A 111,495-nucleotide genomic window follows, 5' to 3' on the forward strand; every position below is an offset into this window, starting at 1 on the left:
TTGCAGCGACCAGTCGGCAAAGGGGCGTTCCAGCACTTCCAGGGTCGCCCCGGCGCTCACTACGCCGTCCTCCAGCACCCGGTAGTACCAGCCCGTGCGCCCGGATTCCTGCACCCGCAGGGCCATCTGCGCCACCGCGAAACGGTCGTTGAGTTTCCAGCAGGGCATGCGCCCCTGGGACACCTCCAGCAGGGCCGTGCCTGCGCGGATACGATCGCCCAGGCAGAGGTCGGCCTCGGTCCAGCCGCAGGTGCTGAAGTTCTCGCCGAAGGCGCCGGGGCGCTCCAGCAGCGGGTGCGCGCCGAGTTCGGCGGCCCATTCGGCGTAGTGCTCGCGAGGGTAGTGGTGGATGGCCTTTTCCACGCCGCCGTGGACGCGCAGGTCGCCCTGCTCGTCGCTCTCCAGGCCCAGGCGGGTGACCTTCAGTGCCGCCTGGCGCGGCTGCTTGGCGATGGCACTGAGGGAGCCGGGACGGCTGAAGGGCACGGCGCGGCCGGTAAGCAGGGAGTCGAGGCGGACGGCGGAAAGGCTCATGGCGAAGTTCTCGGATAAAACGGTGAACATGGTATCGATCAAAAACTACCTGGACAAAATCCGCCGGATCGGTAGTCTCTGTCAAGGTATCGATTCGATACTTTTACGCTTTCCTACCTGATTCCGGTGAGCTCCCCATGCAGAAATACCGTCTGACCCTCCAGCGTCACGGCCAGTTGCTCGGCCATTTCGACTCCGACCTGCCCTGGGCCCGCGACGCCATACGGGCGGTCGCCGAAGCCTTGGGCGGGCAGGGCTTCGACCTGCAGCTGCAGGTGGCCGAGGGCGAGCGACGCCTGCTGGAGAGCTCGCCGGAAGGCATCCGGATACTGGCCTGCGAGCCGTTGTATCGACCCCGCGCGCTGACCGAGCTGTAGGGCATCGTTCCTCAGGCTTGCAGAGGGCAGGACTGCTCGTTCGCAGGCTCGCTCGGAACCGCGAGGGCGAGTCCTGCCGGGGCAGCGGTTCAGGCGCGCTGGGCAGCCGGTGCGCGGACCTTGGCCAGCAGGATCAGGGCGATCCCGCCCAGTACCGCCAGGGACACCAGCGCCAGGCGCAGGCTGATCGCCTCGCCCAGCAGCGCGGCGCCGGAGAGGGCGGCGAGGATCGGCACGCTCAACTGCACCGAGGCGCCCTGGATCGCCGAAAGGCCCGGCAGCGCGCTGTACCAGATGGCGTAGCCGATGCCTGAGGCCACCGCGCCGGACAGCACGGCATAGACGATGCCCAGCGTGTCCACCCGCAGATCGGCGTGGAAGAACGCTGCCAGCAGCGCGGCGAAGGCGATGGCGCGGACGAAGTTGCCGCTGCTGATCGCCAGCGGATCGCTGCCCCGGCGGCCCAGCAGCGAGTAGAGCCCCCAGGCCACGCCCGACAGCAGCATCAGCAGCGCGCCGGCCAGCGGTGGCGCGCTGGCACCGGGCAGCAGCTGGGCGAGCAGCCCGCCCAGGGCCAGCAGCAAACCGACCAGCGCCTGTCCGTGCAGGCGTTCGCCGCGCAGCAGGCCGACCAGGATCATGGTCACCTGTACCGCGCCGAACAGCAGCAGTGCACCGGTGCCGGCGTCCAGTTGCACGTAGGCGTAGGAGAAGGCCGCGGCGTAGACGAACAGTGCCGCCGCCGCGCGCCAGTTGCCGCCTTCGCTGGCCACGCGACGGCGCAGTTTCAGCAGCAGGGCGAGCATCAGCGCGCCGGAGAGGATGCGGATGCCGGTGAAGCTCACCGCGTCGATGCTGGTGGCCTTCAGGGCCAGGCGACAGAGGATGGAGTTGCCGGCGAAGGCGACCATCGCCAGGCCGGTGAGGCTCAGGGTGCGGCTGGAAGGCATCGAGTGGTTCCCGGTAGCCGAAAAGGGTCAGCGGCGCAGGTAGGCCGCAAAGTCGATATCGCCTGCGCAGAGGATGGCCTGCACGCGGTTGTGCACCTTCAGCTTGCGCAGGATCGCCGAGACGTGGGCCTTCACCGTGGTTTCGGCGATCTCCAGGTGGTAGGCGATCTGCTTGTTGGACTCGCCCTTGGTCATCCGCTCCAGCACCAGCAACTGCTTGCGGGTCAGCGCCTGCAGCAGTTCCGGCGGGATGCTGTGGTCCTCCTGGCCGCTGCGGCGCGGCGAGGATTTCTGCGTGCGGATGATGTCCGACGGCAGGTAGACGTTGCCGTTAAGGATCTGCTCGATGGCCTCGGTCATCTGCACGCGCGGCGAGGATTTGGTGATGAAACCCACGGCACCGTAAGTGATGGCTTGCAGCACGACCTGCTTGTCCTGCTCGGCGGAGACGATCACCACCGGGATGGTCGGCGCCTCGTTGCGCAGGTTCATCAGGCCGTTGAGGCCGTGCATGCCGGGCATGTTCAGGTCGAGCAGGATGAGGTCGAGGTCGTCGTGCTCCTGGGTCAGGCCCAGGGCGCTGTCGAGGTCGGCGGTCTCCATCACTTCACTGCCGGGGAAGCCATCGGCGATGACGTTGTGGATGGCCTCGCGGAACAGCGGGTGATCGTCGGCGATCAGGATCTTGTACATGGCCTGCACCTCGTTGTTGTCGTTATGGGCGGTGATCGCAAGTTACTGCAGGGGCTGCGGCTGGGCGTCCTGCAGGGGCAGTCCGGCCTGTTCCCAGGCGTCGATACCGTCACGGTACCAGTAGAGGCTGGCGTAGCCCAGCGCGTGTGCGCGGCGGATGGCGTTCCAGCTCATCCAGCAGTCGGAGCGGCAGTAGAACACCAGCGGGCGCTTGGCATCGCCGTCGGTGAGGCGGGCCAGGTTCTGTTCGAGGTAGGCCTGCCACTGCGGCTCCAGGGTGCCGGTGCCGACGTTGGCCAGCCACAGGCTGCCGGGCAGGTTGCGGTGCTGTTCGTCCGCGACGAACCGGCCGTTGAGGAAGGTGCGGCGGTAGACGTCCACCAGCCGCGTCTGCGGTTCGCGCTGGAGCAGTTGCTGCAGCGCGGGTGTGTCGAGGGTGGTGGCGTGCTCGGCGGAAGGTGGCGTCGGGCTGCGGTACTGGGCCAGGCGGTAGCCGTCGGCGGAAAACAGCGGCGCGTCCTCGGCCTGCGCAGTCGGCAGCGCGAGGGCAAGGCTGAGCAGGCACGCGGCTAGGCAGCCGCTCACATGGCCGGGCAGGGCAGGAGCAAGGCGAGGCATGGCGGTATCTCTTTTAGTTCTTCTTGTAATGGCTATTAGAGGCCGGCTGTGCGGCTTTGGAAATTCGACGTCCGGAGGGGCGAACCGCTACCAAAGTAGTAGGTTTCAGCCCTTGCGCAGGGCGGCGTGCTGCGGGTTGAAAGTGAGCACGGCGAGACCGGCGAAGAGCAGCGTCAGCCCCAGGCAGACGCCCGTGGCGAGCAGGTTGAAGCGCTCGTACAGCGCGAAGCGCACCAGCTCCACGGCGTGGCTGAACGGGTTCAGCGCGCACAGCCAGTACAGCCACTGGCTGGCCTCGCGCATCTTCCACAGCGGGTAGAGCGCGGAGGAGAGGAAGAACAGCGGGAAGATGACGAAATTCATCACCCCGGCGAAGTTCTCCAGCTGGCGGATGCCGTTGGACAGCAGCAACCCCAGCGCGCCCAGCAGCAGGGCCGCCAGCAGCAAGGCCGGCAGCGCGGCGAGCAGCCCCAGGGGCGGCGGCTGCACGCCATACAGCCAGGCGATCAGCAGGAAGGCATAGACCTGCAGCAGCGACACCAGCGCGGTGGCCAGCAGCTTGCTGGCGAGCAGGAAGGCGCGCGGCAGCGGGCTGGTCAGCAGCACACGCATGCTGCCCATCTCGCGGTCGTAGACCATCGACAGCGAGCCCTGCATGCCGTTGAACAGCAGGATCATGCAGCACAGCCCCGGCACTATGTAGGTCTCGTAGGTGACGTAGGTGTCGTACGGCTGGATGATCGAGATGCCCAGCGCGGCGCGGAAACCGGCGGCGAACACCAGCAGCCAGAGCAGCGGCCGCACCAGCGCGCTGAGAAAGCGCGAGCGCTGCAGGACGAAGCGCAGCCACTCGCGCATGACGATGCCGCACAGGCACTGCCAGTAGGCGGCGGGGCCCAGGCGCGGGTTTCCCAGGGCGCTCATGCGCAGGCCTCCAGGCGCGTCAGGCGCTGGAAGGCGCGTTCGAGATTGCCGGCGTCAGGTGCGCAGATGTCCCGCGCCTCGCCACGGGCGACCAGGCGGCCACGGTCGAGCACCAGCAGCGCATCGTCGTCGCGTACTTCATCCAGCAGGTGAGTGGTCCAGAGCACCGCCAGGCCGTCTTCGCGGCACAGCCGGCGGACATGGTTGTTGAGCGCCTGGCGGGCTGCCGGGTCGAGGCCGACGCTGGCTTCGTCGAGCAGCAGCAGGCGCGGGCGATGCAGTAGCGCACGGGCGATCTCCACCCGCCGACGATGCCCGCCATTGAGCGCGCGGACCTTGTCGCGGCGGCGCTCCTGCAACTGCTGCCGGGCCAGTTCGGCGTCGATCCGCTCGTTCGCCACGCTGCGCGGCAGGCCGTGCAGGGCGGCGTGGTAACGCAGGTTCTGCTCCACGCTCAGGTCCAGGTCCAGGGTGCTCTGCTGGAACACCACGCCCAGTTCCCGCAGGGCCAGGCGCGGCTGGCGACGCAGGCTGCAACCGAGCACCTCGATCTCGCCCTGCTGCAGATCGTAGAGGCGGGTGAGCAGGGCGATGAGGGTGGACTTGCCGGCGCCGTTGGGGCCGAGCAGGGCGGTGAAGCGCCCGGCCGGCAGCTCGAACGCCAGGCCGTCGAGGGCGCGGCGCAGGCCATAGGAGAAACCGACGTCGCGCACCGCCAGCGCATTCAAGGGGGATGCGTTCATGGCGGAGGCGTTCATGGCAGGTGCGCTCATGGCGTCACCACCACGCCCCAGGGATAGCGGCCGACCTTGATCGATTTGGTGACCTTGCGCGAGTCGACGTCGATCACCGACACATCACCGCTGACACCGTTGGTGGCCAGCAGGGTCTTCTCGTCCGGCGTAAAGGCCAGGTGCCAGACGCGGCGGCCCACCAGCAGGTAGTCGAGCACCTCGAAGGTCTTCGCATCCACCACCGCCACGTGGTTGGCCGGGCCGAGGGCGACGAAGGCGTACTGGCCGTCGCGGGTCAGCTGCACGCCCACCGGCTGCACCTTGTCCGGGTGCACGCCCTTGATCTCGAAGCGCAGGGTCTTGAGGATCTTGCGGGTGGCGGTGTCGACCACGCTGACGGTGCCGCCGATCTCCGCCGAGACCCAGACCTGCGAGCCGTCGTGGGTGAACTCGGCATGGCGCGGGCGCTGGTCCACCAGGGTGCTGTCCACCAGCTTCTGCGTCGAGGTGTCGATCCAGTGCAACATGTTGGTGGTTTCGCTGGTGTTCACCGCCCACTTGCCGTCCGGGCTCACTGCCATGCCTTCGGGTTCGACGCCGACGTCGATCTGCCCGAGTACCTGGGCGGTCTGGGTGTCGACCACGGTGACCAGCGCATCGTCCTCGTTGGAAACGTACAGCCAGCGGTCATTGGGGTGCAGGGCGAACTGCTCGGGATCGGCGCCCGAGGGCAGCTGTCTGATGATCTTGCGCGTGGCGAGGTCGAGCACCTGCACGGTGTCCGAGTCGCTCGCGCAGATATACAGCAGCTTGTTGTCGTGGGACAGCGCCAGCCCGCGCGGGCGCTTGCCGGTGTCGATGGTGCCGGTGACGGTCATCGTGTCCAGGTCGATGACGCTGAGGTTGTTGTCCTTCTCGTTGGATACGTAGGCCGTGGCGGCGAAGGCGGGCGGCACCAGCCCGAGGGCGAGACTCAGGCAGGAGAGGGCAAGCAGGCGGGGCATGGGCAGGGTCCTCATGGGAGTTCTTCTTATGGGGTGGCTTCGGCGAGATGGCACCGGCTTTCCGGTGCGTCGAGGCCGAGGCTGTCGAGTTCGCTGGCGGGGTGCAGGAAGCCTTCCTGCGGCGAGGTGCTGACCAGCGCGCGCGGCTGCACCAGCGGGATCGGCTGGCGCAGCTGGCCGTCCCAGGGGCGGAAGCCGAGCTTGTAGCCCTTGAAGCCGTCCAGCGGCAGGTCGGGGGACAGCGACAGCTTGCGGATCGCCTGCGGGTCGGCATCACGCAGCCGCGTCACGGCGCTGGCGATGCTGCGCACGGCGATCCAGGCGGCGAAGTCACGGTCGTTCATCCAGCGCCCGGCGTGCTCCTCGAAGCGCTTCTGCAGCTGCGCGGCGCCGTAGGTTTCCACGGTCTTGTGCCAGCCCGTGGCGACCAACCCCTGGGTGCCAGCCACCGGGCGCGGCAGCCAGGTGTTGTAGGGCACGTATTCGCCGAAGTCGCCGTGCTCGTCGGCCACCAGCACAGCGTCGTAGTCCTCGCTGGACTGGGTGAACAGCGCCATGTCGGCCTGGGCGCTGCGGCGCTGGTCGTTGTCGAAGGTGAAAGGTTTCTCCTCGACGATCTTCGCCCCGAAACGCTTGGCCGAGCGGCGCAGGGCGTTGGCGTAGAGGGTGTCTTCCGGGCGCTGGCCGACGATCAGCAGCCAGCGTGTCCACTTGCGCAGCACCAGGAACTGGGTGAGCGCGTCGGTCAGCATCAGCCGGCTGGGCAGGGTGTGCAGCACGTTCACTGCGCAGTCGCTGGCGCGCAGTTCGTCATCGGCGGCGCCGGTGTTGAACAGCAGGCTGTCCGGCAGCGCAGTGGCCAGTTGGCGCAGTTGGTCCGCCGGGGCGTTGACCACGAACAGGCGCAGGCCGGCATCGTGCAGGCGTTTGGCTTCAGCCAGCAGCTTGTCTGGAGTGTCGGAGCTGGCGGCCTCCAGGCTGTAGCGCTGCTTGAGGAAGCGCCCGGTGCTGTTGCTGTCGGTGATCGCCAGCTCCGCGCCGCGCAGCCCGGCGTCGGTGGGTTCGGGGATGACGTTGGACAGCAGTGGGCCGGGGTCGGGCGTGTAGCCCAGGTAGCCGATGCGGATGTCCAGGGCGGCGGCATCCTCCGCACGGGCGTCGAGGCTGAAGGCGGCGGCGCAGGCAACCGCCAGCAGATAGACCACGCCGTGCAGGACGAACTGGCGCATGGGGCGATTCCTTTTCTGGTTCTTGTGCGGCCAGCATAGGAAGCGCCAGGGGTGCGGCAAATATGCAGAAAGTAGCGGTTGGGGCAGTACCAAGGTAGTAGGTCGCGCACCGCGCCCGCGGCCTAGGATGGCGCTACAAGAACCAGAAGAGGAGCGTCGCCATGCGTATCGCCGTCACCCTCGTCCTGCCGATCCTGCTGATGCTCAGCCTGTTCGGCTTCGACTTCCTCTACACCCGCAACGGCTACCTGCCGGCAGCCGAATTGCGCGCGCCCGTGGCGCCGGTCGGCTGCCTCACGACCTGCCGCAGCGTCCCCTAGATGTCCGCGCTGTGGCGGATCAACCTGCTGGTCGCGCTGTTCTTCGGCCTGCTCGCCGCGGTGTGCCTGGCGGTGCTGCTGCACCAGGGCAACGATGATGTACGCCGCGAGATGGAGGCCGCCCGTGGCGTGCTCGACTACCTGCGCGAAGCGGCGCAGCGCGACCCCGCCAGCCTCGACCCCGACCTCACCGCCGGCCTGCGCCATGTGCGCGTACGCTGGCTGGACGCCACTGCGCCGGTGGCGCCTTCCGGGCTGGACGACTGGCTGGCTGCGCGCCTGTATCCCGACCTGCCGGCGCCGACCCTGCTGACCCTCGCCGACGGCCGCCGCGTGCAGCTGAGCCTCGATCCGCGCGACGAGATCGACGAGGTACGCGATTCGCTGGTGCAGTTGCTGGTGCTGTTCGGCGTTTCCCTGCTGGCCAGCCTCTTGGCGATCCGCTGGGCGGTGCGCGGCGGTTTGCGCGTGCTGCAGCAGTTGCAGGATGCGCTGGGCGATGTTTCCCGTGGCGAGTTCCAGGTGCGCCTGGCGGATCACTCGCTGCCCGAGGCGCAGCGCCTGGCCAGTGGTTTCAACGGCATGGCGGCGACGCTGGAGAGGGCCTGCGTGGAAAACGCCGAGCTGACCCGCGCGCTGCTGGCCGTGCAGGAGCGCGAACGCCAGCAACTGGCCCAGGCGCTGCACGACGACATCGGCCAGTACCTGGCCGGTATCCGCGCCCAGGTGTTCCTGCTGCGCAGCCTGGAGAGCCAGGATGGCCTCGCCTTCGCGACCCTCGACCGCCTGGAGCAGCACTGCCAGGGGCTCAATGAAAGCTTCCGCGCGCTGGTGCGTGATCTCTATCCGGTGGTGCTGGAACGGGTCAGCCTGGAGGAGGCGCTGCGCCTGCATGTCGAGCAGTGGCAAGCCAGCCAGGGGGTGGCCTGCCGCTTGCGCCTGGACCGGCTGCCGGCGCTGCCGTCGATCGCCAAGGCGCATCTGTATCGCCTGTTGCAGGAGGCGCTGACCAACGTCGCCCGGCATGCCGGTGCCCACCAGGTGCGCGTGGTGTTGCGTCGGCGCGGTGGCCGTCTTTACCTGTGGGTGCGTGACGATGGCCGTGGCTGCAACGGGCTGCCTCGTGTGGGCATCGGCATGCGCTCCATGCGCGAGCGCGCACGCTGCCTGGGTGGCGAGCTGCACCTGCGTCGCCGCCCCGGTGGCGGCTTGGCGCTGCGCCTGTGGATGCCGCTGGCGGAAGCAACGCTGGAAGGCATCTCGAATGGAGAGCGGGCATGAAGATATTGCTGGTGGATGATCATTTCGTGGTGCGCGACGGCATCGCCTCGCTGCTGCGCGGGTTGATCCCGGAAGTGGAAGTGAGCGAGGCCGCCGATGGCGAAGCCGCGCTGGAGGCGGTGCAGCGCAGCGTGCCCAGCCTGGTCATCCTCGACATCGGCCTGCCGGGCATCAGCGGCCTGGAGGTCACCCGCCGGCTGCGCCAGCGCCTGCCGCAACTGCGCGTGCTGTTCTTCAGCATGCACGATGAACTGCCGCTGGTCCGCCAGGCGCTGGATGCCGGCGCGGCGGGCTATATCACCAAGGGCGCGTCACCGGCGGTGCTGGTGGAGGCGGTGCGGCGCATTCTCGCCGGCCACGCCTACATCGAGCAGCCCCTGGCCACCGAGCTGGCGCGCCAGCCCCAGGGCGCCGACGGCCAGGACCCGCGCCTGCAGGGCATGACCCAGCGCGAGTTCGAAATATTCGTGATGCTCGCCCGCGGCCTGCCGGTACGGCAGGTGGCCGAGCACCTGTGCATCAGCGCGAAGACGGTGTCGAACCACGTCACCCTGCTCAAGCAGAAGCTGCAGGTGGTGTCCCACGCCGAGCTGGTGCACCTGGCGATCGATACCGGCGTGCTGCGGGTTGGCGGCGAGGCGCTGGTGGGCTGACTGTCCCGGCCGAACAGGCCTTGGCTCACTTCAGACTTACCGGTGAGCACCCGGTAGGATGGCGTGGAGCGCAGCGATACCCATCGATACGTGCGCCGACAGCATGGGTATCGCTGCGCTCCACCCATCCTACGCAGAGCTCCGTGTCGCTCTGCAATCGGGGCTCTTGCAGCTGCGGAGGCGCCCCGGAGCCAGCCTACGACTCAGTCCCAGCCACCCGGGCAGCCCTTGCAGCCTTCCATGTTGCTGCCCTGGAAGTTGCCGAAGCGCTGGCGGCTGCCGCGCAGGTCGGCGTCTTCCAGGTTGGCTTCGGCGAGCTTCACTTCCTGCAGGTTGGCGTCGCGCAGGTCGGCGCCCTTGAGGTCGGCGCGGGACAGCCAGGTCATCTCCAGGTCGGCCGCACGCAGGTTGGCCTGGTGCAGCTTGCCGCCGCTCAGGCGGGCGAACTCCAGGTAGGCGGCGGTGAGGTCGGCGCCTTGCCATTGCGCGCCCTGGGCGAACAGGCCCCAGGCCTGGATGGCGACCAGCTTCGCGCCGCTCAGGTCGGCACCGCGCAGGTCGGCCTGCTGCAGGCTGGCACGGGTCAGATCGGCGCCGTTGAGCTGGGCCTTCTGCAGGTTGGCCAGGTCCAGCCTGGCGTGGCGCAGGTCGGCCCCGGCGAGGTTGGCGCCGGCCAGGTTCATGCGCATCAGGTCCTGGTTGCGCAGGTCGGCGCCACGCAGGTCGGCGTTGGGGCATTGGCTGTCCGGGGCGATCCGGCAGCCGGCGATGACGGTGGCCTCGTCATCATCAGGCGCTTCGGCCGGCTGGCTGGTAGCGAAGGCAAGGGTGGAAAGGGGGAACAACAGGCAGGCGAGCAGGCGCATGGCGATCTCCTGGCGAAATGAGAAAGGCCCGCGCCGGGTCCGGCGCGGGCCAGGGCATCAGCGGCTGGCGGTCTTGTTGTCCCAGCTGGGCAGCTTGAACACCCAGAAGGACCCGCCCTGGGCCACCGGCTTGGTCAGCTCGGCCATGTCGCCGCCCCACAGCGGTACCGCGCCGCCGTAGCCGACGGTCACGCCGATGTACTGCTCGCCGTCCTGCTCCCAGGTGATGGGCGGGGAGACGATGCCGCTGCCGGTCTGGAACTGCCACAGCTCCTTGCCGGTCCTGGCGTCGAAGGCCTTGAAGAAGCCCTCGCCGGTGCCGGTGAACACCAGGTTGCCGGCGGTGGCCAGCACGCCGGCCCACAGCGGCAGGTGATCCTTGTATTCCCACTCGACCTTGCCGGTGGTGGGGTTCATGGCGCGCAGGGTGCCGACGTGGTCGTCATACATGCGCTTGATGCGGAAGCCCATGCCCAGGTAGGCGCTGCCCTTGGCGTAGTTCACTTCCTCGGTCCAGTAGTCCTCCTTCCAGTGGTTGGCGGGGACGTAGAACAGCCCGGTGTCCTGGCTGTAGGCCATGGGGTTCCAGTTCTTGCCGCCGAGGAACGGCGGCGAGACTTCCACCGCCTTGCCGTGCTTCTGGCCCGGCTCGGGCAGCGGCGGGCGCTGGCCTTCGTTTTCCACCGGGCGGCCGGTCTTCAGGTCGATGTGGCTGGCCCAGGTGATGTTGTCGACGAAGGGGAAGGCGTTCTGCAGTTTTCCGTTGGTGCGGTCCACCACGTAGAAGAAGCCATTGCGGTCGGCGTGGGCGGTGGCCTTGACGATCTTGCCGTCCTTGGCCTTGTAGTCGAACAGCACCAGTTCGTTGTTGCCGGAGAAGTCCCAGGCGTCGTTGGGGGTGTGCTGGTAGAACCATTTCACTTCGCCGGTGCTCGGGTCGACGCCGACCTGGCCGGAGGTGTAGAGGCTGTCGTAGTCGTGCGGGTTGCCGCCCTTGGCGGTGCGCGCCCAGGTGTTCCACGGGCCGGGGTTGCCGGCGCCGACGATGATGGTGTTGGTCTCGGCATCGAAGCTCGCGCTCTGCCACGGGGCGCCGCCGCCGTGGCTCCAGGCCTCGACCTTGCCGGTGGGGGAGTTCTTGTCTTCCGGCCAGGACGGCGCCTTCACGTCGCCGGTGACGGTGCTGTCCTTGCCGTTGAGGCGGCCCATGTGGCCCTCGACGAAGGGCCGCATCCAGATTTCCTCGCCGGTGTCCGGGTCGCGGGCGAACAGGCGGCCGACCACGCCGAACTCGTCGCCGGAACTGCCGTGGATCATCAGTACCTTGCCGGTCTTGCCGTCCTTCACGAAGGTCGGCGCGCCGGTCATGGTGTAGCCGGCGCCGTGGTCGCCGAATTTCTTCTTCCACACCACCTTGCCGGTGTTCTTGTTCAGCGCTACGACCGAGGCGTCGAGGGTGCCGAAGTAGATCTTGTCGCCGTAGATGGCGGCGCCACGGTTGACCACGTCGCAGCACGGGCGGATGTCGTCGGGCAGGCGGTGGTTGTAGGTCCACAGGCGCTTGCCGGTCTTCGCATCCAGGGCGAACAGCCGCGAGTAGGAGGCGGTGACGTAGACCACGCCGTCGCTGACGATGGCCTGGGATTCCTGGCCGCGCTGCTTCTCGTCGCCGAAGGAGTAGGACCAGGCCGGGGTCAGCTTGAACACGTTGTCGGCATTGACCTGCTTGAGCGGACTCCAGCGCTGTGCATTGGTGCCCATACCGTACTGCAGCACGTCGCCGGTGGTCTTGTGGTCGTTGGCGATGTCGTCCCAGGTCACGTCCTTGGCCAGGGCGGAGCCGGCGGCGGTGAGGGCGATGGCGCAGGCGAGGCCGCTGAAGAGGAGTGGTAGGGGGGCGAGGCGCAGGGGAGCTGTTGTTGTTCTCATGGTGGTTTCCCGTGATGGATGGCGGCAGGCCGCTGCACGTGCCGCGGCGAATCCATGGTGGGAGGAGGGCGCACTGGCGGGGAACGGAAAAGCTCCCGGCGATGCCGGGACTATTTCCCGGTGCGGGCATGACTTGGACTTGCTGCGAAAGGTCGGGCGCTGGCCGACCGCCGTCCTAGTACCAAGGGAGTAGACGGCAGCATCCAAAGCAGGATTCGGCCGCCGGCGGCGCGTTCTTACCATCGTCATCACTGGCGTCGTTCCGGGCGCCGTGCCTTGCCAAGCATCTCGATGAGAGGATGAAGTGATGAACAACAAGAACGTGCTGTGTGGCCTGCTGTTGCTGGCCGGCCTGGGTGTTTCCGGTCTGGCCCTGTCCCACGGCAATGTGACGCCCCAGGCAGTGGATACCACGGGGCTGGAACCGCTGGGCAAGGAATGGCGCGAGACCAACCCCTACCGCGAACCCTACGCCAACCACGCCAAGGCGGTGGAAATCGGCGCCTCGGCCTACAACCAGAACTGCGCGCGCTGCCATGGCCTGGAGGCCAAGTCCGGCGGCATCGCACCCGATCTGCGCATGCTCGACGTGGGCGCCGAGGGGGACGAGTGGTTCAAGGAGCGGGTGATCAACGGCGCGGTGCGCGACGGTGCGGTGTACATGCCGAAGATGGCCGACTTCATCAGCCAGGAAGGCCTCTGGGCGATCCGCACCTACCTGGACAGCGTGCACGTGGACGAGTGATCGCCATGCGCCTGCCCAGCCTGCTCTGCGCAGTCTTTCTGAGCCTCGCCCTGTGCCTGCTGCACGGGCAGGCGCAGGCCAAGGTGCGCCCCTACGAGGACATGGTCGCCAGCGGCGTGTTGCGGGTGGCCGTGTACGAGAACTTCCCGCCCTACAGCTACAGGCAGGACGGGCAGGCGCACGGTATCGACATCGACCTGGCCACGCGCCTGGCCAGCGGCCTGGGCCTGCGCCCGGAGTTCCTCTGGGTCGTTCCTGGCGAAAGCCTGGACGATGACCTGCGCAACTTCATCTGGAAGGGCCACTACCTGCGCCCCGGCGTGGTCGCTGACGTGATGCTGCGCGTGCCTTACGACCGCCAGTACGCCAACCGGCGCAATGACGTCGGTGAGCTGGCCAACGAGCAGGTGGTGATGTTCGGTCCCTATCAACGCGAGCGCTGGCAGGTGGTCAGCGACGACCGTCGGTTGCCCGCGGTGGACACCATCGCCGCGTTCCGCGAACACCCCATCGGCGTCGAGCTGGACAGCGTGCCGTCGTTCTACCTGACCTCGGTGCTGGGCGGCCAGCTCAGCCGCATGACCATCCACTTCCCCAGTACCCAGGCAGCCTTCGACGGCATGCGCGCGGGCAAGGTGGATGCAGTCATGGCCCTGCGCGGCGAGCTGGACTGGATGCGCACGCAGGCCGCCGACCAGCACCTGAGGAACGCCGAAAACACCTACCCGAACCTCGGCCAGCCCGAGTGGGACATCGGCATGGCGGTGCACGAGAGCAATCGCCAGCTATCCAACGCCCTGGACGGCGAGCTGGAGGAGCTGGTGCGCAGCGGCGAGCTGGCAAAGCTCTACGCGGCCTACGGCGTGCGCTACGAACTGCCGGGGCTCTATCAGGACGTGCAGTGAGGGAAAGAGGATGCACAGGCGCGAACTGCTGCTGGGGATCTGCGCGCTGCCACTGCTGGCAGCGGCGGTGGAGGGCGACCCGATGCCCTCGGTGATGTGGGACTACCACCACAAGCGCCTGCTCAATGGCGAACCCTACGTGTTCGACGAGCGCGTCAAGCTGGGCGTGCCGCCGTTTGCCGAGGATTCCCGCCAGGTGCCGGTGGAGGTGGACGCCCGCGCCTTGCCGGGGCGCTTCGACCGCCTGCTGCTGTGGGCCGAGCTGAACCCGATTCCCCATGTGCTGACGCTCTATCCGGGCGAACACCTGGAGCCGCTGCTGGCGGTACGCATCCGCATCGAACAGGCCACGCCGATCCGCGCGGCGTTGCGCGATGAGAAGGGCGTCTGGCACGTCGGCTCGGCCTGGATCGACGCGGCCGGTGGCGGCTGCACCGCACCCAGCGTGGTACGTGCACAACCGGGCTGGGAGGACCGTCTCGGCCAGGTGCACGGCGAGTCCTACGCCAAGGGCGAATACAGCCGGGTGCGCCTGTCGGTGTCACACCCGATGGACAACGGCCTGGTCGGCGGCATTCCCGAGTTCTACCTGGATCACGCCGAACTGCGCGGCCCGGACGGCGAAGTCTTCGCCCGCCTGGACCTGTTCCCGGCGGTGAGCGAGAACCCGACCTTCACCTTCGAGGTGCGCGACCATCCGCACACCCAACTCTGGCTGCACGACAACAACGGCAACGAATTCCAGGCCGCTCTGCGCTGACAGCGCAGCGAGCTGGCGCCGCCCTGTGCTGACGAGGTACCCATGCGTTTCCTCCTGATCGCCCTGGCCTTCCTGTGCCTGCCGGCACTGGCCGACCTGCAGTACCACCTCCAACCCCGGCAGATCGCCGAGGGCACCTGGCTGGTGGAAGGCAGTACCGACAACTTCGGCAAGGACAACGGTGGCGCCATCGTCAACGTCGCTTTCATCGACACCGGCGACGGCGTGCTGGTGATCGACACCGGACCGTCGAAGCGCTACGGCGAAACCCTGCGCGCGCTGATCCAGCAGACCACCGGCAAGCCGGTGAAGCGCGTGCTGCTGACCCATCACCACCCCGACCATGTGCTGGGCAACCAGGCCTTCACCGGCGTGCCCATCGGCGCGCTGGCCGGCACCGGCAAGCTGCTGAAGGAGCAGGGCAACGCCATGGCGGAGAACATGTACCGCCTGGTCGGCGACTGGATGCGCGGCACGGAAGTCGTGCTACCCAGCGAGACGGTGACGCCGGGCGAGCTGCAGATGGGCAGCCACCGCTTCCGTCTGCTCGGCCTGCGCGGCCATACCGGCGCCGACCTGGCGATCCTCGACGAGACTACCGGCGTGCTGTTCGCCGGGGACATCCTGTTCTACCAGCGCGCGCTGACCACACCGAACAGCCCGGGGCTGGACGTCTGGCTGGGCGATCTCGACACCCTGCAGCAACTGCCGTGGAAGCTCATCGTTCCCGGCCACGGCCCCATCGCCAGCGATGCCGCGCCTTTCGCGCAGATGCGCGATTACCTCGGCTGGCTCGACAGCGTGATGCGCGACGGCATCGCCCAGGGCGCCGACATGAACGACCTGCTGCGCACGCCCATCCCCGAGCGTTTTGCCGGCGTCAGCCTGACGCGCTACGAGCTGATCCGCAGCGTCAGCCACCTCTATCCGCGCTACGAGCAGAAGGCGCTGCCGCGCGTTGACGAACAGTGATCGCGCGTTCGTAGGATGGCGTGGAGCGAAGCGATACCCATCATTTCCATACGCCATCCGCATGGGTATCGCTGCGCTCCACCCATCCTACCCGTGCCCACTCTGACGGCTCGCTGCGAGGCTGACCGTAGGAGCGGACCTTGTCCGCGAAATCCTCTGCGGAGGGCGCATTACTTCTACCCGACCTCCGAGCTGCAGCGCCCACGCGCAATCCAGGAGCGTAGGGCGGATAACCTGGAGCAGGTTATCCGCCGGATTCGACGCGACGGATAACGCTGGCGCGTTATGCGCCCTACGCAAGCCTTGAGTTTCGTGGCGCTGCGGCAGGGTATTGCTACCAAGGAACTAGGCAATTCGGCACTGCGTTCAATTGTTGGCCCGGCCCGGCAAACCAAGAATTCGGGCAGACCGGGAAATTTTCCCGGGTACAACAACAATCGCAGAGGCGCATCGCCATGAGACAGCTTCAACCTTTCGCCCGCACCGTGCTGTTCACCGCCATCGGCCTGGCCAGCCTGGGCGCCCACGCCGGGGTGACCGATCAGGACATCAGTGATTCCGCCAATCGCACCGACCAGATCGTGGTCAACGGGATCAACCAGCAGGGTCAGCGCTTCAGCCCGCTGAAGACGCTCAACAGCGACAACGTGAAGGAGCTGCGGCCGGTCTGGGCGCTGTCCTTCGGCGGCGAGAAGCAGCGCGGCCAGCAGGCGCAACCGCTGATCAAGGACGGCGTGATGTACGTCACCGCCTCCTACTCGCGGGTGTTCGCCGCCGATGCGCGCACCGGGCGCAAGCTCTGGCAGTACGACGCGCGCCTGCCTGACGGCATCATGCCCTGCTGCGACGTGATCAACCGTGGCGTCGCCCTCTACGGCGACCTGGTGATCTTCGGCACCCTGGACGCCAAGCTGGTGGCGCTGAACAAGGACACCGGCAAGGTGGTGTGGAAGAAGACCGTGGCCGACTACAAGGCCGGTTACTCCATTTCCGCCGCGCCGCTGATCGCCAAGGGCAAGCTGATCACCGGCGTGGCCGGCGGCGAGTTCGGCGTGGTCGGCAAGATCGAAGCCTACAACCCCAGCAACGGCGAGCTGCTGTGGAGCCGCCCGACCGTGGAGGGCCACATGGGCTACGTCTACAAGGACGGCAAGGCGGTGGAGAACGGCATCTCCGGCGGCGAGGCGGGCAAGACCTGGCCGGGCGATCTGTGGAAGACCGGTGGCGCCGCACCCTGGCTGGGCGGCTACTACGACCCGAGCACCGACTCGCTGTTCATCGGCACCGGCAACCCGTCGCCGTGGAACTCGCACCTGCGCCCCGGCGACAACCTGTTCTCCTCTTCGCGCCTGGCGCTGAACCCGGAAGACGGCTCGATCAAGTGGCACTTCCAGACCACCCCGCACGACGGCTGGGACTTCGACGGCGTCAACGAGCTGGTCTCCTTCGACTACAAGGACGGCGGCAAGACCGTGAAGGCTGCTGCCACCGCCGACCGCAACGGCTTCTTCTACGTGCTCGACCGCACCAACGGCAAGTTCATCCGCGGCTTCCCCTTCGTCGACAAGGTGACCTGGGCCAAGGGCCTGGACGAGAACGGCCGGCCGATCTACGACGACGCCCACCGTCCCGGCGCGCCGGGCGAAGGCGGCGAGAAGGGCACCTCGGTGTTCGTCGCGCCGTCCTTCCTCGGCGGCAAGAACTGGATGCCCATGGCCTACAGCCAGGACACCGGGCTGTTCTACGTGCCCTCCAACGAGTGGGGCATGGACATGTGGAACGAGAACATCGCCTACAAGAAGGGCGCGGCGTACCTGGGCGCGGGCTTCACCATCAAGCCGCTGAACGAGAAGTACATCGGCGTGCTGCGCGCCATCGACCCGAAGACCGGCAAGCAGGTCTGGCGCTACGAGAACTACGCGCCGCTGTGGGGTGGCGTGCTGGCGACCCACGGCAACCTGGTGTTCACCGGCAACCCGGAGGGCTACCTGATGGCCTTCGATGCCAAGACCGGCAAGAAGCTCTACCAGTTCAACACCGGCTCGGGCGTGATCGCCTCGCCGATCACCTGGGAAATGGACGGCGAGCAGTACGTCACCGTGTTGTCCGGCTGGGGCGGCGCGGTGCCGCTGTGGGGCGGCGAGGTGGCCAAGCGCATCAAGGACCTGGACCAGGGCGGAATGATCTGGACCTTCAAGCTGCCCAAGGAGCTGGTGGCGAAGAAGTGATGGTTCTGTGAGGGGAGCAGGGGCCGGCTGTTGAGCCGGCCCTTTGCTTTGGCGCGCTGTTCGCGCTGCTCGTGCGATTGGCCTTTGGGGATTTCTGCGTCGCAATTGGGTGCGCGGATGCATTGGGTTTTGCCCTTCGGGCGACCTCCTTTGGAAATCGATGGATGGCCGCCTCACCCAAAGCCGTAGGGCGCATAACGCGCCAGCGTTATCCGCCGTCGTGGTATCGGCGGATAACCCGTTCCGGGTTATGCGCCCTACGTACTATCAAGCAGCGTAGGAGCGGACTTTGTCCGCGATGTGTCTGCCTCGCTCCGGGTTTCCCGCGTCGCTTCGGCGTACGCGCGGATTTCGTGTTTCGCCCCCTCGGGCGAGTCCCTTTTGGCAAACGTCGGATAGCCGCCCTCCCAAAAGGAACCAAAAGGTCTTGCCCCGGACATCCGGTTTTTCGCTTAGGCGAAAAATTCCCTCGTTGAATTGAAGTTTCAGGGGCACGCGCTGACGGGCCATCCCTGGCCCGACAGCGCTCTCGCGACATCCATGTCGCTCAACCCCTGAAACTTCAATTCAACGAGGCCTCCTGAACGGGGCATTCGGCGTGTGCGGACGTTTCTCTGGAAGCCTTCAAAAGCTGACAGCCAAAGATGAAACAGAGCACAGACACCGCCTTCTCAGGAGGGAGCGGTCTTGGTCCCGTAAATTCGCAGCGGCTGACTTGTAGTGACAGTCAGGCACATGAGTTTGCTGCCCACCTGTAGGAGCGAGCTTGCTCGCGAATAGGCTCAGCTGTGATGTCCTGTTTTTGATCAAGAGCCAGGCGCCCCCGGCTACTACGAATAGCCAACCGCCACCCTCTACTACCAAATAAGTAACCCACCACTCCCATGGGTGCATTCCGGGTCGGGAACGGCGCTGCCTAAGATCGCCCCATCACCTGGCCGATGGAGGCCGGGACCCGACAGGAGAGCACCCCATGATCTACGCCCCACCCGGAACCCCAGGCGCCGTGGTCACCCTCAAGCCACGCTACGGCAACTACATCGGCGGCGAGTTCGTCGCGCCGGTGCTGGGCCAGTACTTCAGCAACACCTCGCCGGTGAACGGCGAGGTCATCGCCGAGTTCCCGCGCTCCACTGCCGAGGACATCGAGCTCGCCCTGGATGCTGCTCACGCCGCCGCCAATGCCTGGGGGCGCACTTCAGTGCAGGACCGCGCGCTGATCCTGCTGAAGATCGCCGACCGCATCGAACTGAACCTGGAACAACTGGCCGTCGCCGAAACCTGGGACAACGGCAAGGCCGTGCGCGAAACCCTCAACGCCGACGTGCCGTTGGCCGCCGACCACTTCCGCTACTACGCCGGCTGCATCCGCGCCCAGGAAGGCGGCGCCGCCGAGATCAACGAGAACACCGTCGCCTACCACATCCACGAACCGCTGGGCGTGGTCGGGCAGATCATCCCGTGGAACTTCCCGCTGCTGATGGCCGCGTGGAAACTCGCCCCGGCCCTGGCCGCCGGCAACTGCGTGGTGCTCAAGCCTGCCGAGCAGACGCCGCTGTCGATCATGCTGCTGGCGGAGATCATCGGTGACCTGCTGCCGCCGGGCGTGTTGAACATCGTCCAGGGCTTCGGCAAGGAAGCCGGCCAGGCGCTGGCCACCAGCAAGCGCATCGCCAAGATCGCCTTCACCGGCTCCACCCCGGTGGGCTCGCACATCCTCCACTGCGCGGCGGAGAACATCATTCCGTCCACCGTGGAGCTGGGCGGCAAGAGTCCCAACATCTTCTTCGAGGACATCATGCAGGCCGAGCCGGCCTTCATCGAGAAGGCCGCCGAGGGTCTGGTGCTGGCCTTCTTCAACCAGGGCGAAGTCTGCACCTGCCCGTCGCGGGCGCTGGTGCAGGAGTCGATCTTCGAGCCGTTCATGGTCGAGGTGCTGAAGAAGATCAAGGCGATCAAGCGCGGCAACCCGCTGGACACCGAGACCATGGTCGGCGCCCAGGCTTCGCAGCAGCAGTACGAGAAGATCCTGTCCTACCTCGACATCGCCCAGGGCGAAGGCGCCGAGCTGCTCACCGGCGGCTCCAGCGAGCGCCTGGAAGGCGACCTGGCCAGCGGTTACTACATCCAGCCGACCCTGCTCAAGGGACACAACGGCATGCGCGTATTCCAGGAGGAAATCTTCGGCCCGGTGGTGGGTGTGACCACCTTCAAGGACGAAGCCGAAGCCCTGGCGATCGCCAACGACACCGAGTTCGGCCTCGGCGCCGGCGTGTGGACCCGCGACATCAACCGCGCCTGGCGCATGGGCCGGGGCATCCAGTCCGGCCGTGTGTGGACCAACTGCTACCACCTGTACCCGGCCCACGCCGCGTTCGGTGGCTACAAGAAGTCCGGCGTCGGCCGCGAGACCCACAAGATGATGCTCGACCACTACCAGCAGACCAAGAACCTGCTGGTGAGCTACGACATCAACCCGCTGGGCTTCTTCTGACTGTCAGCAGTAAACCGGCGAGCCTTCCCCCATCAGGTTCGCCGGCCCCTTTTCCGCTGTACCCCGCCTGGCACTCCACCGGGCATCCCTTGTGTCGACGCGCCCGTTCGGGTGGCCGTCCGCTTCCGTACCCATTCCACGGGTGACGGCCTTCGTCGAACGCGGCTCCTGCCGCGTTTTCTTTTTCCCCGGCTGGCCCCACGGTTCGTTCCTGCGTAGGAGCGGACTCCGTCCGCGATCGGCCTCGCTTCGCGCCGGACACCATCGCGGATGAATCCGCTCCTACGAAAGCAGCCCCTTGCCTGACTGCCGCATCTACCCGCGCCAAGCTCACCGGCCAACTCTGCGTAGGATGGCGTGGAGCGCAGCGATACCCATCATCTTCCCCGCGCCTGCAGCATGGGTATCGCTGCGCTCCACCCATCCTACAAGAGCGTGCGCAGCGTCCCGCTCGCGCAACACCTGCCGCCGTCCCGCGCGACACCTGTAGCGACCGCAACACCGCCCGCGCATCCCGTCGGGAACCCCAGATGCCAGGAATGGCGGGCCCTGCAGCCAATTCCGCCAACCCTGGCACAGCGGTTGCTCTCTCGCTTGCAAGCCGTGGCGAACGATCCGCGGCACCAACAAGAATCGGAGAAACTCCATGAGATCGATTGGCCTGCACGTGCCTTCCGTTCGCCTGCAACCCGCCCTGCGTCATTCCCTGCTGACCGCCTCGCTGCTGATGGCCGGTCTGTCTCCCAACCTCCATGCCGCCGAAAGTCCTGCCAACGTCGACGGCCAGCGCATCGCCGCCGCCGACAAGGAACCGGGCAACTGGATGACCACCGGCCGCACCTACGACGAACAGCGCTACAGCCCGCTCAAGCAGATCGACCAGAGCAACGTCGGCGGCCTGGGCCTGGCCTGGAGCCACAAGCTGGACATCGACCGTGGCGTGGAAGCCACGCCCATCGTGGTCGATGGCGTGATGTACACCACCGGGCCGTTTTCCATCGTCTACGCGCTGGACGCCCGCAGCGGCGAGTTGCTGTGGAAGTACGACCCGCAGTCCGACCGCAGCCGCGCCGGCGAAGCCTGCTGCGACGCGGTCAACCGTGGCGTGGCGGTGTGGAAGGGCAAGGTCTACGTCGGCGTGCTCGATGGCCGCCTGGAGGCCATCGACGCCAAGACCGGCAAGCGCGTGTGGAGCGTCGATACCCGCACCGATCCCTCGCGCAGCATCACCATCACCGGCGCGCCGCGCATCGTGAAGGGCAAGGTGATCATCGGCAACGGCGGCGCCGAGTTCGGCGTGCGCGGCTACATCACCGCCTACGACGCCGAGACCGGCAAGCAGGACTGGCGCTTCTTCACCGTGCCCGGCGACCCCAAGGAAATGCCCAAGGGCAAGGGCATGGAGATCGCCGCCAAGACCTGGTTCGGCGACAACTACCACAAGCAGGGCGGTGGCGGCACCGTGTGGGACTCGATGTCCTACGACCCGGAGCTGAACCTGCTGTACATCGGCGTCGGCAACGGCTCCTCGTGGAACCCGCGCATCCGCAGCGAAGGCAAGGGCGACAACCTGTTCCTCTCGTCCATCGTCGCCATCAACCCGGACAACGGCGAATACGTCTGGCACTACCAGACCACGCCGGGCGACGCCTGGGACTACACCGCCACCCAGCACATCATGCTGGTGGACCTGAAGATCGACGGCAAGCAGCGCAAGGTGCTGATGCAGGCGCCGAAGAACGGCTTCTTCTACGTCATCGACCGCGCCACCGGCGAGCTGCTCTCGGCGAAGAACTTCATCCCGATCAACTGGGCCACCGGCATCGACATGAAGACCGGCCGGCCGATCCGCAACGAGAAGGTCGCCGAATACTGGAAGGACCCGCAGAAGAAGGCGCGCCTGATCCAGCCGGCCTTCTGGGGCGCCCACGACTGGCAGCCCATGTCCTACAACCCCAACACGGGCCTGGTGTACATCCCGGCGCACATCATGTCGGCGATGTACCAGGACGTCGACGGCGCGCCGCCGCGCTCGAAGTTCAAGAGCATCTACCAGCTCGACGTCAACACCGGGATGATGCCCGAGGACCCGGAAGGCCTGCGCAAGATCGCCGATACCTGGACCGGCAAGCTGATCGCCTGGGACCCGGTGAAGCAGGAAAAACGCTGGGAAGTGCCCTACAGCACCATCTTCAACGGCGGCACCCTGAGCACCGCCGGCAACCTGGTGTTCGAAGGCACTGCCGACGGCCGCGTGGTGGCCTACGCCGCCGAGACCGGCAAGAAGCTCTGGGAGTCCCCGGCCAACACCGGCGTGATGGCCGCGCCGATCACCTATGAGGTGGACGGCGAGCAGTACGTGACCTTCATGGCCGGTTGGGGCGGCGCCTTCTCCACTTTCGCCGGCGCCCTGTCGCTGCGCGCCGGGGTCAAGCCCAACGCCCAGGTGCTGACCTACAAGCTGGGCGGCACCGCCAAGCTGCCGGACATCAACTACAAGTGGGCCGACCGCAAGCCCGAGCCGCCAGCGCTGACCGGCACCATCGCGCAGATCGATCAGGGCCGCGAGCTGTTCAACTCCAGCTGCTCGCAGTGCCACGGCATCAACGCCATCAGCGGCGGCGTGGTGCCCGACCTGCGCACCCTCAGCGCGGAAAACCACCAGCGCTTCCTCGGCATCGTCTACGGCGGCCGCATCCCCGACGGCATGCCGTCGTTCCAGGGCCACCTCGACCTGCAGCAGGCCGAGGCCGTGCACCAGTACCTGATCAAGCGCGCCTACGACCTCAAGGAACAACTGGCCGGCGCGCAGAAGACCGCCGCCAAGTGACCGTCAAACCGGAGAGCAACCCATGACTGACGTGACAACCTACCAGCACTACATCGACAACCGCTTCGTCGCCGGCGAGCCGCTGATCGAGGTGCACAACCCGGCCAACGGTGAGCTGCTGGCGCGCATCCCCGAGGCCAGCGCGGCCCAGGTGGACAGCGCCATCGGCGCCGCCCGTGCGGCGCAGAAGGCCTGGGCGGCCAAGCCGGCCATCGAGCGCGCCGGCTACCTGCGCAGGATCGCCGAGAAGGTGCGCGCCAATGCACCGCGCCTGGCGAAGATCATCACTGCCGAGCAGGGCAAGGTGCCGGCGCTGGCGGAAGTGGAAGTGAACTTCACCGCCGACTACCTCGACTACATGGCCGAGTGGGCGCGCCGCCTGGAAGGCGAAGTGCTGACCAGCGACCGCGCTGGCGAACACATCTTCCTGCTGCGCAAGCCGCTGGGCGTGGTGGCCGGCATCCTGCCGTGGAACTTCCCGTTCTTCCTGATCGCGCGGAAGATGGCGCCGGCGCTGCTGACCGGCAACACCATCGTCATCAAGCCCAGTGAAGAAACCCCGATCAACTGCTTCGAATTCGCCCGTCTCGTAGCCGAGACCGACCTGCCCACCGGCGTGTTCAACGTCGTCGGCGGCACCGGGGCCAGCGCTGGCAGTGCGCTGACCAGCCACGCCGGCGTCGACCTGATCAGCTTCACCGGCAGCGTCGCCACCGGCTCGCGGATCATGGCCGCCGCGGCGCCGAACATCACCAAGCTGAACCTGGAACTGGGCGGCAAGGCGCCGGCCATCGTCCTCGCCGACGCCAACCTGGAACTGGCGGTGAACGCCATCAAGGCCTCGCGGGTGATCAACAGCGGGCAGGTGTGCAACTGCGCCGAGCGCGTCTACGTGCAGCGCCAGGTGGCCGACCAGTTCATCGAGAAGATCGCCGCCGCCATGGCCGCCACCCGCTTCGGCGACCCGAACGTGCAGGCCGACCTGGACATGGGCCCGCTGGTCAACCGCATCGGCCTGGACAAGGTCGCACAGATGGTCCGCACGGCGACCGGGCAGGGCGCCCAGATCATTACCGGCGGCGCCGTCGCCGACCTCGGCAAGGGCTTCCACTACCAGCCCACCGTGCTCGCCGGCTGCACGGGCGACATGGAGATCATGCGCAAGGAAATCTTCGGCCCGGTGCTGCCGATCCAGGTGGTCGATGACCTCGACGAAGCCATTGCCCTGGCCAATGACAGCGACTACGGCCTGACCTCGTCGATCTACACCCGCGACCTCAGTGCTGCGCTCAAGGCCAGCCGCGAGCTGGACTTCGGCGAGACCTACATCAACCGCGAGAACTTCGAGGCGATGCAGGGCTTCCACGCCGGCACCCGCAAGTCGGGGATCGGCGGCGCGGATGGCAAGCACGGGTTGTATGAGTACACCCATACGCATGTGGTTTATGCGCAGGAGTGACGTTACGGAGCTTCTTGCAGGCTGATGTGCCTGCCTGCAAGAGCCCCTCACCCTAACCCTCTCCCAGAGGGAGAGGGGACTGGTCTGGTGCAGATTGAAATTGCTGCGTCAGCCGGCACGGACGGCTCCCTCTCCCTCTGGGAGAGGGCTAGGGTGAGGGGAAAGGCCTGGCACGGACTGTCCTGCGAAGGCGGATCACTGTGCCTGGATATGCATCACCGTTTTGACTGGGCGGGCCGTCCTTGCCAGGTGCGGCTCGCTCCTTTTTCCCTGCGCCTGGAGGTGGGCTGTTTTCGTAGGAGCGGACTCCGTCCGCGATAGCTCCGCACCACGCCGGCGGCCATCGCGGACGGAGTCCGCTCTTACGACAAGGGGCAGCGCTCCACCGGCTCAGCGGACGCAGAGAAAAGGGATCGAATCAATACAACGCATTGGGCTGCACGATGCCGTGCTTCTTCATCTTCCGATACAGGGTCGACCGGGCAATGCCGAACTGCTGCGCCACCGCACTGATGTTCCACTGCTGCTCGCGCAGCGCCGCCAGCAGGTGGCGCGCCTCGTCGTCGTCCAGGCGGGTGGCGAGGGCGGTCGCTGCGCGTGGGGTTTCCAAAGTGATGGCGGGAGCAGTCTGATGCAGCTCCATCGGCAGGCAGTCCACATCGATGCGCCCGTCCTCGGCGAGGGCGGCGGCGTAGCGCAGGCAGTTCAGCAGCTGGCGGATGTTGCCCGGCCACGGATGGCCGCGCAGCCGCTCGCGCACGGCGGCATCAAGGTGCAGCTTGCCGCCCAGGCCGGCCAGCAGGCTGTCGATCAACGCTTCGCGGTCGCTGCGTTCGCGCAGCGCCGGCAGTTGCAGGGTCATGCCGGCGAGGCGGTAGAACAGGTCCTCGCGAAAGCCCTTGGCGCGGATCATCTCGGCGAGGTTCTGGTGGGTTGCGGAGACCACCTGCACGTCCAGCGCCACCGGCGCTTCGGCGCCCAGCGGGAGGATTTCGCGCTCGGCCAGCACGCGCAGCAGGCGCGTCTGCAGGTGCGCGGGCATGTCACCGATTTCGTCGAGGAACAGCGTGCCGCCGTTGGCCAGCTCCAGCTTGCCCTTCATGCCTTTCTTGCTGGCGCCGGTGAAGCTGCCGCCGCGGTAGCCGAACAGCTCGCTCTCGATCAGGCTCTCCGGGATCGCCGCGCAGTTCAGCGCGACGAAGGGCCCGGCGTGGCGCGCGCTGGCCTGGTGGATGGCGCGGGCGAAGGCTTCCTTGCCGGTACCGGTCTCGCCGGTGACCAGGATCGAGATGCCCTTGTCGAGCACCTTGCGCAGCTTGCGCACACCGTCCTGCAGGCGCGGGTCGGCGCCGGCGAGGCGGTCGAGGTCGGGATGTTCCGGGCTTCTCGTCGCAGCCGTGGCTGGCGCGCTGCGGCGCGGCGGGCTGGCCGGGGTACGCAGGCCTACGTCCACCAACGCATGGTCGGCCAGGGTGCGCAGGCGGATGCCGCGCGCGCCGCCCTTGCTCAAATCGAGCAGCTGCTCGACATCGGCTTCCAGCAACTGCTCGATGCGGCTGCCCAGCAGCTCGCCGCGGCAGGCGGTGAAGGCGGCGTGGTTGCCGCCGATCACCCGGCCCTGTTCGTCGAGGGCGATCAGCTGTTCGTTGGCCAGGTCCGACACCTCGTCGCGGGCCTTCACCGACAGGGTCAGGCGGTCACGGTAACGCTGGCGGAAGCTGGCGTTCTCGATCAGCCGGGCATACAGGATGACCAGCTGCAGGGTCAGGTACTGCGCGTCCTTGGGCCCGTCGTTGTACAGGCAGGTGGCGTTCAGGCAGCCACGCAGGCGGTGCTGGGCATCGAAGATCGGCGCCACCGAGCAGCTCAGGCGGAAGTTGCTGACCAGGAAGTGTTCCTGGCGGTGGATGGTCAGCGCTTCGCCGGCGGCCAGCGCAGTGCCGATGCCGTTGGTGCCGGCGATGGATTCGTCCCAGCGCGCGCCGACGATCAGCCCGGCCTGGGTGTAGCGGTCGCGCTCGCTGGGCAGGCGCGCATCGAGGGTGATGCCGCGCTCGTCGCTGAGCAGCACCGCGAAGCCCGCCGGCAGCACGCGCCGGGCGAGGCCGGTGACGCCCTGGCTGGCGATGGCCAGGTAGTCCTGGTGCAGGCTCTGGTGCTCGCGGATTTCGCCGGCGGTGAGGATGTGCTTTTCCGCCCGCGCACGCGGGTCGAGATGGTGCTCCACCACGCTGCGGTACCAGGAGCGCGCGATGGCGCCCTCGGGCTGGATGTCACGTTCGCCGAAGTGGTCGGCGATGAAGGCGGCAAGGTCGTTCGGGCAGTTGTCCAGGGATTGCGGGTGCATGGTCACTCCCGGCGGCCGTCAGCGGGACTGCGGCGCATTGTTTTTGTGTGGGATCGGCATCGTCTCGGACCGATCCCGGGACGGACCAGTCTAGACCGGCCGGTCACGGGCGGCGAGAGCCTGAGCAAGGCCTGTGCCGAATCACTTCGCGCGGGGCGCCCAGCCCCGCGCCAGACGGCCCGGCGCGCGAGGCGTCGGGCGCAACCGGGCAACGGCTGTCGCAGCGATGGGACAGTTGTAGCGGCGGGGCGCGACAGCTGTCGCGGGCCCGCTACCAAATCAGGGGGGAATCTCCTTCGAAAGTATCATTCGGAGTGCCTGACCCTGGTGTTTAACTCGACTTGCCGGTTCACCCGGCGCCTTCCAACAAGAAAGAGGACAGACCCATGTGGACCAAGCCTAGCTTCACCGACCTGCGCCTTGGCTTCGAAGTGACCCTGTACTTCGCCAACCGCTGATCCACTGCGCCCCGGTCCGCCGGGGCCCCTGCCCACGGGGCACTGTCATGCACATCCGAATTCTCGGGTCGGCCGCCGGTGGCGGCTTTCCCCAGTGGAACTGCAATTGCCGCAACTGCCGTGGCGTGCGCGACGGCAGCGTGATCGCGCAGCCACGCACGCAATCCTCCATCGCGCTGTCCGACGACGGCGTGAACTGGATTCTCTGCAACGCTTCCCCCGACATCCGCGTCCAGCTGGCGTCCTTTCCCGCGCTGCAGCCGGCGCGACGCCTGCGCGATTCGGCGATCGCCGCCATCGTCCTGCTGGATAGCCAGATCGACCACACCACCGGCCTGCTCAGCCTGCGCGAAGGCTGCCCGCACGAAGTCTGGTGCACGGAGATGGTCCACCAGGACCTGTCCACCGGCTTTCCGCTGTTTCCCATGCTGTCGCACTGGAACGGTGGGCTGCGGCACAACCTCATCGCGCTGGATGCCGAACCCTTCGTCATCCCGGCCTGTCCGGGCCTGCGCCTCACCGCCATTGCCCTGCGCAGCAGCGCGCCGCCGTATTCGCCGCACCGCGGCAACCCGCATCCGGGCGACAACATCGGCCTGTTCGTCGAGGACCTGACCACGGGCGGCAAGCTGTTCTACGCGCCGGGCCTGGGCCAGGTAGACGACGGCTTGCTGGCGTGGATGCGCCGCGCCGACTGCCTGCTGGTGGACGGCACGCTGTGGCGCGACGACGAGATGCGCGTCTGCGAAGTGGGCGACAAGCTCGGCAGCGAGATGGGCCACCTGGCCCAGAGCGGCCCTGGCGGGATGATCGAGGTGCTCGACGGCATCGACGGGCCGCGCAAGGTGCTCATCCACATCAACAACACCAATCCCATCCTCGATATCACTTCGCCCGAACGCGCCGAACTGGACGCCCGCGGTATCGAGGTGGCCTTCGACGGCATGGGCATACAGCTATAAGACGCTGAAAGGAAAGCGCGATGACCCGTGAAGCCATGAGCCCTGCCGAGTTCGAGCAGGCGCTGCGCGCCAAGGGCGCCTGCTACCACATCTTCCACCCTTACCACGTGGCCATGTACGAGGGCCGCGCCAGCCGCGAGCAGATCCAGGGTTGGGTGGCCAACCGTTTCTACTACCAGCTGAACATCCCGCTGAAGGACGCGGCGATCCTCGCCAACTGCCCGGACCGCGAAGTGCGTCGTGAATGGCTGCAGCGCATCCTCGATCACGATGGCGCACCCGGCGAGGAGGGCGGCATCGAGGCCTGGTTGCGCCTGGCCGAAGCCGTCGGGCTGCAGCGCGAGCAGGTGCTGTCGGAGGAGCTGGTGTTGCCCGGCGTGCGCTTCGCGGTGGACGCCTACGTCAACTTCGCCCGCCGCGCCAGCTGGCAGGAGGCGGCCAGCAGTTCGCTGACCGAGCTGTTCGCCCCGCAGATCCACCAGTCGCGCCTGGACAGCTGGCCGCAGCACTACCCGTGGATCGACGCCAGCGGCTACGACTACTTCCGCCAGCGACTGTCCCAGGCGCGCCGCGATGTCGAACACGGCCTGCGTATCACCCTGGAGCACTACCGCACCCGCGCGGCCCAGGAGCGCATGCTGGAAATCCTGCAATTCAAGCTCGACGTGCTCTGGAGCATGCTCGACGCGATGAGCATGGCCTATGAACTGGAGCGCCCGCCGTACCACACGGTGACGAGCGAGCGCGTGTGGCACAGGGGTGTACTGTGATGAGTCTGCCTTCGCTGGACAGCATCCCGGCGCTGCGCCGGGGTTTCCGCCTGCAGTTCGAGCCGGCCCAGGGCTGCCACGTGCTGCTCTATCCTGAAGGGATGGTGAAGCTCAACGACAGCGCCGGGGCGATCCTCGACCGCGTCGATGGCCAGCGCGACGTCGCCGGCATCATCGACGGCCTGCGTGCCGATTTCCCCGGCGTGCCGGGCATCGACGAAGACATCCTGGCATTCCTCGAGGTGGCCCATGCGCAATTCTGGATCGAGCTGCGCTGAGGCGCCGGTGGGTCCGCCGCTCTGGCTGCTGGCCGAGCTGACCTACCGTTGTCCGCTGCAGTGCCCGTACTGCTCCAACCCGCTGGACTTCGCCCGCGGCGGCGAGGAGCTGAGCACCGCGCAGTGGATCGAGGTATTCCGCCAGGCCCGCGAGATGGGCGCCGCGCAACTGGGCTTCTCCGGAGGCGAGCCGCTGGTGCGCCAGGACCTCGCCGAGTTGATCGCCGCCGCGCGTGGGCTGGGCTTCTACACCAACCTGATCACCTCCGGCATCGGCCTCAACGAGAAGCGCCTGAAGGAGTTCGCCGACGCCGGCCTCGACCATATCCAGATCAGCTTCCAGGCCGCCGACGAGGAGGTGAACAACCTGCTGGCCGGCTCGCGCAAGGCCTTTGCCCAGAAGCTCGCCATGGCCCGCGCGGTGAAGGCCCACGGCTACCCGATGGTGCTGAACTTCGTCACCCACCGGCACAACATCGACAGCATCGAGCGCATCATCGAGCTGTGCATCGAGCTGGAGGCCGACTTCGTCGAACTCGCCACCTGCCAGTTCTATGGCTGGGCAGAGCTGAACCGCGCCGGCCTGCTGCCGACCCGCGAACAGTTGCAGCGTGCCGAACGCATCACTGCCGAGTATCGCGAGCGCCTGGCTGCCGAGGGCAACCCGTGCAAGCTGATCTTCGTGGTGCCCGATTACTACGAGGAACGTCCCAAGGCCTGCATGGGCGGCTGGGGCAGCGTGTTCCTCGACGTCACCCCGGATGGCACCGCGCTGCCGTGCCACAGCGCACGACAGCTGCCGGTGAAGTTCCCCAACGTGCGCGAGCACAGCCTGCAGCACATCTGGTACGAGTCCTTCGGTTTCAACCGCTTCCGTGGTGACGCGTGGATGCCCGAGCCGTGCCGTTCCTGCGACGAGAAAGAGCGCGATTTCGGCGGCTGCCGCTGCCAGGCGTTCATGCTCACCGGCGATGCCGAGGCCACCGATCCGGTGTGCGCCAAGTCGGCCCACCACGGCATCATCCTCGATGCCCGTCGCGAGGCGGAAACCGCCGCCGCGCCGCTCAGCGCGCTGACCCTGCGCAACGAGCGCGCCTCGCAACTGATCTGCAAGGCCTGAGCATGCCGCGCGAGGACTGGAGTGCCGAGCGAGCGGTCGCTGCCGCTGGGGACTTTGCCGAGCTGCACGTGGCCCACGGCGGACTGCTGTGGGCCGCCTTCGATCCCACCAGCGCGCGCTGCCGGCTGTTCCTGCGCCGTGAAGGGCAGAGCGTCGAGCTGACGCCGCCCGGCGCCTCGGTGCGCAGCCGCGTCTATGAATACGGTGGCGGCTCCTGCTGTGCCACCGCCGATGGCGTGGCCTGGGTGGAAGAGGGCGATCAGCAGGTGTACTGGCTGCGCCTGGGCGGCGCGCCGCGGCCGATCACCCACCGCGACGACTGCCGCTACGGCGACCTGCACTACGTCACGGCGTGGAACGCGCTGCTGGCGGTGGAGGAGGAGAACGGCAGTGGCGGGGTGAATCACCGCATCGTCCGTCTCGACGCCGATGGCCGACGCCGGGTTGTGGCTGCCGGCGCGGATTTCTATGCCTCGCCGGTGGCCGACGCCAGCGCCGAGCGCATCGCCTGGGTGGAGTGGGACCGCCCGCACCAGCCCTGGACGCGCACCCGTCTGTGCGAGTCTTTCGCCGGGGAAGAACGCTGCCTGGCGGGGCATGCCCGCCACGAATCCATTCAGCAGCCACGCTTCGCCGAAGACGGCCGCCTGCATTGGCTGAGCGACCGCGACGGCTATTGGCAGCCCTGCCACGAAGGCCACGGCGCCATTCCCAGCGCTGCCGCTGACCACGCCAGCGCACCCTGGCAGCTGGGTGGCTGCACCTTCCTGCCGTTGCCGCACGGCCAACTGCTGGCGACCCGTTACGAAGCAGGGTGCGGCGTGCTGGTGCTGTATGACGGGCGCGGCGGCGAACGTCGGTTGGCGCCGGAGTACAGCCGCTTTCGTGCTCTGGCGGCGGATGAGCGGCAGTTCTACTGCATCGCCGCCGCGCCGGATCGCCTGCCGACGTTGCTGGCGATCCGCCGGGTGGACGGCTCCACCCAGGTGCTGGCCGGCGGCGAGCGACCGTTGCCGGAGGCCGAGCTGTCCCGCGGCGAGGCCTTCCATTACCCGGTGGGCGAGGACGAGTGCGGCCATGGTTTCTTCTACCCACCCCATGGGGCTGGAGAAAAGCCGCCGCTGCTGGTGTTCCTGCATGGCGGGCCGACCTCCGCCTGCTACCCGGTGTTCGACGGACGTATCCAGTTCTGGACCCGCCGCGGCTTCGCCGTGGCCGACCTCAACTACCGCGGCAGCAGTGGCTACGGCCGCGCCTACCGCGAGCGCCTGCACCTGGGCTGGGGCCAGGTGGAAGTGGAGGACATCGGCGCGGCGCTGGATTATCTCGCCGGGGAAGGCCTTGGCAGGGCCGGGCGCATCGACCGCCAGCGGGTGTTCGTGCGCGGCGCCAGTGCCGGCGGCTACAGCGCGCTGATGGCCCTGGCAAGGCTGCCGGGCCTGCGCGGCGGGGCCAGCCTCTATGGCGTCAGCGACCCGCAGGCCCTGGCGCGGGTGACCCACAAGTTCGAGGCGGATTACCTCGACTGGCTGATCGGCGACCCGCAGGAGGATGCCGAACGCTACCGCGAGCGCACGCCGGTGTTGCTGGCCGATCGCATCCAGGCGCCGGTGATCTTCTTCCAGGGCGAGCTGGATGCGGTGGTGGTGCCGGCGCAGACCGACGCCATGGTCGACAGCCTGCGCCGACGGGGCGTGCGGGTGGAGGAACATCGCTACGCCGGCGAGCGCCACGGCTTCCGCCAGGCCGCCCACCTGGCCCATGCGCTGGAGGCGGAATGGCGCTTCTACCAGGCGCTGCTGGCCAACTGATTTCCGGCGGGGTGGGCTGCCTGAACCGTCTGCCAAGGTCGCATTGCAATACCTGACGGATACAGTAGGCTGCCGGAAATATCCCATAACAATAACGACAGAGCCCACGATGCCTCACGAGCTCAGCCAACTGCGCAAGTTCGTCTCGCCAGAGATCATTTTCGGTGCCGGATGCCGGCACAATGTCGCCAATTACGTGAAAACCTTCGGCGCCCGCAAGGTCCTGGTGGTGTCGGACCCCGGTGTAGTCACCGCCGGCTGGGTCGCCGATATCGAAGCCAGCCTGGCTGCCCAGGACATTGCCTTCTGCCGCTATACCGATGTGTCGCCCAATCCGCGCGTGGAAGAGGTCATGCGCGGCGCCGACGTCTACCGCAGCGAGGGCTGCAACGTGATAGTCGCGGTCGGCGGCGGCAGCCCGATGGACTGCGCCAAGGGCATCGGCATCGTCGCCGCCCACGGTCGCAACATCCTCGAATTCGAGGGCGTGGACACCCTGCGCGTACCCAGCCCGCCGCTGATCCTGATTCCCACCACCGCCGGCACCTCGGCGGACGTCTCGCAGTTCGTGATCATCTCCAACCAGGACGAGCGGATGAAGTTCTCCATCGTCAGCAAGGCGGTGGTGCCCGACGTGTCGCTGATCGACCCGGAAACCACCCTGACCATGGACCCGTTCCTCTCCGCCTGCACCGGCATCGACGCGCTGGTGCATGCCATCGAGGCCTTCGTCTCCACCGGCAACGGCCCGCTCACCGACCCCCACGCGCTGGAAGCCATGCGCCTGATCAACGGCAACCTGGTGCAGATGATCGCCAACCCGGCGGACATCGCCCTGCGCGAGAAGATCATGCTGGGCAGCATGCAGGCGGGGCTGGCTTTCTCCAACGCGATCCTCGGTGCGGTACACGCCATGTCCCACAGCCTGGGCGGCTACCTCGACCTGCCGCACGGGCTGTGCAACGCCGTGCTGGTTGAACACGTGGTGGCGTTCAACTACAGCGCCGCGCCCGAGCGCTTCAAGGTGATCGCCGAAACCTTCGGCATCGACTGCCGTGGCATGACCCACGCGCAGATCCGCCAGCGCCTGGTGGAGCACCTGATCGCCCTGAAGAATGCTGTCGGCTTCCACGAGAGCCTCGGCCTGCATGGCGTCGGCAGCTCGGATATCCCGTTCCTCTCGCGCCACGCCATGCAGGACCCGTGCATCCTCACCAACCCTCGCGAATCCAGTCTGCGCGATGTCGAGGTGGTGTATGGCGAGGCCCTCTGACGAGCAGCAGCAACAGGCCCTGGCCGGGCTGCTGGGCCTCGGCAGCCATTCTGCGCGCAAGAGCCATTACCCCGAGCTGGTGGCGCGGCTGGACGAACTGGAGGCCGAGCGCAACCGCTACAAATGGCTGTTCGAGCATGCCGTTCACGGCATCTTCCAGGCCAGCCTGAGCCAGGGCCTGCGCGCCGCCAACCCGGCGCTGGCGCGCATGCTCGGTTACGACGACCCGCAGCAGGTGCTGTTCAACCTGCAGGACATGGCCAGCCAGCTGTTCGTCGGCGGCGAGGCGGAGATGCTGCGCATCCGTGCGCTGCTGCGCGAGCGCGACGGCCTGTTCGGCTACGAGACGCGCCTGCGCCGCCGCGACGGCAGCCATGTCATCGTGCTGATGAACCTGTTGATCAAGCCCGACGAAGAGGGGCTGGTGGAAGGCTTCGTTGCCGACATCACCGAGCGCGTGCAGGCCCAGCAGCGCCTGCAGAGCCTCAATGAACAACTGGAGCAGCGCGTCGCCGAGCGCACCCGCGAGCTGGAGGGCTTGAACCAGCAGCTGCGCGAGGCCCGCGACGCCGCCGAGGCGGCCAATAACAGCAAGGACAAGTACCTCGCCGCCGCCAGCCATGACCTGCTGCAGCCGCTGAACGCCGCGCGGTTGCTGGTTTCCACCCTGCGCGAGCGCCAGCTGCCGAATGCCGAGCAGGTGCTGGTGGAGCGCACGCACCAGGCCCTGGAAGGCGCCGAAGACCTGCTCACCGACCTGCTGGAAATCGCCCGCCTGGACCAGAGTGCGATCCGCCCGGACCTCGACCTGTATCCGCTGGATGAGCTGCTCGGCCCGCTGGTCTCGGAGTTCGATGAAGTGGCCCGTGCCGCCGGGTTGCGTCTGCGCTCGCGGATTCCGCCGCTGGCGGTGCGTACCGATCACCGCCTGCTGTCACGCATCCTGCGCAACTTCCTCAGCAATGCCTGCCGCTACACCGAGCGCGGCAGCGTGATGCTCGCCGCGCGCCGGCGTGGCGATCAGGTGCGCCTGGAAGTCTGGGACAGCGGTCGCGGCATTCCGGCCGACCAGCTACAGGCGATCTTCCTCGAATTCAACCAGCTGGAAGCCGGCCGTGCGGCGGATCGCCGGGGCGTCGGCCTGGGCCTGGCGATCGTCGACCGTATCGCCGGCATTCTCGGTTGCCGGGTGCAGGTGCGCTCGGTGCCGGGGCGCGGTTCGGTGTTCGCCATCGAGGTGCCGCTGGTGCGCGAGCTGCCGTCGCCCGCCGCGCTCGACAGCACGCCGCGCCCGGTCACCGGCGACCCGCTGCCGGGCCGACGCCTGCTGGTGATCGACAACGAGGAGGCGATCCTCGTCAGCATGGCTGCGCTGCTCGGCCAGTGGGGCTGCGAGGTGCGGGTTGCGACGGGGTTGGAGGAGGCGCTGCAGGTGCTCGATGGCAAGGCGCCGGAGGTGATCCTGGCCGACTACCACCTCGACCATGGGCGCACCGGCTGCGAGGCGGTGCGCGGACTGCGCGAGCATTTCCAGCGGCAGCTGCCGGCGGTGATGATCACCGCCGACCGCAGCGACGAGTGCCGCCGCGCGCTGCAGCGGCTGGGGATGCCGCTGCTGAACAAGCCAGTGAAACCGGGCAAGCTGCGCGCGGCGCTGAGCCTGCTGCTGAGCCAGTGAGGCGCGGAATCAGCCGTCCTTGCGGCCGAGCATGCCGTTGACCTTGTCGCGCAGCGCGTCGATGGAGAACGGCTTGGCGATCATCGACATGCGCGTGGCTAGTTCGCTGCCGTCGATGTGGACGATCTCGGCGAAACCGGTAGCGAACAGGATCGGCAGCTCCGGCCGGGCTTCGCGTGCGGCCACCGCCAGTTCCTCGCCGTTCATGCCCGGCAGGCCGACATCGGTGAGCAGCAGGTCGATGGCGGTTTCGCCCTGCAGGATCGGCAGCGCCTCCTCGGCGTCTTCCGCCTGCAGCACCTGGTAGCCGATCTCCTCCAGCACTTCCACGGTAAGCATGCGGACCAGGTCGTTGTCCTCGACGACGAGGACGCACAGTTGCTGGCTGGCGGGTTCGCTGGGAGTCGCAGGGGTGTCGGGGATGCTGACCACGGAGGTGCCTCTCGGAAAGTGTAGGGTGACGCAGGTGCCCTGGCCGGGCTCGCTGCGCAGGCGGATATGGCCGCCCGATTGCTTGATGAAGCCGTAGACCATCGACAGGCCCAGGCCGCTGTTGGGGCCGATGCCCTTGGTGGTGAAGAACGGGTCGAAGACATGCGAGAGGGTCGACTCGCTCATGCCCAGGCCATCGTCCCGCAGGACCAGGGCCAGGTAGTCGCCGGCCGGTACGTCGCTGTCGCCGGCCAGTACCTCCTGGCGGCGCAGGCTGATTTCCAGGTTGCCGCCTCCGGGCATGGCATCGCGGGCGTTGTCCACCAGGTGCTGCATGACCTTGTGCAACTGGTCGCGGTCACTCAGCACGCTGTCGCTGGCTTCCACTGCCAGGCTCAGCTGGATGCCGGGGCCGGCCCGTTCGGCGAGTTCCGCCTGCCAGCCGCGCAGCAACTGGCCGAGCTCCACCGGGTGCATGGCCAGCGCCTGGCGCCGGGCGAAGGCGAGCAGGTTATGGGTCAGTTCGGCGGCGCGCTCGGTGGCCTGGGTGGCGGCGTGCAGGATGTGGTTGAGCTCGGGCTGGGCGCTGGCCGGCGCGCGCCGGGTGATCAGGTCGAGGCTGAAACGGATGCTTGCCAGCAGGTTGTTGAAGTCATGGGCGATGCCGCCGGTAAGCTGGCCGACCGCCTCCATGCGCTGGGCGTTGGCCAGGGCCGCCTGGGCCTGCTCCAGCAGTTCGCCGGAGCGCCGCTGCTCGCTGATGTCGCGACCGCAGCCGTAGATCGCCCCGTTGTCCTCGCTGGCATGCCAGGAAATCCAGCGGTAGCTGCCGTCGGCGTGGCGCATGCGGTTCTCGAAATGCTGCAGGCGTTCGCCACGGGCCAGGCTGTTGCGCGTCTCGACACTGGGGGCGAGGTCGTCCGGGTGCACCAGGCTCTCGCTGTTGAGCCCGGCCAGCTCGGCTTCGCTCCAGCCCAGCAGGCTGGTCCATGCCGGGTTGACGCTGCGCAGCATGCCATCGTGGTCGAGCACGCAGAGCAGGTCCTGGCTCATGGCCCAGACCCGGTCGCGCTCCAGGGTGCGCTGGCGCATCTGCTCCTGCACCGCCTCGCGGGCCTTGCGCTCCTCGGCGCGCAGGGCGGCGCCGGCGAGGGCGTGGCCGAGCAGGGCGGCCAGTTCGTTGAAGAAGGCGGCGTAGCTCTCGTCCAGGCGCCGGCGCGGGCTGATGCCGAACACCGCGAGGCTGTCGGCATGGCCTTCCAGCGGGGTGGCGTAGGTGCTGTCCAGCGGCTCCGGCCAGGGCGCGAAGGCGCGGACGTGCTGGCGGCCCAGGGGTGACTGATGGGCCTGCTCCAGGCCGTTGAACAGGTGCAGCGGGTCATCCTCGGCGCGCAGCTGCGCCGGGGCGAAGCGGTCGCCGACGGCGGTGCCGCAGGCGCCGAGCAGGGCGCCGGCGTGATAGAGCAGGCAGAAAGGCACGTCGTGGCTGGCTTCGGCGAGCAGGGCGAAGGCCAGGCTGCAGATCTGCGCGCTGTCCTCGGCCTGGCCCAGGCGTTCGGCCAGGCGGGTGAGCAGGCGCTGGCGGCGCTGGCCGATGACATTGACGGTGGTTTCCACGGCGGTGTTGAACAGGCCGACCGGCTTGCTGTCCTGGCCGAAGATCGGGCTGACGTTGTAGGTGAAGTAGGCTTCCTCGACGTAGCCGAAGCGCACCATGGGCAGCAGGCGGTCTTCCTCGTGGGCGGCGACGCCGGTCTGCAGGATGCCGTTGTACATCGGGTCGATGATCGACCAGATGTCCGACCAGGCGATGCGCGCCGGCTGGCCCAGGCAGGCGGGATGCTTGTCGCCGGGGATGACGCTCCAGGCGTCGTTGTACAGCAGGATGAATTCCGGTCCCCAGTAGATGCACACCGGCAGCTTGGAATTGAGGCCGACCTCAAGGATGCCCTTGAGGGTGGCGGGCCACAGCTCCATGGGGCCGAGCGGGGTTGCCGCCCAGTCATGCTGGCGGATCAGCGGCGCCATGGCGCTGCTGCTGTTGAGGAATTCGCCGGCGCGCGGCGCGGGGGAGCTTGGCGTCTCCCCGGAAGAGCTTGGCATCGAGCGGGCCCTGCGTCTGATCCTTCGTACAGTGTCGTGTATTACTTCCTTATCAGTCGTTGGAAGCGCCCGACGGAAGATAATTCCACTTTTCTCTGCCATTTCCCGCGAAAAGATCGAACGGCCCGCAAGAGCACGTGTCAATTCGCCAGCTGATGTGTAGCCTACAATGCTTCGCGCTATTATTTCCGCAGTTTTAAGAACGTTCTTACAATAACTTCAAACACTTACCTGACATTCGCCGCTGTTTCACTCAGCGATCGTTTTGCCCAGGAAGCCCCAGCCTGCAGGGAACATCGATGAAAGAGAGAGCCGCCGCCGACGAAAGCGCGTTTCGCAAGATTCTCGCGCGCAACATGGCGCTGCCGCTGGGGATCTGCCTGCTGGGGGCGGTGCTGTTCGTCGGGCTGATTCTCTACATGCTCGATGTGCTGGGCTGGGTGGAGCACACCGACCGGGTGATCTCCAGCGCCAACGAGATGCAGCGCCTGAGCGTGGACCAGGAAAGCGGCCTGCGCGGCTTCCTGATCACCGGCGATCCGCGCTTCCTCGAACCGCTGGAGCAGGCGCGGCCGCGGATCAACTCCGGCCTAGAAGAGCCTCGCCGAGCTGGTCGCCGACAATCCGCCGCAGGTCGAGCGGGTGCAGCGCCTGGGCGCCATGCAGGACGAATGGATGACCTTCGCCCAGGAGATGATCCAGCAGCGCCGCGACGGCCAGGACGTCAGCGACGCGGTCAAGGCCGGGCGCGGCAAGAGCATGATGGACGCGATCCGCGCCCAGTACTCCTCGATGATCAACACCGAGCAGCAGCTGCGCCACGACCGCAACCAGTTCGCTTCCAGCCTGTCCACCGGGGTGGTCATCCTCTACCTGGTGTTCAGCGTGGTGGTCGGCACGTTGCTGGCCTATTTCGGCCGGCGCCAGTTGGTCGGGCTGTCCGATTCCTATGGCGAGGCGCTGCGCAAGCAGGTGCTGCACAACGAGGCCCTGCAGCGTCAGGCCTGGCTGCGTGACGGCTAGACGCGCCTGGGCGAGCAGCTGATCGGCCAGCAGTCGTTGCCAGCTCTGGGGCGCAACCTGATGGATTTCCTCGGCGAATTCGTCGCCTCGCCGGTGGGCGCCCTCTACGTGCGTGACGACCGTGGCGGCCTGCGCCTGTCCGGCACCTTCGGTTTCGCCGCCGATGCCCTGGGCGAGGACTATTTCGCCCCGGACGAGAGCCTCATCGCCCAGGCCGCGCGCCAGCGCAAGCTGCGGGTGGTGGAGGGGCTGCCGGCGGACTACCTGAAGGTCAACTCGGCGCTGGGCAATGGCCAGCCGGTGAGCGTGGCCCTGCTGCCGCTGCTCAACGACGGCGGGGTGATCGGTGTGCTCGAACTGGGCTTCCTGCGCCAGCTGGAGGAGCGCGACCAGGCGTTCCTGCAGAACGTCGCCGAGAACCTCGGCAGCGCCATCGCTTCGGCCCTGCATCGCCAGCGCCTGCAGGACCTGCTGGCGGAAACCCAGCAGCTCAACGAAGAGCTGCAGGTGCAGCAGGAAGAACTGAAGACCGCCAACGAGGAGCTGGAGGAACAGTCCCGCGTCCTCAAGGAGTCCCAGGCGCACCTGGAGGCCCAGCAGGCGGAGCTGGAACAGACCAACGAGCGCCTGGCCGAGCAGACCCAGGAGCTGGCCGCCCAGCGCGACGATCTCGACGGCAAGAACACCGAGCTGAACCAGGCGCGGGTGGACCTGCAGGGCCGCGCCGACGAGCTGCAGCGCGCCAGCCGCTACAAGTCCGAATTCCTCGCCAACATGTCCCACGAGCTGCGCACGCCGCTCAACAGCTCGCTGATCCTGGCGCGCCTGCTGGCGGACAACGAGCAGGGCAACCTCGACGATGAGCAGGTGAAGTTCGCCGAGTCGATCTATTCCGCCGGCAACGACCTGCTCAACCTGATCAACGACATCCTCGACATCTCCAAGGTGGAAGCCGGCAAGCTCGAAGTGCGCCCGGAGAACGCCAGCGTGCGGCGCCTGGTCGAGGCCGTGGAAGGGCTGTTCCGCCCGCAGGCCGACGACAAGGGCCTGCGCTTCGTCGTCGAAGTGGCGGACGACGCGCCGGTCACCCTGTTCAGCGATCGCCAGCGGGTGGAGCAGATCCTCAAGAACCTGCTGTCCAACGCCTTCAAGTTCACCGATGTCGGCGAAGTCGCGCTGCGCGTCAGTGCCGCTCCTGAGGGCCTGCGCTTCGACGTGCGCGACAGCGGCATCGGCATCGCCGAAGACCAGCTGGCGCGCATCTTCGAGGCCTTCCAGCAGGCCGACGGCGCAACCAATCGGCGCTACGGCGGCACCGGCCTGGGCCTGTCGATTTCCCGCGATCTCGCCCACCTGCTGGGCGGCAGCATCATCGTCAGCAGCCAGCCGGGCCAGGGCAGCGTGTTCAGCCTGCTGCTGCCGCTGAACTACCAGGCGCCCGCGGCGCCGGTATCCGGCCCCGCGCAAGTGGCCAGCGCGCCGCTGCCGGTGGCCGCGCTCGCGCCGTTGCCGGCATTGCCGCCCGTGCTGCGTGCGCCGGCCGCCGCGGCCTTCGCCGACGACCGCGAGCAGCTCAATGCCGGCCAGCGTTGTGTGCTGGTGGTGGAGGATGAACCCAAGTTCGCCCGCATCCTCTATGACCTGGCCCGCGAGCTGGGCTACCGCTGCCTGGTGGCGATGGGCGCCGAGGAAGGCCTGCGCCTGGCCGACGAGCACGGCCCCGACGCGATCCTGCTGGACATGCACCTGCCCGACGAATCCGGCCTCGCCGTGCTGCAGCGCCTGAAGGCCAATCCGCGTACCCGTCACGTACCGGTGCATGTGGTATCGGTGGAGGATCGCAGCGAAGCGGCCTTGCACCTGGGCGCCATCGGCTATGCGCTCAAACCCACCAGCCGCGAGCAGCTGCGCGAGGTGTTCGGCAAGCTGGAGGCCAAGCTGACCCAGGAGGTCAAGCGCATCCTGCTGGTGGAGGACGACCCGCTGCAGCGCGACAGCGTCGCGCGCCTGATTGGCGACGACGACATCGAGATCACCGCGGTAGAGCAGGGCGAACAGGCCCTGGACCTGCTGCGCAAGAACATCTACGACTGCATGATCATCGACCTCAAGCTGCCGGACATGCAGGGCAACGAGCTGCTGCGGCGCATGGGCGAGGAAGACATCTGCTCGTTCCCGCCGGTGATCGTCTACACCGGGCGCAACCTGACCCGCGACGAGGAAGCCGAGCTGCTCAAGTACTCGCGCTCGATCATCATCAAGGGTGCGCGCTCGCCGGAGCGCCTGCTGGACGAGGTGACGCTGTTCCTGCACAAGGTCGAGTCGCAGCTCTCCAGCGAACGCCAGCGCATGCTGCGCACCTCGCGCAACCGCGACCGGGCCTTCGAGGAACGGCGCATCCTGCTGGTGGACGACGACGTGCGCAACATCTTCGCCCTCACCAGCGCCCTGGAGCACAAGGGCGCCAGGGTGGAAGTGGCACGCAACGGCCGCGAGGCCATCGAGAAGCTCGGCGCGGTGGGCGACATCGACCTGGTGCTGATGGACGTGATGATGCCGGAGATGGATGGCTACGAGGCGACCCGGCTGATCCGCCAGGACGCGCGCTGGAAGAAGCTGCCGATCCTCGCGGTGACCGCCAAGGCGATGAAGGACGACCACGAACTGTGCCTGCGCGCCGGCGCCAACGACTACCTGGCCAAGCCCATCGACCTGGACCGCCTGTTCTCCCTGATCCGTGTATGGCTACCCAAGCTGGAGCGCATCTGACATGCCCGAACGCAGCCAGGACATCGAGCTGCGCCTCCTCATCGAGGCGATCTACCTGAAGTACAGCTACGACTTCCGCGACTACTCCGGCACCTCGCTGAAGCGTCGCGTGCTGCACGCCACCAAGCTGTTCGAGTGCAACACCATCTCGGCCCTGCAGGAGCGCATCCTGCACGACCCGCACGCCTTCCACGAACTGCTGCAGTACCTCACCATCTCGGTGAGCGAGATGTTCCGCGACCCCAGCTACTTCCTCTCGCTGCGCCAGGAAGTGATCCCGGTGCTGCGCACCTATCCGTCGCTGCGCCTCTGGGTGGCCGGCTGCAGCACCGGCGAGGAGGTGCACTCGCTGGCCATTCTGCTGCACGAGGAAGGCCTGCTCGAACGCACCCTGATCTACGCCACCGACATCAACCCGCGCTCGCTGGAGCAGGCGCGGCGCGGCATCTACGCGGTGGAGGACCTGGCCCAGGCCAGTGACAACTACCGAGCCGCCGGCGGCAAGGGCTCGCTTTCGGACTACTACACCGCCGCCTACGACGGCGCGCTGTTCGACAAGATGCTGCGTGCCAACGTGACCTTCGCCGACCACAGCCTGGCCACTGACAGCGTGTTCTCCGAGACGCACCTGGTGTCGTGCCGTAACGTGCTGATCTACTTCAACCGCCAGCTGCAGAACCGCGCCATCGGGCTGTTCCACGAGTCGCTGTGCCACCGCGGCTTCCTCGGCCTGGGCAGCAAGGAAAGCCTGGATTTCACCGACTTCGCCGGCGAGTTCGAGGTGGTCAACCGCCGCGAGCGGGTGTTCCGCAAGCGATGAACGCGCCTCGCAGGGTCCGGGCCGTGGTCATCGGCGCCTCCGCAGGCGGCGTCGATGCGCTGTTCCAACTTTTCGACGGGTTGCCGGCGGACTTCCGTCTGCCCATGGTGGCGGTGCTGCACCTGCCGGAGAGCCACGAGAGCCAGTTGGTGGAGCTGTTCGCCCGACGCCTGGCGATCCCGGTGCAGGAGGCGCGCGACAAGGCGCCGGTCGAGGCGGGCACGCTGTACTTCGCCGCCGCCGGCTATCACCTGTCCATCGAGCACGACCACAGCTTTGCCCTGAGCCGCGAGGCGCCGCGGAACTTCTCCCGGCCGTCGATCGATTTTCTCTTCGACTCGGCGGCGGATGCCTACCGTGACGCCCTGGCCGGCATTCTCCTGACCGGCGCCAACCAGGACGGCGCCGAAGGGCTGGCGCACATCCACCGCGAAGGCGGACTGACCATCGTCCAGGACCCGGCGCAAGCCGCCGTGGCCACCATGCCGGAGGCAGCCATCGCACTGCATGCCCCGGACCATATTCTTCCCCTGCGCGAGATCAACGCGCTGCTGGCCCGACTGGGCGCACATCTGGATTCCAACAATGCTAAGTGACCAGGGAAGCAAGCTGCTGATCGTCGACGACCTGCCGGAGAACCTGCTGGCGCTGGAGGCGTTGATCAAGGGCGAGGGCCGCGAGGTGTTCCAGGCCTCCTCGGCGGACGAGGCGCTGTCGTTGCTGCTGGAGCACGAGTTCGCCCTGGCCATCCTCGACGTGCAGATGCCCGGCATGGACGGTTTCGCCCTGGCCGAGCTGATGCGCGGCACCGAGCGCACCAAGAACATCCCCATCGTCTTCGTCACCGCCGCCGGGCGCGAGCTGAACTATGCGTTCAAGGGCTACGAGAGCGGCGCCGTGGACTTTCTCTACAAGCCGCTGGACAACCAGGCGGTGCGCAGCAAGGTCAGCGTCTTCGTCGACCTGTATCGCCAGCGCAAGGTCCTGGCGCGCCAGCTGGAGGCCCTGGAGCGGGCGCGTGCCGAGCAGGACGCGCTGCTCGCCGAGCTGCGCGAGACCCAGGTGGAGCTGCAGCGTGCGGTGAAGATGCGCGATGACTTCATGTCCATCGTCTCCCACGAACTGCGTACCCCGCTCAACGGCCTGATGCTCGATACCCAGCTGCGCCGCCTGTACCTGGCCAAGGGCAAGCTGGAGCACTTCGCCGAAGAGCGCCTGGACGTGCTGTTCGAGCGTGACGAACGACAGCTGGGCGGCCTCAATCGACTGATCGAGGACATGCTCGACGTGTCGCGCATCCGCACCGGCAAGCTGTCGATCCGCCCGGAGCCGGCCAACCTCGCCGACATCGCCCGGCGCGTGCTGGGCAACTTCGCCGTGCAGGCCCAGGCCGCCGGCTGCGAGCTGGGCCTGGAGGCGCCGGAGCAGGTGGCCGGGGTGTGGGATGCGTATCGCGTCGAGCAGGTGATCAGCAACCTGGTCAGCAATGCCCTGCGTTATGGGCCGGGACGTCCGGTGCAGGTGCGCGTGGCGGAACAGGATGGCCAGGCGCTGCTGTGCGTGCGCGACCACGGCGACGGAATCAGCGCCGAGGAACAGCGGCGCATCTTCCAGCAGTTCGAACGCGGCGCCGGCGCGGCGCGCGTGGCAGGGTTGGGGCTGGGGCTGTACATCTCCGAACAGATCATCCAGGCCCACGGCGGGCGCATCCTGGTGCGCAGCGAGCCGGGGCAGGGCGCGGAGTTCTGCATCTACCTGCCGCTGGACTGATTGGCTGCTGCAGGTTGGCAGCGGAGTATCCACGTACGTAGGGGCAATTGTCTTCGTTCCGGAAATCTGTGCCTGGGTTTCCCTCTCCCTAACCCTCTCCCTGAAGGGAGAGGGGACCGTTCGGTGAAGGCGGAAACATTAGCGTCAGCTGGCACGGACAGCTCCCTCTCCCTTCAGGGAGAGGGCGGGGGAGAGGGAAGGCGCTGGCGCGGTATTCAGGCAGGAGCGGACTTCGTCCGCGATAGCTGATCCGCGGCTCCGTGCCCAGGCTTGGCGCGTGAATGGGCCGATCGCGGACGAAGTCCGCTCCTACGCTGATGGCACCACCTGCTGGCGGGTTGCACCTTTTCCATCCCTGGCACGAACACTGCTTTCTTCCTGCCGTCCGGCCAGCCCCTGCGGGTTGCAGCCGGGCGCGCCGCTGGCCGTGCTCCGTTTGGTAGCGCTAGGTGTGGGAAATGTCACCGGTTGCACCGGATTCGCGCGTACGACCAAAGGCTTGTTCTTATAGGGTTGCACCTGGTTGCGCCTTGCGATTCGGCGGTATAACCTTTCGCCGTTTTTCAGGCACACCTTCTAACAACAGGAAGCCCCATGGCCACCACCACCCTTGGCGTGAAGCTCGACGACGCCACCCGCGAGCGCCTCAAGCTGGCTGCCCAGCAACTCGACCGTACCCCGCACTGGCTGATCAAGCAGGCCATCTTCTCCTACCTGGAGCAGGTCGAAGGCGGGCTGACCCCGGCCGAGCAGTCCGGTCTGGCTGCGGCGGCGGGCGAGGAATCGCTGGATGCGCTGAACGAACAAGGGTTGCAGGTGTTCCTCGATTTCGCCGAAAGCATCCTGCCGCAATCGGTGCTGCGCGCGGCCATCACCGCCGCCTACCGTCGCCCGGAAACCGAAGCGCTGCCGATGCTGCTGGACCTGGCCCGCCTGCCCAAGGCGCAGGCCGCCGCCGCCGACAAGATGGCCTACGGCATCGCCGAGAAGCTGCGCAACCAGAAGAACGCCGGCGGCCGCCAGGGCCTGGTGCAGGGCCTGCTGCAGGAGTTTTCGCTGTCGTCCCAGGAAGGCGTGGCGCTGATGTGCCTGGCCGAAGCGCTGCTGCGCATCCCGGACAAGGCCACCCGTGACGCACTGATCCGCGACAAGATCAGCAACGGCAACTGGAGCCAGCACCTGGGCCAGAGCCCGTCGATGTTCGTCAACGCCGCCTCCTGGGGGCTGCTGATCACCGGCAAGCTGGTGTCGACCCACACCGAGGCCGGCATGTCCTCGTCGCTCAACCGCATCATCGGCAAGTCCGGCGAGCCGCTGATCCGCAAGGGCGTGGACATGGCCATGCGCCTGATGGGCGAGCAGTTCGTCACCGGCGAGACCATTGCCGAGGCCCTGGCCAATGCGGCGAACATGGAATCCCGTGGCTTCCGCTACTCCTACGACATGCTCGGCGAAGCGGCGCTGACCGAGGAAGACGCCAAGCGCTACCTGGCTTCCTACGAGCAGGCGATCCATTCCATCGGCAAGGCTTCCCATGGCCGTGGCATCTACGAAGGCCCGGGCATCTCGATCAAGCTCTCCGCGCTGCACCCGCGCTACAGCCGCGCCCAGTACGACCGCGTGATGGAAGAGCTGTACCCGACCGTGCTCGGCCTGGTGAAGATGGCCCGTGACTACGACATCGGCATCAACATCGACGCCGAGGAAGCCGACCGCCTGGAAATCTCCCTCGACCTGCTCGAACGCCTGTGCTTCGAGCCGGCGCTGGCAGGCTGGAACGGCATCGGCTTCGTCATCCAGGCCTACCAGAAGCGCTGCCCGTACGTGATCGACTACGTCATCGACCTGGCCAAGCGCAGCCGCCACCGCCTGATGATCCGCCTGGTGAAGGGCGCCTACTGGGACAGCGAGATCAAGCTGGCCCAGGTCAACGGCCTGGAAGGCTACCCGGTCTACACCCGCAAGCCGTACACCGACGTCTCCTACCTGGCCTGCGCGCGCAAGCTGCTGGCGGTGCCGGAAGCCATCTACCCGCAGTTCGCCACCCACAACGCCCACTCGCTGTCGGCCATCTACCAACTGGCCGGGCAGAACTACTACCCGGGCCAGTACGAATTCCAGTGCCTGCACGGCATGGGCGAGCCGCTCTACGAGCAGGTGGTGGGCAAGGTCGCCGACGGCAAGTTCAACCGTCCGTGCCGCATCTACGCCCCGGTGGGCAGCCACGAAACCCTGCTGGCGTACCTGGTACGCCGCCTGCTGGAAAACGGCGCCAACACCTCCTTCGTCAACCGTATCGCCGACCACAGCATCTCCCTGAAAGATCTGGTGCTGGACCCGGTGCTGCAGGTCGAGCAGATGGCTGCGCAGGAAGGCACCCTGGGCCTGCCGCACCCGCGCATCCCGCTGCCGCGCGATCTGTATGGCGACACCCGCCTGAACTCCGCCGGCATCGACCTGGCCAACGAACACCGCCTGGGCTCGCTGTCCTCGGCGCTGCTGTCGAGCACCAACCACGCCTATGTTGCGGAGCCGATGCTGGGCCTGGCCGATGCCGCTCCGGGCGAGCCGCAGCCGGTACGCAACCCGGCCGACCTGCGCGACGTAGTGGGTCATGTGCGTGAAGCCAGCGAGGCGGACGTCAACAACGCCATCCTCGGCGCGCTGTCCAGCGCGCAGATCTGGCAGTCCACCCAGCCGGCCGAGCGCGGCGCCATCCTGCAGCGCGCCGCCGACCTGATGGAGGCCGAGATCCAGTCGCTGATGGGCGTGCTGGTCCGCGAGTCGGGCAAGACCTTCGCCAACGCCATCGCCGAAGTGCGCGAGGCGGTGGACTTCCTGCGCTACTACGGGGTCCAGGCCAGCACCCATTTCGCCAACGACAGCCACCGCCCGCTGGGCCCGGTGGTCTGCATCAGCCCGTGGAACTTCCCGCTGGCGATCTTCAGCGGCCAGGTGGCCGCCGCGTTGGCCGCCGGCAACACCGTGCTGGCCAAGCCGGCCGAGCAGACCCCGCTGATCGCCGCGCGGGCCGTGCGCATCCTGCTCGAAGCCGGCGTGCCCGCTGGCGCCGTGCAGCTGCTGCCGGGTCGTGGTGAAACCGTCGGCGCTCGCCTGGTGGGCGATGAGCGCGTGCGCGGCGTGATGTTCACCGGTTCCACCGAAGTGGCCGGTATCCTCCAGCGCAACATCGCCGGCCGCCTCGACGCCCAGGGCCGCACCATCCCGCTGATCGCCGAGACCGGCGGCCTCAACGCGATGATCGTCGACTCCTCGGCGTTGGCTGAGCAGGTCGTAGTCGACGTGGTCAACTCCGCCTTCGACAGCGCCGGTCAGCGCTGCTCTGCGCTGCGCGTGCTGTGCGTGCAGGAAGACGCCGCCGACCGCGTGGTGCAGATGCTCAAGGGCGCCATGGCCGAGTACCGCGTTGGTGCGCCGGAGCGCCTGCACACCGACATCGGTCCGGTGATCGACGAGGAAGCCAAGGGCAATATCGATCGTCACATCCAGGCCATGCGCGACAAGGGCCGCAAGGTGTTCCAGAGTGCCCGTGTGGACGCCGAGGAAATCAAGCGCGGCACCTTCGTCGTGCCGACCCTGATCGAGCTGGACAGCTTCAGCGAACTCAAGCGCGAAATCTTCGGCCCGGTGTTGCACGTGGTGCGCTACCAGCGCGCCGACCTGGGCCAGCTGCTCGCGCAGATCAACGAATCCGGCTACGGCCTGACCCTGGGCGTGCACACCCGTATCGACGAGACCATCGCCCAGGTCGTCGGCAGCGCCCATGTCGGCAACCTCTACGTCAACCGCAACGTGGTCGGCGCCGTGGTAGGCGTGCAGCCCTTCGGTGGTGAAGGCCTGTCCGGCACCGGTCCGAAGGCCGGCGGCCCGCTGTACCTGTACCGCCTGCTGTCGACCCGTCCGCAGGATGCGGTGGCCAACCAGCTCAAGGGCGATGGCGCCCAGGCGCTGCCGCGCCCGAAGGATGCACAGCAGGCCGTGGACGCGCTGACCAAGTGGGCAGGGCAGAAGGAAGCCGCCCTGGCGAGCCTGCTCGACGGCTACGGTGAACTGGCGCAGAGCTTCACCCAACAGGTACTCACCGGCCCGACCGGCGAGCGCAACACCTACACCCTGTTGCCGCGCGAGCACGTGCTTTGCCTGGCGGAAGACCGCGCCGACCTGCTGGCCCAGCTGGCCGCCGTGCTCTGCGTCGGCAGCCGTCCGCTGGTGGCTGAATCCAACGCCGCCGTGGTCAAGGAACTGCCGAAGGAAGTCGCTCAGCGCATCGAGCTGGTCGCCGACTGGAGCGTCACCGACAAGGTGTTCGACGCCATCCTGCACCACGGCGATTCCGACCAGCTGCGCGCGGTCTGCGAACTGGCCAGCCAGCGCAAGGGCGCCATCGTCGGCGTTACCGGGTTGAACCGCGGGGAGACCGACATCCCGCTGGAACGCCTGCTGATCGAGCGCGCCCTGAGCGTCAACACCGCCGCTGCCGGCGGCAACGCCAGCCTGATGACCATCGGCTGACGACAGCGCCGCAAGCGCCTCAACGGGCGCTTGCGGCCAGCTTTACGGCTGCTTCCGGCGGCCACCCGGCCTGCCAGCCCTCGGGCGGAGCTACCCGCTTCCGGCAGGCCGTTTCCCTCGCGCATCCTGCGCAATCCGTCTCGGGCCCCGCGCCCGGCACAACGGCGGGGCTATCCGCTCCGCCGCTTCCTTTCTCTTCCAGCAGATCACTGAGCCGTCCAGCAGCGCGCGATTTCGACCCGCCGAGTAGGAGCGGTCTCCGTCCGCGATTGCTTCCCACCGACTCCGGCATGGGTTCGCGAGCAAGCTCGCTCCTACAAAAAGCCGCGCGCTTGAAGCAGCCGGCTCCCTGTAGGAGCGAGCTTGCTCGCGAACGCGGTTCAGGCGTGGCGCAAGGCTGAGCGGCGCAATGAAGTCGCGGCCGTCGCCACGAACAATCCCGCCGCCAGGGCCAGCGCCACCGGCACACCCTGCGGGCCGAGGTCCATCAGGCTGCCGCTGAGCAGCGGCCCGAGCAGGCTGCCGACGCCCCAGAGCATGCCGGCGGCGGCGTTGGCGGTGACCAGGTCGCGGCCGCGGAAGCGCTGGCCGATCAACACCAGCGCCAGGGTGTAGACGCCCCCGGCCACGGCACCGAGCAGCATCAGCGCCGGCCACAGCAGCGCCGGCTGGCCGATCAGCCAGGGCAGGGCGAGGCCGATCAGCATGGCGCCGACCCCACAGCACAGGTGCAGGGTCGAGCGGTCGAGGCGATCCGAGAGCCAGCCCAGCGGCAGCTGGAACAGCATGTCGCCGAGCAGAATCACCGTCGCCATGAACGCAGCGATGCCCACCGCGTAGCCGTGGCTGGAGGCGTAGACCGGGAAGAGCGAGAGCACCACGCTGTCGAAGAAGGAGAAGAACAGCACGCCCATGCACAGCGCCGGCGCCACCCGCAGGAAGCCGGCCAGGGAGAAGCTGCGCGGCTCCTCGACGTGTTCGTGGAGGCCTTCCTCGGGCATGGCGCAGGCCACCGTGGCCAGTGCGATCAGATGTCCGGCACTGACCAGCAGCACGACCCAGGGCGTCTGCGCGCCGAGCAAGGCCACCAGGGTCGGGCCGAGCAGCTGGAAGGCGGTGAAGCTGGTGGCGTACAACGCAACGATGGTGCCGCGGTTGTTCTCGCCGCACAGTTCGTTGACCCAGGCCTCGCCGAGGATGATCGCGATGCCCATGCCGACCCCCAGCGCCAGGCGCGCGGCGGCCAGCAGCCAGAGGGAATGGCCGCTGAACTCGATGGCCGCGGTGCTGGCGGTGCACAGCACGAAGCACAGCAGGTACAGGCGGCGCCGGCTCATCAGCTGACAGGCGCGGTCCACCAGGGTGGCGGCGAGGATCATGCCCGCCGCCGGCACGGCCGAGAGGACGCCGATCTGCAGGGCGCTGGCGCCGTTGTCCAGCAGCCGCAGCGCCACCAGCGGCAGCGTGGCGCCGAGGCTGAGGCCGACGATGGAGACGGCGAACAGCAGCACCGCGAGAAGCGGCTTGTTGAGGGTGGTCGGGGTAGTCATGGAAACCTTCTCTTGCCTCGGCGCTCAGGCGGCGGGGCCAACACATGCGAATGAACCCGCCGGCAGTGGCCGGTGGGCGGAATCGGAATGCGGATAGGCCGGCGCGAGCGCGCGGCTTCCGGCTCAGCGGCCGGCGGGAGGGGAGAAGGTGTAGGCGAACAGCACGCTGCGGCGCAGCTTCAGCACCGCATCGACCTTGCGCACGCGCGGCGGCTCCCGCAGCAGAGCGAGGGAGGTATCGGCGAAGCGGCTGGAGGGCGTCATGCTGCAGGTAGTACGGGGAGGTCGGAAACCGCGCACTCTAGTGAGTGCGCGGCAAGGCGTCAATCTCGGCCAGCCGTGCGGTCGAGCAGCAGGCCCATCGTATCCGGGAGCCTCTGAGTAGGATGGCGTGGAGCGTAGCGATACCCATCGATGCCGCGTATGGACAGCATGGGTATCGCTGCGCTCCACCCATCCTACAAGGGCGTGACCGCGATCAGCGGCCGTAAACCGGGCTGCCGGCGGGCACTTCCTGCGGCCGGCTCAGCACATCCCGACCCGGCAGGAAGCGTCCGAATCCACGCTCCTTGCCCAGAGCCTCCGGGAAGCCGCCGTCGCGCCGATAGGCCACGCGGCCATTGATCAGCGTGGCGTCCACCGCGTCGTCGTTGCGCTTGACCAGGCGCGTCAGGCCGATCACCTCCATGGGAGCTTCGCTGACCTCATCCAGCTCGTCGGTCAGGCCGGCCGGGTTGACCACCACCAGGTCGGCGCGGTCGCCGACGCGGATGTAGCCGGCGTCCAGTCCGGCGAAGTCCGCCAGCTCGCCGGTCAGGCGGTGTACCGCGCGGCCGGTGTCCATGAAGCTCTGCCCGGCCAGTTCGGCATCGCGCACGTACTTGAGCATGCGCAGCGGGAAGTTGTACTGCGCGTGGGAAGCCAGGTGCGCGCCGGAGTCGGCGAAGCCCGGCTGTGTCCAGGGGCTGGCCAGCAGCTTGCCCATGATGTCCGGGCGGTGGTTGCCGTAGCAGGTGGTCCACTTGAGGTCGTTGCGGTACTTGCCGGCCAGCTCGAAGAACGCGTCCACCGGGTCCAGCCCGCGCTCGCGACCGATGTCCTCGAAGTTGCGCCCGACCAGGGTGGCGTCCGGGCACTCGCGCACCCAGCAGTCGGACAGGTTGCGGTGCCACAGGCCGAGGCTGAGCGTCGCCTTGATGTCCTTCTTGAAGCGCTCGCGGAAGGCCGGGTCCTGGATGCGCGTGTAGAGCTCCTCCGGGTCCTTGATGTCGCGCAGCACCTCGCCGGCGCCGAACTCCTCGAAGCCGTTCATGTTCAGCCCCTCGATGCGCACCACGAAGGGCGCCGGCAGCGTCTGCCAGCGGTAGCGGCCGCGCAGCAGGCGATTGGCGACCCAGCCGGAGGCGCGGGTGATGCGGTGCATGAAGGGCTGGGACTTGAGGTCCAGCGCGGTGAGCATCGAACACTTGAGCGGGCGGCGGAACCAGCCGTGGGCCTGGTAGAGGAAGGCGAACACGTTGATCTTGGTGACCGCGTTGGGCGCGCCCTGCATCAGCGCATTGCGCCGGCGCAGCACGGCGAACAGGCGGGAGAACTCCTTCCAGCTGGCGAAGGTGGAGGGCAGCGGGCTGGACCAGGCGCGGTCGCCATCCATCTTGTCCAGCCGCGTGGTCATTACCGAGAGGCCGAAGCAGCCGGCGTCCAGCGCCTGCTCCAGCAGTTCCTCCATGCGCTGCAGCTCTGCCTCGGTGGGCTTGGCGCCGCTGATAGCGCGCTCCAGGCCCATCACGGTGACACGCAGTTCGGAGTGGCCGAGGAAGGAGCAGAGGTTCGGCCCCAGCGGCTGCTGGTCGTAGAAGGCGCGGTAGCCCTGGGCGTCCTTCCAGGTGCGCTTGTCGCGCAGGATCGGCAGCACCTGCTCGCGCGGCACGGCTTCGACGCGGGTGAACAGGTCCGAGCAGTCCTCGGCCTCGCCCAGCACCATGCTGATGGAACAGGAACCGACCGACACGGTGGTCACGCCGTGGCGCACCGATTCCTTCAGCGCTGGCGCGGCGATGGCCTCGGCGTCGTAGTGCGAGTGGATTTCCAGGAAGCCGGGGGTCACCCAGCGATCGCGGGCGTCGATCACCTGCGCGCAGCCGCTTTCGTCCAGCGGGCTGACGCTCAGGGTATCGATGCGGCCGTCCTTGATGCCGACATGACGCAGGCTGCCGGGGGCATCGCTGCCGTCGAAGTACAGGCCGTTCTTGATGATGATGTCGTAGCTCACAGGAGGCTCCAGGGCGACAGCAGCAGGACGCCGCTGACCAGCAGCAGGCAGTGGATGGCGAGGCGGAAGTGGCGTTCCTCGAAGCGGTGGTGCAGGCGTTCGCCCAGCCACACGCCGAGCAGCAGCAGGGGCGCGTAGGCGAGCACCTGGGGCAGCGCCGGGCGCAGGCGGCCGTCGAGGAGGAAGGCGAGGGTCAGCAGGCCGTTGAGGGTGAACCAGACACAGACCAGGGTGGCGCGCAGGCGGGTCTTGTCCAGTGGGCGGGTGGAAAGGGCGTAGACCAGCAGCGGCCCGCCGGAAGCGAACAGGCCATGGCAGACGCCGGCGGCGCCGGTGGCCAGGCGCACCACCCAGTTCGGCGTACGCCCGCGCTCCGGGGCGCTGGCGCGCAGGCGCCACAGCTCGCGACCGGCGAACCAGAGGAGCAGCACGCCCAGGCCGCGCTTGAGGGGTTGCGGGTCCAGATGCGGCAGCAGCAGATAGCCGACCAGCATGCCGATGAGCATTCCCGGCAGCACGGTGCGCAGTAGCAGGCGGGTGTCGATCAGCCGGTGATGGCGCCAGCACAGGTAGCCGGTCATGCCGATGTTCAGCGGCACCAGGATCGGCAGTAGCGTCTCGATGGGCATCAGCAGCGCACCCAGGGACAGGGCGATCACCACGCTGCCGAAGCCGGTGATGGCCTCCAGGGTGTAGGCCAGCAGGATGAAGCCGCCCAGGGCGATGGCTGGCGCGTTCATGGCGCCGTCGCCACGGCCGCGCGGGGTTCACGGCGCGCCCAGAGCTGCGCCAGCACCAGCCCGGAGAACAGCTGCCAGCAGCCCCAGAACGCCGCGATCAGCAGCATGCCGCCGGCCTGCGGGAAGAAGGTGAGGATCAGCGCCATGCCCAGCGCGGAGTTGTGAATGCCGCTTTCCAGGGTCACCGCGCGCACATCGGCATCCGGCAGCTTCCACAGCCGCGCGCAGGTGTAGCCCAGCAGCAGCGCGGTGCCGTTGAGCAGCAGCACCAGCCAGAAGAACAGGTGGAAGTAGGCCATGAACTGCTGGAAGTTCTTGGCGAAAGCCATGCCGACGAAGCCCAGCATCACCAGCAGCGACAGCTGCCGCAGCGGTTTCTCCAGGCGCTGCGCCAGTTGCGGCTTGTGCCGACCCAGGGCCATGCCCAGCAGCATCGGCAGGATCAGCACCAGCACCACCACGCCGACCAGCTCCAGCGGGTCGATGTGGATCTGCGTGAGGCGATCCCGCGTGTCCGGATTCAGCCCGGCGTAGAGGGCGAAGTTGAGCGGCGTGAAGATGCCGGCGCTCAGCCCCGATACGGCGGTGACGCTGGCCGACACCGCGACGTTGCCGCGGGCCATCCAGGTCATGATGTTGGAGAAGGTACCGCTGGGGCAGGTGGCCACCAGGATCATGCCCAGGGCCAGTTCCGGATCGATGGGCAGGAGGATGGTCAGCAGGCAGGTGGCCGCCGGCAGCAGCAGGAACTGCACCAGCATGCCGATCACCGGTGCTTTGGGCTGGCGCAGGATGCGGCTGAAGTCGTCGCGGCGCAGCTCCAGGGAGACGCCGAACATCATCAGGGCGATGATGGCGTTCAGCGCGATCATCGAGCCGCCGGAAAATTCGAGGTGGACTTCAGGCATCGCCGTTCTCCCGCTGGATAACGGGAACGGGCGAGCGGACTGCAGCCGGCGTCAGGGGCGCGGCTCCGAGGGGATTGGGCATGCAAGGCGACTCTTGTTTGTATTTATCGTTGTAATTGGCAAGCATAGGGCAGCGTTACCGCCCGGTAACGGCTCAATCGGGACCTTCGCCGGTTAATTCGGGACCATGTCGCACACCATTACCGTCCACTACGCCCAGGGCATCCTGCAGGCCGCCCAACGCCTGGGCCTGCCCGTGCCCGCCGAACTGCAGGCGCACAGCCTGGAGCCGCGCATCCCGCTGCAGCAGCAGGACGCCTTCTGGGAGTCCATCTGTGCCGCCTCCGGCGATCCCTTGCTGGGCCTGCGCCTGGGCAGTGCGCTGCAGGTAGGGCACCTGGATATGGTCGGCGCGCTGCTGATGAGTTGCGAACACTACGGCGAGGCGCTGGACGCGCTGCTGGAGTACTACCCGATCATCGCCGAGGGCAGTGAATTCCAGCGCGAGCAGGACGCGGATCGGGTGCGCCTGGTCTATCGGCCGAGTTATGTCGTACGCCGCGAGGAGAGGGTGGAGGCCGCGCTGGCCAGCCTGGTGCACCTGACGCGCTGGATCACCGGCGACCGGGTGCAACCCCAGCGTCTGGCGTTGAGTCATGCCGCCCGGGGCGAGGCTTCGCGCTACCTGGAATGGTTGCAGTGCCCGGTGGATTTCGCCTGCAACGAGAATGCGCTGAGCTTCGCCGTGACCGACCTCGACGTGCCGCTGATCCAGGCCAACGCCCTGATGCGCGAGCACCTGCGAGCGCTGGCCGATGCCCAGCTCGAACGCCTGGGCGCGCAGAGCCTGGCCGCGCGCGTGCAGCAGCTGCTGCGGCAGAACCCGCGCTGGGGCAAGGAGAAGGTCGCCGAGCAACTGGAGCTCAGCGGGCGCCATCTGAACCGCAAGCTGGCTGACGAAGGCACCAGTTTCAAGCTGCTGCGTGAGCAGGTGTTGCACGGCATGGCCGAGCAGCTGCTGCGCGAATCCGCGCGCCTGGGCGAGGTGGCCGAGCGCCTGGGCTTCTCCGATGAGAGCGCCTTCGCCAAGGCCTTCCGGCGCTGGAGCGGGATGACGCCAGGGCAGTTCCGCCAGGGCGGCTGAGCGGCGGCCGGTTACTGGCGCGGCGGATGATTCACCCGGGCCAGGGCATGGGCCGCGGGCAGGTCCTGGCGTTGCGGCAGGCTCTTGTGCGTCTCGACGGCGCCGGCCCTGGGCTGGTGCTGCACGAACATCTGGTCGGCGCCAAAAAACAGCAGGAGCAGGGCGATGGCACCGATCCAGCAGAGCATGTCTCGGTCCAGCGGCCAGCCGCGGTGTTGCCGCTGGGAACGCAGGGGGGATTGATGGTCTTTCATGGCGATCACCGCGAACAGGTTGATGGGAGGGTTTCCAGGGCCGGTTAGTGCCGGGGAGGTCTGGATTCGCCCACCATTGTCCGAAAGGCGGTGAGGACGGGGATTCAGGGAGCTCTGTAGAGGGAGTAGGAATTACCTCTGCTCAGCATCCGGGTCAGTCGAAGTGACGCCCGCTGCAGATGCCGGGGCGCATGACGATCGAGGTCATGCGCCGCAAGGCAGATCGGTTTTGCGTGCGACTCAGGCCCCCGGCAGCGCCTTGTCTTTCGGCCACAGCAGCCACAGCTGGCCGTCCTGCTTCATGTGCCCGGCCAGTTCGCCCGCCGCATCGCCGGTGCCCCAGAACAGGTCCGCGCGTACTTCGCCGACGATGGCGCCGCCGGTGTCCTGGGCGGCTACCGGGCGCACCACCGGCGCGCCGTCCGGGCGGGTGGTGGAAAGCCACATCAGGCTGCCAAGCGGAATCACCTTGCGGTCGATGGCCACGCTGTAACCCGGCGTCAGCGGCACGTTCAGCGAGCCGCGCGGACCCTCGTTGCTGTCCGGGCGCTGGCTGAAGAACACGTAGCTGGGGTTGCTCGCCAGCAGTTCGTCGACGCGCTGCGGATGGGCGCGGGCCCAGTCGCGGATACGCGCCATGCTGACTTCCTCCTTGCTCAGCTCGCCCTGTTCCACCAGCCAGCGACCGACTGGCTTGTAGGGGCGGCCGTTCTGGTCGGCGTAGCCCAGGCGCAACTGGCGACCAGAGGCCAGTTGTACCCGGCCGGAGCCCTGGATCTGCAGGAATTGCAGGTCCATCTGGTCCGGCAGCCAGGCCAGCACGGGGGCATTCACTCCGTCGCGGCGGATACCGGCGGCGTCGGCATAGGGCACCAGGGTGTTGCCTTCGAGCTTGCCGCGCAGGCGCTTGCCCTTGAGCTCGGGGTAAACGCTGTCCAGCGCCACGGTGATCATGTCCTTCGGCACGCCGTAGACCGGCACGCTGTGCTGGGCGTCGCGCTGCAAGCTGCCGCGGTAGACCGGCTCGTAGTAGCCGGTGATCAATCCATCCTTGCTGCCTTCGCCGGAACGCAGCTGGTAGGGCTGCAGGTGCGCCTGCAGGAACTGGCGGATCGCCGGGGCGGAAGCCGGCACGCTGGCGGCGTCGGCGCAGGTGGCGGCCCAGGTTTCATCCTTTTTCAGGCGTACCGCGCAGGCCGAGCGCCAGGCGTTGAAACCCTGCACGACATCGGCGTCGGCGGTCTGCGGCAGGTTCCCCCAGTCGGCCTTGGAATAGGTAGGCGCCTGGGCTTGTTCGGGTTTCTTGCCGAACAGGCCGCAGCCGGAAAGCAGGGTGGCAAAACACAGGGTGGCGAGGAGAGGGCGGGTCCAGTGGCGGGACGAATCGGTCACGGGCGAGTCCTGGCAGGCAAACGAAAGCCCGCTAGCTTGGGCAGACGCGGGGCGTGCGTCAAACGCATCGGTCGGATTTACACGCCTTGCAACGAATCCGCGGGCGGACCGGTAGAATGGCGTTCTGATTCCACAGATGGGTGGTTAGAGCGTGGAGGCAAGGCAGGGTTTCGTCCTGACCCGACATTGGTGGGATACGCCCGAAGGCACCGAGGTGGGCTTCTGGCTGGCCACCGATGAGGGGCCGCGGCATGTGCTGCTGCCGCCACAGACTTCGGTGGCCTTCGTGCCGGCCGAGCAGCGTGCCCGTGCCGAGAAGCTGCTGGCCGGCGAACGCGGCGCCGAACTGCGACCGCTGGGCCTGCGCGACTTCCAGCAACGCCCGGTGCTGGGCCTCTACTGCCAGCAGCATCGTCAGTTGATGAACCTGGAGAAGAAGCTGCGCGAAGCTGGCGTCGAGGTATTCGAGGCGGATATCCGTCCGCCCGAGCGCTACCTGATGGAGCGCTTCATCACTGCGCCGGTCACCTTCAGCGGCGAGCCGGATGCGGGCGGCAGCATCGTCACCGCGCAACTGCGTCCGGCACCGGAGTACCGGCCGAAACTGAAGCTGGCCTCGCTGGACATCGAGACCAATATCCGCGGCGACCTCTATTCCATTGCCATCGAGGGCTGCGGCCAGCGCCAGGTGTACATGCTCGGCCCGGCCAACGGCGTGGATGGCGAGCGCGATTTCGACCTGGAGTACTGCGACAGCCGCGCCCAGTTGCTGGAGCGCTTGAACCAGTGGCTGGCCGAGCATGACCCGGACGCCATCATCGGCTGGAACCTGGTGCAGTTCGACCTGCGCGTGCTGCAGGAGCACGCCAAGCGCCTGGACATCCCGCTGCGTCTGGGCCGTGGCGGTGACGAGATGGGCTGGCGCCAGCACGCATCGTCTAACCACTACTTTGCCGCAGCCGCGGGGCGGCTGATCATCGACGGCATCGAGGCGCTGCGCTCGGCGTTCTGGAGCTTCCCCTCGTTCAGCCTGGAAAGCGTCTCGCAGAGCCTGCTGGGCGAGGGCAAGTCCATCGACAACCCCTACGACCGCATGGCCGAGATCGACCGCCGCTTCGCCGAGGACAAGCCGGCGCTGGCGAAATACAACCTCAAGGACTGCGAGCTGGTCACGCGCATCTTCGACAAGACCCGCATCCTCGACTTCCTGCTCGAGCGCGCCAGCGTCACCGGGTTGCCGGCGGATCGCAGCGGCGGCTCGGTGGCAGCTTTCACCCACCTGTACCTGCCGCCGATGCACCGCCTGGGCTATGTCGCGCCGAACCTCGGCGGCAAGGCGCCCGAGGCGAGCCCCGGCGGCTTCGTCATGGACTCGCGGCCGGGGCTCTACGAGTCGGTGCTGGTGCTGGACTACAAGAGCCTGTACCCGTCGATCATCCGCACCTTCCTGATCGACCCGGTGGGGCTGGTGGAGGGCCTGAACGATCCGTCGGACGAAGCGTCGATTCCCGGCTTCCGTGGCGGCCGCTTCTCGCGCACGCAGCACTGCCTGCCGGCCATCGTCGAACGCGTGTGGCAGGGCCGCGACGCCGCCAAGCGCGACGGCAACGCGCCGCTGTCACAAGCGCTGAAGATCATCATGAACGCCTTCTACGGTGTGCTCGGCTCCAGCGGCTGCCGCTTCTTCGACCCACGCCTGGCCTCGTCCATCACCATGCGCGGCCACGAGATCATGCGCCGTACCCGCGAGCTGATCGAAGGCCAGGGCCACCGGGTGATCTATGGCGATACCGACTCGACCTTCGTCTGGCTTGGCCGCGCCCACGACGAGGATGCGGCGGCGCAAATCGGTCGCGCGCTGGTCAGCCACATCAACCAGTGGTGGCAGGAGCACCTGAGCGAGGAGTACGGCCTGGAGAGCGCACTGGAAATCCAGTTCGAGCGGCACTTCCGGCGCTTCCTGATGCCGACCATCCGCGGCGCCGAAGAGGGCAGCAAGAAGCGCTATGCGGGCCTGGTGCGGCGTGGCGACGGCAGCGACGAGATGGTCTTCAAGGGCCTGGAAACCGTGCGCACCGACTGGTCGCCGCTGGCCCAGCAGTTCCAGCAGGAACTGTATCTGCGCATCTTCCAGCGTCAGCCCTATCGCGACTACGTGCGTGACTACGTGAACCGCACCCTGGCCGGCGAACAGGATGACCTGCTGGTCTTCCGCAAGCGCCTGCGCCGCCAGCTCGGCGACTACGAACGCAACGTGCCGCCCCATGTGCGCGCGGCGCGTATCGCCGACGACTTCAACGAGCGCCAGGGGCGTCCGCGCCAGTACCAGCGCGGTGGCTGGATCAGCTACGTGATCACCGTCAACGGTCCGGAACCGCTGGAGACGCTGGCTTCGCCGATTGACTACGACCACTACGTCATCCGCCAGCTGCAGCCCATCGCCGACGCCATCCTGCCGTTCGTGGACGATGACTTCAGCGCGCTGGTCGATCGGCAGATGGGGTTGTTCTGAAGTCGGAACGGAGAAGGCCGGCAAAGCGGCCGGCCTTCTTCGTCGAATCGGTTTTGCCCAGCAGGAGCAACTGTCTTCGTTCCGGAAATCTGTGTCTGGGTTTCCCTCTCCCTAACCCTCTCCCTGAAGGGAGAGGGGACCGTTCGGTGCAGGTTGAAACGATGGTGTCAGCCGGCACGGACAGCTCCCTTTCCCTTTGGAGCGGGGCGCGCAGCCAGGGTGGGAGAGAGGGATCGCCCTGGCGCGGTATTCGGGTAGGTAGTGCGCCATGAGCACAATCGCGTGTATGGCGCGCTTCTCATTGTGGGTGCTTCGCGCTGGGCGTCCCGGCGTAGGAGCGGGCTCCGTCCGCGATCGACTCAAGCCGGCAGAGGCATCACCGGTAAATCAATCGCCGCGGTATTCGCAACCGCTGGTGCAGGTCTCGTGCACGCGGACCTTGGACAGCTCCGGCAGCAACGGTTTGAGCTGTTGCCAGATCCAGCGGCAGAGGTTCTCGCTGGTGGGGTTTTCCAGGCCGGGAATGTCGTTCAGGTAGTTGTGGTCGAGCTGGTCGTAGATCGGCTTGAAGATCTGCTTGATCTCGGCGAAGTCGCGGATCCAGCCGGTGTGCGGATCAACTTCACCCTCGATGTAGATGGCGGCCCGGAACGAGTGGCCATGCAGACGGCCGCACTGATGTCCGGCCGGGACATGGGGCAGGCGGTGGGCGGACTCGAAGGTGAATTCCTTGAACAGTTCCACGAAATTTCCTGTGATCTAGTTATGGCGGGCTTTCTGGGGCGCCCTGTGCTGCGGTGTACTAATCAGTGTACTGATTCGTCATTGCTGGCAGCAATTTTCTGCATCCAGCCCTCAACATCAGACTGGCGCCACGCTACCGAGTTGGGGCCTATTCTAACCTGTTTAGGGAACGAGCCTTCCCGAATCCGACGATATAGGGTGTTCTTGCCAAGACCAGTTGTGTAGAGCACCTCATCAAGGCGCATGAACCGGTCGATCTTCTCTGCTGCTGCCATTGGCAATACCTCGCCTGCCAGCTACTGCCGGCGATGAATGATCTATGGTGAAGGCCAGGACCTGACCTGAGAGGTCGCCCGCGTCGGGCAAGGATGGGGTGGCCTGTCAGGACGGGCGCCATGGGATGAGCGGCGTGTCGTAACCGAGCATTAGTGGATGCTTGGGCTGGCCGCAGCCAGTAACGCCGAAATGAAGCACCGGCCTCCCTGTGCGCAGCAGCATCCCCAGCATTTGAGCCGGCGCGCCGCGCAGGTCTTTTGGAACCTTATTCAGCCTGCCCCAGCACGGAACCAGAACATCGGCCTCGACGATGATTCCACTGATGTGCTCTTGCCAGGCAGGGCCAAATGGATCGTGGATACCCTTGAGAGCAGCAGGGTCAGTGGATCGGAAGGCGAAGAGATTTCCAACGATGAAGCGGTGGCCACCGTTGCGCAGCGTGAATCCGCGCCACTTGCGCACCGTGGCATCATCCAGAGTTGCGTCGGCCGTGCTCGGGTTGATGCCGAAGTAGGCGAATACCTTAGAACCCTCGAAAGGCATAGAGCACTCGCGCTCCAGGCGGTAGCGGTACATGCCGCAGTCGCTGATGATCGCTGACATCACTCACCTCCCTGCGCCGGCGCGGCGGCGATCGCATCCAGCAGCCCGCGCACAGCCAAGTCCTTAACGTCATGCTCGCTCACCACGCCGCCACTGCCCTGCGGGTCGTAGATTTCCCATCGATCGCCTTCGCGCTGGATTGACGACGTGCAGCGCATCACTCGCCAGCCCTCCGGCACCTGCCCAGCCTGGGCGACCGTGGCGTGCGCATCGGCAAGCAACTCTTCGAGGATTGCTACTACGCTGCGGGCGCTCTCGGCGTCGGCGCCGTCACTCCCATCATCGAAGACCTTGGCACGCTCAAGAGCCTGCCTTGCCTGGCTGCACATGTGAATGCGGAGACAGTCGTAGGCGTAATCGGAGGTGTCCAGCTTCAGTTCCAGCTCCGTCACCCTGGCCTGGGCGGCGTCGCGCAAGCCGAGTGCATGCTTATCGGCTTCCACCGCCTCGACTGCCACCTGTTCCAGCCATTCATTGCGCGCCCGCAGGTCCTCGATCTCGGCTGCCATGTGTTGAACAAGGAGTGCATCCGGCCAGTAGCGCGGATCACTATCGGGATGGGCAGCGAGGACTCGGTCACGCCAGCCTGCCACCTCCGGCCGCTCCAGCTCCGGCGCCGGGGAGGGTTGCGCCTGGGCCGCGCGGGCTTGAAGCACCGCCAGGGCGTCACGGAACTGCTCGATGTACTGCTCCTGCGTCGAGCCCCAGCAGCTCATCAGGCATACGTCATCCGGCTCGCAGCCTTCATCCTCTGGCTCGTCTGACGGTTCGGCTGGGACCATGAAGAACTCGCGCTCGACCGCATGCAGCAGTTCGGCGAAGCGTTTGGTGTTCTCGAAGTTGGCGATCAGGATCGACACAGGATGGCTGTAGTGCAGACCGATCACGTCATAGACGCGCTTCAGGTCGGGATGCAGCTCCACCTGCGCTCCCTCTGCCTTGTTCCAATTGCACTGGGCAGCAGTGTGCCCTCCCGCACCGCAGAGGGTGCAGGCTTGTTGTTCGGTCATGGTTCAGCCCTCTACGGGGTATTGGATGGTGCCGCGCTCGCCCTGGCGGGAGTTGATGGCGGCTTGGATGAGTTGCCGGCCCAGCGCCTGGGCCTGGTCGGGATCGAGTTCGGCGCCGAGACGCGGCAGCCCATCGATCAACATGAGCGGGTTCCCGTCGACGTCGTGGATGTGCTCGACGGTCAGTTGGATGGATTGCATGTATCTGGCTCCGGGATGGGGTCCATCATCTGGCCGACGACATAGCCGAGGGCTTCCCATTCGCGCTGCGCCTGCTGGCCGATCTCGTCGAGCCAGGCCTGCGGCAGGGTGAAGGTCCGGGTGCCGACACCCTTCTTGTAGCGGGGGCGCTCGACCAAGTGGCCATTGGCTGCCAGCTTCGCCAGGCGACGCAGGCTCTTCCCGCGATCACCTGGCAGCGAGTAAGAGCGGATACCTGTCAGGCTGGCGTTGAATTCGCTCCAGGCCTCCAGCTTCCGCCGACCGCCGATGTACTTTGTCAGCAGCAATTGCTTTGCAGAGCGAAGCAGCGCGGCCCTGATGTCGTCAGGCAGGTTTTCCATTCGGTTGCTCCTGGAGGGCAGGCCTGCAGCGCAGGCAGTCGCATTCGGGGATGGGGCGGAGGGTTCGGCGGCAGAAGGTCGGGCGGGTCATGGCGTCGGCGCCAGGTTGTTCAGCAAGCCGCGCAGCTTCGGATGCATTTCCAGGTAGTCGAGATCCGGGTCGATAATCTCGTTACGCGGGTTGTGGATGACGTAGCACATGCCACCGATGATGCGGCCGTGGAAGTTCGGCGCGTGGCACAGCAGGCGTGCCAGGTGGTTGTAGAGCACCTGCAGGTGTTCCGGCTCCTCGGCGTCGAAGTCGCTGCCCGTCTCGCTCAGATACTCCAGTAGGTTGTCGGGAGCCTCGGGAACGGGGGAGGGGCCTCCCCAACGACGGTCGATGGTGTCGAGCAGTTGCAGCAGTTCTCCCGCGGCTTCGTAAGCCCCGAATCGCCAGCCGCCACCTGGAGAAGTGCCGCCAAGAGTACCGACGGCAGTTCCCGCTTTCTCGCCTCGGCGCGGCGGATGATCCCGGCGCACGCCTTCGCGCTCAAAAAGTACCGCTGCGGGATCGAATCCACTTCGAGCACTTGCGACAACGAACACACGGCGGCGTCGTTGGGCCAGGCCGAAATATTGGGCATCCAGAACCCGCCATGCGACTGTTCGCCGGGGTCCATACACACAACCAGCGTCCTTCCATTTTCCCCCTGGCGGCTGAAGTTCTTGGGATTCGCCCACCAGGGCGCCGAGGAAGCAGCCGAACGCGTTTTCCTTGTCGGAGAGCGCGCCGGGGACGTTCTCCCAGACGCCGACGCACTCGGCCTGGCCATTGGCTGTTCGAACATAGTCAGCTGCATCGAGGATCTCCACGTACTTGATGGTGAGGGCGCCGCGCGGGTCGACCAACCCCTCACGCATGCCGGCCACGCTGAATGCCTGGCAAGGGGTTCCCGCCACGAAAACAGGCGGCGCGGCGATGGCGCCGGACAGGATGCGGCCCACCAGCTTGGTCATGTCCCCGTAGTTGGGTACCTGGGGGTGACGGTGGGCGAGAACGGCCGAGGGGAACGGCTCGATCTCGGCGAACCACTTCGCCTCGTACCCGAGCGACTCCCAGGCCACGCTCGCGGCCTCGATGCCGCTGCACAGCGAAGCGAACTCGGTAGTCATGCCGATAGCTGCTCCGTACTGGGATCGAACTTCCGCCAGCCGACCTTCGGCGCCTTGGTCTTCTTGTCGATGATCGGGTTTCCCTTCTCATCGGTGAGCGTGACCTTCGCCTTGATGTGCAGGTCTCGGCACTTCAGAGTCCTGCGCGCTACCTCGATGAACTGCAGGGCGAACTGCGGAGCATCGAACAGCGGCCCGATCTGTTTGACCTTGGTGCCAGCCATTACCTGGTCAGCGGTCTTCTCGCACAGGGCGAGCCACTCCGTCATCGGGATAGGCTGCTCTCCCAGCGGAGTGCGACGGCTGGTCTTCACGGTGTTGCGGGCATCGGCAACCGCCAGGTCGCGGGTCATGCCGAATACGGCGAAGGTGCTCATAGCGATACCCACTTGTTGGATTGGTCGTAGTAGCCGCGCCATTCGCGATAGCTGAAGCGCAGGGTGCCGGGGCAGCAGAGCCAGGCCATGCTCAGCGGCCCGCCCCGGAGCAGGAAGTTGATCTTGCGAGCCGAGGGTCGCGGACGACGCAGGCGCGGACGATCCAGCGACACCCGCTTGATGCGGGGAATCGATGTGAGCTTCATGGTTTCTCCAGGTAGAGCGCCGCCGCGCCGCAGCTGAAAAGCGAGACGAAGTGCGGTAGTTTTCATTGGTTCCGATCTGACCAAGGTAAGGAGGCCGAGATGGAATGGTGGGCGGTACCGTTACTGATTGGGCTGGCATGGTTCCTGGTGAGGCTCGATCAAGGATCAAACCGAATAACCAGAAGCATTCAGGCAGTGGAGGGCAAAAATGCAGCACTCCAAGATGACCTGGATAGAGCATTTCGGCGTATCAGTGATCTCGAACACGCGATCGATAGGCTGAAGCGGCCGGCGTACTTCGATGCCTTGGATCGAGGAGATACTGATTTAGCGCGACGTCTAGATGACGACTAACGCAGGCCTTGCCTTTCTGCCTGGCGGATGCGTGCGCGCAGGTAGTGGACGCTGATGCCCAGGCCCTGGCGATGTGGTGCCAGTTGAGGCCTTCGCAGTGCAGTTCGTAGGCCAGGGCGAGCTCGGCTTTACCGAGCCGGCCGTAGGGATCGCGGGTCATCAGAAGGGCACTCCGTCAAACTCCCAGGCTTCGCAACCCTGGGAGCGAACTTCTTCCGGCGGATCAGACATGTACTTCAGGCATGTCTTCCCGTGGCAGTGCTTGCAGGTGGTGCACTTCACGGGAATGGTCTCAAGCTGCCGCAACATCTCCCGCAGGGCTTCCTTCTGGCTGTTCAGCTGCGTCAAATTCATAGCCAACGATCTCCGGGTATTTGCCTGTCTCGTTCACCTGGATGGCCAACGGCTTGAGTAGCTGGAATCCATCACGAAGCCATTCGATGGCCTGCTCCGTACTTCCGGGAAGGAAGTCGAAGCCTTCTGGCTGGCGGCGAGTCCACCAGCGTTCAGCTTTGGCCCTGGCATAGCCGTCATGACTCAGGCACACCCACTCTTTGGCAACAATGCGCAGGCCGGACCAATAGATGACGCGCAGGGTGTCGGGTTTGCCCGGCTTGAAGTGTTGGGCGTAGTCGACGTTGGTGATGGAATGGCGGATGACCGCAAGCTTGCTGCCACTGAGGATGGCGGCATCTGACACCCCTTCGAACTGCTTGTCTTCCTCTTCGCGCAGGGTGTGGCCGCAATCCGGGCAAATGAGAGATGAGGCCGGCTTGACCTGCAGGCCGCAGTTGTCACACAGGGCATAGGGCGCGCCGAGGCCGCCGCCGGAACCACGCTTGCGCCCCCTGATTTGATCCAGCGGACCCAGACGTGCGGTCGTGTCGGAAAAGTCCAGCCACAAGCAGTCCGATTTCCCGGGCGCAATGCGAAGGCCGCGGCCAGCGCCTTGGCAGTAGAGGACCGGTGAGCGTGTCGGGCGCAGCCAGAGGATGCAATCGACGTCTGGTACGTCGAAGCCGGTTGCCAAGGCAAGCACGGTAACCAGGCAGCGAATGTGGCCGGCGCGGAAGCGGGCGATCAGTTGTTCGCGAATAGGCTTCTTGGTTTCTCCGGTAACGACTTCGCAGGTGATCCCGCGAACGCGCAGAAGGTCGCTAAGCTGTTCGGCGTTGGCCACCGTGGCGCAGAAGGCAATCCACTTGTTCCGCTCGGCGGCTAGGCGAACGGCCTCTTCCGCAGCGCCATCGAGATAGCCGGACACCGCCTCGGAAAGATCTCGGATGTTGTAGTCGCCGGTGTTGCTCAGCTTCACAGTCCCGGTATCAATCTGGGTGCTGATCACCTCGCCGGGAAGCACGAGCGGGGCCAGGTGGCCCGCATCCAGGAGGGTCTGCATGCGGATCTCGTAGGCGATCCCAGTGAATAGAGCTTCCTCGCTATCTGTCAGCCAAACGCCATTGCCGCGGAAGGGTGTGGCGGTCATGCCGACCAAGCGGAACCCGCAGTACTTGCCCAGATCGTTGAGAAACTGCCGATACAGGCCGGCGTCCTTCGGATTGATCAGGTGGGCCTCGTCGACGATCACGCACTTGATGTTGCCCAAGACGTGGGCATGCTTGGCGACGCTGCCGATCGTGGCGACGATCACGTCAGCATCCGGCTGGCGGCGACCAATGCTCGCGCTGTAGTAGCCGACCTTGATGGTGCGCGGCAGCATCGCCTTGAGCTTCTCGGCGTTCTGCTCGGCCAGTTCCTTGCTGGGGACGATTACCACCGTGCGCGGGTGATACTCGGGCCAGGTATCGAACAAGGTCTTGGTGATGGCGGCGGCGATCAGGCTCTTGCCACCGCCAGTGGGGACCACCAGGAGAGGCGCTGCGTCCTCTTCACGGTGGCGGTCCCACCAGTCGATCAGGGCATCGACAGAGGCCTGCTGATAGTCGCGCAGGGCGAAGGTCATGCCGCATTCTCCTTGGCGCCTAGCAGGCGCTTATCGAGGGTGTCGTGGATGGTTTCGCTGGATAGGCCGTCGGCACCGTTGACGAACTGCTCACCCGTCAGCGTGTTTCGGTAAGCAATCCAGTTGTCGTCCTCGCTGGCGTCAACCGGCCCGGCGAAACGATCAAGCAGCGCAGGGATGAAGCGATGCGCCTGGCAGCCGCCCAGTTGATCGTCCTTGCTCAGCACCTTGTGGTGCCGCTCACAGACCCATGTCCCGTCGCGGGTCGGCGTGGCGTGCGCGCAGGTCCTGCAGTTCGGCAGAGGGGCTGCTGTGGCATGGCAAAGCGAGGAGTAGGGGCACCACTTGCACTCGAACCAGGCCGGGTCTTCCGTGATGCGCTCGGGAGGGCGATCGGTGAAGATGATGCGCTCGGCCTTGTCGACCAATCGATCGGCCTCAGCGGTGTTTTCGTCGGTCCGGCAACTGGTGGTAGAGCGTCCACCAGGTGAGGCGCAGGTGAGGTAATGCCGCGTCATGCCAGTGAAGCGCATGTAGAGCACGGCCTGAGCGTAGTAGACGGGGTCCCAGTGGCGAAGGGCATCTTTCTCGCCGTGCTTCGCCTTGCAGGCATCGAGCTTGGCGAATTTCTTGTCGTTGACCTGCTTATGCTCCCAGACGTGCCAGGTCTTCGGTGCCTGAAGGACGCCGAGAATGGCTCCATCCATATGGCCGCGGAAGTGGCCGCCTAGGGCGACGAATCCGTACTGCTGGCCGCTCTCATCATGGGTGTGCAACTCAATGCCGGGGACCATGCGCAGACGCTCCGCCTGAATGTCTTCACCTCGGTGACCATCCTCGATGGCCTTCGCGGAAAGGGGGCTGAAGGTTTCGTTCTCGGCCCAGCGGAAGGAGTACCAGAGCCGCCGAGAGCAGCTCTGGCCAATTGCAGAAAAGCCCAGGTAGGTTCGCCTGGGCTCCTGAGCTTTCTCCCTCACCAGGGCCGCGTCGATGGCTGCCAGAGTTGGGTCAGCCATCAGGTTCGCGGGTATGGCAGCCATGATGCACCTCAGCGGCTCCAGGGGGCCTTTGCTGCACCGGCAGCTTGCGATTGCTGTGCGGCAGCGGCTACATGCGCCGGAGGGGTGCCGGCTGGTACGCCGCCTGTGCAGGACTCGTAGCCCTTCACTTCGTTCTGATCGGGGTATTGGCCTCCCTTGTCCTTGCGGATGCCTACCTTGATGCGGAGCGGCTTGTCATGCAGCTGGCTGGTGTCCTGCAGTTGTATGACACTGACAGCGCGGCAGAGGGACGACAGCTGGCCCTGACCGATCTGCACGGCCTGTTGGTTGGGGTTGTCCAGGGTGATGCTGGCGAACACCAGCCGGCCCTTGAACTGGCCGTCGATGATCTGGAGCTTCAGCGAGATGTAATGGCCGTTGTTCGCCTTGGTCGGCTTGATGTCCGAGCTTTCCACGATGGCGGTATAGGTACCGGCCGGGATCAGCTCGAAGGACTGGGCGGGTTCTACTGCAGCGGCGTTGAAGTTGAGTTGTGCCATGGTGTGTATCCTCGTTACTGGTTGACTGCTTGGGGTTGTTCTGCGCTCTGCGGGCTGAGGAGGGCGCTTATAAAGGCGTTCCACTCGAGCGGGAGGCGCTCGGGCATCTGGTAGCGGTTCTTGGCGATGAAGGAGGGCTTCTCCACCAGATTCAGCCAGCGATTGCCGGTGCCGGTAGCGATGTTGCGCGCGCCCTTGATGGACTTCGGATCACCGTCTTGGCGCAGGAACACCTCCGGCGCCGCATAGCCGATGACGTCGGCACGCTCGTAGATCAGTTGGAAGGCGCGCTTGTGCAGCTTGATCTGCACCCGGTCGTAGGCGGCCATCTCTGGTGGTTCGAAGCGGACGATGTCGCTGTGCGCGATCAGGATTGAGCCGATCCCCTTGGTGGCGGCGAGATAGCTCAGGGCATCAAGCAGTTCACGCCAGCGATCCAGGGCCATGATGTAGCCCTTGCCGTAGCCAAGGTCCTCGATGCTCTTCTTATCCTCAGCCCGGGCGACGGCATCCCAGATCAGGGGCTCAAGGGCTGACAGCGAGTCGAGCACCAGCCACTTGAAGGAATGCTCTTCGCCAGCCAGGGCGCCGATAGCCTCCATGACTTCTTCGAAGCTGTTTGAGACCGGGAAGGCCGTGGCCTCGATGTTGCCCAGGCCATCCTCGGTACGGATGAACACGCAGTCGGGAGAGTTGGCGGCGAATGTGGTTTTCCCTATTCCGGGGCCGCCGTGAATGCAGATGATCGGAGGGCGGTCGTTGCTGACTTTCTTCAGGGATGCGAGCGAGATTGCCATTTCAGCTTTCCTCGTTGATTCGTTCGATTTTCACGGTGGGTTTCGCGGGTTTCGTTTCGATGGCGGGTGCGATCAGCGCCCAGAGATTGGGCTCGTTGGTGCGCAGCCACTTGCAACCGGTTTCGTCGAGTTTTGGTTCACTCTTGATGGGGCGCATGTGCGGCGGCAGCTGCTCCACCAGGTTGGTGAGCTGTGGCATGTCGGCCTTGTAGGTGAGCTTGCCGCCGGTTGTGACCTTGAAACCCTCGAGCTTCTGGGTTTTGCTGCCCTCGTCGGGAAAGCCAACTGCAGCGACGATCTGCTGCTCAATGGCAACCCGCTCAGCGTTGGCGGTTGATTCGCGGGACTTGGCGTCGAGCCACGCCTCAAACAGCTCTTTCATGGATGGCCTCCTTCTCCTGGCGACGGAAGCGCAAGATGCAGAGGTCGCCGCAGATGTTGGTGAAGATGGGGTTGCGGTAGCCGTGCCGACTGGCGAGCTCGACGGCCTGGCGAATGTTCTTGCCGGCGAACTCTTCGATCTCGCCAATCTGGTCGTCGACAAGGGGGGTAACAGGGCGAGTGGTCATGCAGGTCTCCACTGGCGGCATTCACCGCCTGTTCCTTCATAAGCGGGCGGTCCATCGAAGCGCTCGTAATCCATCCATGCGGATGAGTCATCAAGGTCATCAGGGACCGGTTCTGGAGTGGGTTCTTCGTGGTCGGGATCGCGCCAGTCGAGGAGCGATCGCCAATGACACTTGCGATGCATGGCGCCTCCTGATTACTCGGCGTACTCGACGAAATCGCCGTCAGCGCTCAGCTGATACCACGTGTCCGGCTCGACACCGTTCTCGCCGACCTTGCTGGCGCGGATGTGGATGAGGCGACCTTCATCGTCGCGATGGCAGAGGACGATGGCGCCACCGGCAGATGCGCGAGCGCGTCCTTCTATGCCCAGGGAGGCGGCGATGGATTCCTGGCCACTCACCTCGGCTGCCGAGCGGTTGCCAGTGTTCGAAGCTGCCGAGTAGTTGCCAGTGTTCGAAGCTGCCGAGTAGTTGCCAGTGTTCGAAGCTGCCGAGTAGTCGCCAGTGTTCGAAGCTGCCGAGTAGTCGCCAGTGTTCGAAGCTGCCGAGCGGTTGCCAGTGTTCGAAGCTGCCGAGTAGTTGCCAGTGTTCGAAGCTGCCGAGTAGTTGCCAGTGTTCGAAGCTGCCGAGTAGTTGCCAGTGTTCGAAGCTGCCGAGCGGTTGCCAGTGTTCGAAGCTGCCGAGCGGTTGCCAGTGTTCGAAGCTGCCGAGCGGTTGCCAGTGTTCGAAGCTGCCGAGTAGTCACCAGTGTTCGAAGCTGCCGAGCGGTTGCCAGTGTTCGAAGCTGTGTCGCCTACCAGGGTTTGCTCGATTGAGCGATCCAGGCGGCCCATGATCCAGTCGATGGCCCGAGAGATCATGGTCGGCATGCTTATCTCTGCCTCAACTACCAAGGTGGCGCTGGCGATCTTGCTGTCGTCATCGTGGCGGCTCAGTTGGCCGGATGCCTTCACGACCGCGAAACGGCTCTGGCCAGGCGCGTAATAGCCGAATACGTCGAGCGGGTACTCACAGGAGTGGAAGCCGGAGGCGCAGGCCTCCACCAGGCCTTCGTGCTTGTAGGTGCCGCCAAGTTCGAACTGGTAGCCGCGGCAGGTCAGGTCCTGGTTGAAGCCCTTGTAAGCCGTAACGATCTCTTCAGCAGCCTCGGTCTTTTTCTTGCGGGTCATGGTGCGTTCCTTTTGGAGTGCGTGATGCCCTTGGCCGAGGGCTGGTGCGCGCTTTCGGCTGCCGGCGATACGTCGGCATGCGAAAGAGGGCGGATATGGGGAGGGTGAAAAGCGCCCTCGGGTGAAGGCGCTTCAGAGATGCTTTCCTGTCCGCCGTTACTGATCGCGCCACCTGCGGATGGGCGCATTTCTGCTTGTCTCCAGTCGGTCCCTGTCTGTTGGTAGGCAGTTTCGAAGGCCTACTCCACGGGGCTGGGGGAGGTGATTCGCCACCTTCCGAGCTATCCGGTGAATCTCCGGCTTGTCGGCGCCTGGTGTTGATTGGCGTTGAAATGAAGATAAGCCAATGCCTAATTGCTTGTAAATAGCCAATGCCTAATTTATTTCTTGCGGACATGAAAAAGCCCGCGCTAGGCGGGCTTTAAATCAGAGCGGAGGGAGCTGGTGGCTAAGCGTCCGCAAGGATTCGCTTAGCAAATGGCATGGCAGATTCGCTTATTCCTTCTGAGCCATACACGACCTCAAAGCCTACATGGGAATTCTTCGCGGCGAATTCGAGCTCAGTGGTGTAGGCATCAAGCTGTCCTTCCTGGGCTGGCGTGAGCTCACGAGTAGGAACAAAAATCCCAAGCAGCAGTTCGTCGTGCGAGTGCCCTATAACTATGTCTCTTAGGCGAAGCAGCTGAGTAATTTTTCTCTGTGCCGTAGCGCACTGATAAGTCGCATTGTGGGAGGGGTCCAGCGTGCCTAGGTTGATGGCTAGATTGGTCCCAACATAGCTAATCGTTGCCTTGCTCTGCTTTCCGTACAGGGCGAACGGCCTGTTAAACCTGTCGGAAACATTCTTCCTGCTTGCTAAGACAATGCGCTTTACCTCGGCTTGAAATCTGCTCAAGTGAGCGCTGCTTGCCTCTTCCTGTACACGTTCATTGCCCTTCGCACTGAAGAGCGATGTGTTCATTTTGGCAGAGCGAATGATGGATTCGATATTGATATTGCGAGTCTTTGTTGTGCGGCCAGGGTAGACGCCTGTCAATGATGGGGTCCACGCTGAAAGCTCGCCTCCGGTTGCGAGCCATGCCTGAAGCTCTGCGGTGATGCTATCAGCCAAGTTCAAGAGGTGGTCTCCATAGCGGCCAAAAACCTGGCGCAAGGAGTCCTCGTTCAGTGTCGCTACAACGCGAGGAGCAGAGCCATCCTCTGTCACAATCGCAACAGCAGCCGTGATTCGCTCTCCGCTGTGAGTTATCGGCTCAATGTAGACCGGCATCCACCACGCAGAGAGACGATCGGGCCGTTCCCTTTGCTGTAGGTATGTCTGTCCGGCTAGAAAGGTAGTTGGGCTATCTGCAACCGTTTGCATAGCAGCGGGACCGTGTGTTGAATGCGCTCTTTCAAAAAATCAGCGATCTTCTGCCGATCGGTTGTGCTATCGATTTTTGCATAATGTCCCTCTTTGTCGAGGTCATCCATGCACAAAGTGGCACAACTGGCGACTACTTTCTGAGCGGTAGCAAGCAGCGACCTTCTGCGTCCTTCGTCCCACGCAGAGCACCCTTGAGCAAGGTCGTTTGTAACCGAGACTCCTGGGTCGTCCAGGCCCCAAAATTCCCAATACTCTCCAGTCAGAGCTCGCCCATGGTCGATAAGCCAGACCTGTTTGCTATCTGGCGCATAGATCACGTTTCCGAGATTGCGATCAGTATTGGCTACCAGTTCGTCAAAAACGATGGTTCCATTCAGGTTGAACTGGCGTGCGATGATCGAATGGTGCTCGTCAGGCGGTGTCTTAAATGCGCGCTCAAGACTGTAGCTCATATAGCCAGCTTGGCGGCTTGCGAAGCAGAGCATCGGTCCGCGATTGAAGAACTTAGATTGGAATTCTTCAGGGATCTCTGCGGTGTCAACCAAGGCTACATACGGCCTTGGAATGTTCATCCCTAAAGCCCGGCCAACTTGGGAGGCGGCCAGTTCAGCAATGACTTTGCGGGGGTCGGCAGTCAGCTTTACGTAACCGACTTCGGTTTTATCCTTCTCGTCGAGCAATTCGACTTTGAAGGTTTCGCTATCCCGTCCCTCAGACTCACGCCCAAGAAACGTGATGACCTCAGCCTCTAGTACGGCTTCAATCGTGTTGTTTTTGGTTTTCAAAGCGTTTGGCAATCCGTTCCAATAGCAGAATGTCGTCTTCTGTTAGTCGGCCTTCATTGGCTGCTTGCTCAATACTCTCCAAGGCTTTCATGGACCTTGGTGTGGTCTTTCCGCGAAGAGAGTAGAGCGTATCAAGCGCGTAATACTCTTCTGCAGTGAGCGCTGCAGCTGCGGCCGGATGCTTCGATCTCACTACCAGGTCGGCTTCTTTGGCTGTCAAGCCCCAATGCTCTGGCGGGACGGTATCCGAAAAGTAGGCAATCAACTCAATTAGCTTCGACTTATCGATGCGCCCATGTTTTACCCAAGTCTGGACGGATGGCGGCTTTATCCCGAAGCGATCTGCTAGAGCCTTCTTCGTGATTTTTTTCGCAACGATGGCGGACTCAATGGCCGCGCCTAGTTCTGATCCGGTAAGCATTGCCTAATAAAGCCTCTTTAGGTGCTGGTTAGGCAATGGCTTGCAAAATAGTTAGCCAATGCCTTATCTTGTTCTCCATGCAACCGGAGAACCGAGCCATGACCCCGATAGAAGCGATTAAGGAGGCAGCCAAAATTGTCGGCAGCAAGGCCGATCTGGCTCGCCTACTGGATGTTCGCGCCCCAACCGTAAGCCAGTGGTGTTCTGGACTGCGACCGATTCCAGCAGCCCGCGCGGTTCAAATTGAATCGCTGTCTGGTGGAAGGGTGAGTCGAGCTGATCTCTGCCCTGATTTCCCCTGGCAGAAAATGGCGTCCTGACCATGTCCACGCCTCAATTGAACCCTGAGCAGGAAGCAAGGGCCCGCAAGATCTACAGCCTTGTCGTGCAGCGACTTGCATCGGTCGGCAATGCGCCGGTCGCGCTTGCAGTCGGTTGCGACGAGTCGACGATCAGCCGCATGAAGCCGGAGAAGTTCTTGGAGCTTGCACGGATTCTTGCGGTGCTCGACCTGAAGGTCGTGGGTAGTGAGATGAAGTGCTTCAACGAGAAGGAAATTGGCGCGATCTTGCACCTGGCCAAGTCGAAGCTTTCCGAGGTTGAGAGCGTCGAACAGCTGGAGTGGGACTGATGGCTGCCGTCTTCCAACTCGCCGACTCGCCTAAGGTTGCCGCACTGGCCTATGCCCGCATGGGGTGGCACGTGTTCCCGTGCTGGCCGATCCGCGACGGCGCCTGCGCGTGCGGCAAGCCGTGCAAGTCCCCCGGCAAACATCCCATCGGCCACTTGGTTCCACACGGCCAGGAAGCTGCCACCCTCGATGCCGAGGTAATCGGGCAGTGGTGGGGGGCGGTACCGGATGCCAACATTGCCGTGCACATGGCGAAGTCGTCCCTGGTGGCGATCGACATCGACCCGCGCAACGGAGGCCTGTTCACCATCGAGCAGGTCGAGGCGCAGCATGGCGAGCTGGCGTCCGACGTCTTGGCCTTCACCGGTGGTGGCGGTGAACACCGCGTCTTCGCGCTCCCTGCCAACCTGGCGGGCTCGCTCCCCGGAACCCTGGGCAAGGGTGTCGACGTCAAGGTCAACGGCTACATCATGGTAGCGCCGTCAAATCACATTTCCGGCAGCAACTACGAGTGGGAAATCTCCAGCAGCCCGCTGGATGGCGCCTGCCCAAGCCCAATGCCGAACTGGCTGCGTGATCTGTTCCGGGCCAGCGCCAAGGCGCCTGAGCAGCCCGCGGCCGCCGAGAACAAGCTGACCGAGGAGCTCGCCGAAGACCTGCAGGGCGCGCTCCAGTTCATCAATGGCGAGTCGCGTGATAGCTGGTACCGCGTTGGCATGGCGCTGCACTCGACCGGTGACTATCAGTGGGCCTTCGATACCTGGTCTGACTGGTCCCGCCAGTGGGCGCACAAGTTTGATCCCGTCGATCAGGTGCGCGTGTGGCGCTCCTTCAAGAATAAAGGCCTGGATGGCCTATCCCACGCTGTCATCTTCTCCGATGCTCAGGCCAACGGCTGGGACAACCCGCGCTCCGCGAAGCCCGAACTGCGCTCAGTAGACGACGCCTATCTGGCTGAACTGGCCGTACTCAATGGCGAAAAGCGCAAGGTGATCACCGAGTTGGGTAAGCGCGAGGTTCTACCGTTCCCGGTTCCAGGCCTCGATGCAGTAGCTGAATGGATCGGTCACGTCACTGGCGCGCGCCATGGCATCGCCACCCAGATGGCCGCCATCAGTGTGGCTTCGCTGGCCTCCTCTCGTCTGTACGAGTCGAGCATGGGCGATGGCTGCCACCTCAATCAGCTGGTCTCCGCGCAGAGTTACAGCGAAGTCGGCCCGCTCATGAATGCGGTGGGGCGCATCTACCATGACGCCGGCCTGCGCAAGCTTCTGCGTGAACAGCGCATCAGTTCCCCCAGTGGGTTCTTCAAGACCCTGCACCGGTCGCCGGCCAGTCTCTATCTGGCAGCCGAATGGGGGCGCAAGTTCTTCGGCCCCCAGTTTGCCGCGGTTGAGCATGTCGGCATCCTGATCGGGCAGGGTTTCAACAAGCAGGTATGGGTTCTGGATGCGCCAGAAGAGGCGGGCCTGAAGAAGTCAGAGCTTGAGGATGACCAGCCCGTCATTCACAAGCCGGCCTTCAACCTCCTGGCCTTCGCCGCCAGCAGTGATCTGGCCAATGTCTTTTCCGAGGCGCAGTCCGGCCGCGGCCTGATCGAGACCCTGCTGTTCTCCCGTGTGGAGACCGACTTCGACAGCGATCCGCGCAGTGAGGCGACGCCCGATTGGCTGATCAACCATGTGCGTCGGGTTCGCAGCCTTCCGACGGGCGCCAACGAACTGGACCTGGTGACTGTCTTCAATGGTAACGCCGGCCTGATCCCGACCCTGAAGCCGGTGATCTTCCAGGCGCAGCCGGCCGAGCACTATGCCGCCATTGATGCGCTGTCCTCGCATCGCAACATGCGCCCGATCCTTCATGGCGCGCGGATCATCCTGCGTCGCCTGGCCTGCACCCTGGCCGCCTGGGGCAATCCTGAATCCCCAATCGTTACCCGCGACATCCTCGATTGGGCGGCGCAGTTTGTCCTGGGCAGCACCTTTGAAGTCCTACAGGCCATGAAGCTGGGTAGCAGCGAGGAGGGGCGCAGCACCGCCTACGAGAAGACCCTGGGCGCGATCACCAAGGCTGGCCCGCAGGGCATCAAGCTCGGCTATCTACAGCGTTCCTGCTGGACCTACCGGAACCTGGACAACGATGCGCGTGGAAAGCTGATCGATCAGCTGATCGACGACGGCGAGATCATCCGGCACCCCGAGATCTCCGGGCATTACGTGTCCGCAGACCTGATCAAGGTAGAGGTGGAGTGATGGGTTTTGTGAGGAATGTGAGGTTTTGTGAGGCGATTTTTGACCTATCACACACGACTGCAAGTCGCGTGGTTTCTGGATTTCAGAGGAATTTGTGAGTTTGTGAGGCCCTTATATATAGAAGTTAAAAACCTCTATTAAGCCTCACATCCTCACAAAACACCTGAAAGCCGCACAGCGCTAGGCGCGGAGTGTGTGAGGAAGGGCCTCACAAAACATCACACGCCGCACACACACGAAATTCGGCAGGAAATTGGAGAAAAACAATGGGTGCTTTGCTTGAGATGCCACTGAAGGCTGAAGCCGATCTGACCCCGCACCAGCAGGCGGCTTACGAACTGCTGATGGGCGTAGCGACTACCGATCAGTACGGCATGGCAACCCTTGAGGGTTATGCAGGCACGGGCAAGACATTCCTCATGGGAAAGCTGGTCAAGGAGCTTTCGGGGGAGGGCATCCGCGTGGCCATCGCGGCACCCACCAACAAGGCTGTTGCCGTGCTGCGCGAGAAGGTGGGCGGCGACCTGGTGCATGCCGCGTCTATTCACTCGCTGCTCGGCCTGAAGATGAAGGAGTTGGAGAACGGTGCGCAGGAATGCGTGCCGGACGGCGAATCGAGCCTGCACGAGTACGGTGTGGTGGTGGTGGATGAGTGCTCGATGGTGTCCCAGGACATGTTCAGCCGCATCCTGTTCTCCCGCGGGAAATGCAAGGTGATCTTCGTCGGTGACCCGGCCCAGCTTCCGCCAGTTGGTGATGACCTGGAATCGCCTGTTTTCCGTGACGTGAAGATGCGCGTGCGCCTCGCTGAGATCGTTCGCCAGGCGGCAGACAACCCCATCATCGGCCTGTCGATGCAGATCCGCTCGGCCATCGAGGAGCAGCGTCGCTCCGGCTACGTCGAACTGTCCCAGTCGCTTGCCGCGGATGGCCCGGCGAAAGCAGGATTCGTCACCGGCGGCAGCTCGGCTGTATTCGAGATCGCACTGCAAGTACTTCAAGGTGGCGGTGATTGCCGCGTGGTGGCCTACACCAACAAGCAAGTGCGGCAGTACAACACGCGCCTGCACCAGGCGCTGTATGGCTACACCGACTGCGAGTTCAGCCCGGGCGAGACCGTCATTGCTCACGAGGAGATGCGCGCTACAGAGATGGCGGAGGCCAGCAACGGCGAACTGATCTCCGCCGGCACCAGTGCCCGCATCATCACCAGCGAAGAATTAGAGGTGGTAGACGTGGCCAGGGCGGAAGGACGCCTGTACGACTTTGAATACTTCCAGCTGCTCCTTCGTCGCGATGAAGGCTCACTGGTGCGCGCTGCGTTCCCGGCCATTCCTGGCCAACTTGAGGAAGCGATTCGTCAGCGCTGGGCGGAGTGGCGAGCGATCAAGACCCAGGCAGAAGCAGAGCAAGACGCTACCCAGCGCCGCAAACTGATGGAGAAGGCCAAGGAAGTGTCCGGGCAGACCTGGGCCATCCGCCGTGCCTTCGCGCCCCTGCGGCACGCCTACGCGATCACCGCGCACAAGTCGCAGGGAAGCACCTTCCATACCGTCATCGTCGATTGGGGCGACCTCAGCAGCATGCGCCGTGACTTCGAGTTCAACCGTGCGCTGTACGTCGCCTGCACGCGGGCATCTGAGCACCTGGCCATCGTGGTGTGAGCATGAGCATATTCGAGACCGTTCCGGCGAAGCCCAGGAAGCCGTGCATCCCCTCCGAGCATGAAGATCAGGTTGCCTTGATCCAGTGGTTCGATATGCAGTATCCGTCGCTCCGCGGACGCCTGGCTGCGTGCCCGAATGGCGGCCAACGCAACGCAGTGGTGGCCGCGAAGCTCAAGGCGGAAGGGGTTAGGGCAGGGTACCCAGACCTCAACCTACTGACCCCGCGCCATGGCTTCGCCGGGCTATTCATCGAGCTGAAGCGGGAGAGAGGCGGGGCGCTTCAGTCGGATCAAGCTGACTGGCTGGACTGGCTCAACGAGCAAGGCTTCATGGCGGTGGTGTGCAAGGGATTCGAGGCGGCGAAGGAGGCAATTACGAACTACCTGGCGACCACAGAAAACCACAGGGGAGAGCCGAAATGAAACTGATCAGCGCGCGGCAGGCCTGGCACGACGCCTTCTACCAGCCCTGGGACAGCGTTATGGCGGGGGCAATCGATCGTGGCTCTTTGGGCATTGTGGAGGCTGGCGGGTGGGTAGAGCGCAAGCTGATTGAGCTCGATAGTAATGGCAAAGAAGTGAAGCTCTCGCAGTGGGTGTTCGTCCCTGGCGTGCAGCAGACGCGACCTGAACGAGATATCAGCACCGGGCGGGCGGTTCACCAGGCGCTTGCCGCACCCATCCAGAAAGCGATTGCATCGCTTCCTCATAGGCTGCAGGCCTTCGGGCACCACATGTACGGCCCTGGCACCGAAGACGATCTGCGCGAAGAGGCAGAGACCTTGGTGTTCGGCGTTGTTTATGCCGGGATGCTCGCCAAGGGAGAGCGGCTCTACGCCAAGACAATGGCCAGGGCGCAGGCTATTGCTGCCGGTGTGCTGTACCGGTATCGCCGCATGCACCAGGGTGGCCAGAGCTCAATGCCTGATCCGATCCCGAACCCGGAGGCCTTCCGCAAGTGGCTGGAGATGGAGAGGGGCGTGAAGCTGGCGAGTGAGTCCTGGGGCCGCGAATGGGAGCCTTTCGTGGCTGCCTGCTTCCGGGCGTGCGACGACCTAGACAAGGAGGCCTTAGTGCCCGTGTCGATCACGCTCTCGCTGATGTGCGAGGCTGTCTGAAAAAGTTTCGTTATAACGTATTGACAGAAAATCTCGGCTGGCGCACCATCTTTCCCATCCTCGAAATTGTCACTGCAAAGCCCGGCCTAGCGCCGGGCTTTGTCGTTTCTGGCTAGATGCGCGTTAGCACCTCTCCAGTGGCGGCGATCTCGAACTCGTTTTCGCTGATCCGGTTTAACGGACCACCGCCCACTACCCGATAGCCCTTGCTGCCATGGACAACGTCCTGTGACCCATCCATGAACTGGGTCTGGACGATGGTAGTGGACTCGATAACCGTGAAGGTCTGCCCGGACTCGCCACGCGCCTGGAATCGCCCTGTCTCAACCTGCTTCGTGCCCATCGAAATCTCCTTCTGTGTGATGGCGACCTGATCCTAACAGTTGGTTTGGGCATTCGAAGACGAAAGTAACAAACAACTCTCCCCGCAGCTGAGAGCCTCTACTGGAGAGCCCAATGGAACCGACGACCTCGCTTGGTATTGGCGCGTTGTTCGCCAAATACAGCGTCGCCATCGCCAGCTTCTGGGGGTCGATTCTTTCCCTGGGGCTTCTGAAAGGCCTGTCTCGCAAGCAGGCAGCGATGGCGGTGCTCACCGGCTATCTGTTCTCGACGTACATGACCGCGCCGGTGGCGGCATACTTCGCCCCGAAGCTGGGGCTGGAGCTCGACGAGACCTTCCTGTGTGGCACAGCCTTCGCGCTTGGCCTGACTGCCATGAACATCATTCCTGGGCTAAAGGCCTTAGCAGAGCGCGTTCTGCCCCAGCGAGGTGCATGACCATGAACTCTGTCTTCGTCGCGCTGGATGCCCTGCTATGCATTCTGGTGGTGGCGGCGGCGCTGGATTATCTGCGCGCCGTGCACTTGCTCGACCATCCGTTGCTGTGCGTGGCTTTCTATCTGGTTGCGCTCGGTGCGTTTGGAATTCTCACCGAGCTCGCCCGCGGCTACTGGGTGAGTCCCTCGTCGGTCCTGCTTCACCTCGGGGTTGTTTTGTACGCATGGAGCCGCCGATCGCAGATTTTTCGGGAGGATTGGGGCTGGAACGGTGTTGAGCGCCGCAAGGTCCGACGCCCGTGAGCGTTGTCGATGTTTCCGTTCACGCTAATGTGAAGGAGATCAGCAAGAAGCTGAGTCGACTGGCTCATCAGCAGCTTGGCTTTGCCACGGCGCAGGCGCTGACCGCTCTGGCGAAGGAAGTCCAGGCCGACGAAACCCGCAACATCGCGACGACCTTCAAGAACCCGAAGAGCTTCACCAAGAACTCGGTGGGTGTTCAGGGGGCACGGAAGGACACGCTGACCGCTAAGGTCTACGTGAAGCCCATCGCTGCCCGCTACCTGCTGCCGTATGAAGAGGGTGGGGCACATGCACTGCCAGGTAACAGCCGGGCGATCCTCAACCCGAAGAACGTTCGGCTCGATGCCAATGGCCAGTTGCCTCGACGACTGCTGGCCAGGTTGAAGGCGCGGCCTGATGTCTACATCGGTCCGATGAAGACCAAGGGCGGTGTGGTCAACGGTGTTTGGCAGCGGCTGCCGGCGAAGAAGGGGAAGGCCGCTCGCTTGAAGCTGTTGTTGCGATTCGGTGATGCGTTGCCAGTGAAGAAGCAGCTGCACTACCGCAGTCGCGCCGAGGCGCTGGTGGCGCGCAGGTTCAATGCCGTGTTCGGCGCAGCGATGGCGAAGGCCATGGCAACTGCCAGATAACTCAGATTGCATGGAGATCATGATGGATATCCGCGACAAGCAGCCCATTTCGTCTTGGGCGGTGGACGTGTATGACGATCGCGTCAGTTTCAAGCGCATCCACAACGGGCGGACAGAGGAAAGCTACCCGCCCGTTTCGATCTCGAGGGCTGCTGTGTATGCAGCGGCTATTGTGGGTGGTCTTCAACCACCAAGAGATCTTCGGCCGTGCGATACACCGATTGATTGAACTCAATCTGCACGAGGTTCGGTGCGCGTCGTTTGATTCGGTAGAAGTCGAGTCCGCCGAACGAGAGTCGGGTATCCCTTGGCAGCCCGCTGAGTTGGTCCAGTAGCGTACCGACGTCGATGGTATGCAGTTCGATCTGTTCTGCTGATGGCATTGGTTGAGCCTTTGGCTTGGGTTTGACCGGCAAGCATAGCGAAATCCCGGCGCTCGCCGACTCCGGAGGAAGGCGCAGTACCCGAGCAGGAAGGGGTCACCATCCAGGGCGGTTGGGGTACCCCCCCCTCAATGGGTCCCTCCTGAGCGATCCTGCATCGAGGGCATTGCGCGCCGCGATATCTCTCTAGCTGCAAACTTTCTGAATTTGGGTAACAGGTAACAAGGTCCGCCATGAACCAGAGCGAATTCGCATCCATCCACGGAGTCAGTCGAAAGACCGTCACCAAGTGGAAAGAGCGCGGCTGGCTTGTGTTTCAGGACGGCGAGTTGGATGTCGATGCGTCGAACGCGTTGATCGCGAAGTATCGCCGGGACGGCATCGAAGTTGTTACCCAGGCCGAAGCGGGTAACAAGCCAGCTTCGAAGAAATCTGGCGTTACCCGCAGCGCTGCGCAGGTAACAATCAAGCCCGGCGAGACTGCTGAGCAGGCGACCGCTCGCATCCTGATCGCCACTGGCGCCGATATGTCTATCGACGAGGCGAAGCGGGTAAAGGAGAACTACCTCGCCCTGCGGGAGCAGCTTGAGTACGACAGAGATTCGAAGCAGGTCGTTGCTGTCGAGGACGTTGCCCGTGCGGTGGGTGATGAATACGCCAAGGTGAGAAGTCGTCTGCTGGCGATTCCTTCGGAGCATGCTCCGCGCATCAGTCGTCTGAAAACAGTGCTGGAGATACAAGACGCTCTGCACGGCATTATCGTAGAAGCGCTTGAGGAGTTGACCCAAGATGGAAGTGGGATCAACCGGTAGTAGTCGTTACCAGGAAGGATATGAGGCGTTAACCGCTTCGCTATTCCTGGCTAGGCGCCGGAACATTCAGCCGCCACCGAAGCTCACGCTCAGTCAGTGGGCCAGGGAGCATGCGGTGCTCTCACGCGAAACCAGTGCCCAGACAGGCAAGTTTCACGCATTCGCCTATCAAAACGGAATTATGGATGCGATCACCGACCCGACGGTCGAGATGGTCACAGTTCAGAAGTCTGCCCGCGTGGGCTACACGAAGATCCTCGACCACGTCGCGGGCTATTACATTCACCAGGACCCGTCGCCAATCCTAGTAGTCCAGCCTCGAGTTGAGGATGCTGAGGACTACAGCGTCACCGAAATCGAGCCAATGCTCCGTGACACGCCGGTGCTGGCTGAGATCGTGGGCGATCTGAAGAAGAAGGACTCGAAGCAGAAGATCAACAAGCGGGTATTCCGTAATGGCGCTTCGATGTCATTTGTCGGAGCCAACAGCCCTGGCGGCTTTCGCCGGATCACTGCTCGAATTGTCCAGTTTGATGAGGTCGACGGCTACCCGGTTATGGGCGCCGGCAAGGAAGGCGATCAAATCAAGCTAGGGATCAAGCGGACCGAGACCTTCTGGAACCGCAAAATAATCCTGGGCAGTACGCCGACGGTCAAAGGCGAAAGCCGCATCGAGAAGAGCTACGCGAACAGCGACCAGCGCAGGTACTTCGTTCCGTGCCCCCATTGCGGCGAATACCAAGTTCTGGAATGGGGCGGCCCTGACACGCCATACGGCATGAAGTGGGACAAAGATGAGCACGGTAAGGGCATCCCCGAAAGCGTGTTCTATGTCTGCAAGGCCACTGGTTGCATGATCCTCGAAGAAGAAAAAGAGGACATGGTTAACCGGGGTGAGTGGCGCGCCACCCAACCGTTCAAGGGGCACGCGGGTTTCCATATCTGGGCCGCCTATAGCCTCTTTGTCAACGCATCCTGGAAGAACCTAGTTGCCGAATGGCTCGAGGTAAAAGACGACCCACTGATGCGCCAGACTTTCGTGAACCTGGTGCTTGGTGAAACCTATGAGGATCGCGGGGATCGGGCGCTACAGGAAGATCGCTTGGCGGCACGCTGCGAGGTATGGCCGGCCGAGGTTCCTGACGGCGTTGCCGTTATCACCGTTGGCGTGGATACCCAGAATGACCGGTTCGAGTGTGAGGTGGTCGGCTGGGGAATGAATGAAGAGAGCTGGTCCATCGACTTCGAGGTTATCGAAGGCGATATGGAAACCCCCGACCCTTGGGATCGCCTTGACGCTTATCTGAAGCGCATCTGGTATCGAGGTGATGGCCGTGGATTTGAAGTCATGGCTGTGTGTCATGACTCTGGCGGCAGCCACACGCAGAAGGTCTACAACTTTGCCAAGGCTCGCCTGGGCCGCCGCGTCTGGGCGATCAAGGGTGAATCAGCTGTAGGGGGAAAGCGTTCTCCAATCTGGCCGACAAAGACGCCGAGCAGGCGTAACAAGTCGGCGTTTCGCCCGGTGATCCTTGGTGTGAACGCTGCGAAAGACTCGATACGGTCCCGACTGCATTTGACTGCTCATGGTCCGGGTTTCATGCACTTCCCGGTTGACCGAGACATCAACTACTTCGCGCAACTTACGGCTGAGCGGTCGGTTCGCAAGACGTCGGGCGGCCAAGTCTATCGCGTATGGGAGTTGCCTCCTGGGCGCGCCAACGAAGCACTTGATTGCCGGGTCTACGCATACGCCGCGCTCTGCGGCTTGATGCATCTGGGGTTGAAGCTGAACAAGCGTGCGGACGAGGTCAACGCCACCATCGGCACGCCTGTCATGCGGCCTGAAACAGTCGATCAGCAGGACATCGCTGATGAGGCCGAACGCCCGGAAGAGGCCCGCGGCCCGATGGTCATCACCGAGAAGCCCCGCAAACGATCGCTTGCCAGTCGTCTGGCATAACGGAGACATCATGATCCGCAGCAACTACAACCCTGCAACCAGCTTGCTGGCGGGGATTCCGCGCGAGCAACTGTTGATCTCGTTGGCCAATGCCCAGAAGGCCTATCTGGAACTTTCCAGCGGCACCAAGGTGGAGAGCGCCAGTTATACACAGGGTGACGGCACGCGCAGCGTGACCTACACCCGCGCTGACCTGGCGCAGCTCGCCAACGTAATTCAGCAACTGCAGATGCAACTCGGCATTGTGCCGAGAGCCCGTAAACCTGTCCGCTTCTGGTTCAAATGATGACCAATCCAGTGACCATCCTAGGCCTCGACGGGAAGCCCTTGGCCCCCGTGCGCCCAGGGAGGGGCAGCATGCTGGCTCCGGGCGGCGGAGCTCCTTATGACGCTGCCGATGCCTATGGCGAGCACGTTGCCGCCTGGCGGCCATACCTGGGCTCGCCTGACGGTGAGCTCAACATGTACCGCGACCGCATCGTTGCGCGTGTGCGCGACCTGGTGCGTAACGATGGCTGGGCCTCGGGCGCGGTAACCCGCATCCTCGACAACGCCATCGGTGGCCACTTTCGCCCGCTGATCAAGCCTGACTGGCGTGCTCTTCGGGCGTACACCGGCAACAAGGCCTTCGATGCGGAGTGGGCACATGAGTTCGGCCAGGTGGCGACGGCGCACTATCGTTCCTGGGCGTTCGACCAGGGCCGCTATTGCGACGCTCAGCGCAAGCTGACCATCGTGCAGATGCTGCGCCTGGGGTTCCGGCACAAGCTGATCGATGGCGACAACCTGGTCCAGGTGTGCTGGATTCCGGAGCGTATCGGCCCCGGCCGGGCGCGGTACGGCACTGCCTTGCAACTGATCGACCCCGACCGCTTGAGCAACCCGCAACAGCAGTTCGACAGCCAGAGCAGTCGCGGTGGTGTCGATGTCGACCAGTACGGCGCAGCACGCGGTTACTGGATCCGCAAGGCTCACCAGGGCGACTGGTGGGCGGCGGCTGATAGCGTCACCTGGGAGTATGTGCCGCGCGAAGACGATCACGGGCGCCCCTACATGATTCACGACTTCGACGCTGATCGTGCTGGCCAGCATCGTGGTGGTGCCGGCATTTTCACGCCGATCCTGCAGCGCATGAAAATGTTGGCCAAGTACGACGCCGTTGAGTTAGACGCTGCGGTGATCAATTCGATCTTCGGTGCGTACATCGAGAGCCCGTTCGATCACTCGCTTGTGGCGGATGCGCTCGGCGATGACACGGACCTGTCTGCCTACCAGGATCAACGCGCCTCGTTCCACGATGGGCGCCGGACCATGCTCGGGGAGACGCGGCTACCGATCCTGTTCCCTGGCGAGAAAATCAACGCGGTGTCGGCGACCCGGCCGAACTCCAACTTCGCCGGGTTCGAGAAGTCGTTCCTGCGCAATTTCGCCAGCGCTACCGGGCTCTCTGCGCAGCAGATGTCGCACGACTGGTCGGACACCAACTACAGCTCGGCGCGAGGCGCACTGCTGGAGGCCTACAAGACCCTAACCCGTCGCCGCAACGACTTCGCCATGAACTCGGCTCAGCCGATCCTCGGTTGCTTCCTCGAGGAGTCGATGGAAGTGGACGACTACCCGCTGCCGCACGGCGCTCCGCATTTCATGGAGTGCCGCTCCATGTACTCCCGCGCGGAGTGGATGGGCCCGGCGCGTGGCTGGATCGACCCTGTCGCCGAGAAGCAAGGGGCCGTGCTGGGCATGGATGCAGGTCTGTCGACTTTGCAGCATGAGTGCATGGAGCAGGGCCTGGACTACGAAGAGGTCCTCGAGCAGCGCAAGCGCGAGATCGAAAAATTCAACGAATTGGGCATCCCGCTGCCGACCTGGGCGGGCATGCAGGTGCCGGGCTACACCCCGGCCAGCCAGACCATTACCAAACCGGAGCCGACCTGATGCAATTTGCACATCTCGCTCAGCGGCTGTTCAACGTCCCGCTCGCCATCCACCCAGCCAAGGCCGAGGTGGTCATGGCAGCGCTGGCCGAACGCCTGGGCATCACCCGCATGATGCGGATGAATGGTGATGCCATCGACTTGATCCCCATGGCACTCGAAGGGGACGGCTACAGTTATGCCGAACGCGGTGCCCGTGATACCGGCTACGACCTGCTCGGTAACATCGCCGTGATCCCGGTTCATGGCACGCTTGTGCAGAAGACCGGCTCACTGCGGCCGTGGTCCGGCATGACCGGCTATGACGGCATCCGCCAGGCGTTTCTGACGGCGCTCAACGACCCGCAGGTGACAGCGATAGTGCTCGACATCGACTCACCCGGTGGCGAGGTGGCCGGCGCCTTCGACCTGGTCGACACGATCTACACGGCGCGCGGCTCGAAACCGATCTGGTCGATCCTCAACGAAGTGGCGTACTCGGCAGCCTACGCGATCGCCAGTGCAGGCGACCGCATCCATGTGCCGCGCACTGGCGGGACTGGGTCCATCGGTGTCATCACCATGCATGTCGATTTTTCGAAGGCGCTTACAGCCGCAGGGCTGCAGGTGACCTTCATCGCCTACGGTGACCGTAAGACTGATGGGCATGGCGAGATCCCGCTCGCCCCCGAGGCGTATGACCGATTCAAAGCCGACATCGACACGATGGGCGAGCTCTTCGTCGATACCGTCGCGCGCAACCGAAACATCGCGGCCAGCAAGGTCCGCGGGACGCAGGCCCTGACCTATCTCGGCAGCGCCGGGGTAGGTATTGGCCTGGCCGATGCAGTAGCGGCGCCCGACGCCGCCTTCCGGGCGCTGCTCGCCGAGCTGGCCTAACACCTACACCAGAGGAACCACCATGACCAAACGCACCCTCCTGGGCGCGGCGATGCCGTTTGCCCATTTGCTGGGCCTGTCCGCTCGCGCGGCCGAGGATGACGAAAAATCCAGCCGTGCCAAGTCCCGTCGCGCTGAGGATGATCCCGACGATTCTGATGCCGGGGAAGAGGAAGACGACGAGCCCAAAGGCCGCAAGGCAAAAGGCAAAGCGGCCGACGACGATGACGACCGGCGCGAAGATGATCCGGATGCCGAAGATGAAGAGGACGACGAACCGAAGGGCCGCAAGGCCAAGGGCCGTCGTGCTGAGGATGACCCGGACGCCGAGGATGAAGAGGATGACGACGACAAGCCCAACAGCAAGGCTGTTGCTGCCGATCGCCGCCGCTGCGCCGCCATCGTCGCCCATGGCTTGGAGCTCGGGAGCGTCGAGCAGGCCTGTGTCTTCGCATTCGACACCAACATGAGCCAGGCGAGCGCCATGGCGGCACTGAGTGCCGGCTCCCGCGCGGATGGCCGCAAGGGCGGTTTGCGCGAGCGGATGGGGTCTGGCCGCGTCAAACCGGTGGGTGACGACGATGGCGGCAAGACTCCGAACGGCATGACGGAAACAGCGTCGGCCATTGTCCGTGCTGCCGAGCGCGCGCAAGGCAAACACTGACTCAGCCATCCCTCACAACCTTTTTGGAGAGACAACCATGTCGCTGACTCCCAGCTCCATTCGTGACAATCCGCAACAGCCGGGCATCACCGCCCAGGTGTACATTCCCGACCAGTTGATCGCTGACGCGCGCAACCTGGTTACTCAGCCCATCCTGCTCGGCGCCGGCAATCTCCTGCGTGGCACCGTGCTGGGCCAGCAGAACACCAACCCTACGCTCGGCGCGGCGGCTTCCGGCAATACCGGCAACGGCACCCTTGGCGCCATCACCGTGGGCAATACCGTTGACACCGGCATCTACACCCTGACAGCGACCTCGGCGACGAAATTCAAGGTCGTCGACCCCGAGGGCAACGACCTGGGTGTCGCCACTGTCGGCACTGCGTTTGCTAACGCCGAGATCAACTTCACGATCACCGCAGGCGGTACCGCGTTCGTTGCCGGCGATGCGTTCACTCTCACCGTGTTCGATGCCGTCGGCACGTACGTGCAGTGTGTCCGCACGGCCTCCGATGGCAGTCAGGACCCGGTGGCGATTCTCGCCGACGATGCCGATGCCTCGGCAGGTCCGGTCACCACTGGTGCTTATGTGGCGGGCGAGTTCAACGAGCGCGCGCTGATCTTCGATGCCTCCTGGGGCTTGAGCCAACTGATCTCGGCCATGCGCCGTTTCAGCCTGTTTGCCAAAAACTCGGTATCGGCGGCTTCGCCGGTGAACAACACCGCGCCCTGACGGCGCTTCGGTAATTCCCAGAAAAGCCCGCTTCGGCGGGCTTTTTTGTGGGCCGGAATACCTATCCCAATGCATGGAGAGGCCACATGACCGCCGCCAGCTCGTTCCCGTTCAGCACCATTGACCTGATTCAGGTGGTGCCCACCCTCAAGCGCCCGCAGAAATTCCTGCTGGACAAGTTCTTCCCCAATATCCAGATGAGCGATACCGAATTCGTCGCCATCGACGTGGATGTCGGTCTGCGCCGCATGGCACCCTTCGTCAGCCCGCTGGTCCAGGGCAAGATGGTAGAGCAGCGTCGTTACCAGACCAACACCTACAAGCCGGCGTACATCAAGGACAAGCGCGCCCCCGACCTGCGCAAACCGATCATGCGTCAGATCGGCGAGCGTATCGGTGGCGGCGGCATGACCGGCGCCGAGCGAGAAATGGCCAACGTCGCCTTCGAGATGTCCGATCAGATCGACATGCTCGACCGCCGCCTCGAGTGGATGGCAGCCTCTGCCATGCTCACCGGTAAGGTGGTGGTGCAGGGCGAGGGCTTCCCCACCGAGGTGGTGGACTTCGGCCGTGATCCTCAACTCACCGTTGCCCTGGCCGGAAACAAGCAATGGGGCGTTGCCGCCAACTTCAACGCGGCCGGTCGCGACACTGTGCCGGTGGCCTGCATCGAGGAATGGCAAACCCTGCTGCTGCAGCTGTCCGGCGCCCAGGCCACTGACCTGGTGTTCACCACCAGTTCCTGGCTGGCATTCGCCAACGACGAGAAAGTCTTCGGCGCCGTCTACTTCCCGAAACAGAGCGAGGTGGGTGAGCTGCAGATCGGTTCGACCATCGTTCGTGGTGCCGCTTTCAAAGGGCGCTGGGGCCAGTACAACCTGTGGCTCTACAACGATTGGTACATCGACGACAACGGTGTCGAGCGTCCGATGCTGCCCGACGGCAGCATGATCATGAGTGGTCCCGAGATGCTGGGTACCCGCGCCTTCGGCCAGATCCTCGACCCGGCCTTCAACTACCAGGCCCTGCCGTATGCCCCCAAGACCTGGCTGGAGAATGACCCGGCGCAGCGCATCCTGCTGATGCAGAGCTCGCCGCTGGTTATCCCCAGCCGCGTCAACGCCTGCCTGGCGGCCACTGTCTGCACCCCGAGTGCAGGCTGATGGCCGGCGCCGGATCGGGCGCCTCGATGGTAGAGGCGCTCGTGGCCCAAGGCCGAACGGTGGTGGGTGACGACGGGGGAAAGGTTCAGGCCGGCAAACCGGTCAAGGTGAGTCGCCGTGACTTCAAGCGACTCGTCGAGCTCGGGTTCCTGGTCGATCCGGACAATCCGGAACCGGCCACGCCATCAGGACAGGGACCGGGGGTGATCGCCACCGAAGGCCCCACTGTGAGGCTTGCGCAATGATCGACTGGGACGGGCTGGTACTGGCCCCGCTGGAGAACATCTTTGGCGAGGGGGAGCAGGGTGGCGAGGTGGTGATGTACTACCCCGTCAGTGGCGCCCCCTACGCCATCGACGGCATCTTCGACGAGGCCTGGCGTGATACCGAGCTGATCGACCCGCTTGGCGCCACCAATGCCAAGCCCGTCCTGGGTACTCGCCTGGCGCGCCTCAAGGCTCTGCCAGTGCAGGACGATCAGGTTTACATCCCTCGCACCCGTAAGCGCTACATCGTCATTGAGCCGCGGCAGGACAGCCACGGCTCCGTGACCTTGATTCTGGGGGATATGTCATGACGACGATCTCGGACTTACAGCTGCTCACGGTCGAGGCCCTGACGGGAAAGACTGCAGCGGCTGCGCGGGTGTACTACGCGCGGACCTGGCCAACCTGGAACGGCCTGTACCCCATGCTCTATCTGCACGCGCCAACTGAAGACATGGAGTCGCTGGGGCGCAATGGCGCGCCTCAGTTCACGGTGACGGTAACGATCCGCATCTCCGCGCGCGTGGCAGTCAAGCACCAGCCGAACAACGCTGGTGCCGTCGCGGCGCAGGTGGCGCTCGAGCAGCTACAGGAGCAGATCAAGCGGGCGGTCATCAACTACACGCCGCTCATGCGTCAGCTTCAGCAATTCCCCTTCGTGCGCTCGGAATTCAAGGAGAACGGCGATGGCGGCGATGAGGTGGCCGAGCTGGTGGTGGACATCGGCATGGAGTTCTACCAGGGGCCGGAGGACTTCTGTCCGGTCGACCTGGACGAGTTGCAGCAACTGACCATCACCGACGACCTGACCAACGTTGTCGACCCGACCGGTACGTACCCCAATCCGCCATTCCCTGACGCTGTTGAACCGGCGCCGCGAACTGTTGGGCCTGATGGCCGAGCAGAGGGCGGCATTTCCATCGACTTCACGCCATAGGACCGACCATGCGCGTATACCCATCCCCAGGCCTGCTGGTGCGGGACCCGGTAAAGAAGGACTTTCTGCCCGAAGAAGGGCGTGACGTGCCGGACGACGACCATTACTGGTTGCGCCGGCTGAGCTGTGGTGACGCCACGAAAACCCCGCCGAAGAAAAGCAAGGCGGCCCAAACTGAACTTGATGGGAGCGCCGCATCGTGACCGTTCCATTCAGCAATATCCCGTCGAACCTGCGGGTTCCTCTGTTCTATGCCGAGGTGGACAACTCCCAGGCGAACAGCGGCGCGCAGAATCAGCGCACGCTGATCATCGGCCAGATCACCTCCAGCGGTAATGCCGTTGCCGGCACTCCCGTGCTGGGGCAGGGTGTCAGTGATGCCAAGGCCAAGGGCGGCTCAGGCTCGATGCTGGCATTGATGACTGCGGCCTATGTCGCTGCTGATGGCTTCGGCGAGGTCTGGTTCCTGCCGCTCGCTGACGCAGCCGGCGCCACGGCAGCTACCGGCACTGTTGCCATCACCGGCACGCCTTCGGCGACGGGCGTGGTGTCGTTGTACATCGCCGGACAGTTGGTCAGTCAGGTGGTTACCGCCAGTGACACCGCGGCGTCTGTGGCCACTGCGCTGGCTGCTCTGGTCAATGCGACAGCCGACCTTCCGGTCACCGCCGCGGCCGCAACGTCGACCGTCACCCTGACGGCGAAGAACAAAGGCCTCGCCGGCAACGACATCGATGTGCGCCTGAACTATCAGGGCACCGCGGGCGGCGAGGCGACTCCGGCCGGTCTGTCGATTGCAGTCACCGCGATGGCGGGCGGAGCAACCAACCCAACGCTCGACACGGCGCTGGCCAACCTGGGGGATGAGCCGTTTGACTTCATCGTCAGCCCCTACACCGACACGGCATCGCTCAATGCGCTGAAGAACCTGCTGAACGACCAGAGTGGCCGCTGGAGCTATGCCAGCCAGCTGTATGGCCACGTGTTCGCTGCGCTGCGCGGAACGCTGGCCAGCCTGGCCACCGCGGGCACCGCGCGCAACAACCAGCACGAGACGATCCTGGGCTTCAACGACTCGCCCTCGCCGGCGTGGATCTGGGCGGCTGATCTGGCTGGTACCGCGGCGGTGGCGCTGCGAGCTGACCCAGGTCGTCCGTTGCAGACGCTGGCGCTGCGCACGGTGCTCGCGCCGCCGATTGCCTCGCGCTTTGACCTGGGCGAGCGGAACACGCTCCTGTGGGATGGCATCTCCACCTTCATGGTGCAGAGCGACGGCACGGTTGCCCTGGAGAACGTCATCACCACCTACCAGAAGAACGGCTTCGGCTCGCCGGACGACAGCTACCTCCAGATCGAGACCCTGTTCCTGCTGATGTACGTGCTGCGTCAACAGCGGGCCTTGGTCACCTCGAAGTATGCAAGGGTCAAGCTGGCCGCCAACGGCACTCGCTTTGCGCCCGGTTCAGCGATCGTGACACCCGCCATCATCAAGGCTGACCTGGTCGCCCAATACCAGCAGCTGGAGTACGACGGATTCGTGCAGGGCGCGGCAGAGTTTGCCAAGGCGCTGATCGTCGAGAAGAACAGCAGCAACCCCAACAGGGTCGATGTGCTCTGGCCGGGCACCCTGATCAATCAGCTGCGCATCTTCGCGCTGCTCGCCCAGTTCCGCCTGTAATCCGGGCGATCTGAATCCAGCCGCCTACGGGCGGCATTTTTTCGCCAGGAGACAACCATGGGCGACAACACGAACCGCTTGGCCGGTACCGCGTATCTGTCGATCGACGGCGCCACCTACATGCTGGCCGGTGACTTTTCCTACAAGGTCAGCGGGGTGTCGCGAGAAACCCTGCTCGGCATGGATGGTGTGCACGGCTACAGCGAAAAGCCGCGCCAGGGCTATATCGCCGCCACCCTGCGGGACTCGAACGGACTGAGCATGGCCGACCTCAACGACATGAGCAATGTCACGGTGGTCTGCGAACTCGCCAACGGCAAAACCGTCATTGGCCGCAACATGTGGGCGATCGACGACCAGGAAAACAAGGCTACCGACGCCACTATTGAAGTGAAGTGGGAAGGCCCCTCGGTAACGGAGAACTGATTCATGCAAGACACCCTGATCATTACTTTCAGCAAACCCATCTCGCTCGGCAAGGGCGATGACGCCCAGGTCTACGAAACGGTTGAACTGCGCGAGCCAACGGCGGGCGAGCTGGAGAAAGCCAGCCGCGCCGATACCTCGATCGGCATTGCGATCAACCTGATTGGCCTGATCGGCAAGATCCCGCGCAGCGTCGTCGAGAAGATGAGTCAACGCGACTTGCGCCAGGCAAACGAATTCCTCTCGGGTTTTTCCGACGGTGGTCAGCCGGAGGATGGCCAGAGCTGATTGCCGAACTGACCAAGTACTACGGTTGGGGACCCCGTGAAGCGTGGTCCTTGACTCTCGACGAGCTGGACTGGTGGAACCGCCAGGCCCTGCGCATGGCGGAGCGAGGAAATGGGTAACAACACATTCTCCATCACCATCTCGGCGGTGGATAAGGCCACCGCGACGGTCCGCAAGGTCAACGACAGCATTGATCGTCTGACTCGCCCCTTCGCCCAGGTCGGCAAGTCGTTTAAGGGGCTGGGTAGGGAGCTCGGCTTCGATAAGATCGGCAAGAACCTCGGTTACATCGGCAGGGAGGCCGCCACCGCGGCACGCGGCGTAACCTCAATGGTCGCGCCGTTGGCAGCGATTACCGGCGTCGGGTCGGTAGCCGGCATCGCGGCACTCGCCAACAACTGGGCCAAGCTGGGGCGCTCCATCGACAACAGCGCGCGCAATATCGGCATCTCGTCCGGGCAACTGCAGAGCTTCCAGGGCGCGGCGAAGTTGGTTGGTATCGACAGCGAAACCACCACCGGCAGCCTTGATGCGCTGGCCACCACGATGCAGGACGCGCGCTGGGGCCGAAACCAGGGCGCGTTGATGCTGCTGAACAAGCTCGGGATTGGCTTGAAGCGGACCAAAGACGGCGCCAATGACGTCGTGGGCGAGTACAAGGCCATTGCCGATGCGATCGCCAAGGAAACCAATCCGCAGGTGCAGGCCCTGATTGCCAACAACCTCGGTCTGGGCGGCATGCTGCCGTTCTTGCGGCAAGGCAGCGCCGGAATCGAACAGTTCGAGCAGATGACCAGCCGCCTCGGCTACGTGATGGGCAACGATTCGGTGCAGCGTGCCAAGGCGTTCGCGCAAAGCTTGGCTGGCCTGGAGGTCGCTGTCGACGGAACGAAGAATGCCATCGGCGACGCTTTGATTCCGGTGATGAAGCCGCTAGTGGATCAGTTCGCCAACTGGCTGGCCGTCAATCGCGAGCTTATCGCTACCAACGTTGCAGGCTGGGCGAAGAGCTTCGCGGCCTGGCTGAGTAGCATCAACTGGAAGGCCATCGGTGACGGCTTGACCGATTTCCTCAAGGGAATCGAAAAGACCGTTGAATGGCTGGGCGGCTGGGAGAACGCTGCCATTGCAGTGGCGGTGGTGATGAATGCCAGCGTGCTGGTCAGCGTCATCTCCCTGACCGCCCAGTTGGCCCGCGCGGGTATCGGTGTGCTGGCATTCGTCGGTCAGCTGTGGAAGTGGCAGAAGGCAGCAACCGCCGCTTCGGCTGCACAGGAGGCGTTGGCTGTCGGGCGCGGAACCGGTCTTCTGGCCGGCGCCGGTCTTGCGTTGTCGACAGCAGCGGTGGGCGCTGGGGCAATGCTCTATTCGGGGACCCTGAACGACGGCGAGGATGCCGAAGTCAGCCGCCGCAAAGCCATGGCGGATGCCGCCAATGGCGAAGTGCGCGGTGGCAACGAGATGGCCGGCAGGGTGGCGAAGTACTTCCAGAACTTCGGCTGGACCAAGGAGCAGGCCGCCGGCATCGCGGCAAACCTGTCGACCGAGAGCGGATTTGATCCGCAGGCTGTGGGCGATGGTGGTGATGCCTATGGCGTGGCTCAGTGGCACCCCGATCGTCAGGCCGAGTTCCGCAAATGGGCTGGCAAGAGCATCCAGAACTCTACGCTCGAGGACCAACTGGGCTTCGTCAACTACGAACTCACCCAGGGCAACGAGCGGGCAGCGGGCGATGCTTTGCGCGCCACCAAAACGGCGGGCGAGGCAGGGGCCGTGGTGTCGCGTCGCTATGAGCGCCCCAAGTACATCGAAGAAGAGGCGTCCAACCGAGGCCGACTGGCCGAGTCCATGATGTCGCGGAGCAATGAGCGGCCCAAGTCCATCGAAGGAGAGGTGCCAAAGCAAGGCCGACAGGCCGAGTCAATTGCTGCTCCACAGGGCCCAATCAGCAGCGGCGCCGTCCAGGTGCAGGAAAGCAAGGTTCACGTCGAAGTCGAGTTGAAGAACGCACCAGAGGGCACCAAGGCCCAGGTGAAAACCCAGGGCAATGCGCAGGCCACCAGCCGCATCGCCTACTCAGGAGTTGGAGCAATCGCATGAGTCTGCTTTCGGACATCGCCAGTATTGCCTCAGCTGCTGGCCAGAACTGGCAAGGTAGCCTGTACAGAGCCAGCTTTAGGGGTGTGCCGTTTGCTGTCATTGGCGGTGAAGGGCGCTTTGGTCGCCGGGTGTCGGTGCACGAGTACCCCGGCCGTGATCGGCCGTACGTGGAAGACATGGGGCGTTCCACCAGGCGTTATCGCATGCGTGGCTTCCTGGTGATGGATAGCTTGGTCTATGGCGGCGGCAGTGTCATGGCGCAGCGGGATGCCCTGGTGAAGGCGGCGGAGCAGGCAGGCCCCGGCATGTTGATCCATCCGACGCTCGGGGAGTTGAACGTCAGCATTCCAGAAGGCGGCCTCTCGGTGGTCGAACGATGGGACATGGGGCGTTACTTCGAAATCAGCCTGTTCTTCATCGAGTACGGCGAGCGCGTGTTTCCGAATGTCAGTTCCTCGTCGCTCAACCTGCTGGATTCGCTGGCCAGCGCGCTGGGATTGTCCGCTGCGCTGGACTTTTCCCGGCAGGTGATTGGCGGTGTCACTACTGTGCTCAATTCTGTCGAGGGGGTAATTCGCTTTGGCAGCGCGGTCGTTGGCGCTGTGGTGGGCGTGGTGGCGGGCTTCGTCGAACTCAGCTCCAGGGCTTCGCGTGATCTGCGAAACATCACCGATCTGACAGCGCTACTCACAGGCGACAACGGGCGCTATTCGAACCGCAACGTCAGCAGCGCTTTCGTCGATAGCCGTAAAGCGAAGGATGACAGCGCCACCATGGCCGATCTGCTGGCAACCAACACCAGCAACCGTGCGGCCGTGGATGCGGCGAATGCTGAACTGAAGAGCGTCGCGCAGGCGCTGGACGCCAAGTCCGGCGATCAATTCACCGCCGCCGCGCAATCCTCGGTGGAGACGCTGGCTGCGAGTATTCCAGACCCAGGTACCGCAATCTCGCTATTGGGCGAAATTGCCTCGTACAGCCCAAGCAAACCGACCAGCAGCAGCGCGGTTGGCGTTGGGCAGTCGGTTGCCCAGGGCGCCACATCGGCGCTGATTCGGCGCTATGCCATTGCCGCGATGACGCGCGCCGTGTCGACCTATGCGCCGAACTCTAACGATGAGGCAATGAGCACGCTGCGCTATGTCACCGCGATCATCGATGCGGAAATCCTGGTTGCCGGCAACAATGGCGATGACGACAGCTATTCGTCTCTGCGTGATCTGCGCAAGGGTGTGGTGGCCACGCTCACCAGCACGGGCGCAACGCTGCCGCAGCTGCAGGAGTTCACATTCCGGGCGCCGATGTCGTCGCTGGCGATGGCTAGCCGGCTGTATGGCGACGCTTCACGGGAGGACGAGCTGGTTGAGCAGGCCGACCCCATTCATCCAGCCTTCATGCCTGTCACGGTGAAGGCCTTGTCTAGCTGAGGGCTGCATGGCTGACGACGACCTGTATCTGACAGTCGGTGACCAGGTTGTCACCGGCTGGACGGAAATCCGCGTGACCCGAGGGATAGAGCGACTGCCGAGCGACTTCGATATCGGCCTGACCGAGCTGTACCCGGGCGAGCTGACCCGCTTGGTGATCGAGCCAGGAATGTCGTGCGAGGCGAGACTGGGCGATGACGTTGTCATTTCCGGCTACATCGACAACTTCATCCCGTCGATGAGCCGCAGCAGTCACTCAATCCGTGTGACCGGGCGCTCCAAGTGCGCGGACTTGATCGACTGCGCTGCAGAGTGGCCGGGCGGGCAGATCAGCAACGCCAACATCCTGGGAGTCGCGACCAAGCTGGGTCAGGTCTACGGCCCAGCCGGCGCTAGTGGGCAGCCGGTAGGCATCCCGGTGAGTAGTGACGTGCCGGACCTCGTGATTCTGCCTCAGACCAACGTGATGCTCGGTGAGTCCGCTTTCGAGATCATCGACCGCCTGGCGCGGTTTTCGGCGGTGCTGGCCTATGACTTGCCCGATGGAAGCCTGTTCCTGACCCGGGTCGGCAGCCAGAAGGCCGCCAGTGGGTTCCGCGAGGGTGACAACGTGGAAGAGGCCTCCGTCCGCTATTCGGCGGACCAGTGCTACTCGACCTACAGCGCATTTATCCAGTCGGCGGACACCCTGATGGACCTGGGCGCCAGTGGGAACCTGATCGGCACCGCGACCGATCCGAACGTGAAGCGCCATCGCGGGCTCATCATCATCTCCGAAGGCGGCGGCCTGGGAAACGACATCGCCGTACTCCGGGCGAAATGGGAAGCGGCACGCCGGCGCGGGCGATCACGTGTGGTGCACCTGGTCACCGACAGTTGGCGGGATGCAGCCGGAGCGCTCTGGCAGCCCAATACCCTAGTGCCGGTGTCTCTGCCGCGCTTGAAGCTGGAGTCAGAGGGCTTGCTGATCAGTGAAGTGACCTTTCAGCGGGATGCTTACCGAGGGACCACGGCGGCGCTGACGCTGATGGCACCTGAAGCCTTCGCCCCACAACCTATCAACCTGACCCCTTTGTGGGGCGACGTCAGCCAGGTGGCGCAATGAGCCAACAAGATCAAGAGGGAGTGCTGTCCCGTCTCTGGCGGCGAGTGCAACTGACAATCGGCTGGGGGCGCGTGACCTTTAGCGACGACTCGCGGGGCGCGCAGGTCCTCCAGGTGAAACTCAACGACGCGGAAACCCGCGATGGCACGCCGCGATTGGCTGAGTTCGGGCTGACCTCTCGGCCACCCGAAGGGTCGGATGTGGTCCTAGTTTTCCTCGGCGGTGATCGCTCGAAGGGCATCGTCATTGCCACCGGGCACCAGGCAACGCGTCCTAAAGGACTGCTGGTCGGCGAAACCATGCTGTACGACCAATGGGGAAAGTCGATCCATCTGACGCAGGACGGCGGCATCGTCGTGGAGGCCCAGGGCGCGCCGGTCACGGTAAACAATGCGACCACCGTGACCGTGAATGCCACCGATAGCGTGTTGCTCAATACCCCGCTGCTGAAAGTATCCGGCAGCATCGAGGCGGGCGGTGACATCACCGACGCTGTACGCAGCATGGCGGATGACCGGGCCCTCTATAACCAGCACAACCATGGGAGCGGCCCAGTGCCGACGCCGCAGCAATGACCGATATCGCGACGATCTGGATTGTCGAAGACGGTGCTGGTGACTGGTCCATCGACAGCGGTGCCCTGGCATCAGGGAACGACCTGGCCACGGCGGTGCTGATCAGCTTGTTCACTGATCGCCGCGCCAACGATGAGGATATCCCGCCCGACGGCAGCGATGATCGCCGCGGCTGGTGGGGTGATCTGGACCAGCCGGTTCCGATTGGATCGAGGCTGTGGCTGCTGGATCGGTCCAAGCTGGTGCAGGACGTGGCCAACACGGCACGGAACTACTGCCTTGAAGCGCTGAAATGGATGCTGGATGACCAGGTGGCAGCGTCGATCCAGGTGGCAACGGCCATCGTCTCCCGGAGTCAGCTAGACATCATCGTCACCATCAATCGCCATGACGGAGCGGTAGTCCCGCTGAAATACAGCTGGGCCTGGAGCACTTCGACTCAAGCCGCCTGATGGCGGCGTTTTTCTTTCTGGAGCACCCAATGCCCTATACCCGCCCCACACTCTCCGACCTGCGCGGGCAAGTTGCCGCGGACATCACGGCAGGATTGCCGACGGTTGATGGGCTGCTGCGCTTCTCGAACATGAACGTGCTGGGCACCGCTCTGGCTGGCCTGGCCCATCTCAACTACGGGTATCTTGACTGGATCGCCAAGCAGGCGGTGCCGTACACCGCGACAGGGGAGTTCCTCGAGGCGTGGGCAGCACTGAAAAAGGTCTATCGCAAGCCAGCGTCTTCCGCTGGTGGCCAAGCGACCTTTCAAGGCACGCCGGGGAAGCTGCTCGATGCCGGTACTGAGGTCGTGCGTGGCGACTCAGTGACGTACACGATCAGCGCACCCGCGACGGTCACCGGGGCAGGCACGGTGGTGGTGAGCGTGCTGGCCGATGTTCCGGGCGCCAATGGCAATACGGACGCCGGTAGTCTGATGACGCTGGGGTCTGCCGTGACGGGAGTCGCTTCCAGCGGCGTTGTGACACAGGCAATCACTGGGGGCGCCGATCAGGAGGACGACGAGAGCCTATTCCAGCGCATGCTCGCGGCCTATCAAAACACTCCGGATGGCGGCTCTGCGACTGACTACCCCGAGTGGGCGCGCGCGGTGCCTGGAGTGACGCGGGCCTGGTGTCAGCCTCGTGGCTTTGGTGCCGGCACAGTGGTGGTATTCGTGATGCTCGACGATGCGAACGCGAGCCACGACGGATTCCCTCAGGGAACCGACGGCATCTCTAGCAGTGACAATAGGGCCACCGTTGGCAGCACAGCTACCGGTGATCAACTGATCGTCGCTAATAGCATCTTCGTTGAGCAGCCGGTTACCGCGATGGTCTACGTCTGTGCACCGCTGCCGGCGATCACCAACTTCACGATCACCGGCCTGAACAGCTCGACGCCCACCACCCGGTCCGCCATCGCAGCTGCCATCCGTGAGGTTTTTCTGGAGCACGGGGCACCGCTGAATGACGGCTCGATGGTTCCACTATCGGCGATAGAGTCCGCCATCGCAGCGATCTCAGGGACTGAAGGGTTCGTCATCACCTCGCCGACCGGGAACCTGGTCAATGTCGCCGGCCGCTTGCCGGTCCTGGGCACAGTGAGCTTTATCTGATCATGAGCAAGCCATCATTCACGAGCGCCGACTTCACCTCGGCGCTGCTTGGGCTGCTGCCCCGTGGGCGCGTGTGGCAGCGTGAGCCAGGTTCGGTACAGGTGCAGGCCGTTTCCTGCTTCGCCCCCACGTTCCAGCGCCTGAGTTATTCGGCGATGAGCCTGCTGGCCGGGGCGTTCCCTGCAACGGCAACGGATATGCTGCCGGAGTGGGAGTCAACGCTTGGACTGCCTGACCCCTGTGCTGGGCCGTCTCCAACAATCCAGGCGCGCCGCAATCAGGTGATAGCACGGCTCGCGAACAGTGGTGGACAGTCGATTGCCTTCTTTGTGGCCTTCGCCGCCGGTCTTGGTTACGCCGTCACCATCACCCAGTTCGCACCATTTCGATGTGGGCAGAGCGCGTGCGGTCAACAACTGGGCGATGAAGACTGGTTCTTCACCTGGGCGGTAAATGCATCGACTGACACCGTGATTCATTTCAGAGCCGGCCAGTCTACGGCGGGTGAGCCACTGGGGAGTTGGGGGAACAAGGTGCTCGAGTGCGAGCTCAGTGCATCCGCTCCGGCCCATACGATCCTCCAGTTTCACTATACGCCCGGCGTTGTCTAGTCCGAGCTACATCCTCCCGAGCCCGCCGAGTGCGGGCTTTTTTGCATCAACTCAGCCAGGCGAGATCCTATGTATCAAATCGACATTCCATCGGCTGCAGGGACGCAGCCCGCCAGCACCTCCTCCGGAACTGCCGGCTACTTTACTGACGGCAACCCAGCCACCGGCATTGCCGCGACTATCGTTCCAGCTGAATTCCTGAATGCCATCATGATGGAACTGCTGAACACCATCACCGCGGCCGGTATCACGCCGAGCAAGTCACAGTTCAGCCAACTGACTGCCTCCATCAAGGCCCTGAGTCAGGCAGGCGTCGCGGTGTTCGGCACCGACACCGGCGCCGCGAATGTCTACGTCGTTGCCTATACGCCGGCCATCGGTTCGCTCGTGGACGGCATGGTCCTGAAGTTCAAGGCGAAGACTGCCAATACTGGCGCGAGCACCTTCAACCCCAATGGCACAGGCGCAAAACCCATTGTGGGCCTTGCCCATGCCGCTCTGCAGGGAGGTGAGATTGCTGCCAATGGCGACGTGTGGGTTCAATGGAACAGCTCCATTGCTGGCGGCTCTTGGGTTCTTGTTGCAAGTTCGGGCGGCGCAATGCAGTGCACCCCAGCTACGCGGAGCCAGCATGCCGTGCAGTTCAGTCAACTCCCTGGTGTTGTAGGCACCGCGCGTAACCTGAAGGCATATCTGTCGGCCGCCGCAGCCAGCGGGACGTTCACGGCAGATGAAGTGATCCTTGAAAGCGCACTGGGTGGCTTGGCATACCGCCTTCCGAGCTTCAGCAAGACAATCAACCTTGCGACGACTGGAGCCGGAGGGATGGATACCGGCACCGCGCCGGTGAATGGCTTCGTGGCGATCTACGCTATTTACAACCCGACCACGAGGGCGAGCGCGCTGCTGGGCGTGAACGCAACCAGCATTACTGCGCCCGAGGTGTACGGTGGCGCTAACATGCCTGCCGGGTACACTGCTTCGTCGCTCGTCAGCGTCTGGCCGACCAACGCCAGCAGTCAATTCCTGGCCGCCTCGCAGTCTGGACGGAAAGTCGGTTTCATGTTCAGGAACGTTCTCTCGACGTCAACTGCCGTAGCATCGTTAACCTCTCTTTCCATTGCGGGGGTTGTTCCCCGAAATGCATTGGCGATTGGCGGAATGCTGGGAATTGGTTCTAGCGGAGCCTCTGCCCTCAACTTTTTTATTGCTGCGGACATTGTTGGGTGCGGATATCAAATGTCGTCTATAAATTCGGCCTCCACTGGAGCTAATCCGTTTATTCGGTGTAACTTTAATTTGAGCCTGGCGGCCGCTCAAAAAATGTTCTGGGGGGCGAATGGGGCTCCCAATTCTATTAATATTGATATTTCTTCATATGAGTTTTAGGGGGAGCTATGTTTGTTCAGTTCGAAAGTGAAGAAGAGCGCGAGGTAGTTTCAATCTTCAGCTGCCGCCAAGATGATGAAGCCTATCCGAATCAAGGTGAGGTGGCTGAGCATGATCCAAGAGTTGAAGCGTTCATAAAGTTATCCGGTGAGTTGGCAGGTATTCCAAAGCCATAGTTTTTTTGGTATAAGTGTCGCGATTTTTATCTGGAACGGCATGGATATGAAGCTTAGGCAGTTAACGTCGTTAAGATTTTTTGCTGCCTTTGGTGTTTTTCTATGCCACTTCTTTCAGGGGACAAAAGAAACCTCCAGTTATCTGGTTGATGTTGTGCGAGTGTTTACGCTGGAAGGTGCAGCTTTCGTAGGGTTCTTCTATATCCTCTCTGGGTTCATTATCTCTTATAGTTATAATCCAGATAGTAAGCCGTTCAATAAGTTGGGTTTTCTATATAAGCGTTTTGCCAGAATTTATCCGGTGCATATTTTGCTTCTGGTTGTGTTTGCCACATTGTTTGTTGGCGGGTTCGAGTATGTTGACAAATTTCACTTCCTCCTGAACGCCACGTTGCTTCAAGCTTGGCACCCGGAAATGTCAGTGTTCTGGGGGTTTAATGCTGTGTCGTGGAGCCTCTCCTGTGAGGTCTTTTTCTACCTGGCATTCATGTTCCTAGTGTTTTTCAGTACTCGAGCGATAGTCTGGATGATCGTTTTATATCTAGTTGTCCTGGCTGTTCTGCAACTTGTATATTTAGACGTTACCCAATACTGGGTATTTGACGTAAATCCGGCCGCGCGCTTGATCGACTTTCTCATCGGCATTTTGATTTTTCGGATATACGATGCCAATAGTGCCGCCTGGCTTAATTGGCGAACTGCAAGCTGCTTAGAGGTGGGTAGTGTTATTTTTATTGTGGCATCAATGGTTGCTGCAATTAAGTTGAATATTCCGCAAAACTTGCGTTTTGATCTGTTTTATCTGGCGCCCATGACATTTTGTGTCTTTGTTTTTGCTTATGGGCGCGGAGTGATTTCCAGAATTTTGAGTGGAAAGGTGTTTGTATATCTTGGTGAGGCATCCTTCTGTCTTTATATGGTTCATTTGATGTTCTTGGGTTATGTGACAGGAAGGTACTTCAGTTACGATATCAATGACCCTGCATCGGTTGCTGCGCAGTTAGCGCTGATGGTTGTGCTTGTTCTTGGTATATCCTGCGTACTCCATAGCGCATACGAAAAGCCAGCGAACAGCTTGCTGTTGAAGGCATGGGGGCGATTTCGATCGTCTCCGGCCAAGCTCAGTGCAACGAATAACTGAGTAGTCATCAACTAAATAGCCCGCCAAGCGCGGGCTTTTTTTCGCCTGGAGAAAACATGGCTCGAATCAGCGCATCCGCTGCTGGCGGAAAGAACGTGCTCGCCTTCCTGGATATGCTGGCCTGGTCGGAAGGGACGCGGACCAGCCGCTACACCAAGGACGACGGCTATGACGTGATTGTCGGCGGGCTGGATTCGCCGAACGTTTTCAGCAACTACGCCGGTCATCCGAACATCCTCGTGAAGGTCAACAGCAAAGGCTTGGCGTCCACTGCCGCCGGTCGTTACCAGCTGCTGTTCCGCTGGTGGAAGCCGTACCGCGACCTCCTGCAATTGAAGGACTTCAGCCCTGAAAGTCAGGACCGCGTGGCCATCCAGCAGATACGCGAGCGCGGCGCGCTGGGTGATATCCAGGCTGGCCGGGTACGCGATGCCATCGCGAAGTGCCGGAACTTATGGGCATCGCTTCCTGGTGCCGGCTACCAACAACGCGAGCACCGCCTTGAAGACCTGGTGCAGCAATACCGTGCTGCGGGCGGGGTAGTTGCATGACCTGGCTGCTCACAAACTGGAAGCCGCTGCTGGCCGGCCTGGCGCTGTTTCTGGCTGCTGCCGGCGGCTGGCACGAAGGGAGCGAGCGCACGGATGCCGCCTGGCAGGCCAAGTGGGACCAGCACGAGAAGGCAGACCAGCAGGCCGCCGAGGCCTTCGAAGCCAGAGAGCACGCCGAAGAGCAGCGCCGTCAACTATCCGTCAACAAGGTGATCGAGGATGCAGATAGGAAGATTGACCAGGTGCGCGCTAATTCTAGTGCCGCTGCTGATCAGCGCGTGCGGGACGCAGCCGCCAAGTACGCCGACCGGATTGCTGCAGCTGAAGCCGGCCGCCATTCCTGCACTGCCGCCGCAAGCAAGGCAGCAGCCCAGCGCGCCAGAGTGCTTGCCGACATGCTTGGAGAGGTTGACCGCATGGCGGGTGTCTACGCAGAAGCAGCTGACGAATCCCGAGTGAGAGGGCTGGCCTGCGAAGCGGCTTACGACGGAATCCGCTGATCGATAGCCACTGTGACGCCATGGCGTGACTCTGTACTGTATGCGCATACAGTTATGAGGTCGTCATGAGCAAGCTCACCAGATTCGAACCAATCCTGAAGGACGAGATGCGCGCCCTATGGGTTAAGCATCGCGACCAGGACATCCGCCGGCTACTGCTGGAGGTGGAGCATTCCCGTCGCGTCCTGGCGGAAGTGCACGATCACTTCGAGGCGATCCATGCGCAGTACCGGGAAAAGGTTGGCGGTAGCTCCGTCGCCATTCATCAGTTGAAGACGCTGCTGGCCAACGAGTGGAACATGGGGCGGTACGAGAAGAGGAAGGGGTAGGGCGCCCAGAACGGGCTAGGCGGGGTCAAGTGCTGATTGCATCCGCCCAGTCCTGCATCATGCCGCGCCGCTGCTCAAGGTAGGTGGCGTGGTTGTAGGTCTCGCGGATGAAGCTTGAGTCGGCATGGGCTAACTGCCGCTCAATCCAGTCTCGGTTGTAGCCGCGGTGGTTCATTTCGGTCGAAAACATATGTCGGAACCCGTGTGGCGATTGCCGACCACGATATCCGCATGAGTCCATGGTCATCGTGGCGTAGTTCGTGCCCATGGGTCTGCTCACGTCGCTGCGGTTCGGGAAGACATAGCGGAATCCCTTGGAGAAGGGGAGCATGGATTCCAGCAGTTGGACCGCTTGGCGCGACAGCGGGATGACATGGTCGCGACGCATCTTCATCCGGGCAGCTGGAATGGTCCAGGTAGCGGATGGTAGATCGATCTCAGCCCATTCCGCATATCGAACCTCGCCAGGGCGGCAGGCTGTGTAGATCATCAGCAGCGTCGCCGTGACGTACATATGGCCGGTTTCGCACTCGAGAATAGCTTTCATGATCTTCGGCATCTCAGCGAAGTCGACGAAGGGACGATGTTTGTAGGTATTGATCTTCTCGGTGACGGCGTGCATCTCTGCCGTTGGGTTCGACTCAGTTACGCCGGTCGCAATAGCGTACTTGAATACCTGTCCGATCCACTGGCGCGTCTTCACGGCTGAGGTAATGGCACTTCTTGCCTCGATCTTTCTGATCAGCGCGATGATATCCGCGCGCCGTATAGACGTGATCTGCCGCTGGCCGAAAGCAGGCAACACGTCATTCTCCATCGCGATTCGAATTCCCTTCCTAGTCCCCGCCGCAATAGTCCCCTCCCTGAATCTGAACCATTCCTCATAGACCTTCTTGAAGGTCTGTCCATGGGCCTCGATCTGGCCTTCCTTCGCCTCCTTCCTTGATTCGCGCGGGTCGACCCCGTTCGCAACGTCTTCTCGCGCCTCATCCCGGCGAACTCGTGCCTCCTTCAATCCGATTTCTGGGTAGGTCCCCAATGATATGCGGGCCTGCTTTCCCAGCCAGGTGAAGCGGAAGTGCCAGCTTTTCACGCCATTGGCAGCGATATAGAGGGTTAGCCCGAGAGAGTCAGCAAGCGTGTAAGCCTTTTCCTTCGGCTTGGCCTGCCGCACGGCGGTGTCCGTGAGCGCCATCAGTACATTCACCCAGTCGGTTCAGTTCGATGTACTGGAGGATGTACTAAATAGCGTGGGCTGGGAAGGTCCCGCATGACACTCGCCGACACTGCGTATAAAGCGATATCGCTTGCTCGGCGAGGATTCAGGTTCTCGGCGGTTTTGGGAGGTAAGAGAACGTGGAACCCTTGAACAGTTCCAAGATAGCGTGCTCTGTGACGATCGCCGGTCAGAAGACGGACCGGCCGGAAAATGGGCGCACAGTCTACCACTATCGCGCTGGCCGGGCCGGTGGACCCGGCCAGCGGCTCACTTGATCGCCAGGCGCTTCGCCAGGCGGTTGAGGTTGGCGCGGTCCAGCCCCATCTCGCGTGCCACGGCGGCCCAATTGCCGGCATGCCGTTCCAGGCTCTGGCTGATCAGGCGGCGTTGGAAGGCCTCGGTAGCCGGGCGCAGTTCGCCAGTGGGTTCGGCGTCCTGGGGGCTTTGCTGCGGGTGGCCGGCGGGCTCATCGGCGCTGGGCTGCAAGGCGTTCAAGGTGAGATCGTCGACGCCCAGGCTGAGGATGCGCGAGCGCTGCGAATGGTTCGCCAGGGCCCTGAGTGAGGCGCGGCCGATCAGGTGCTCCAGCTCGCGCACATTGCCTGGCCAGGAGTAACTCGCCAGCGCTGCCTGGGCCTCGCGGGTCAGGCGCAGGCTGCGCAGGCCCAGGCGTGGGCGGTTCTGCTCGAGGAAGTAGCCGGCCAGCAGCAACACGTCGTTGCCGCGCTCGCGCAGCGGCGGCACGCGCAGCGGGTAGACGCTCAGGCGATGGTAGAGGTCGGCGCGGAAGCGCCCGGCGCGGACTTCCTCGGCCAGATCGCGGTTGGTGGCGGCGATCAGGCGCACATCCACATGGTGTTCGCGGTCCGAGCCCAGGCGCTGCAACTGGCCGCTCTGCAGCACGCGCAGCAGCTTGGCCTGGATCGCCAGGGGCAACTCGCCCACTTCGTCGAGGAACAGGGTGCCGCCATCGGCCAGTTCGAACTTGCCGCTTCGCGCGCCCACGGCGCCGGAAAAGGCGCCGCGCACGTGGCCGAACAGCTCGCTTTCCACCAGGGATTCGGGCAGTGCTGCGCAGTTCAGGCTGATCAGCGGTTTACCGCGGCGCAACGAGTTGGCGTGGATCGATTGGGCCACCAGTTCCTTGCCGACGCCGGTCTCGCCAGTGATCAGTACGCTCAGGTCGCTGCCGGCCACCACCTGGATTTCACCCATCAGCGCCTGGTGCGCCTTGCTCTGGCCGATCAGCTCCCTGGGCTGGTCGCCGGAAGCGCGCTGGTAGGCATCGGCGCGCTGCTGCTCGTGCTCGGCGAGCAGCCGCAGATCGAGCATGCGCTGGCCGGCCTTGACCGTGGCGGCGGCCAGGCTGGCGAAGGCTTCGAGATTGTCCAGATCGCTGGCGGAGAATCGCTCCGGGTCCAGCGCATCGAGGGTCAGCAGTCCCCAGGGCTGCTCGTCCACCAGCAGCGGGCAACCCAGGCAGTCGTGGACTTCCAGGTGGCCGTGGAGGCCTTCCACCAGGCCGTCGTAGGGATCGGGGAGGCCGCAGTCGGCGGCGAAATGCGTCGGCCCCGGATGCTCGATCAGGGCCCGCAGGCGCGGGTGTTCGCTGATCTTGAAGCGGCGGCCGAGGGTATCCCGGCTCAGGCCGTCGACGGCCAGTGGCACCAGTTGATCGCCTTCCAGGCGCAGCAGCGCCGTGGCATCGCAGGGCAGCAGGCCGCGCAGGGCTTCCAGCAAGCGCCGGTAGCGCTCGTCATCGGGCAGCTCGCGGGACAGGTCAGCGACCAGCGGGAGGAGGGTGGCCAGCAACGGATTGCGAGTCATATTGACCTCGTTGTAGTCGTTTTGACTAATTAAAATTGAGGTCATTATGACTCATATTTCTTCAGGGTGCCCGAAAATACGGGGCTGCAGCATTGGCACGCTTCCTGAAATACCTCCTCCAGCAAGCACAGGCAGCTCCCACTCACTGCCTGGCCAACCCGAGGAGATGTCCATGCTGTCCAACGAACACCGTACCCTGGTCAAGGCCACCGTCCCGCTGCTGGAGACCGGCGGCGAGACCCTGACCCAGCACTTCTACCAGATGATGCTCAGCGAGTACCCGGAAGTTCGTCCGCTGTTCAACCAGGCGCACCAGGCCTCCGGCGACCAGCCCCGCGCGCTGGCCAACGGCGTGCTGATGTACGCCCGCCATATCGATGAGCTGGAGCAGCTCGGCCCGCTGGTGGCGAAGATCGTCAACAAGCACGTTGCCCTGCAGATCCAGCCGGAGCATTACCCCATCGTCGGCAGCTGCCTGCTGCGGGCGATCCGTGAAGTGCTGGGCGAGGAGATCGCCACCGACGCGGTGATCGACGCCTGGGCCGCCGCCTACGGCCAACTGGCCGAGATCCTGATCGGCGCGGAGGAGTCGGTCTACCAGCAGAACGAGCAGCAGCAGGGTGGCTGGCGCGGCGCGCGGCGCTTCCGTATCGCCCGCAAGGAAGCCGAGAGCGAGGAGATCACCTCCTTCTACTTCCAGCCGCTGGACGGCGAGCCGCTGCTGGACTTCCAGCCCGGCCAGTACATCGGCCTGTCCCTGGACCTCGCGGGTGAAGAAGTGCGCCGCACCTATTCGCTGTCCGACGCGCCCAATGGCCGCGAGTACCGCATCAGCGTCAAGCGCGAGCCCGAAGGCAAGGTATCGAACTACCTGCACGACCGCCTGAGCGTGGGCGACGAGCTGGACCTGTTCCCGCCGGCCGGCGATTTCGTCCTGCGCGCTGGCGACAAGCCCCTGGCGCTGATCACCGCGGGCGTGGGCATCACCCCGGCGCTGGCGATGCTCAAGCCGGCGCTGGAGTCCGGTCGCGAAGTGCACTTCATCCACTGCGCCCGCCACGGCGGCGTGCATGCGTTCCGCGAATGGGTCGAGGCGCAGTCCGACGCGCATCCGCAGCTCAAGCACTACTTCTGCTACAGCGAGCCGCGCGAGCAGGACGCGTCCCATGTCGAAGGCTTCCTCAGCCGTGAGCTGCTGGCCGACTGGCTGCCGGAAGACCGCGACCTGGATGCCTACTTCCTCGGGCCCAAGCCGTTCATGGCCCAGGTGAAGCGCCACCTGCGCGACATCGGCGTGCCCGAGCAGCAGTCCCACTACGAGTTCTTCGGCCCGGCCAGCGCGCTGGAGGCCTGAACCTGAGCGCCGGCCCGAGGGCGGGCCGGCGCAACCGAGGAGGTGTGTGATGGAAAGTCTTTTTGCCTGCCCGCAACGCAACCTGTCGATGTCCTGGTCGTTGCTCAGCGGCGGTCTGGTGCTTCTGCTGCTGGGCATCGCCGGCGCCTATGTCGTCGACGGCCAGTTGAACCTGCAAAGCATTGTCGCAGCGCATGCCTTCACCATCCTCGGCCCGACATTATTGAAGCTGGGTTACGTGCTGCGGCTGATCGCCCAGCACCAGATGCGCAAGGACGGCTGGGAGGCTTGCTGTGTTACTGGTTGATCGAAAGGCTCTGCTGACCATCCCGCCGCTGTGGCGCCTGGGCTTCCGCCCGTTCTTCCTCGGCGGCGCAGTGTTTGCGCTGATCGGCATCGCGGCCTGGGCGGCGGTCCTTGCCGGCGTGCTGCCGGCCTGGCAACCCCTGGGCGGCTTGCTGGCCTGGCACCGGCATGAAATGCTCTTCGGCTTTGCCACGGCGATCATCGCCGGCTTCCTGCTGACCGCGGTACAGACCTGGACCGGCCGCCCCGGCGTCAGCGGCAGACCCTTGATGCTGCTGGCGCTGGTCTGGCTGGCGGCGCGACTGGGCTGGCTGGTGGGTGCTCCGCTCTGGCTGGTCACTGCGCTGGAACTGGCGTTCCTGCCGGCGCTGGCCTTCTTCATCGGCCGCAGCCTGTGGCAGGTGCGGCAGAAGCGTAACTACCCGATCATCGCGGTGCTGAGCCTGCTGACGCTCGCCGACGCACTGGTGATGGCCGGCCTCTGGACCGGCAACGACAGCTGGCAGCGGGGCGGCGCATTGGGCGCTCTCTGGCTGGTGGCGGCGCTGATGGGCCTGATCGGCGGCCGGGTGATTCCCTTCTTCACCCAGCGCGGTCTGGGGCGCAGCGCCCAGGTGCCGGCGTGGAACTGGCTGGATAATTCGCTGCTGGGCGGCACGATGCTGGTGGCGGTGTTGACGGCTATCGGCATCGGCCTGACCCCGCATCCGCTGGTGGGCCTGATGTTCGCCGCACTGGCCGTGGGGCATCTGATCCGCCTGTGGCGCTGGTATGACAAGGACTACTGGGGCGTGCCGCTGCTCTGGTCGCTGCACCTGGCCTACCTGTGGATGCTGCTGGCGCCGGCAGGCATGGCGCTGTGGCACTTCTCTCCGACCTTCAACCCGAGCCTGGCGATCCATGCGCTTACCGTGGGCGGCGTCGGCGGGCTTATCCTGGCGATGGTTGCGCGGGTCAGCCTCGGCCACACCGGCCGTCCGCTGCAGCCGCCGAAGGTGATGGCCTGGGCCTTTGCGCTGCTCAACCTGGGCGTCGTCGCGCGGGTGCTGCTGGTGATCTGGTGGCCGCTGGAAGGCCTGAGCATCGCGGCGGTTTGCTGGGTGGCGGCTTTCCTGCTGTTCACCTGGCACTACGGGCCGATGTTCTGGAAGCCGCGGGTGGATGGGCAGCCGGGCTGATCGGCGGTTCGCGAGCAAGCTCGCTCCTGCAGGAGGCCTGCGGGTGCTCTTGTAGGAGCGAGCTTGCTCGCGAACGGCACGGCACCGAGTTGATCGCGAAGCCTAGTGCAGGATCGTAGGGCGCATAACGCGCCAGCGTTGTCCGCCATCAGCCATCCGCCATGAGGCAATCGGCGGATAACCCGTTCCGGGTTATGCGCCCTACGGCCTTGATCGGCAGTTCCCCATGAAACGGTTCGTGGGCAAGGTCTGCTTGTACACGTTCCGGCCAGCTTAGGAGCGGACTCTGTCCGCGATGACTTCCCCACCGCTGAGCGGCCGCGGGTCGATCGCGGACGAAGTCCGCTCCTACGCACGTGCGCAATAGCCTTATCGGGCCTGACGCAGCCGCTTGAGCTCGTCGTTCAGCCAGGCCCCGGCATCCTGCTTGCCGGCCGGGCAGTTCACCTCGTAGCGCCTGCCGCTCATGCTGCTCTTGGATGCCGCGCGCTCGATGAAGTCCTCGGCACTGCTGACAAGGTCTTTCTTCTCCAGATAGTCGAGCTTCTTCTGCAGATGCGCGCGAGCCTCGCTGGCGGGGTATTCGCTGCCGTTGCGGATGAACACGCAATCGCTCTGGCCGATGAAGGTGAGCAATTGCCCGACCTCCTGCTGCGCCTTCGCGTCCAGCGCAGCTTGCGTGTCGACGGCGCACAGCAGGAGGCTGGCCAGCAGCGGAAGGGTCTGGAGTTTGCGGAGTAGAGACATGGCGGTTCCCTGCCTGAAGGACGAAACCGCCGATTATGTCAGCGGCTGCAGGCGTTCGCCCAGCTTGCCGCTGTCCACCAATTCAAGGAACTCGTCGCCCAGGCGCCGGCTCTCGTCCATCGCCTTGCGCCAATAACGCTCGCGACCCGCGTCATCGCCGAGGTAGCGGTGGAAGTCCTTCCGGTCCGGCAGCTTGTTGTGCGGCAGCCCCGCCAGGTACTCCCTCGACGGTGCCAGCAGCAGGACGTCCTGCAGGCGGCCGGCGTCGCCGCGGCGCCAGGGCAGGCCCTTGTCGAACCAGCCGGGGATGACCTTGTCGGTGAAGTGCGGGTAGAGCACCACGCCTTCGGGCAGGTAGGGCAGGTCCAGGTGGTAGTCCAGCAGGCCGCCGTCGCGGTAGGTGCCGGGTCCGGCACCGGGAATGTCGCGCACGCCTTCCATGACCATGGGGATGGAGCCGGAGGCGAGCAGGGCGTGGCGCAGGTTGGCCAGGCCCAGGTGCAGGTAGCGCGAGGGGAAGTCCGA

109 protein-coding genes and 2 pseudogenes (2 of these 111 cut by a window edge) are annotated in these 111,495 nt (G+C 64.7%); 67 read left to right on the forward strand and 44 right to left on the reverse strand.

Translation table 11 applies throughout. The features are described 5' to 3' along the window. Positions 1-534, reverse strand: partial view of an MOSC domain-containing protein gene (locus HNP46_RS10375; RefSeq protein WP_184588477.1) — the 5' portion only. 156 nt of this gene lie to the left of the window's left edge; only the first 534 of its 690 coding nucleotides appear in the window; the start codon lies at positions 532-534; its stop codon lies off the left edge, out of view. A gap of 137 nt (positions 535-671) precedes the next feature. Here HNP46_RS10375 and HNP46_RS10380 point away from each other — a divergent pair, with 137 nt between their 5' ends. Continuing rightward, positions 672-911, forward strand: coding sequence for a cytoplasmic protein (locus HNP46_RS10380; RefSeq protein WP_184588479.1), 240 nt, complete (start codon positions 672-674; stop codon positions 909-911). Between the two features lie 89 nt (positions 912-1,000). On the opposite strand, the gene HNP46_RS10385 is transcribed toward HNP46_RS10380, so the two are convergent. The 7 genes from HNP46_RS10385 to HNP46_RS10415 form a co-directional block, all read right to left on the reverse strand. After that, complete coding sequence (locus tag HNP46_RS10385) at positions 1,001-1,861, reverse strand: EamA family transporter (RefSeq protein ID WP_184588481.1); 861 nt, start codon at positions 1,859-1,861, stop codon at positions 1,001-1,003. Between the two features lie 27 nt (positions 1,862-1,888). Continuing rightward, positions 1,889-2,554, reverse strand: coding sequence for a response regulator AgmR (agmR, locus tag HNP46_RS10390; protein WP_184588483.1), 666 nt, complete (start codon positions 2,552-2,554; stop codon positions 1,889-1,891). 42 nt (positions 2,555-2,596) lie between these two features. Continuing rightward, positions 2,597-3,172 carry a PQQ-dependent catabolism-associated CXXCW motif protein gene (locus HNP46_RS10395; protein ID WP_184588485.1) on the reverse strand — a complete coding sequence of 192 codons (576 nt, stop codon included), beginning with the start codon at positions 3,170-3,172 and terminating at the stop codon, positions 2,597-2,599. A 105-nt stretch (positions 3,173-3,277) separates the two neighbouring features. Further along, positions 3,278-4,096, reverse strand: a complete 819-nt coding sequence (locus tag HNP46_RS10400; protein ID WP_184588488.1) for an ABC transporter permease — start codon at positions 4,094-4,096, stop codon at positions 3,278-3,280. Continuing rightward, positions 4,093-4,824 carry an ABC transporter ATP-binding protein gene (locus HNP46_RS10405; protein ID WP_184588739.1) on the reverse strand — a complete coding sequence of 244 codons (732 nt, stop codon included), beginning with the start codon at positions 4,822-4,824 and terminating at the stop codon, positions 4,093-4,095. The genes HNP46_RS10400 and HNP46_RS10405 overlap by 4 nt, the downstream gene beginning before the upstream one ends. A gap of 41 nt (positions 4,825-4,865) precedes the next feature. Beyond that, entirely contained in the window at positions 4,866-5,849 is a 984-nt protein-coding gene (locus tag HNP46_RS10410) for a YVTN family beta-propeller repeat protein (RefSeq protein ID WP_409372428.1), read from the reverse strand. 11 nt (positions 5,850-5,860) lie between these two features. Beyond that, positions 5,861-7,063 carry an ABC transporter substrate-binding protein gene (locus tag HNP46_RS10415; RefSeq protein ID WP_184588492.1) on the reverse strand — a complete coding sequence of 401 codons (1,203 nt, stop codon included), beginning with the start codon at positions 7,061-7,063 and terminating at the stop codon, positions 5,861-5,863. Positions 7,064-7,224: 161 nt separating this feature from the next. On the opposite strand from HNP46_RS10415, the gene HNP46_RS10420 reads away from it, so the two are divergent. The 3 genes from HNP46_RS10420 to HNP46_RS10430 are packed head-to-tail and all read left to right on the forward strand — an operon-like array spanning position 7,225 to position 9,317. Then, positions 7,225-7,383, forward strand: coding sequence for a hypothetical protein (locus HNP46_RS10420; RefSeq protein WP_184588495.1), 159 nt, complete (start codon positions 7,225-7,227; stop codon positions 7,381-7,383). Then, positions 7,384-8,664, forward strand: a complete 1,281-nt coding sequence (locus HNP46_RS10425) for a HAMP domain-containing sensor histidine kinase (protein ID WP_184588497.1) — start codon at positions 7,384-7,386, stop codon at positions 8,662-8,664. It abuts the gene before it with no gap. Next, positions 8,661-9,317, forward strand: a complete 657-nt coding sequence (locus HNP46_RS10430) for a response regulator (RefSeq protein WP_184588499.1) — start codon at positions 8,661-8,663, stop codon at positions 9,315-9,317. The genes HNP46_RS10425 and HNP46_RS10430 overlap by 4 nt, the downstream gene beginning before the upstream one ends. Positions 9,318-9,520: 203 nt before the next feature. Here the strand turns inward: HNP46_RS10430 and HNP46_RS10435 are convergent, their stop codons facing one another. Both HNP46_RS10435 and exaA read right to left on the reverse strand, forming a co-directional pair. Beyond that, positions 9,521-10,183, reverse strand: a complete 663-nt coding sequence (locus HNP46_RS10435; protein WP_184588501.1) for a pentapeptide repeat-containing protein — start codon at positions 10,181-10,183, stop codon at positions 9,521-9,523. 57 nt (positions 10,184-10,240) lie between these two features. After that, positions 10,241-12,112, reverse strand: a complete 1,872-nt coding sequence (exaA, locus tag HNP46_RS10440) for a quinoprotein ethanol dehydrogenase (RefSeq protein ID WP_184588504.1) — start codon at positions 12,110-12,112, stop codon at positions 10,241-10,243. A 307-nt stretch (positions 12,113-12,419) separates the two neighbouring features. On the opposite strand from exaA, the gene pedF reads away from it, so the two are divergent. The 8 genes from pedF (at position 12,420) to aldA (ending at position 24,505) form a co-directional block, all read left to right on the forward strand. Beyond that, positions 12,420-12,857 carry a cytochrome c-550 PedF gene (pedF, locus tag HNP46_RS10445; protein ID WP_184588506.1) on the forward strand — a complete coding sequence of 146 codons (438 nt, stop codon included), beginning with the start codon at positions 12,420-12,422 and terminating at the stop codon, positions 12,855-12,857. A gap of 5 nt (positions 12,858-12,862) precedes the next feature. Beyond that, complete coding sequence (locus HNP46_RS10450) at positions 12,863-13,762, forward strand: substrate-binding periplasmic protein (protein WP_184588509.1); 900 nt, start codon at positions 12,863-12,865, stop codon at positions 13,760-13,762. A gap of 10 nt (positions 13,763-13,772) precedes the next feature. Beyond that, entirely contained in the window at positions 13,773-14,522 is a 750-nt protein-coding gene (locus HNP46_RS10455; RefSeq protein ID WP_184588511.1) for a quinoprotein dehydrogenase-associated SoxYZ-like carrier, read from the forward strand. Positions 14,523-14,564: 42 nt separating this feature from the next. Next, entirely contained in the window at positions 14,565-15,494 is a 930-nt protein-coding gene (locus tag HNP46_RS10460; RefSeq protein ID WP_184588513.1) for a quinoprotein relay system zinc metallohydrolase 1, read from the forward strand. Positions 15,495-15,949: 455 nt separating this feature from the next. Further along, positions 15,950-17,722 carry a methanol/ethanol family PQQ-dependent dehydrogenase gene (locus tag HNP46_RS10465; protein ID WP_184588515.1) on the forward strand — a complete coding sequence of 591 codons (1,773 nt, stop codon included), beginning with the start codon at positions 15,950-15,952 and terminating at the stop codon, positions 17,720-17,722. A gap of 973 nt (positions 17,723-18,695) precedes the next feature. Continuing rightward, positions 18,696-20,216, forward strand: coding sequence for an acetaldehyde dehydrogenase ExaC (exaC, locus tag HNP46_RS10470; RefSeq protein WP_184588517.1), 1,521 nt, complete (start codon positions 18,696-18,698; stop codon positions 20,214-20,216). Positions 20,217-20,862: 646 nt separating this feature from the next. Beyond that, positions 20,863-23,046: a PQQ-dependent dehydrogenase, methanol/ethanol family gene (locus HNP46_RS10475; RefSeq protein WP_184588519.1), complete on the forward strand. Its 2,184-nt coding sequence runs from the start codon at positions 20,863-20,865 to the stop codon at positions 23,044-23,046. Between the two features lie 22 nt (positions 23,047-23,068). Beyond that, positions 23,069-24,505 (forward strand): aldehyde dehydrogenase, encoded by a 1,437-nt coding sequence (gene aldA, locus HNP46_RS10480; RefSeq protein WP_184588521.1) that lies wholly within the window; start codon positions 23,069-23,071, stop codon positions 24,503-24,505. Between the two features lie 418 nt (positions 24,506-24,923). Here aldA and HNP46_RS10485 read toward each other — a convergent pair whose 3' ends face one another. Further along, a complete protein-coding gene (locus HNP46_RS10485; RefSeq protein ID WP_184588523.1) occupies positions 24,924-26,852 on the reverse strand; it encodes a sigma-54-dependent Fis family transcriptional regulator in 1,929 nt (642 codons plus the stop codon). A 386-nt stretch (positions 26,853-27,238) separates the two neighbouring features. On the opposite strand from HNP46_RS10485, the gene pqqA reads away from it, so the two are divergent. The 8 genes from pqqA to HNP46_RS10525 all read left to right on the forward strand — a co-directional run bounded on the left by pqqA (position 27,239) and on the right by HNP46_RS10525 (position 35,202). Beyond that, positions 27,239-27,310: a pyrroloquinoline quinone precursor peptide PqqA gene (gene pqqA / locus HNP46_RS10490; protein WP_003106462.1), complete on the forward strand. Its 72-nt coding sequence runs from the start codon at positions 27,239-27,241 to the stop codon at positions 27,308-27,310. 47 nt (positions 27,311-27,357) lie between these two features. Then, complete coding sequence (pqqB, locus tag HNP46_RS10495; protein WP_184588526.1) at positions 27,358-28,272, forward strand: pyrroloquinoline quinone biosynthesis protein PqqB; 915 nt, start codon at positions 27,358-27,360, stop codon at positions 28,270-28,272. Positions 28,273-28,292: 20 nt separating this feature from the next. Next, positions 28,293-29,042, forward strand: a complete 750-nt coding sequence (pqqC, locus tag HNP46_RS10500) for a pyrroloquinoline-quinone synthase PqqC (protein ID WP_184588528.1) — start codon at positions 28,293-28,295, stop codon at positions 29,040-29,042. Then, entirely contained in the window at positions 29,042-29,320 is a 279-nt protein-coding gene (gene pqqD / locus HNP46_RS10505) for a pyrroloquinoline quinone biosynthesis peptide chaperone PqqD (RefSeq protein WP_184588530.1), read from the forward strand. The genes pqqC and pqqD overlap by 1 nt, the downstream gene beginning before the upstream one ends. After that, a complete protein-coding gene (gene pqqE / locus HNP46_RS10510; RefSeq protein WP_184588532.1) occupies positions 29,292-30,440 on the forward strand; it encodes a pyrroloquinoline quinone biosynthesis protein PqqE in 1,149 nt (382 codons plus the stop codon). The genes pqqD and pqqE overlap by 29 nt, the downstream gene beginning before the upstream one ends. Before the next feature lie 2 nt (positions 30,441-30,442). After that, positions 30,443-32,251 carry a S9 family peptidase gene (locus HNP46_RS10515; RefSeq protein WP_184588534.1) on the forward strand — a complete coding sequence of 603 codons (1,809 nt, stop codon included), beginning with the start codon at positions 30,443-30,445 and terminating at the stop codon, positions 32,249-32,251. Between the two features lie 109 nt (positions 32,252-32,360). Next, positions 32,361-33,524 (forward strand): alcohol dehydrogenase-like regulatory protein ErcA, encoded by a 1,164-nt coding sequence (gene ercA / locus HNP46_RS10520; protein WP_184588537.1) that lies wholly within the window; start codon positions 32,361-32,363, stop codon positions 33,522-33,524. Next, positions 33,508-35,202, forward strand: a complete 1,695-nt coding sequence (locus HNP46_RS10525; RefSeq protein ID WP_184588539.1) for a PAS domain-containing hybrid sensor histidine kinase/response regulator — start codon at positions 33,508-33,510, stop codon at positions 35,200-35,202. Before ercA ends, HNP46_RS10525 begins: the two co-directional genes overlap by 17 nt. A 9-nt stretch (positions 35,203-35,211) precedes the next feature. On the opposite strand, the gene HNP46_RS10530 is transcribed toward HNP46_RS10525, so the two are convergent. After that, on the reverse strand, positions 35,212-37,737 hold the full coding sequence (locus HNP46_RS10530; protein ID WP_184588541.1) for an ATP-binding protein: 2,526 nt from the start codon (positions 37,735-37,737) through the stop codon (positions 35,212-35,214). Between the two features lie 299 nt (positions 37,738-38,036). Between HNP46_RS10530 and HNP46_RS10535 the strand changes: the two are divergent. From HNP46_RS10535 to putA, 5 genes and pseudogenes are all read left to right on the forward strand, one after another. Further along, positions 38,037-41,529: pseudogene (locus HNP46_RS10535) on the forward strand (response regulator). A gap of 1 nt (position 41,530) precedes the next feature. Next, positions 41,531-42,349 carry a CheR family methyltransferase gene (locus HNP46_RS10540; RefSeq protein WP_184588543.1) on the forward strand — a complete coding sequence of 273 codons (819 nt, stop codon included), beginning with the start codon at positions 41,531-41,533 and terminating at the stop codon, positions 42,347-42,349. Beyond that, on the forward strand, positions 42,346-42,945 hold the full coding sequence (locus HNP46_RS10545; RefSeq protein WP_184588546.1) for a chemotaxis protein CheB: 600 nt from the start codon (positions 42,346-42,348) through the stop codon (positions 42,943-42,945). Before HNP46_RS10540 ends, HNP46_RS10545 begins: the two co-directional genes overlap by 4 nt. Then, positions 42,935-44,119, forward strand: a complete 1,185-nt coding sequence (locus HNP46_RS10550) for a hybrid sensor histidine kinase/response regulator (RefSeq protein ID WP_184588548.1) — start codon at positions 42,935-42,937, stop codon at positions 44,117-44,119. The genes HNP46_RS10545 and HNP46_RS10550 overlap by 11 nt, the downstream gene beginning before the upstream one ends. A 594-nt stretch (positions 44,120-44,713) precedes the next feature. Further along, the gene (putA, locus tag HNP46_RS10555; protein WP_184588550.1) at positions 44,714-48,652 is read left to right on the forward strand and encodes a trifunctional transcriptional regulator/proline dehydrogenase/L-glutamate gamma-semialdehyde dehydrogenase; all 3,939 of its coding nucleotides are present in this window, start codon (positions 44,714-44,716) and stop codon (positions 48,650-48,652) included. A gap of 380 nt (positions 48,653-49,032) precedes the next feature. On the opposite strand, the gene HNP46_RS10560 is transcribed toward putA, so the two are convergent. The 5 genes from HNP46_RS10560 to HNP46_RS10580 form a co-directional block, all read right to left on the reverse strand. Then, entirely contained in the window at positions 49,033-50,202 is a 1,170-nt protein-coding gene (locus HNP46_RS10560; protein ID WP_184588552.1) for an MFS transporter, read from the reverse strand. A gap of 123 nt (positions 50,203-50,325) precedes the next feature. Beyond that, positions 50,326-50,466, reverse strand: coding sequence for a hypothetical protein (locus HNP46_RS10565; RefSeq protein ID WP_184588555.1), 141 nt, complete (start codon positions 50,464-50,466; stop codon positions 50,326-50,328). A gap of 214 nt (positions 50,467-50,680) precedes the next feature. Continuing rightward, positions 50,681-52,474 carry an N-acyl-D-amino-acid deacylase family protein gene (locus HNP46_RS10570; protein WP_184588557.1) on the reverse strand — a complete coding sequence of 598 codons (1,794 nt, stop codon included), beginning with the start codon at positions 52,472-52,474 and terminating at the stop codon, positions 50,681-50,683. Beyond that, positions 52,471-53,214: a sulfite exporter TauE/SafE family protein gene (locus HNP46_RS10575; RefSeq protein ID WP_184588559.1), complete on the reverse strand. Its 744-nt coding sequence runs from the start codon at positions 53,212-53,214 to the stop codon at positions 52,471-52,473. The genes HNP46_RS10570 and HNP46_RS10575 overlap by 4 nt, the downstream gene beginning before the upstream one ends. Beyond that, positions 53,211-54,122: a bile acid:sodium symporter family protein gene (locus HNP46_RS10580; protein ID WP_184588561.1), complete on the reverse strand. Its 912-nt coding sequence runs from the start codon at positions 54,120-54,122 to the stop codon at positions 53,211-53,213. Before HNP46_RS10580 ends, HNP46_RS10575 begins: the two co-directional genes overlap by 4 nt. 187 nt (positions 54,123-54,309) lie before the next feature. Here HNP46_RS10580 and qhpR point away from each other — a divergent pair, with 187 nt between their 5' ends. Then, complete coding sequence (gene qhpR / locus HNP46_RS10585) at positions 54,310-55,266, forward strand: AraC-like transcriptional regulator QhpR (RefSeq protein WP_184588563.1); 957 nt, start codon at positions 54,310-54,312, stop codon at positions 55,264-55,266. Between the two features lie 11 nt (positions 55,267-55,277). Here the strand turns inward: qhpR and HNP46_RS10590 are convergent, their stop codons facing one another. Further along, positions 55,278-55,520, reverse strand: a complete 243-nt coding sequence (locus HNP46_RS10590) for a hypothetical protein (RefSeq protein WP_184588565.1) — start codon at positions 55,518-55,520, stop codon at positions 55,278-55,280. 240 nt (positions 55,521-55,760) lie between these two features. After that, complete coding sequence (gene mltA / locus HNP46_RS10595; RefSeq protein WP_184588568.1) at positions 55,761-56,912, reverse strand: murein transglycosylase A; 1,152 nt, start codon at positions 56,910-56,912, stop codon at positions 55,761-55,763. Between the two features lie 151 nt (positions 56,913-57,063). Between mltA and HNP46_RS10600 the strand changes: the two genes are divergently transcribed. Next, positions 57,064-59,424, forward strand: a complete 2,361-nt coding sequence (locus HNP46_RS10600; RefSeq protein WP_184588570.1) for a DNA polymerase II — start codon at positions 57,064-57,066, stop codon at positions 59,422-59,424. 387 nt (positions 59,425-59,811) lie between these two features. On the opposite strand, the gene queD is transcribed toward HNP46_RS10600, so the two are convergent. The 19 genes and pseudogenes from queD to HNP46_RS10695 all read right to left on the reverse strand — a co-directional run bounded on the left by queD (position 59,812) and on the right by HNP46_RS10695 (position 73,322). Further along, entirely contained in the window at positions 59,812-60,168 is a 357-nt protein-coding gene (gene queD / locus HNP46_RS10605) for a 6-carboxytetrahydropterin synthase QueD (RefSeq protein WP_017516521.1), read from the reverse strand. Positions 60,169-60,230: 62 nt separating this feature from the next. Further along, the gene (locus tag HNP46_RS10610; protein WP_184588572.1) at positions 60,231-60,443 is read right to left on the reverse strand and encodes a helix-turn-helix transcriptional regulator; all 213 of its coding nucleotides are present in this window, start codon (positions 60,441-60,443) and stop codon (positions 60,231-60,233) included. Positions 60,444-60,549: 106 nt separating this feature from the next. Beyond that, positions 60,550-61,047, reverse strand: a complete 498-nt coding sequence (locus tag HNP46_RS10615; RefSeq protein WP_184588574.1) for a DUF1643 domain-containing protein — start codon at positions 61,045-61,047, stop codon at positions 60,550-60,552. Continuing rightward, positions 61,047-62,057, reverse strand: coding sequence for a hypothetical protein (locus HNP46_RS10620; protein WP_184588576.1), 1,011 nt, complete (start codon positions 62,055-62,057; stop codon positions 61,047-61,049). Before HNP46_RS10620 ends, HNP46_RS10615 begins: the two co-directional genes overlap by 1 nt. A 3-nt stretch (positions 62,058-62,060) precedes the next feature. Next, entirely contained in the window at positions 62,061-62,258 is a 198-nt protein-coding gene (locus tag HNP46_RS10625) for a hypothetical protein (protein ID WP_184588578.1), read from the reverse strand. After that, positions 62,240-62,620 (reverse strand): hypothetical protein, encoded by a 381-nt coding sequence (locus HNP46_RS10630; protein WP_184588580.1) that lies wholly within the window; start codon positions 62,618-62,620, stop codon positions 62,240-62,242. The genes HNP46_RS10625 and HNP46_RS10630 overlap by 19 nt, the downstream gene beginning before the upstream one ends. 438 nt (positions 62,621-63,058) lie before the next feature. After that, positions 63,059-63,775, reverse strand: a pseudogene (locus tag HNP46_RS35830) (DNA cytosine methyltransferase); the annotation flags it as partial. Beyond that, positions 63,772-64,152, reverse strand: a complete 381-nt coding sequence (locus tag HNP46_RS10640; RefSeq protein ID WP_184588749.1) for a hypothetical protein — start codon at positions 64,150-64,152, stop codon at positions 63,772-63,774. The pseudogene HNP46_RS35830 and the gene HNP46_RS10640, both read right to left, overlap by 4 nt. Further along, the gene (locus HNP46_RS10645) at positions 64,149-64,358 is read right to left on the reverse strand and encodes a hypothetical protein (protein WP_184588584.1); all 210 of its coding nucleotides are present in this window, start codon (positions 64,356-64,358) and stop codon (positions 64,149-64,151) included. The genes HNP46_RS10640 and HNP46_RS10645 overlap by 4 nt, the downstream gene beginning before the upstream one ends. Positions 64,359-65,004: 646 nt before the next feature. Next, positions 65,005-66,675: a DEAD/DEAH box helicase gene (locus HNP46_RS10650; protein ID WP_184588586.1), complete on the reverse strand. Its 1,671-nt coding sequence runs from the start codon at positions 66,673-66,675 to the stop codon at positions 65,005-65,007. After that, the gene (locus HNP46_RS10655) at positions 66,672-67,715 is read right to left on the reverse strand and encodes a hypothetical protein (RefSeq protein WP_184588588.1); all 1,044 of its coding nucleotides are present in this window, start codon (positions 67,713-67,715) and stop codon (positions 66,672-66,674) included. Before HNP46_RS10655 ends, HNP46_RS10650 begins: the two co-directional genes overlap by 4 nt. 8 nt (positions 67,716-67,723) lie before the next feature. Continuing rightward, on the reverse strand, positions 67,724-68,215 hold the full coding sequence (locus HNP46_RS10660) for a DUF669 domain-containing protein (RefSeq protein WP_184588590.1): 492 nt from the start codon (positions 68,213-68,215) through the stop codon (positions 67,724-67,726). A 14-nt stretch (positions 68,216-68,229) separates the two neighbouring features. Next, on the reverse strand, positions 68,230-69,012 hold the full coding sequence (locus HNP46_RS10665; RefSeq protein WP_184588592.1) for an ATP-binding protein: 783 nt from the start codon (positions 69,010-69,012) through the stop codon (positions 68,230-68,232). A gap of 1 nt (position 69,013) precedes the next feature. Further along, on the reverse strand, positions 69,014-69,394 hold the full coding sequence (locus HNP46_RS10670; RefSeq protein ID WP_184588594.1) for a DUF7173 family protein: 381 nt from the start codon (positions 69,392-69,394) through the stop codon (positions 69,014-69,016). Then, a complete protein-coding gene (locus tag HNP46_RS10675) occupies positions 69,378-69,581 on the reverse strand; it encodes a hypothetical protein (RefSeq protein ID WP_184588596.1) in 204 nt (67 codons plus the stop codon). Before HNP46_RS10675 ends, HNP46_RS10670 begins: the two co-directional genes overlap by 17 nt. A 194-nt stretch (positions 69,582-69,775) precedes the next feature. After that, positions 69,776-70,750 carry a DUF7666 domain-containing protein gene (locus HNP46_RS10680; RefSeq protein ID WP_184588598.1) on the reverse strand — a complete coding sequence of 325 codons (975 nt, stop codon included), beginning with the start codon at positions 70,748-70,750 and terminating at the stop codon, positions 69,776-69,778. Between the two features lie 448 nt (positions 70,751-71,198). After that, entirely contained in the window at positions 71,199-71,867 is a 669-nt protein-coding gene (locus HNP46_RS10685; RefSeq protein ID WP_184588600.1) for a hypothetical protein, read from the reverse strand. A gap of 209 nt (positions 71,868-72,076) precedes the next feature. Beyond that, positions 72,077-72,901 carry a HipA family kinase gene (locus HNP46_RS10690; protein ID WP_184588602.1) on the reverse strand — a complete coding sequence of 275 codons (825 nt, stop codon included), beginning with the start codon at positions 72,899-72,901 and terminating at the stop codon, positions 72,077-72,079. Beyond that, positions 72,876-73,322, reverse strand: a complete 447-nt coding sequence (locus tag HNP46_RS10695; protein WP_184588604.1) for a hypothetical protein — start codon at positions 73,320-73,322, stop codon at positions 72,876-72,878. Before HNP46_RS10695 ends, HNP46_RS10690 begins: the two co-directional genes overlap by 26 nt. Before the next feature lie 98 nt (positions 73,323-73,420). On the opposite strand from HNP46_RS10695, the gene HNP46_RS10700 reads away from it, so the two are divergent. The 6 genes from HNP46_RS10700 to HNP46_RS10725 all read left to right on the forward strand — a co-directional run bounded on the left by HNP46_RS10700 (position 73,421) and on the right by HNP46_RS10725 (position 78,989). Next, a complete protein-coding gene (locus HNP46_RS10700) occupies positions 73,421-73,642 on the forward strand; it encodes a transcriptional regulator (RefSeq protein WP_184588606.1) in 222 nt (73 codons plus the stop codon). A 2-nt stretch (positions 73,643-73,644) separates the two neighbouring features. Further along, positions 73,645-73,953 carry a CII family transcriptional regulator gene (locus tag HNP46_RS10705; RefSeq protein ID WP_024767308.1) on the forward strand — a complete coding sequence of 103 codons (309 nt, stop codon included), beginning with the start codon at positions 73,645-73,647 and terminating at the stop codon, positions 73,951-73,953. Then, positions 73,953-76,205, forward strand: a complete 2,253-nt coding sequence (locus HNP46_RS10710) for a bifunctional DNA primase/polymerase (RefSeq protein ID WP_184588609.1) — start codon at positions 73,953-73,955, stop codon at positions 76,203-76,205. The genes HNP46_RS10705 and HNP46_RS10710 overlap by 1 nt, the downstream gene beginning before the upstream one ends. A gap of 266 nt (positions 76,206-76,471) precedes the next feature. After that, complete coding sequence (locus tag HNP46_RS10715) at positions 76,472-77,869, forward strand: ATP-dependent DNA helicase (protein WP_184588611.1); 1,398 nt, start codon at positions 76,472-76,474, stop codon at positions 77,867-77,869. Between the two features lie 2 nt (positions 77,870-77,871). Then, positions 77,872-78,294 (forward strand): VRR-NUC domain-containing protein, encoded by a 423-nt coding sequence (locus HNP46_RS10720; RefSeq protein WP_184588613.1) that lies wholly within the window; start codon positions 77,872-77,874, stop codon positions 78,292-78,294. Then, positions 78,291-78,989 (forward strand): hypothetical protein, encoded by a 699-nt coding sequence (locus HNP46_RS10725; protein ID WP_184588615.1) that lies wholly within the window; start codon positions 78,291-78,293, stop codon positions 78,987-78,989. Before HNP46_RS10720 ends, HNP46_RS10725 begins: the two co-directional genes overlap by 4 nt. Positions 78,990-79,101: 112 nt before the next feature. Here the strand turns inward: HNP46_RS10725 and HNP46_RS10730 are convergent, their stop codons facing one another. After that, entirely contained in the window at positions 79,102-79,332 is a 231-nt protein-coding gene (locus tag HNP46_RS10730; RefSeq protein WP_184588617.1) for a hypothetical protein, read from the reverse strand. 113 nt (positions 79,333-79,445) lie between these two features. Here HNP46_RS10730 and HNP46_RS10735 point away from each other — a divergent pair, with 113 nt between their 5' ends. The 3 genes from HNP46_RS10735 to HNP46_RS10745 are packed head-to-tail and all read left to right on the forward strand — an operon-like array spanning position 79,446 to position 80,700. Beyond that, positions 79,446-79,769 (forward strand): peptidase M48, Ste24p, encoded by a 324-nt coding sequence (locus HNP46_RS10735; RefSeq protein WP_184588619.1) that lies wholly within the window; start codon positions 79,446-79,448, stop codon positions 79,767-79,769. 2 nt (positions 79,770-79,771) lie between these two features. Continuing rightward, entirely contained in the window at positions 79,772-80,071 is a 300-nt protein-coding gene (locus HNP46_RS10740) for a hypothetical protein (protein WP_184588620.1), read from the forward strand. After that, positions 80,068-80,700, forward strand: a complete 633-nt coding sequence (locus tag HNP46_RS10745) for a hypothetical protein (protein ID WP_184588622.1) — start codon at positions 80,068-80,070, stop codon at positions 80,698-80,700. The genes HNP46_RS10740 and HNP46_RS10745 overlap by 4 nt, the downstream gene beginning before the upstream one ends. 167 nt (positions 80,701-80,867) lie before the next feature. On the opposite strand, the gene HNP46_RS10750 is transcribed toward HNP46_RS10745, so the two are convergent. Further along, positions 80,868-81,116, reverse strand: a complete 249-nt coding sequence (locus HNP46_RS10750; RefSeq protein WP_184588624.1) for a hypothetical protein — start codon at positions 81,114-81,116, stop codon at positions 80,868-80,870. Between the two features lie 200 nt (positions 81,117-81,316). Here HNP46_RS10750 and HNP46_RS10755 point away from each other — a divergent pair, with 200 nt between their 5' ends. The 28 genes from HNP46_RS10755 (at position 81,317) to HNP46_RS10890 (ending at position 104,339) form a co-directional block, all read left to right on the forward strand. Continuing rightward, complete coding sequence (locus HNP46_RS10755; protein ID WP_184588626.1) at positions 81,317-81,895, forward strand: hypothetical protein; 579 nt, start codon at positions 81,317-81,319, stop codon at positions 81,893-81,895. After that, positions 81,873-83,858, forward strand: a complete 1,986-nt coding sequence (locus HNP46_RS10760; RefSeq protein WP_184588628.1) for a phage terminase large subunit family protein — start codon at positions 81,873-81,875, stop codon at positions 83,856-83,858. Before HNP46_RS10755 ends, HNP46_RS10760 begins: the two co-directional genes overlap by 23 nt. 10 nt (positions 83,859-83,868) lie before the next feature. Continuing rightward, complete coding sequence (gene gpW, locus HNP46_RS10765; protein ID WP_184588630.1) at positions 83,869-84,144, forward strand: gpW family head-tail joining protein; 276 nt, start codon at positions 83,869-83,871, stop codon at positions 84,142-84,144. Between the two features lie 71 nt (positions 84,145-84,215). Then, positions 84,216-85,793, forward strand: a complete 1,578-nt coding sequence (locus HNP46_RS10770; protein WP_221454844.1) for a phage portal protein — start codon at positions 84,216-84,218, stop codon at positions 85,791-85,793. Next, positions 85,793-86,671 (forward strand): S49 family peptidase, encoded by an 879-nt coding sequence (locus tag HNP46_RS10775; RefSeq protein WP_184588634.1) that lies wholly within the window; start codon positions 85,793-85,795, stop codon positions 86,669-86,671. The genes HNP46_RS10770 and HNP46_RS10775 overlap by 1 nt, the downstream gene beginning before the upstream one ends. Positions 86,672-86,693: 22 nt before the next feature. After that, positions 86,694-87,335: a hypothetical protein gene (locus tag HNP46_RS10780; protein WP_184588636.1), complete on the forward strand. Its 642-nt coding sequence runs from the start codon at positions 86,694-86,696 to the stop codon at positions 87,333-87,335. Between the two features lie 37 nt (positions 87,336-87,372). Then, entirely contained in the window at positions 87,373-88,068 is a 696-nt protein-coding gene (locus HNP46_RS10785) for a head decoration protein (RefSeq protein WP_184588638.1), read from the forward strand. Positions 88,069-88,154: 86 nt separating this feature from the next. Beyond that, complete coding sequence (locus HNP46_RS10790) at positions 88,155-89,231, forward strand: major capsid protein (protein WP_184588640.1); 1,077 nt, start codon at positions 88,155-88,157, stop codon at positions 89,229-89,231. After that, complete coding sequence (locus HNP46_RS10795) at positions 89,231-89,476, forward strand: hypothetical protein (protein ID WP_184588642.1); 246 nt, start codon at positions 89,231-89,233, stop codon at positions 89,474-89,476. The genes HNP46_RS10790 and HNP46_RS10795 overlap by 1 nt, the downstream gene beginning before the upstream one ends. Beyond that, complete coding sequence (locus tag HNP46_RS10800; protein WP_184588644.1) at positions 89,473-89,808, forward strand: head-tail joining protein; 336 nt, start codon at positions 89,473-89,475, stop codon at positions 89,806-89,808. The genes HNP46_RS10795 and HNP46_RS10800 overlap by 4 nt, the downstream gene beginning before the upstream one ends. Further along, positions 89,805-90,434, forward strand: a complete 630-nt coding sequence (locus tag HNP46_RS10805) for a phage tail protein (protein ID WP_184588646.1) — start codon at positions 89,805-89,807, stop codon at positions 90,432-90,434. The genes HNP46_RS10800 and HNP46_RS10805 overlap by 4 nt, the downstream gene beginning before the upstream one ends. A gap of 8 nt (positions 90,435-90,442) precedes the next feature. Next, positions 90,443-90,637, forward strand: coding sequence for a DUF2635 domain-containing protein (locus HNP46_RS10810; protein WP_184588648.1), 195 nt, complete (start codon positions 90,443-90,445; stop codon positions 90,635-90,637). After that, on the forward strand, positions 90,634-92,112 hold the full coding sequence (locus HNP46_RS10815; RefSeq protein ID WP_184588650.1) for a phage tail sheath subtilisin-like domain-containing protein: 1,479 nt from the start codon (positions 90,634-90,636) through the stop codon (positions 92,110-92,112). The genes HNP46_RS10810 and HNP46_RS10815 overlap by 4 nt, the downstream gene beginning before the upstream one ends. Positions 92,113-92,169: 57 nt before the next feature. Beyond that, positions 92,170-92,538, forward strand: coding sequence for a phage tail tube protein (locus HNP46_RS10820; RefSeq protein WP_184588652.1), 369 nt, complete (start codon positions 92,170-92,172; stop codon positions 92,536-92,538). Between the two features lie 3 nt (positions 92,539-92,541). Next, positions 92,542-92,826 carry a phage tail assembly protein gene (locus tag HNP46_RS10825; protein WP_184588654.1) on the forward strand — a complete coding sequence of 95 codons (285 nt, stop codon included), beginning with the start codon at positions 92,542-92,544 and terminating at the stop codon, positions 92,824-92,826. A gap of 111 nt (positions 92,827-92,937) precedes the next feature. Continuing rightward, the gene (locus HNP46_RS10830; protein ID WP_184588656.1) at positions 92,938-94,926 is read left to right on the forward strand and encodes a phage tail tip lysozyme; all 1,989 of its coding nucleotides are present in this window, start codon (positions 92,938-92,940) and stop codon (positions 94,924-94,926) included. Then, positions 94,923-96,353 carry a DNA circularization protein gene (locus HNP46_RS10835; protein WP_184588658.1) on the forward strand — a complete coding sequence of 477 codons (1,431 nt, stop codon included), beginning with the start codon at positions 94,923-94,925 and terminating at the stop codon, positions 96,351-96,353. The genes HNP46_RS10830 and HNP46_RS10835 overlap by 4 nt, the downstream gene beginning before the upstream one ends. A gap of 7 nt (positions 96,354-96,360) precedes the next feature. Next, positions 96,361-97,458, forward strand: coding sequence for a phage baseplate assembly protein (locus tag HNP46_RS10840; protein WP_184588661.1), 1,098 nt, complete (start codon positions 96,361-96,363; stop codon positions 97,456-97,458). After that, entirely contained in the window at positions 97,455-98,033 is a 579-nt protein-coding gene (locus HNP46_RS10845; RefSeq protein WP_184588663.1) for a phage baseplate assembly protein V, read from the forward strand. The genes HNP46_RS10840 and HNP46_RS10845 overlap by 4 nt, the downstream gene beginning before the upstream one ends. Next, positions 98,030-98,485: a phage GP46 family protein gene (locus tag HNP46_RS10850; protein ID WP_184588665.1), complete on the forward strand. Its 456-nt coding sequence runs from the start codon at positions 98,030-98,032 to the stop codon at positions 98,483-98,485. Before HNP46_RS10845 ends, HNP46_RS10850 begins: the two co-directional genes overlap by 4 nt. Before the next feature lie 29 nt (positions 98,486-98,514). Next, positions 98,515-99,642 carry a baseplate J/gp47 family protein gene (locus HNP46_RS10855; protein WP_184588667.1) on the forward strand — a complete coding sequence of 376 codons (1,128 nt, stop codon included), beginning with the start codon at positions 98,515-98,517 and terminating at the stop codon, positions 99,640-99,642. Positions 99,643-99,644: 2 nt separating this feature from the next. Then, the gene (locus tag HNP46_RS10860; protein WP_184588669.1) at positions 99,645-100,253 is read left to right on the forward strand and encodes a YmfQ family protein; all 609 of its coding nucleotides are present in this window, start codon (positions 99,645-99,647) and stop codon (positions 100,251-100,253) included. Between the two features lie 69 nt (positions 100,254-100,322). Further along, the gene (locus HNP46_RS35670; RefSeq protein ID WP_221454847.1) at positions 100,323-101,642 is read left to right on the forward strand and encodes a hypothetical protein; all 1,320 of its coding nucleotides are present in this window, start codon (positions 100,323-100,325) and stop codon (positions 101,640-101,642) included. Between the two features lie 8 nt (positions 101,643-101,650). After that, positions 101,651-101,818: a hypothetical protein gene (locus HNP46_RS10870; RefSeq protein WP_184588671.1), complete on the forward strand. Its 168-nt coding sequence runs from the start codon at positions 101,651-101,653 to the stop codon at positions 101,816-101,818. A gap of 40 nt (positions 101,819-101,858) precedes the next feature. Next, positions 101,859-102,959, forward strand: a complete 1,101-nt coding sequence (locus HNP46_RS10875; RefSeq protein ID WP_184588673.1) for an acyltransferase family protein — start codon at positions 101,859-101,861, stop codon at positions 102,957-102,959. A gap of 56 nt (positions 102,960-103,015) precedes the next feature. Next, positions 103,016-103,510, forward strand: a complete 495-nt coding sequence (locus HNP46_RS10880; protein WP_184588675.1) for a glycoside hydrolase family 24 protein — start codon at positions 103,016-103,018, stop codon at positions 103,508-103,510. Next, positions 103,507-104,010: a DUF2514 family protein gene (locus HNP46_RS10885; RefSeq protein WP_184588677.1), complete on the forward strand. Its 504-nt coding sequence runs from the start codon at positions 103,507-103,509 to the stop codon at positions 104,008-104,010. The genes HNP46_RS10880 and HNP46_RS10885 overlap by 4 nt, the downstream gene beginning before the upstream one ends. Before the next feature lie 65 nt (positions 104,011-104,075). Next, positions 104,076-104,339 (forward strand): hypothetical protein, encoded by a 264-nt coding sequence (locus HNP46_RS10890; protein WP_184588679.1) that lies wholly within the window; start codon positions 104,076-104,078, stop codon positions 104,337-104,339. Between the two features lie 25 nt (positions 104,340-104,364). On the opposite strand, the gene HNP46_RS10895 is transcribed toward HNP46_RS10890, so the two are convergent. Together HNP46_RS10895 and norR are read right to left on the reverse strand one after the other, a co-directional pair. Then, positions 104,365-105,534, reverse strand: a complete 1,170-nt coding sequence (locus HNP46_RS10895; protein ID WP_184588743.1) for a tyrosine-type recombinase/integrase — start codon at positions 105,532-105,534, stop codon at positions 104,365-104,367. A 291-nt stretch (positions 105,535-105,825) separates the two neighbouring features. Continuing rightward, positions 105,826-107,385 (reverse strand): nitric oxide reductase transcriptional regulator NorR, encoded by a 1,560-nt coding sequence (norR, locus tag HNP46_RS10900; protein ID WP_184588681.1) that lies wholly within the window; start codon positions 107,383-107,385, stop codon positions 105,826-105,828. A 172-nt stretch (positions 107,386-107,557) separates the two neighbouring features. Here norR and hmpA point away from each other — a divergent pair, with 172 nt between their 5' ends. The 3 genes from hmpA to HNP46_RS10915 are packed head-to-tail and all read left to right on the forward strand — an operon-like array spanning position 107,558 to position 110,223. Next, a complete protein-coding gene (hmpA, locus tag HNP46_RS10905; RefSeq protein WP_184588683.1) occupies positions 107,558-108,739 on the forward strand; it encodes an NO-inducible flavohemoprotein in 1,182 nt (393 codons plus the stop codon). 49 nt (positions 108,740-108,788) lie between these two features. After that, positions 108,789-109,046: a transmembrane sensor/regulator PpyR gene (locus HNP46_RS10910; RefSeq protein WP_184588685.1), complete on the forward strand. Its 258-nt coding sequence runs from the start codon at positions 108,789-108,791 to the stop codon at positions 109,044-109,046. Then, on the forward strand, positions 109,033-110,223 hold the full coding sequence (locus HNP46_RS10915) for an NnrS family protein (RefSeq protein WP_184588687.1): 1,191 nt from the start codon (positions 109,033-109,035) through the stop codon (positions 110,221-110,223). The genes HNP46_RS10910 and HNP46_RS10915 overlap by 14 nt, the downstream gene beginning before the upstream one ends. Before the next feature lie 369 nt (positions 110,224-110,592). Here HNP46_RS10915 and HNP46_RS10920 read toward each other — a convergent pair whose 3' ends face one another. Next, entirely contained in the window at positions 110,593-110,970 is a 378-nt protein-coding gene (locus HNP46_RS10920; protein WP_184588689.1) for a DUF5329 domain-containing protein, read from the reverse strand. A 33-nt stretch (positions 110,971-111,003) separates the two neighbouring features. Next, positions 111,004-111,495: the 3' portion of a patatin-like phospholipase family protein gene (locus HNP46_RS10925; RefSeq protein WP_184588692.1), read on the reverse strand. Its footprint extends 591 nt past the window's final position; the window shows 492 of its 1,083 coding nt (coding positions 592-1,083); the start codon falls outside the window, past its right edge — the gene reads right to left on this strand; it ends in the stop codon at positions 111,004-111,006.

Origin of the sequence: Pseudomonas nitroreducens (assembly GCF_014204515.1) — a bacterium.
Lineage (GTDB): Bacteria > Pseudomonadota > Gammaproteobacteria > Pseudomonadales > Pseudomonadaceae > Pseudomonas > Pseudomonas nitritireducens_A.

What these genes read in the sequence shown, in the direction of transcription:
- HNP46_RS10695 (WP_184588604.1), bottom strand. Translation starts at nt 73,322, where the DNA reads ATGCTTACCGGATCAGAACTAGGCGCGGCCATTGAGTCCGCCATCGTT.
- HNP46_RS10485 (WP_184588523.1), bottom strand. Translation starts at nt 26,852, where the DNA reads ATGCACCCGCAATCCCTGGACAACTGCCCGAACGACCTTGCCGCCTTC.
- HNP46_RS10710 (WP_184588609.1), top strand. Translation starts at nt 73,953, where the DNA reads ATGGCTGCCGTCTTCCAACTCGCCGACTCGCCTAAGGTTGCCGCACTG.
- HNP46_RS10540 (WP_184588543.1), top strand. Translation starts at nt 41,531, where the DNA reads ATGCCCGAACGCAGCCAGGACATCGAGCTGCGCCTCCTCATCGAGGCG.
- HNP46_RS10825 (WP_184588654.1), top strand. Translation starts at nt 92,542, where the DNA reads ATGCAAGACACCCTGATCATTACTTTCAGCAAACCCATCTCGCTCGGC.
- norR (WP_184588681.1), bottom strand. Translation starts at nt 107,385, where the DNA reads ATGACTCGCAATCCGTTGCTGGCCACCCTCCTCCCGCTGGTCGCTGAC.
- HNP46_RS10645 (WP_184588584.1), bottom strand. Translation starts at nt 64,358, where the DNA reads ATGAAGCTCACATCGATTCCCCGCATCAAGCGGGTGTCGCTGGATCGT.
- HNP46_RS10380 (WP_184588479.1), top strand. Translation starts at nt 672, where the DNA reads ATGCAGAAATACCGTCTGACCCTCCAGCGTCACGGCCAGTTGCTCGGC.
- HNP46_RS10410 (WP_409372428.1), bottom strand. Translation starts at nt 5,849, where the DNA reads ATGAGGACCCTGCCCATGCCCCGCCTGCTTGCCCTCTCCTGCCTGAGT.
- HNP46_RS10625 (WP_184588578.1), bottom strand. Translation starts at nt 62,258, where the DNA reads ATGCAATCCATCCAACTGACCGTCGAGCACATCCACGACGTCGACGGG.
- HNP46_RS10840 (WP_184588661.1), top strand. Translation starts at nt 96,361, where the DNA reads ATGGCTGACGACGACCTGTATCTGACAGTCGGTGACCAGGTTGTCACC.
- HNP46_RS10400 (WP_184588488.1), bottom strand. Translation starts at nt 4,096, where the DNA reads ATGAGCGCCCTGGGAAACCCGCGCCTGGGCCCCGCCGCCTACTGGCAG.
- pedF (WP_184588506.1), top strand. Translation starts at nt 12,420, where the DNA reads ATGAACAACAAGAACGTGCTGTGTGGCCTGCTGTTGCTGGCCGGCCTG.
- aldA (WP_184588521.1), top strand. Translation starts at nt 23,069, where the DNA reads ATGACTGACGTGACAACCTACCAGCACTACATCGACAACCGCTTCGTC.
- HNP46_RS10455 (WP_184588511.1), top strand. Translation starts at nt 13,773, where the DNA reads ATGCACAGGCGCGAACTGCTGCTGGGGATCTGCGCGCTGCCACTGCTG.
- exaA (WP_184588504.1), bottom strand. Translation starts at nt 12,112, where the DNA reads ATGAGAACAACAACAGCTCCCCTGCGCCTCGCCCCCCTACCACTCCTC.
- HNP46_RS35670 (WP_221454847.1), top strand. Translation starts at nt 100,323, where the DNA reads ATGTATCAAATCGACATTCCATCGGCTGCAGGGACGCAGCCCGCCAGC.
- HNP46_RS10895 (WP_184588743.1), bottom strand. Translation starts at nt 105,534, where the DNA reads ATGGCGCTCACGGACACCGCCGTGCGGCAGGCCAAGCCGAAGGAAAAG.
- HNP46_RS10670 (WP_184588594.1), bottom strand. Translation starts at nt 69,394, where the DNA reads ATGAAAGAGCTGTTTGAGGCGTGGCTCGACGCCAAGTCCCGCGAATCA.
- HNP46_RS10435 (WP_184588501.1), bottom strand. Translation starts at nt 10,183, where the DNA reads ATGCGCCTGCTCGCCTGCCTGTTGTTCCCCCTTTCCACCCTTGCCTTC.
- HNP46_RS10775 (WP_184588634.1), top strand. Translation starts at nt 85,793, where the DNA reads ATGCAATTTGCACATCTCGCTCAGCGGCTGTTCAACGTCCCGCTCGCC.
- HNP46_RS10845 (WP_184588663.1), top strand. Translation starts at nt 97,455, where the DNA reads ATGAGCCAACAAGATCAAGAGGGAGTGCTGTCCCGTCTCTGGCGGCGA.
- HNP46_RS10525 (WP_184588539.1), top strand. Translation starts at nt 33,508, where the DNA reads ATGGCGAGGCCCTCTGACGAGCAGCAGCAACAGGCCCTGGCCGGGCTG.
- HNP46_RS10460 (WP_184588513.1), top strand. Translation starts at nt 14,565, where the DNA reads ATGCGTTTCCTCCTGATCGCCCTGGCCTTCCTGTGCCTGCCGGCACTG.
- HNP46_RS10735 (WP_184588619.1), top strand. Translation starts at nt 79,446, where the DNA reads ATGGAACCGACGACCTCGCTTGGTATTGGCGCGTTGTTCGCCAAATAC.
- HNP46_RS10795 (WP_184588642.1), top strand. Translation starts at nt 89,231, where the DNA reads ATGGCCGGCGCCGGATCGGGCGCCTCGATGGTAGAGGCGCTCGTGGCC.
- HNP46_RS10870 (WP_184588671.1), top strand. Translation starts at nt 101,651, where the DNA reads ATGTTTGTTCAGTTCGAAAGTGAAGAAGAGCGCGAGGTAGTTTCAATC.
- HNP46_RS10855 (WP_184588667.1), top strand. Translation starts at nt 98,515, where the DNA reads ATGCCCTATACCCGCCCCACACTCTCCGACCTGCGCGGGCAAGTTGCC.
- HNP46_RS10545 (WP_184588546.1), top strand. Translation starts at nt 42,346, where the DNA reads ATGAACGCGCCTCGCAGGGTCCGGGCCGTGGTCATCGGCGCCTCCGCA.
- HNP46_RS10425 (WP_184588497.1), top strand. Translation starts at nt 7,384, where the DNA reads ATGTCCGCGCTGTGGCGGATCAACCTGCTGGTCGCGCTGTTCTTCGGC.
- HNP46_RS10875 (WP_184588673.1), top strand. Translation starts at nt 101,859, where the DNA reads ATGGATATGAAGCTTAGGCAGTTAACGTCGTTAAGATTTTTTGCTGCC.
- HNP46_RS10705 (WP_024767308.1), top strand. Translation starts at nt 73,645, where the DNA reads ATGTCCACGCCTCAATTGAACCCTGAGCAGGAAGCAAGGGCCCGCAAG.
- gpW (WP_184588630.1), top strand. Translation starts at nt 83,869, where the DNA reads ATGATCCGCAGCAACTACAACCCTGCAACCAGCTTGCTGGCGGGGATT.
- HNP46_RS10450 (WP_184588509.1), top strand. Translation starts at nt 12,863, where the DNA reads ATGCGCCTGCCCAGCCTGCTCTGCGCAGTCTTTCTGAGCCTCGCCCTG.
- HNP46_RS10615 (WP_184588574.1), bottom strand. Translation starts at nt 61,047, where the DNA reads ATGTCAGCGATCATCAGCGACTGCGGCATGTACCGCTACCGCCTGGAG.
- HNP46_RS10680 (WP_184588598.1), bottom strand. Translation starts at nt 70,750, where the DNA reads ATGACCCGCAAGAAAAAGACCGAGGCTGCTGAAGAGATCGTTACGGCT.
- HNP46_RS10415 (WP_184588492.1), bottom strand. Translation starts at nt 7,063, where the DNA reads ATGCGCCAGTTCGTCCTGCACGGCGTGGTCTATCTGCTGGCGGTTGCC.
- HNP46_RS10590 (WP_184588565.1), bottom strand. Translation starts at nt 55,520, where the DNA reads ATGAAAGACCATCAATCCCCCCTGCGTTCCCAGCGGCAACACCGCGGC.
- HNP46_RS10770 (WP_221454844.1), top strand. Translation starts at nt 84,216, where the DNA reads ATGCTGGCTCCGGGCGGCGGAGCTCCTTATGACGCTGCCGATGCCTAT.
- hmpA (WP_184588683.1), top strand. Translation starts at nt 107,558, where the DNA reads ATGCTGTCCAACGAACACCGTACCCTGGTCAAGGCCACCGTCCCGCTG.
- HNP46_RS10835 (WP_184588658.1), top strand. Translation starts at nt 94,923, where the DNA reads ATGAGTCTGCTTTCGGACATCGCCAGTATTGCCTCAGCTGCTGGCCAG.
- HNP46_RS10830 (WP_184588656.1), top strand. Translation starts at nt 92,938, where the DNA reads ATGGGTAACAACACATTCTCCATCACCATCTCGGCGGTGGATAAGGCC.
- HNP46_RS10640 (WP_184588749.1), bottom strand. Translation starts at nt 64,152, where the DNA reads ATGAGCACCTTCGCCGTATTCGGCATGACCCGCGACCTGGCGGTTGCC.
- HNP46_RS10860 (WP_184588669.1), top strand. Translation starts at nt 99,645, where the DNA reads ATGAGCAAGCCATCATTCACGAGCGCCGACTTCACCTCGGCGCTGCTT.
- HNP46_RS10550 (WP_184588548.1), top strand. Translation starts at nt 42,935, where the DNA reads ATGCTAAGTGACCAGGGAAGCAAGCTGCTGATCGTCGACGACCTGCCG.
- ercA (WP_184588537.1), top strand. Translation starts at nt 32,361, where the DNA reads ATGCCTCACGAGCTCAGCCAACTGCGCAAGTTCGTCTCGCCAGAGATC.
- HNP46_RS10920 (WP_184588689.1), bottom strand. Translation starts at nt 110,970, where the DNA reads ATGTCTCTACTCCGCAAACTCCAGACCCTTCCGCTGCTGGCCAGCCTC.
- agmR (WP_184588483.1), bottom strand. Translation starts at nt 2,554, where the DNA reads ATGTACAAGATCCTGATCGCCGACGATCACCCGCTGTTCCGCGAGGCC.
- HNP46_RS10800 (WP_184588644.1), top strand. Translation starts at nt 89,473, where the DNA reads ATGATCGACTGGGACGGGCTGGTACTGGCCCCGCTGGAGAACATCTTT.
- HNP46_RS10610 (WP_184588572.1), bottom strand. Translation starts at nt 60,443, where the DNA reads ATGGCAGCAGCAGAGAAGATCGACCGGTTCATGCGCCTTGATGAGGTG.
- HNP46_RS10910 (WP_184588685.1), top strand. Translation starts at nt 108,789, where the DNA reads ATGGAAAGTCTTTTTGCCTGCCCGCAACGCAACCTGTCGATGTCCTGG.
- HNP46_RS10805 (WP_184588646.1), top strand. Translation starts at nt 89,805, where the DNA reads ATGACGACGATCTCGGACTTACAGCTGCTCACGGTCGAGGCCCTGACG.
- putA (WP_184588550.1), top strand. Translation starts at nt 44,714, where the DNA reads ATGGCCACCACCACCCTTGGCGTGAAGCTCGACGACGCCACCCGCGAG.
- HNP46_RS10475 (WP_184588519.1), top strand. Translation starts at nt 20,863, where the DNA reads ATGAGATCGATTGGCCTGCACGTGCCTTCCGTTCGCCTGCAACCCGCC.
- pqqB (WP_184588526.1), top strand. Translation starts at nt 27,358, where the DNA reads ATGCACATCCGAATTCTCGGGTCGGCCGCCGGTGGCGGCTTTCCCCAG.
- HNP46_RS10430 (WP_184588499.1), top strand. Translation starts at nt 8,661, where the DNA reads ATGAAGATATTGCTGGTGGATGATCATTTCGTGGTGCGCGACGGCATC.
- HNP46_RS10885 (WP_184588677.1), top strand. Translation starts at nt 103,507, where the DNA reads ATGACCTGGCTGCTCACAAACTGGAAGCCGCTGCTGGCCGGCCTGGCG.
- HNP46_RS10720 (WP_184588613.1), top strand. Translation starts at nt 77,872, where the DNA reads ATGAGCATATTCGAGACCGTTCCGGCGAAGCCCAGGAAGCCGTGCATC.
- qhpR (WP_184588563.1), top strand. Translation starts at nt 54,310, where the DNA reads ATGTCGCACACCATTACCGTCCACTACGCCCAGGGCATCCTGCAGGCC.
- HNP46_RS10385 (WP_184588481.1), bottom strand. Translation starts at nt 1,861, where the DNA reads ATGCCTTCCAGCCGCACCCTGAGCCTCACCGGCCTGGCGATGGTCGCC.
- HNP46_RS10755 (WP_184588626.1), top strand. Translation starts at nt 81,317, where the DNA reads ATGAACCAGAGCGAATTCGCATCCATCCACGGAGTCAGTCGAAAGACC.
- HNP46_RS10820 (WP_184588652.1), top strand. Translation starts at nt 92,170, where the DNA reads ATGGGCGACAACACGAACCGCTTGGCCGGTACCGCGTATCTGTCGATC.
- HNP46_RS10730 (WP_184588617.1), bottom strand. Translation starts at nt 79,332, where the DNA reads ATGGGCACGAAGCAGGTTGAGACAGGGCGATTCCAGGCGCGTGGCGAG.
- HNP46_RS10660 (WP_184588590.1), bottom strand. Translation starts at nt 68,215, where the DNA reads ATGGCACAACTCAACTTCAACGCCGCTGCAGTAGAACCCGCCCAGTCC.
- HNP46_RS10785 (WP_184588638.1), top strand. Translation starts at nt 87,373, where the DNA reads ATGTCGCTGACTCCCAGCTCCATTCGTGACAATCCGCAACAGCCGGGC.
- HNP46_RS10650 (WP_184588586.1), bottom strand. Translation starts at nt 66,675, where the DNA reads ATGACCTTCGCCCTGCGCGACTATCAGCAGGCCTCTGTCGATGCCCTG.
- HNP46_RS10760 (WP_184588628.1), top strand. Translation starts at nt 81,873, where the DNA reads ATGGAAGTGGGATCAACCGGTAGTAGTCGTTACCAGGAAGGATATGAG.
- HNP46_RS10630 (WP_184588580.1), bottom strand. Translation starts at nt 62,620, where the DNA reads ATGGAAAACCTGCCTGACGACATCAGGGCCGCGCTGCTTCGCTCTGCA.
- HNP46_RS10420 (WP_184588495.1), top strand. Translation starts at nt 7,225, where the DNA reads ATGCGTATCGCCGTCACCCTCGTCCTGCCGATCCTGCTGATGCTCAGC.
- HNP46_RS10395 (WP_184588485.1), bottom strand. Translation starts at nt 3,172, where the DNA reads ATGCCTCGCCTTGCTCCTGCCCTGCCCGGCCATGTGAGCGGCTGCCTA.
- HNP46_RS10465 (WP_184588515.1), top strand. Translation starts at nt 15,950, where the DNA reads ATGAGACAGCTTCAACCTTTCGCCCGCACCGTGCTGTTCACCGCCATC.
- HNP46_RS10580 (WP_184588561.1), bottom strand. Translation starts at nt 54,122, where the DNA reads ATGCCTGAAGTCCACCTCGAATTTTCCGGCGGCTCGATGATCGCGCTG.
- HNP46_RS10515 (WP_184588534.1), top strand. Translation starts at nt 30,443, where the DNA reads ATGCCGCGCGAGGACTGGAGTGCCGAGCGAGCGGTCGCTGCCGCTGGG.
- HNP46_RS10880 (WP_184588675.1), top strand. Translation starts at nt 103,016, where the DNA reads ATGGCTCGAATCAGCGCATCCGCTGCTGGCGGAAAGAACGTGCTCGCC.
- HNP46_RS10740 (WP_184588620.1), top strand. Translation starts at nt 79,772, where the DNA reads ATGAACTCTGTCTTCGTCGCGCTGGATGCCCTGCTATGCATTCTGGTG.
- HNP46_RS10620 (WP_184588576.1), bottom strand. Translation starts at nt 62,057, where the DNA reads ATGACCGAACAACAAGCCTGCACCCTCTGCGGTGCGGGAGGGCACACT.
- HNP46_RS10780 (WP_184588636.1), top strand. Translation starts at nt 86,694, where the DNA reads ATGACCAAACGCACCCTCCTGGGCGCGGCGATGCCGTTTGCCCATTTG.
- HNP46_RS10850 (WP_184588665.1), top strand. Translation starts at nt 98,030, where the DNA reads ATGACCGATATCGCGACGATCTGGATTGTCGAAGACGGTGCTGGTGAC.
- HNP46_RS10560 (WP_184588552.1), bottom strand. Translation starts at nt 50,202, where the DNA reads ATGACTACCCCGACCACCCTCAACAAGCCGCTTCTCGCGGTGCTGCTG.
- exaC (WP_184588517.1), top strand. Translation starts at nt 18,696, where the DNA reads ATGATCTACGCCCCACCCGGAACCCCAGGCGCCGTGGTCACCCTCAAG.
- HNP46_RS10810 (WP_184588648.1), top strand. Translation starts at nt 90,443, where the DNA reads ATGCGCGTATACCCATCCCCAGGCCTGCTGGTGCGGGACCCGGTAAAG.
- HNP46_RS10530 (WP_184588541.1), bottom strand. Translation starts at nt 37,737, where the DNA reads ATGCCAAGCTCTTCCGGGGAGACGCCAAGCTCCCCCGCGCCGCGCGCC.
- HNP46_RS10565 (WP_184588555.1), bottom strand. Translation starts at nt 50,466, where the DNA reads ATGACGCCCTCCAGCCGCTTCGCCGATACCTCCCTCGCTCTGCTGCGG.
- HNP46_RS10700 (WP_184588606.1), top strand. Translation starts at nt 73,421, where the DNA reads ATGACCCCGATAGAAGCGATTAAGGAGGCAGCCAAAATTGTCGGCAGC.
- HNP46_RS10675 (WP_184588596.1), bottom strand. Translation starts at nt 69,581, where the DNA reads ATGACCACTCGCCCTGTTACCCCCCTTGTCGACGACCAGATTGGCGAG.
- HNP46_RS10790 (WP_184588640.1), top strand. Translation starts at nt 88,155, where the DNA reads ATGACCGCCGCCAGCTCGTTCCCGTTCAGCACCATTGACCTGATTCAG.
- pqqE (WP_184588532.1), top strand. Translation starts at nt 29,292, where the DNA reads ATGCGCAATTCTGGATCGAGCTGCGCTGAGGCGCCGGTGGGTCCGCCG.
- pqqC (WP_184588528.1), top strand. Translation starts at nt 28,293, where the DNA reads ATGACCCGTGAAGCCATGAGCCCTGCCGAGTTCGAGCAGGCGCTGCGC.
- HNP46_RS10725 (WP_184588615.1), top strand. Translation starts at nt 78,291, where the DNA reads ATGAAACTGATCAGCGCGCGGCAGGCCTGGCACGACGCCTTCTACCAG.
- HNP46_RS10890 (WP_184588679.1), top strand. Translation starts at nt 104,076, where the DNA reads ATGAGCAAGCTCACCAGATTCGAACCAATCCTGAAGGACGAGATGCGC.
- HNP46_RS10715 (WP_184588611.1), top strand. Translation starts at nt 76,472, where the DNA reads ATGGGTGCTTTGCTTGAGATGCCACTGAAGGCTGAAGCCGATCTGACC.
- HNP46_RS10655 (WP_184588588.1), bottom strand. Translation starts at nt 67,715, where the DNA reads ATGGCTGCCATACCCGCGAACCTGATGGCTGACCCAACTCTGGCAGCC.
- HNP46_RS10575 (WP_184588559.1), bottom strand. Translation starts at nt 53,214, where the DNA reads ATGAACGCGCCAGCCATCGCCCTGGGCGGCTTCATCCTGCTGGCCTAC.
- HNP46_RS10665 (WP_184588592.1), bottom strand. Translation starts at nt 69,012, where the DNA reads ATGGCAATCTCGCTCGCATCCCTGAAGAAAGTCAGCAACGACCGCCCT.
- pqqD (WP_184588530.1), top strand. Translation starts at nt 29,042, where the DNA reads ATGAGTCTGCCTTCGCTGGACAGCATCCCGGCGCTGCGCCGGGGTTTC.